The sequence below is a fragment of the Nesterenkonia aethiopica genome (assembly GCF_039534665.1).
Classification (GTDB): Bacteria; Actinomycetota; Actinomycetes; order Actinomycetales; family Micrococcaceae; genus Nesterenkonia; species Nesterenkonia aethiopica.
In genome coordinates this window covers 1-101853 of record NZ_BAAAVT010000015.1, presented here as the reverse complement: position 1 = coordinate 101853, position 101853 = coordinate 1, and the positions used below count along the sequence as shown (strand labels likewise).

Annotated in this window: 81 protein-coding genes, 1 pseudogene and 3 riboswitches; of the genes and pseudogenes, 56 read left to right on the top strand and 26 right to left on the bottom strand. The window is 70.0% G+C overall.

Features of this window, described 5'->3' with window-relative positions; genetic code table 11:
• The 3 genes and pseudogenes from ABD658_RS11940 to ABD658_RS11930 all read left to right on the top strand — a co-directional run.
• Window positions 1-619, top strand: a pseudogene (locus tag ABD658_RS11940) (hypothetical protein); the annotation flags it as partial.
• 180 nt (window positions 620-799) lie between these two features.
• Window positions 800-1615, top strand: a complete 816-nt coding sequence (locus ABD658_RS11935; RefSeq protein WP_344680947.1) for a DUF5819 family protein — start codon at window positions 800-802, stop codon at window positions 1613-1615.
• Entirely contained in the window at window positions 1612-2811 is a 1200-nt protein-coding gene (locus ABD658_RS11930; protein ID WP_344680949.1) for an HTTM domain-containing protein, read from the top strand. Before ABD658_RS11935 ends, ABD658_RS11930 begins: the two co-directional genes overlap by 4 nt.
• A gap of 337 nt (window positions 2812-3148) precedes the next feature.
• On the opposite strand, the gene ABD658_RS11925 is transcribed toward ABD658_RS11930, so the two are convergent.
• From ABD658_RS11925 to ABD658_RS11905, 5 genes are all read right to left on the bottom strand, one after another.
• Window positions 3149-3625 (bottom strand): hypothetical protein, encoded by a 477-nt coding sequence (locus ABD658_RS11925; RefSeq protein ID WP_344680951.1) that lies wholly within the window; start codon window positions 3623-3625, stop codon window positions 3149-3151.
• Complete coding sequence (locus ABD658_RS11920) at window positions 3622-4944, bottom strand: S26 family signal peptidase (RefSeq protein WP_344680953.1); 1323 nt, start codon at window positions 4942-4944, stop codon at window positions 3622-3624. The genes ABD658_RS11925 and ABD658_RS11920 overlap by 4 nt, the downstream gene beginning before the upstream one ends.
• A gap of 29 nt (window positions 4945-4973) precedes the next feature.
• Window positions 4974-5609 carry a SipW-dependent-type signal peptide-containing protein gene (locus tag ABD658_RS11915; protein ID WP_344680955.1) on the bottom strand — a complete coding sequence of 212 codons (636 nt, stop codon included), beginning with the start codon at window positions 5607-5609 and terminating at the stop codon, window positions 4974-4976.
• Window positions 5606-6238: a SipW-dependent-type signal peptide-containing protein gene (locus ABD658_RS11910; RefSeq protein WP_344680957.1), complete on the bottom strand. Its 633-nt coding sequence runs from the start codon at window positions 6236-6238 to the stop codon at window positions 5606-5608. The genes ABD658_RS11915 and ABD658_RS11910 overlap by 4 nt, the downstream gene beginning before the upstream one ends.
• A gap of 168 nt (window positions 6239-6406) precedes the next feature.
• Window positions 6407-7693, bottom strand: a complete 1287-nt coding sequence (locus ABD658_RS11905; RefSeq protein WP_344680959.1) for a HEPN domain-containing protein — start codon at window positions 7691-7693, stop codon at window positions 6407-6409.
• A 549-nt stretch (window positions 7694-8242) separates the two neighbouring features.
• Here ABD658_RS11905 and ABD658_RS11900 point away from each other — a divergent pair.
• The 11 genes from ABD658_RS11900 (at window position 8243) to ABD658_RS11850 (ending at window position 23720) form a co-directional block, all read left to right on the top strand.
• Entirely contained in the window at window positions 8243-8833 is a 591-nt protein-coding gene (locus ABD658_RS11900; RefSeq protein WP_344680961.1) for a hypothetical protein, read from the top strand.
• Between the two features lie 99 nt (window positions 8834-8932).
• Window positions 8933-10828 (top strand): helix-turn-helix transcriptional regulator, encoded by a 1896-nt coding sequence (locus tag ABD658_RS11895; protein WP_344680963.1) that lies wholly within the window; start codon window positions 8933-8935, stop codon window positions 10826-10828.
• On the top strand, window positions 10825-13386 hold the full coding sequence (locus tag ABD658_RS11890; protein ID WP_344680965.1) for a LuxR C-terminal-related transcriptional regulator: 2562 nt from the start codon (window positions 10825-10827) through the stop codon (window positions 13384-13386). Before ABD658_RS11895 ends, ABD658_RS11890 begins: the two co-directional genes overlap by 4 nt.
• A gap of 313 nt (window positions 13387-13699) precedes the next feature.
• Window positions 13700-14482, top strand: coding sequence for a WecB/TagA/CpsF family glycosyltransferase (locus tag ABD658_RS11885; RefSeq protein WP_344744625.1), 783 nt, complete (start codon window positions 13700-13702; stop codon window positions 14480-14482).
• Window positions 14479-15480, top strand: a complete 1002-nt coding sequence (locus tag ABD658_RS11880) for a glycosyltransferase family 2 protein (RefSeq protein ID WP_344680969.1) — start codon at window positions 14479-14481, stop codon at window positions 15478-15480. The genes ABD658_RS11885 and ABD658_RS11880 overlap by 4 nt, the downstream gene beginning before the upstream one ends.
• A complete protein-coding gene (locus tag ABD658_RS11875; protein WP_344680971.1) occupies window positions 15473-16927 on the top strand; it encodes a lipopolysaccharide biosynthesis protein in 1455 nt (484 codons plus the stop codon). The genes ABD658_RS11880 and ABD658_RS11875 overlap by 8 nt, the downstream gene beginning before the upstream one ends.
• Entirely contained in the window at window positions 16924-17784 is an 861-nt protein-coding gene (locus ABD658_RS11870) for an ATP-grasp fold amidoligase family protein (RefSeq protein WP_344680973.1), read from the top strand. Before ABD658_RS11875 ends, ABD658_RS11870 begins: the two co-directional genes overlap by 4 nt.
• Window positions 17781-19523: a sugar transferase gene (locus ABD658_RS11865; RefSeq protein ID WP_344680975.1), complete on the top strand. Its 1743-nt coding sequence runs from the start codon at window positions 17781-17783 to the stop codon at window positions 19521-19523. The genes ABD658_RS11870 and ABD658_RS11865 overlap by 4 nt, the downstream gene beginning before the upstream one ends.
• Before the next feature lie 137 nt (window positions 19524-19660).
• Entirely contained in the window at window positions 19661-20731 is a 1071-nt protein-coding gene (locus ABD658_RS11860) for a hypothetical protein (RefSeq protein ID WP_344680977.1), read from the top strand.
• Window positions 20732-20994: 263 nt separating this feature from the next.
• Window positions 20995-22428: a Wzz/FepE/Etk N-terminal domain-containing protein gene (locus ABD658_RS11855; protein WP_344680979.1), complete on the top strand. Its 1434-nt coding sequence runs from the start codon at window positions 20995-20997 to the stop codon at window positions 22426-22428.
• Window positions 22425-23720 (top strand): hypothetical protein, encoded by a 1296-nt coding sequence (locus tag ABD658_RS11850; RefSeq protein ID WP_344680981.1) that lies wholly within the window; start codon window positions 22425-22427, stop codon window positions 23718-23720. The genes ABD658_RS11855 and ABD658_RS11850 overlap by 4 nt, the downstream gene beginning before the upstream one ends.
• Window positions 23721-23761: 41 nt before the next feature.
• Here the strand turns inward: ABD658_RS11850 and ABD658_RS11845 are convergent, their stop codons facing one another.
• From ABD658_RS11845 to ABD658_RS11815, 7 genes are all read right to left on the bottom strand, one after another.
• Entirely contained in the window at window positions 23762-24304 is a 543-nt protein-coding gene (locus tag ABD658_RS11845; RefSeq protein ID WP_344680983.1) for a CoA-binding protein, read from the bottom strand.
• Window positions 24304-25644: an O-acetylhomoserine aminocarboxypropyltransferase/cysteine synthase family protein gene (locus ABD658_RS11840; protein WP_085437739.1), complete on the bottom strand. Its 1341-nt coding sequence runs from the start codon at window positions 25642-25644 to the stop codon at window positions 24304-24306. Before ABD658_RS11840 ends, ABD658_RS11845 begins: the two co-directional genes overlap by 1 nt.
• A 95-nt stretch (window positions 25645-25739) precedes the next feature.
• Window positions 25740-27815 (bottom strand): acetate--CoA ligase, encoded by a 2076-nt coding sequence (gene acs / locus ABD658_RS11835; protein ID WP_344680985.1) that lies wholly within the window; start codon window positions 27813-27815, stop codon window positions 25740-25742.
• Window positions 27806-28717, bottom strand: coding sequence for an ABC transporter permease (locus ABD658_RS11830; RefSeq protein WP_344680988.1), 912 nt, complete (start codon window positions 28715-28717; stop codon window positions 27806-27808). Before ABD658_RS11830 ends, acs begins: the two co-directional genes overlap by 10 nt.
• The gene (locus ABD658_RS11825; protein ID WP_344680990.1) at window positions 28717-29826 is read right to left on the bottom strand and encodes an aliphatic sulfonate ABC transporter substrate-binding protein; all 1110 of its coding nucleotides are present in this window, start codon (window positions 29824-29826) and stop codon (window positions 28717-28719) included. Before ABD658_RS11825 ends, ABD658_RS11830 begins: the two co-directional genes overlap by 1 nt.
• A gap of 190 nt (window positions 29827-30016) precedes the next feature.
• Complete coding sequence (locus ABD658_RS11820; RefSeq protein ID WP_311025302.1) at window positions 30017-30772, bottom strand: ABC transporter ATP-binding protein; 756 nt, start codon at window positions 30770-30772, stop codon at window positions 30017-30019.
• Window positions 30773-30899: 127 nt separating this feature from the next.
• Window positions 30900-31020: riboswitch (SAM riboswitch) on the bottom strand.
• Window positions 31021-31133: 113 nt separating this feature from the next.
• Complete coding sequence (locus ABD658_RS11815; RefSeq protein ID WP_344680994.1) at window positions 31134-31751, bottom strand: flavin reductase family protein; 618 nt, start codon at window positions 31749-31751, stop codon at window positions 31134-31136.
• Between the two features lie 10 nt (window positions 31752-31761).
• Window positions 31762-31877, bottom strand: a riboswitch (SAM riboswitch).
• 213 nt (window positions 31878-32090) lie between these two features.
• A riboswitch (SAM riboswitch) is annotated at window positions 32091-32202 on the top strand.
• A gap of 7 nt (window positions 32203-32209) precedes the next feature.
• Here ABD658_RS11815 and ABD658_RS11810 point away from each other — a divergent pair.
• From ABD658_RS11810 to ABD658_RS11780, 7 genes are all read left to right on the top strand, one after another.
• On the top strand, window positions 32210-33136 hold the full coding sequence (locus ABD658_RS11810) for a methionine ABC transporter ATP-binding protein (RefSeq protein WP_344680996.1): 927 nt from the start codon (window positions 32210-32212) through the stop codon (window positions 33134-33136).
• Window positions 33136-33798 carry a methionine ABC transporter permease gene (locus tag ABD658_RS11805; RefSeq protein ID WP_070161855.1) on the top strand — a complete coding sequence of 221 codons (663 nt, stop codon included), beginning with the start codon at window positions 33136-33138 and terminating at the stop codon, window positions 33796-33798. The genes ABD658_RS11810 and ABD658_RS11805 overlap by 1 nt, the downstream gene beginning before the upstream one ends.
• A gap of 91 nt (window positions 33799-33889) precedes the next feature.
• Window positions 33890-34846 carry a MetQ/NlpA family ABC transporter substrate-binding protein gene (locus ABD658_RS11800; RefSeq protein ID WP_344681000.1) on the top strand — a complete coding sequence of 319 codons (957 nt, stop codon included), beginning with the start codon at window positions 33890-33892 and terminating at the stop codon, window positions 34844-34846.
• Entirely contained in the window at window positions 34843-35754 is a 912-nt protein-coding gene (locus ABD658_RS11795; RefSeq protein ID WP_344681003.1) for a MetQ/NlpA family ABC transporter substrate-binding protein, read from the top strand. The genes ABD658_RS11800 and ABD658_RS11795 overlap by 4 nt, the downstream gene beginning before the upstream one ends.
• On the top strand, window positions 35751-36677 hold the full coding sequence (locus ABD658_RS11790; RefSeq protein WP_085437843.1) for a MetQ/NlpA family ABC transporter substrate-binding protein: 927 nt from the start codon (window positions 35751-35753) through the stop codon (window positions 36675-36677). Before ABD658_RS11795 ends, ABD658_RS11790 begins: the two co-directional genes overlap by 4 nt.
• On the top strand, window positions 36674-37978 hold the full coding sequence (locus ABD658_RS11785) for an acyl-CoA dehydrogenase family protein (RefSeq protein WP_344681007.1): 1305 nt from the start codon (window positions 36674-36676) through the stop codon (window positions 37976-37978). The genes ABD658_RS11790 and ABD658_RS11785 overlap by 4 nt, the downstream gene beginning before the upstream one ends.
• Entirely contained in the window at window positions 37975-39378 is a 1404-nt protein-coding gene (locus ABD658_RS11780; protein ID WP_344681009.1) for an LLM class flavin-dependent oxidoreductase, read from the top strand. The genes ABD658_RS11785 and ABD658_RS11780 overlap by 4 nt, the downstream gene beginning before the upstream one ends.
• Before the next feature lie 91 nt (window positions 39379-39469).
• On the opposite strand, the gene ABD658_RS11775 is transcribed toward ABD658_RS11780, so the two are convergent.
• The 3 genes from ABD658_RS11775 to ABD658_RS11765 form a co-directional block, all read right to left on the bottom strand.
• The gene (locus tag ABD658_RS11775; RefSeq protein ID WP_344681011.1) at window positions 39470-39838 is read right to left on the bottom strand and encodes a hypothetical protein; all 369 of its coding nucleotides are present in this window, start codon (window positions 39836-39838) and stop codon (window positions 39470-39472) included.
• Window positions 39839-39951: 113 nt separating this feature from the next.
• The gene (locus tag ABD658_RS11770) at window positions 39952-41145 is read right to left on the bottom strand and encodes an ATP-binding protein (RefSeq protein ID WP_311025153.1); all 1194 of its coding nucleotides are present in this window, start codon (window positions 41143-41145) and stop codon (window positions 39952-39954) included.
• 16 nt (window positions 41146-41161) lie between these two features.
• Window positions 41162-42409, bottom strand: coding sequence for a hypothetical protein (locus tag ABD658_RS11765; RefSeq protein WP_344681017.1), 1248 nt, complete (start codon window positions 42407-42409; stop codon window positions 41162-41164).
• 338 nt (window positions 42410-42747) lie between these two features.
• Between ABD658_RS11765 and ABD658_RS11760 the strand changes: the two genes are divergently transcribed.
• Entirely contained in the window at window positions 42748-44178 is a 1431-nt protein-coding gene (locus tag ABD658_RS11760) for an LLM class flavin-dependent oxidoreductase (RefSeq protein WP_344681019.1), read from the top strand.
• 100 nt (window positions 44179-44278) lie between these two features.
• Here the strand turns inward: ABD658_RS11760 and ABD658_RS11755 are convergent, their stop codons facing one another.
• The 4 genes from ABD658_RS11755 to mmsB form a co-directional block, all read right to left on the bottom strand.
• A complete protein-coding gene (locus tag ABD658_RS11755; protein ID WP_311025156.1) occupies window positions 44279-44683 on the bottom strand; it encodes a YtxH domain-containing protein in 405 nt (134 codons plus the stop codon).
• A gap of 202 nt (window positions 44684-44885) precedes the next feature.
• On the bottom strand, window positions 44886-46475 hold the full coding sequence (locus tag ABD658_RS11750; RefSeq protein WP_344681021.1) for a GntP family permease: 1590 nt from the start codon (window positions 46473-46475) through the stop codon (window positions 44886-44888).
• A gap of 84 nt (window positions 46476-46559) precedes the next feature.
• Window positions 46560-48101, bottom strand: a complete 1542-nt coding sequence (locus ABD658_RS11745) for a CoA-acylating methylmalonate-semialdehyde dehydrogenase (protein WP_344681023.1) — start codon at window positions 48099-48101, stop codon at window positions 46560-46562.
• 5 nt (window positions 48102-48106) lie between these two features.
• The gene (gene mmsB / locus ABD658_RS11740) at window positions 48107-49090 is read right to left on the bottom strand and encodes a 3-hydroxyisobutyrate dehydrogenase (protein ID WP_344681025.1); all 984 of its coding nucleotides are present in this window, start codon (window positions 49088-49090) and stop codon (window positions 48107-48109) included.
• A gap of 172 nt (window positions 49091-49262) precedes the next feature.
• Here mmsB and ABD658_RS11735 point away from each other — a divergent pair, with 172 nt between their 5' ends.
• Window positions 49263-50192, top strand: coding sequence for a LysR family transcriptional regulator (locus ABD658_RS11735; protein ID WP_237090179.1), 930 nt, complete (start codon window positions 49263-49265; stop codon window positions 50190-50192).
• On the opposite strand, the gene ABD658_RS11730 is transcribed toward ABD658_RS11735, so the two are convergent.
• The gene (locus ABD658_RS11730; RefSeq protein ID WP_344681027.1) at window positions 50175-51503 is read right to left on the bottom strand and encodes a PucR family transcriptional regulator; all 1329 of its coding nucleotides are present in this window, start codon (window positions 51501-51503) and stop codon (window positions 50175-50177) included. The two genes, ABD658_RS11735 and ABD658_RS11730, sit on opposite strands and share 18 nt — an antisense overlap.
• Window positions 51504-51674: 171 nt before the next feature.
• Here ABD658_RS11730 and ABD658_RS11725 point away from each other — a divergent pair, with 171 nt between their 5' ends.
• The 9 genes from ABD658_RS11725 to ABD658_RS11685 all read left to right on the top strand — a co-directional run bounded on the left by ABD658_RS11725 (window position 51675) and on the right by ABD658_RS11685 (window position 62040).
• Complete coding sequence (locus tag ABD658_RS11725) at window positions 51675-53147, top strand: aspartate aminotransferase family protein (protein ID WP_344681029.1); 1473 nt, start codon at window positions 51675-51677, stop codon at window positions 53145-53147.
• A gap of 3 nt (window positions 53148-53150) precedes the next feature.
• Window positions 53151-53348 (top strand): hypothetical protein, encoded by a 198-nt coding sequence (locus ABD658_RS11720; protein WP_344681031.1) that lies wholly within the window; start codon window positions 53151-53153, stop codon window positions 53346-53348.
• Entirely contained in the window at window positions 53345-54898 is a 1554-nt protein-coding gene (locus ABD658_RS11715) for a sodium/proline symporter (RefSeq protein WP_344681033.1), read from the top strand. Before ABD658_RS11720 ends, ABD658_RS11715 begins: the two co-directional genes overlap by 4 nt.
• A gap of 73 nt (window positions 54899-54971) precedes the next feature.
• Window positions 54972-55481, top strand: coding sequence for a hypothetical protein (locus ABD658_RS11710; RefSeq protein WP_344681035.1), 510 nt, complete (start codon window positions 54972-54974; stop codon window positions 55479-55481).
• Window positions 55482-55587: 106 nt separating this feature from the next.
• On the top strand, window positions 55588-55866 hold the full coding sequence (locus ABD658_RS11705; RefSeq protein WP_311025165.1) for a hypothetical protein: 279 nt from the start codon (window positions 55588-55590) through the stop codon (window positions 55864-55866).
• On the top strand, window positions 55863-57434 hold the full coding sequence (locus tag ABD658_RS11700) for a sodium:solute symporter family protein (protein ID WP_344681038.1): 1572 nt from the start codon (window positions 55863-55865) through the stop codon (window positions 57432-57434). Before ABD658_RS11705 ends, ABD658_RS11700 begins: the two co-directional genes overlap by 4 nt.
• 32 nt (window positions 57435-57466) lie before the next feature.
• Window positions 57467-58804, top strand: coding sequence for a M20 family metallo-hydrolase (locus ABD658_RS11695; protein WP_344681040.1), 1338 nt, complete (start codon window positions 57467-57469; stop codon window positions 58802-58804).
• A complete protein-coding gene (locus tag ABD658_RS11690) occupies window positions 58801-60315 on the top strand; it encodes an amidase (RefSeq protein ID WP_344681042.1) in 1515 nt (504 codons plus the stop codon). Before ABD658_RS11695 ends, ABD658_RS11690 begins: the two co-directional genes overlap by 4 nt.
• Window positions 60316-60393: 78 nt before the next feature.
• The gene (locus tag ABD658_RS11685; protein ID WP_344681044.1) at window positions 60394-62040 is read left to right on the top strand and encodes an amidohydrolase; all 1647 of its coding nucleotides are present in this window, start codon (window positions 60394-60396) and stop codon (window positions 62038-62040) included.
• Window positions 62041-62169: 129 nt separating this feature from the next.
• On the opposite strand, the gene ABD658_RS11680 is transcribed toward ABD658_RS11685, so the two are convergent.
• On the bottom strand, window positions 62170-63585 hold the full coding sequence (locus tag ABD658_RS11680) for an aspartate aminotransferase family protein (RefSeq protein ID WP_344681046.1): 1416 nt from the start codon (window positions 63583-63585) through the stop codon (window positions 62170-62172).
• A gap of 194 nt (window positions 63586-63779) precedes the next feature.
• On the opposite strand from ABD658_RS11680, the gene ABD658_RS11675 reads away from it, so the two are divergent.
• The 8 genes from ABD658_RS11675 (at window position 63780) to ABD658_RS11640 (ending at window position 74160) form a co-directional block, all read left to right on the top strand.
• Entirely contained in the window at window positions 63780-65216 is a 1437-nt protein-coding gene (locus ABD658_RS11675; protein WP_344681048.1) for a gamma-aminobutyraldehyde dehydrogenase, read from the top strand.
• 11 nt (window positions 65217-65227) lie between these two features.
• Complete coding sequence (locus tag ABD658_RS11670; protein ID WP_344681050.1) at window positions 65228-66649, top strand: NAD(P)/FAD-dependent oxidoreductase; 1422 nt, start codon at window positions 65228-65230, stop codon at window positions 66647-66649.
• A 133-nt stretch (window positions 66650-66782) separates the two neighbouring features.
• Entirely contained in the window at window positions 66783-68009 is a 1227-nt protein-coding gene (locus ABD658_RS11665) for a polyamine ABC transporter substrate-binding protein (RefSeq protein WP_344681052.1), read from the top strand.
• Complete coding sequence (locus tag ABD658_RS11660) at window positions 68009-69139, top strand: ABC transporter ATP-binding protein (RefSeq protein WP_344681055.1); 1131 nt, start codon at window positions 68009-68011, stop codon at window positions 69137-69139. Before ABD658_RS11665 ends, ABD658_RS11660 begins: the two co-directional genes overlap by 1 nt.
• A complete protein-coding gene (locus ABD658_RS11655) occupies window positions 69139-70107 on the top strand; it encodes an ABC transporter permease (RefSeq protein WP_344681057.1) in 969 nt (322 codons plus the stop codon). The genes ABD658_RS11660 and ABD658_RS11655 overlap by 1 nt, the downstream gene beginning before the upstream one ends.
• 11 nt (window positions 70108-70118) lie before the next feature.
• Window positions 70119-70961, top strand: coding sequence for an ABC transporter permease (locus ABD658_RS11650; protein ID WP_070160692.1), 843 nt, complete (start codon window positions 70119-70121; stop codon window positions 70959-70961).
• A gap of 13 nt (window positions 70962-70974) precedes the next feature.
• Window positions 70975-71448 (top strand): Lrp/AsnC family transcriptional regulator, encoded by a 474-nt coding sequence (locus ABD658_RS11645; protein WP_070160681.1) that lies wholly within the window; start codon window positions 70975-70977, stop codon window positions 71446-71448.
• 132 nt (window positions 71449-71580) lie between these two features.
• A complete protein-coding gene (locus ABD658_RS11640) occupies window positions 71581-74160 on the top strand; it encodes an HAD-IC family P-type ATPase (RefSeq protein WP_344681063.1) in 2580 nt (859 codons plus the stop codon).
• A 54-nt stretch (window positions 74161-74214) separates the two neighbouring features.
• Here ABD658_RS11640 and ABD658_RS11635 read toward each other — a convergent pair whose 3' ends face one another.
• The 3 genes from ABD658_RS11635 to ABD658_RS11625 form a co-directional block, all read right to left on the bottom strand.
• On the bottom strand, window positions 74215-76008 hold the full coding sequence (locus tag ABD658_RS11635; protein WP_344744607.1) for a hypothetical protein: 1794 nt from the start codon (window positions 76006-76008) through the stop codon (window positions 74215-74217).
• 283 nt (window positions 76009-76291) lie between these two features.
• Window positions 76292-77251: an AEC family transporter gene (locus ABD658_RS11630; protein WP_344681067.1), complete on the bottom strand. Its 960-nt coding sequence runs from the start codon at window positions 77249-77251 to the stop codon at window positions 76292-76294.
• Between the two features lie 180 nt (window positions 77252-77431).
• Window positions 77432-77878 carry an SseB family protein gene (locus ABD658_RS11625; protein ID WP_344681069.1) on the bottom strand — a complete coding sequence of 149 codons (447 nt, stop codon included), beginning with the start codon at window positions 77876-77878 and terminating at the stop codon, window positions 77432-77434.
• Between the two features lie 130 nt (window positions 77879-78008).
• On the opposite strand from ABD658_RS11625, the gene dcd reads away from it, so the two are divergent.
• The gene (gene dcd, locus ABD658_RS11620; protein WP_311025180.1) at window positions 78009-78587 is read left to right on the top strand and encodes a dCTP deaminase; all 579 of its coding nucleotides are present in this window, start codon (window positions 78009-78011) and stop codon (window positions 78585-78587) included.
• Between the two features lie 39 nt (window positions 78588-78626).
• Here the strand turns inward: dcd and ABD658_RS11615 are convergent, their stop codons facing one another.
• On the bottom strand, window positions 78627-80018 hold the full coding sequence (locus tag ABD658_RS11615) for an MFS transporter (protein ID WP_344681072.1): 1392 nt from the start codon (window positions 80016-80018) through the stop codon (window positions 78627-78629).
• Between the two features lie 222 nt (window positions 80019-80240).
• Between ABD658_RS11615 and ABD658_RS11610 the strand changes: the two genes are divergently transcribed.
• Genes ABD658_RS11610 through mnhG form a run of 6 tightly spaced genes read left to right on the top strand, consistent with a single transcriptional unit; the run spans window position 80241 to window position 87244 of the window.
• Entirely contained in the window at window positions 80241-83279 is a 3039-nt protein-coding gene (locus ABD658_RS11610; RefSeq protein ID WP_344681074.1) for a Na+/H+ antiporter subunit A, read from the top strand.
• Window positions 83276-83815 (top strand): Na(+)/H(+) antiporter subunit C, encoded by a 540-nt coding sequence (locus tag ABD658_RS11605; protein ID WP_344681076.1) that lies wholly within the window; start codon window positions 83276-83278, stop codon window positions 83813-83815. The genes ABD658_RS11610 and ABD658_RS11605 overlap by 4 nt, the downstream gene beginning before the upstream one ends.
• Before the next feature lie 3 nt (window positions 83816-83818).
• Entirely contained in the window at window positions 83819-85594 is a 1776-nt protein-coding gene (locus ABD658_RS11600; protein ID WP_344681078.1) for a Na+/H+ antiporter subunit D, read from the top strand.
• Window positions 85591-86244 carry a Na+/H+ antiporter subunit E gene (locus tag ABD658_RS11595; RefSeq protein ID WP_344681080.1) on the top strand — a complete coding sequence of 218 codons (654 nt, stop codon included), beginning with the start codon at window positions 85591-85593 and terminating at the stop codon, window positions 86242-86244. The genes ABD658_RS11600 and ABD658_RS11595 overlap by 4 nt, the downstream gene beginning before the upstream one ends.
• Window positions 86244-86834 carry an MrpF/PhaF family protein gene (locus tag ABD658_RS11590; RefSeq protein WP_311025187.1) on the top strand — a complete coding sequence of 197 codons (591 nt, stop codon included), beginning with the start codon at window positions 86244-86246 and terminating at the stop codon, window positions 86832-86834. The genes ABD658_RS11595 and ABD658_RS11590 overlap by 1 nt, the downstream gene beginning before the upstream one ends.
• A complete protein-coding gene (gene mnhG / locus ABD658_RS11585) occupies window positions 86831-87244 on the top strand; it encodes a monovalent cation/H(+) antiporter subunit G (protein ID WP_237090132.1) in 414 nt (137 codons plus the stop codon). The genes ABD658_RS11590 and mnhG overlap by 4 nt, the downstream gene beginning before the upstream one ends.
• 178 nt (window positions 87245-87422) lie before the next feature.
• On the opposite strand, the gene ABD658_RS11580 is transcribed toward mnhG, so the two are convergent.
• The gene (locus tag ABD658_RS11580; RefSeq protein WP_083277505.1) at window positions 87423-87695 is read right to left on the bottom strand and encodes a DUF4235 domain-containing protein; all 273 of its coding nucleotides are present in this window, start codon (window positions 87693-87695) and stop codon (window positions 87423-87425) included.
• Between the two features lie 481 nt (window positions 87696-88176).
• Between ABD658_RS11580 and ABD658_RS11575 the strand changes: the two genes are divergently transcribed.
• The 9 genes from ABD658_RS11575 to ABD658_RS11535 form a co-directional block, all read left to right on the top strand.
• Entirely contained in the window at window positions 88177-88854 is a 678-nt protein-coding gene (locus ABD658_RS11575; RefSeq protein WP_083277504.1) for an ECF transporter S component, read from the top strand.
• A gap of 4 nt (window positions 88855-88858) precedes the next feature.
• Entirely contained in the window at window positions 88859-91297 is a 2439-nt protein-coding gene (locus ABD658_RS11570; protein WP_344681085.1) for an ATP-binding cassette domain-containing protein, read from the top strand.
• A 754-nt stretch (window positions 91298-92051) separates the two neighbouring features.
• Window positions 92052-93047, top strand: coding sequence for an ABC transporter permease (locus ABD658_RS11565; protein ID WP_344681087.1), 996 nt, complete (start codon window positions 92052-92054; stop codon window positions 93045-93047).
• A 3-nt stretch (window positions 93048-93050) separates the two neighbouring features.
• The gene (locus ABD658_RS11560) at window positions 93051-93995 is read left to right on the top strand and encodes an ABC transporter permease (protein WP_070160229.1); all 945 of its coding nucleotides are present in this window, start codon (window positions 93051-93053) and stop codon (window positions 93993-93995) included.
• Entirely contained in the window at window positions 93992-96184 is a 2193-nt protein-coding gene (locus ABD658_RS11555; protein WP_344681090.1) for a dipeptide ABC transporter ATP-binding protein, read from the top strand. Before ABD658_RS11560 ends, ABD658_RS11555 begins: the two co-directional genes overlap by 4 nt.
• Before the next feature lie 136 nt (window positions 96185-96320).
• Window positions 96321-98207 carry an ABC transporter family substrate-binding protein gene (locus tag ABD658_RS11550; protein ID WP_344681092.1) on the top strand — a complete coding sequence of 629 codons (1887 nt, stop codon included), beginning with the start codon at window positions 96321-96323 and terminating at the stop codon, window positions 98205-98207.
• Window positions 98208-98402: 195 nt separating this feature from the next.
• A complete protein-coding gene (locus ABD658_RS11545; protein WP_344681094.1) occupies window positions 98403-98987 on the top strand; it encodes a DinB family protein in 585 nt (194 codons plus the stop codon).
• 38 nt (window positions 98988-99025) lie between these two features.
• Window positions 99026-99847 (top strand): carbon-nitrogen hydrolase family protein, encoded by an 822-nt coding sequence (locus tag ABD658_RS11540; RefSeq protein WP_344681096.1) that lies wholly within the window; start codon window positions 99026-99028, stop codon window positions 99845-99847.
• Between the two features lie 1090 nt (window positions 99848-100937).
• On the top strand, window positions 100938-101853 hold a 916-nt coding region (locus tag ABD658_RS11535), incomplete at its 3' end, for an IS256 family transposase (RefSeq protein ID WP_344744597.1).

Sequence of the window (101853 nt, the reverse complement as noted above, 5' to 3'; positions counted from 1 at the left end):
ACCGAAGGATGGCGTTGAGGACGGCACCGAGGATGGCGTTGAGGACGGCACCGAGGATGGCGTTGAGGACGGCACCGAGGATGGCGTTGAGGACGGCACCGAGGATGGCGTTGAGGACGGCACCGAGTACGACCCGTCCATCACCGTCGAGCCGGACACCGTCACTCCGGGTGACGACGTCACGGTCGAGGGCGAGGGCTTCGTGCCCGACTCCACGGTCACCGTGGTGATCACCGACGAGGACGGCAACGTCATCGACACCATCGAAGGCGTCCAGGTGGACTCCGACGGCGGCTTCTCCATCGACTGGACTGTCCCTGAGGGCACCCAGCCGGGCGAGCTGACCGTCACCGCCACCGACGATTCCGACCCGTCCGTCTCGGCCTCCGAGACTGTGACGGTTGCTGAGCCGGCTACCGCCGGCGAGGACAGCACCGGAACTGTCGACCCGGGAACCGGTGCTGAGGACGGCGACGGTAAGCCGGGCGACGGCAAGCCGGGCGACGACCTCGCCTCCACGGGTGTCTCCGGCGCGATCAGTCTGGGCCTGATGGCCTTGCTGCTCGTCGTCGTCGGCTCCGGTGTAGTCGCCTTCGCGAAGGTTCGCCGCACCAGCTGACCAGCCATGAGCTGATCAGCGGAGCACACGCAGCTGGCGGCGCAATCACCTGCACCGGTGATGGCGCCGCCAGCTCGTCAGTTCCTGAGGCGCCCCGCACCACGTCCGCCCTTGACAGCTGCGGACCTCGCCCGCTGCTGTTGTTCCAGCACCGCACCACCTGGAAAGTGACAAGGCTCCGTGACCAGACCAGACGTACCCAACAAAGCTGACCCCCAGCTGGCTCAGACTCGGCGCGCACTGCGGCACCTGCCCGGCGGGGCCCGCGCCCTGACCTGGCCCCTGGTGGCACTCGTGCTCATCCACACGCTGATCATCGGGCTGTGGGTTGCTCCCAGCACTCCGGCTCGGGACGCCGTGGGTCAAGAATGGGTCCGTGAGTACATCCAGCCCTGGTTCGGCCAGAACTGGTCGATCTTTGCTCCGAACCCCCGGCGAGTGGCGGTCACCTTCGAGATCCGCGCCATCGTGGAGGACCCTGACACTGGAGAGACAGCGCGTACCGACTGGGCGGATCTCATCGACAACGAGGACGGCATCGTGGCGGGTAACCCGTTCCCCGCCCGCACCGCGAAGATCTCACGCCGCACCGTGGACCGCCTCCACGCTGCCATCAGTGACATGAATGCGGAACAGCGCGACTGGCTCAAGGCCAGCTACACCGACACGTCCGTAGACCAGCTCCGGGAGCGCCTGTCGGACGTAATCGGCGGCGCCGGCGCTGACGACATCAACCGCTACATGACGGCAGATGCTGCGGCCACCCGCATCGCTACAGGGGCGGCAGAGGCCATCTGGGGTGGCGATGGGGAGATCCTCCACGTCCAGTACCGCACCTCCACCCGTCCCGCGCCGTCCTGGGACGACGAGGAACGGATGATCGACGACACCACCCGCACCGAACGGGAGTACGGGTGGCGCGCCGCGACAGACCTCACCGACGAGGAGATCGCACACTTCGCGCCCTACTTGGAGCAGGGAGGGGACTGGCGATGAACCTCCTGCGAGACCACTTGATCCGGCCTCTCAGGGACTGGAACCTCCGCGGCCAGGGCTGGCTGCTGCTCCAGCAGAACGCCCTCTATGGCCTTTCGGCCACCCGCATCCTCGTCGGCGTGGCCATGCTCGGACTGCTGCTGACCAACTTCACCTCGCGGCACATCCTGTGGGGGGTGGGGTCCTTCTGGGCGGAGCCCTATCGGGAGGTCAACGCCTTCGGCGAGCTCGTCGACGTCCTCGAGGTGGAGTCGCCGGCCATGTTCACACTGATGTACCTGGCCCTGATGGGGCTGGCCGTGGCGGTCATCATCGGCTGGCGCACGCGCTTCACGACCCTCCTGCTCGCCGTCGGGATGGCCGCCCTGGTGGAGCGTGCTTCCCCGATGGGAGATCAGGGAGACAACATCGCCCGGATCGGGCTGCTGCTCATGGTGCTGATGAACACCTCCGCGCACTGGTCGCTGGACGCCCGACGACGTCGACGCGGCGAGCAGCGTGCGGCCGCCGGCCAGCTGGGTCCCTTAGCGCATCTGTGGCACTCCCTGCCGGTGTTCCCCGGCTGGTGGACCAGCCTCATCCACAATGTGGCGCTGATCGGTCTCGCCTGCCAGATCTTCATCCTGTACACCGCCTCCGCCCTGTACAAGGTCCAAGGATCCACGTGGCAGGCGGGCACGGCGCTGTACTACCCGCTCAGCCTCCATGAGTACGGTGTCTTCCCTTGGCTGAACAGCCTGGTCACGGGCAACCCGGTGCTGCTCACCGCATTGACCTATTTCTCGGTGTATGTGCAGCTGTTCTTCGCCGTCGGGCTGCTCCACCCGGTCAGCCGCCGTCTGGCACTGATCGGCGTCGTTCTGCTGCACGGCGGCATCGCTGTCATGATGGGCCTGCCATGGTTCTCCCTGGCGATGCTGGCCTTCGACGCGATCTTCGTCTCGAGTCGTACCTGGCAGGGCATCGAGAGGATGACTGCGCGGACCCAGCAGTGGGTACGCCGTCATAGCCCCGAGCCTGTGCAGAAGGTCCTCGCTCGCCGCCCGGCGCCCAGGGCACCTGTGGGTGGCGCGTCCGGCGCGGATGGGGGCGGCACGGCCGCGGAACCCCTCGATTCGGCCGTGGGGGAGGGGCCACGGGAGACAACGGAGGCAGGGACCGCACCGGCCGGGGCAGGGCGCCGCACGCGCCGCTGAGGCGGCGTGTCTCCGGCCGGACAGGCCGCTGGTCCGGTCACCCAGGGAGACCAGGTGCCGGACCAGCGAAGAGGGCGCGAGGCGGACGCGTCAGGGTCCTTCGCCGCTGAACCGTGCGAGGAGAATGCGGTTCGGCCCGCAGATCGTCCTGAGCATCCGTAGGTGTCGCTGCCACTCGTCAATCAGGGATTCCCCCTGCTTGATCCGTCGGCGCCCCTCACCTGCGGGCGCACTGCCATCCTGACAATGCATCATTGCTCATGGCAACAGTTCCCGTTCGGTTTTCTCCAGGAATCTTGCCGAACCCTAGAGCACGGCGCTCTCGGGTGTGGGATTCTCAGACGCGAGGCCCGGACTCGGGGGTGCAGGAGAGCGCGGTGGCCAGCTGCACCACCTGCATGGCCCACGGGGCCGAGGTCCAGCCTCCCGGCCCGACGGTGCGCACCTCCCACCGTGTGGTGTTCAGCAGGGCCAGGTTGCTGTTGACGTACTGCGTGGCGTTCGGGCCCACGGTGAAGGTGTGCGTGGGCGTGTTGGAGGTGGGGGAGGAGAAGCGCTGGATCTGGTAGCCCTGGCGTGGCAGCGTGCCGGCAGGATGTGACCAGGTGATGGTCAGCCGTCCCAGCAGCAGCGAGCCTGAGCAGCTCAGGTTGGCCACGGGCGGCACCGTCGCCGCAGACAGCGTGGCCGCGCCTGCAGGCTGCTGGTGGGTCCATGAGGCCTCCGTCGGTTCGATGCGGGGCGCCACTGAACTTGAGGCGCCGAGGCAGACCAGACCCAGCACGGCGGTCGCGGCCAGGAGGCGTCGCATCATCGCACCTCCCCATCGCCGGTGCCGGCGGGGTCCGCCGCATCCGCCGACCTGGCGGGAGCTCGGCGCCGACGGCGGAGCAGGTGCCCCACCACCAGGGATCCCACGGCGGCGAGCAGCAGGAGCAGCAGCGCTGCTCCCGTGCTGGCCAGGTCTTCGGGCTCACGTGCCGTCGGGTCGTCGGCTCCCGGCACGTGATCCTCCGCCCCCTGGCCCGGCACGTCGTCCGGGCTCGGGGGGCCCTCCGTGCTCGGTGGGGTCACCGTCAGGTCGTCGCCGAAGGCCTCCGCATACACCCGCAGGGACGTCAGCCCGGAGGACGGCTCGGACGACGCCCCGTCGCTCAATGCCACCAGGACACGCAACCACTGCGGGTCGGTGGCGTCGACCGCCCCGAGCGACTCCACCGACCCGTCCCGGGGTACGTCCTCGGCCTCCCGGAGCACCACGGCCCCGTCCGGACACACCGCCTCGGCGGTCAGCCCCGGGTCAGCCCACGGAACCCCGCAGGACTCCACGCGCACCCTCAGCGGGACGTCCCCGGTGCTGCTGAGACCGAGACGGAGCTCGCCCGGCCCCGGCGCATCAGTCTCCACGGCGACCTCCCAGGGCACCACCTCACCGGGTGCCAGTGTGCGGGAGGCCTGCGGCAGGTAGGAGGACGTCAGCTGCAGGTGCTGTCCGGCGATCACCTCCACCTGAGGCTCATCATCGAGGGCCACGGCGTGGGCCGCCGGGGCGTCCGCCATCAGCAGTCCACCGGCGGTGAGCGCCGTGCAACCCCCGACCATCACCGCCAGGGCACGGGCACTGGGTGCGGAGGCGTGGCGGGGACGGTGCCGTCGCGACGGTGTCGATCCGTCGTCCCGTGGCCAGAACGCCCAGCCGACCAGCAGGGCGGCGGCCATCGTGATGGTGCCCATCAGCCAGGGATCACCCATGCGGTGGATGGGCTGGGCCAGACCCGGCACCGACCAGAGCACCTCGCGCACCTCGGTCACGGTGTACGGGTAGGGGTCCTCGGAGTCATTGGCGTCCCCCTGCATGGTGAGCACCCGTTCCTCGAGCGCCTGACCCGCGCTCACCGACGTCACCCGGTGCGTCACCGGCATCTGGTCCGGCCGGTCGACCGTCACGACATCGCCGACCTCCACGACGGCGGCGGGGACCTCCCGGACCACTGCGGCGGAGCCCTGGGGGATCGTAGGTTCCATGGAGCCGGTGCGGAACAGGATCAGCGAGATGCCGAACAGATGAGCGCATATCACCAGCACGATCGCCGTCAGACCCGCCAGGGCGGCGAGCCACAGCAGCACCTCCACGCACGCTTTCCGGATACGGGACACGGCGCTCACCCGCTCGAGGAGGTCCCCACGGCGCGCCACAGCGGCGTCGTCGAGGTGCCCTGGACCTGATTCGGGGCGGTGGAGGACAGGGTCAGCTCCAGGCAATAGTGCACCTCGGAGCCCTGGTCCGCCGCGACAGTCTGACTGTCTGCCGCGTCGCCGGTGAGCGCCGTGCCCCGGGACACCACCACGGTCCCAGCGTCGAAGCTGGCTGCGTTGCAGGTGGTTCCCGAGATGGTCCGCACCCCGTAGGTCATCGCATTCGCCAAGGTGCCGGTGTTGCCGTCGTCGCCCTGCAGCTGCACGGTCCCACCGGCGGACCCGGCTGCGGTGCGCACGCTGAACAGGGCGTAGGTGCGCTGGCCAGGGGTCAGCCCACTGGCCACGGTGAAGCTCAGCTGATGGGGGTCCTCCGCGTCCGTAGTGCGGAAGGTCGACCCGTCGGTGGAGCCCTCCAGGGTGAAGTGCCCGGCCGAGACGGTGCCTCCGGCGAACTCCGAGTCGTTCCACGATGCCAGCGTCACCGAGGCTCCCACGCCGAGCACCAGGCCGCTTGCCGCCAGAGCCCGGATCCTCCGGGAGAGCTGGCCACGGCGTCCGCGGCGGGGCCCCTCGGCAGAGGCCGGCGCCGCCCCGGTCATGGGTTGTCGACCGAGGTCGCCGTGACCTCCCAGGTCACCTCCGTGGTGTCATCCTGGAGGAAGTCGTCCTGACTGGCCTGGACTTCGAAGCACAGCAGCACAGGTGTGCCGGCGTCGCCGTCCCCGGCGGACAGGTCGAAGGAGGTGGTGCTGCCGATTCCCTCGCTGAGGTCCGCACCGGATGCCACCGAGGTGCCGCTGGCGGCGCCTGCCGCATCGCAGGAGTCCGGGTCGGCCAGCACCTCGTAGGACAGGTGCGCCGCGTTCTCCCCGCTGGAGGCGACCACGCCGATGCCGTCTGAGGCCTCCACGGATCCGTCGATGGTGGTGTCGGCGTCCAGGCGCACCCAGAACGGCGCGTAGACGGTCTGCCCCGGGGTCATGTTGTCCGCCGCGAAGGTCAGCTGGGCGGCCTCGTCGACGGCGTCATGGTCGGTGTAGGCCTCGCCGTCGGTGGACCCCTCCAGGTTGAACGACGCCGAGCCGAAGAGTCCTTCCGCGAACTCCGAGTCGTTCCAATTGGCCATCGTCACCGCCGCCCCTAGGCCCAGGACGAGTCCTCCGGCCAGTACGGCCTGGACCTTCCGGCGACGGGCGGTCTTCTGTGCGGGTGTGCGTGCCTCGGTCATGGATGCCCCCTGGACGAGTGAGTCGCGCCCGCGGAATGCTGAACCGTCCCGCCCCGAAGGCAGGCCGGTTCAGCTGCCGAGCGTCCCTGTCGAATGTAATGCGCTTCACCCTCTGGAGCAAGGGTTTCCACGGGGTCGCCAGTGCAGCGGGGGTCTGCGCAGCTGGGGTCAGAAGAGCGTCGCCGCGTCGGCCGGGCGCTGCAGACGAAGGGCCGGGTTCCGGGCCAGCCCGCGGGCCCACGCCTCCGGCGGGACTCCCAGGTCCTGGACGAGGTTGGCCACCACCACCGCGGTGGTCAGGCCGACGAGCTCGCCGAGCTGCTCCTCCGTGTAGTCGGTGGCCCCACCCGTATGGGTGAAGGAATTCCGCAGTCGGGCTGTGCGCTCGGCCCATACTTGGACCGGCAGCTTGACACCGATCCGGTCCGCCAGCTTCACGCGCTCGGCCATCGCCACCAGCTTGAGGCGCAGCGTGGAGTCCTTCCGCTGGCGCTTCGACCGGTTGTCGGTGGTGGCGAAGAGCGCCTCTGCGGCGGCGACGACCACCAGCAGGTTCAGCTCGGTGTAGCGGTGCGGAGCGCGAAGCATGCCCATGAGCAGGTCCACGGTGACGCGGTGCTTCCGGCGCAGCTCGTACCACCTCGGCAGGGCCGTGGTGATCGCCAGGTCTGCCGCAGAGAAGATCAGGGCTCCTCGTGGGGCGATCTGGGAAGGGAAGGACAGCGTCTGGCGCCAGAAGAGCTGGGCCTCGTCGTCTGTCTCACCGGTGGGGATGAGGGCGTGCATCGCGGACGGAGGGGCCAGCGAGGCCAGGGAGAACAGATCCTGGACGGCGTGTGCGTTGCGCCGTATCTCCTCCACCGACAGCCCTTCAGGGTCACGGTCCGTCACGGCCACCTGGACGTGGCCGCGGGAGGGATCGGGGGTGAATCGCAGACTGTGGGTCTCAGCGTGCTGACCGATGCGGCACGGCACCGCGACGGAGACAGGATCCCCCTCGGCGGCCTCTGATCCCGCCTCCTCGTCCGCGACTTTCCCAGAGCTCCAGGGAGTGAGCTCCGGGATCTCGAGAAGGGCTCGGCGGAAACGGTGCTCATCGGGGGACTCGACGGTCTCGCCGACGAGCATCGCGTCGACGGCGACCTCCCCCTCGTCGGGAGTCGGGCTGTCATCGCCCTGGAGGGGCAGCGTGCCGAACAGGGTCACCGGCCGACCGGTCACCTGCTCGGTGGGGACCAGAGCGGCGGCGGCCCGTTCGGTGGCGGGATCGGCGGCCGGACCCTCCAGCAGGCCATGGAACACGCCCGTGCTCCAGGCGGGGACGGGCGGGACGTCGCCCGAGCGGAGACGCAGATGCCCGCCCTGGGACCGACTCACGGTCAACGTGCCGGGGCGTCGGGGAGAGAGCCTGTCGTGCGGCCACCACGTGCCGGACAGGTGCTGCTGCAAGATCACGGTCGTCGTTCCTCGGGTGACGGAGGGCGCGCTGCGGGCCCGGACGCGGGGAATCGTCATGGGTTCCTGACCCGGAGCGGAGCTCGGATCAGCGCCTTCTGAGCGGGAGCACCGGTCACTGCGGAGCCTGAAAGACACGGTTCAGACCAGTCCTCACAACCTCCTCATTGAAACACTTTCACGCCTTCTCTGGTGAACTGGGGAGTCACAATCGCGCTGACCTGGTGCTCCTATGCGACATGCGAGCGCGGCGTGGTCACGAAGCGTCACGTCGAGATGCGCTGCGCCGGGGAGGCGTGCGCGAGATTCGCTCCGGTCCCCTTCGGCACGGGGAATGTGAGATAGTGCATTCAAAGACAGATGAGGACAGGACATCTGTTCGTCTGATCAACAGGATTCATGGGCCGGAGGAATCGCCCCCCCAGGGAATCCTAGTGGTCGGAAGAGTGGGTGACTGTCTTCCCATCGCGCTCCCATCTGGGGCATCCGATACGGCGGCGCGGCTCCCCAGGCGAGGAGTCTCCTGGGCCCACGGAAAAGGATGCCCCCATGCCCGACTCGACGTACCCCCAGGCATCGTCCGGCGCCTGCCCGCGCCGTGGCACCTCTGCGCCTCTGGCTCGGACCGCGCTTGAGCAGCACTGCCTGGAGGTCGTGGCACCGGTGGTGCTGGTCACCGGCCCCTTCGGCACGGAGCGAGCGGCTCTGCTCGCCCAGGGAGCGACGCGTGCCCAGGCGATGCTCGAGGTCATCGCCACGGTGGAGGCCCCGGGCAGGCTGCTGACCCGCCGTCTGCACATCCTGCAGGAGCTCGGCGTGCAGGAGGCGGCTCGCAGGCTCATCGACGGCACTGCCGGAGGCCCCGAGTCGGTGACCGGCACGGGAGAGCACCACCTCCTCATCGACCAGGCCGATCTGCTCGATGAGGATTCCGCGGAGGTGCTCGACGCGGTGATCCGATCCCACCGAGTGGGTGTGCTGATGACCGCCTCCGGGCCGTCGACGATCGCCCGGCGTCTGGCTCGCGTGCTGAACGGACCGCGGGGACTGCACTTGGAGCTGACCACACTCACTCTGGAGGAGACGCGGACGCTGCTGGCACAGCTGCTGGAGGAGCCGCCGACGGCGGCGTTGGCCTGATACCTGCATACCTGCTCCGGCGGTGTGCCCGAGGACCTCGCCCTCCTGGCGCGACACGGGACGGCGCAGGGCTGGATAGGCACCGTCGACTCACGCAGTGTGGTGGTGCGGCCGCCCCAGTGGATGGACCGCCGTGCCGCCGACGCCGAGCTCGTACGCCTGAGCGAGGCGTTCGGCGCCCTCGCCGTCCAGGCGCTGCGCGCCGTGGCGCTCCAGGGAGAGGTGCCGGTGGATGACGCGATGGCCTCCGATCTGCTCCGCGAGGCGATCTTCCCCCTGGAGGAAGCAGGTCTGCTGACGATCACCCGCACTGGTGTGGCCATCAGCCGACCGGTCCATCAGCACAGTCTGGTGATGGCTCGTCAGCCCGAGGAAGAGCCACCCCGGACTCCCGCGGGCACCTTGCACGCCTGGTCACGAGGGCGGCCGGTGCCCCCGGCTGACGCTCGCGCCGCCGCCTGGGATCTGTTGGAGCGTGGCCTCCTCGATCAGGCTCAGTTCCTCCTCCACGCACTGCCGGCCGACGACGTCGATCGCGTCCACCTTCAGGCCTGCTGTGAGATCGCCGTCGGGGCTCCCCGTCGGGCCCTGCGTCTGCTGCGGTCTGTGGCCCCAGGCTCGGACCCCACCACGCTCGGGCTGCTCGCCTTCATCGACATCGTGCTGCTCCGGGACGTCGAGGCGGGCGAGCGCCGTCTCGCCGACCTGGCCGCCGCCGCGCGGACGCATCCTGATCTTGACGATCTCCTGCGGGCGCTGACCCACCTGCAGGTGCACGCCGCGGGAGACGTGACCCCCCTGCCGTCGCCTGAGGCACTGTCCTTCGGAGAAGGTCCGCATCCGGGAGCAGCGGCATCGGCGCTGCCAGTGAGCAGGGAGAGGACACCGGAGGGGAGGCTGGACAGGACAGGGAAGTCCGATCCGGACCTCGCCCGACTCGGACGGGTGCTGCTGAAGACGCTGGAGGTCTGCCGGGCTGCTCACCAGGCTCCTCCGGACTCCACCAGCGGGGTGACGGCGCTGAGCGGTGTGCCCTTCCGCGAGGTGCCGATCATTGCGGCGAACTGGGTCGCCTGCGTCCTCGGAGCTTCCCGGCTGATGCTGGCTCCGGAGGAGGATGTCCTCCCGGAGGACTGGTTCGAGGGGGAGTCGGAGGGCCGGGTCCTGCTCCGGACCACCAGCACGGAGCTGCTGCGCATGCTCCAGGACCTCATCTGCGGGGAGCCGCTGGATGATCTGAGGAACCTCCTGGAGGACATCTGGGCCCAATTTGACGGAGGCCTGCCGCAGGGGCCCGTCCGCCGGGCACTGTTGGAGGCCCTCGACCATGCGGTCGAAGGCGGGCGGGCCGAGGAGCTGTTGGGCCCTCCGGGATACGTCCCGCCGCGCACTCAGGGCTTCTACGATTCGCCCTGGCGGCAGGCGCTGATCTCCGTGGGCTGCCTGCTCGATGCGGTCGGCCTCGGCGATGCCGAGCACCTCCTGCGTGCGCTTCACGCAGTGCCGCAGGACAGGCCGCATCGACGGGTGGTGCTGCGCTGCCTGATCCTCCGGGGCCTGGACGCCCTGCCAGTGGAGACGCTGGACCCGCTGATCCGTCAGGCCCGCGAAGCCGGCGTTGAGGAGGAGGTGGTGGATCTGCTCGTCGCCCGACTGGACGGCGCTCCGCACCGCGTCCAGGCCGCCGTCGCCGCCCTGGAGGGTCGGGGTGGTCGGTTCCGCGTCGCCTCCGTCGCACGGCGCCCCGTCCGTCCTCCGTCCGACATCACGGGACTGACCGCTGCCGGACGGAACCGCATGGCGCTGCTCTCGGCCCGGGAGCGGGAGGTCACGGCACAGGCCGTCCAAGGCCTGAGCCTGGCGGAGATCGCGGATGCCCTGAGGGTCTCCCAGCGCACCGTGCAGAGCCACGTGCGCAACACCTACCGCAAGCTCGGCGTCGGCTCGCGCACCGAGCTTCGCGCCCAGCTCTTCGAGGAAGGAGACCGCCGATGACCCGCAGTCCGTACCCCCGGGCGCAGGATCCGCCTTTGTCCGGACGGCTCGCCCACCGTTTCCTGGACGACGCGGCGGGGGACTCGTGGATACTCCATCTGCCCGGGCACTGGGGCGTCGAGGAGCTGCTCGTTGCGATGCGGAAGTCCTCGGTGCTGGCGATCATCGACGGCTTGGGAGGACACCAGCCCCGGCCAATCGAGACTGCCGCCATGGCCGCAGGGCAGCGGGGACGGGACGGACCGGTGGTGGTGCTGTGGCCCGGTCAGCTGGAGGACGACGTGGTGGAGGACCTCGTCAGCCTCTGCAGCTCAGGACGCCGACGCCTCCTGGTGGTGGTCCGCTCCGCCCAGGACGTTCCCGCCCGCCTGCGCGAGCTCGAGCGGACGGGGCATCTGCGCGAGGTGATCCCCGGGACGATCAGCGCCCGTGAGCTTGGCGTTCAGATCAGGCGGCACCTCGGAGGGCCGGTGTCACTTCGGGTGGTGCGGCGTCTGTACCATCTCTCGGCCGGGCAGCCGGCGCTCGCGGAGCGACTGCTGGCGATGGCTCAGAGCTGCGGAACCCTTCGGGAGTACGAGGGGTTCTGGGAATGGGACACCGACGAGGACGAGCTCCATCGGTCGCTGTCCGGAGGTGGTGACACCCTGCTGCTGGGGCTCGACGTGGAGGAGCGAGAGCTGCTGACTCTGGTCGCCGTGGCAGGCCGCATCCCAGAGCAGCACGCTGTGAGCCATTACGGTGACGAGCCGCTCGCTAGCCTCATGGCCCAAGGCATCCTGGGCTTTGAGACCTCAGCTGTCCGAGGCTGGTCAGACCTGCGCGTCACCGCCGAAGCGGTGCGTGTGATGATCCTCGGCGAGATGCGCTGGCCGGACATCCTGCGTTGGTGGCACAGCCAGGGCCGCAGCATCGACATGTCCCAGGGCGGCGAATCCTCTGCGACGGCGCTGAGCTGGTGGCGCGCCCGTGCACAGCAGACTCCCGACCAGCCCGAGGCCGCCGAGCTGGCCCGTCGAGGACTCGCGGCCTCCTGGTACCGGATGGTGCAGGTCCTCGTCGATCTCTACGCCCGTCCGTCCGCCGAGCTGATGGTGCTGGCCGCGCGCGCTGACAACGCTCTGGGCGCCGTCGACTCTGCACTTCACCGCCTGGCTTCCCTCCCGGAGGACGCCGACCGAGCCGAGATCAGGGCGGCCGTCCTCGTCGCCGAACGCATCCGACTGTTCCACCCCGAGAAGGCTCGGCCCGTGATCAAGGCCCTCCGCGGCCGAGCTGGTGGAGACTCGCTCACCAGTACCTTCGACGAGGTGCTGATGCTGAGTGAGGACGTCGGCCGCACCGACGAGCTGCTGGCCGCCCTGCAGAGGCTGCGGGCCTCGGAGGACTGCGAGGAGGCGCTGCTCAGTCAGTTGTGGGCCGGTGCTCTCCTGGGGCTCCGGCGCCAGTCCGACCTGGGTCGTGAGGTGCTGTCCAGCCTCATCGACGTCCTCCGCCGGGAAGGCGGGTTCCCGGATCTTGAGGAGAGCGCGGTGGCGATGCTGCTGCTCATCTCCGCCACCTCCGGGTGGCGGGTCGACATGCTGCGGGTGGAGACCGACATCTGGAATGAACGTCGTCTGCGCAGCCCCGCCCTCGCCGGAGTCGGCGACCTGCTGGCGGCCTTCCCCGCGATGCAGGACGATCGTGCGCACGTGGCCTGCCGCAGTGCCTGTTCTGCCGCGAGGATCCACGCGGCGGGTGACACGTACGGGCTGTTCCGGTTCAGTCGAGATCTGGCCGCCGCGGCGGCGTCATTGATGACCCAGGCCCCGCGCGAGCTCCTCGAGGATCCGGTCCTCCAGGATTCAGTCCTCCGGGAACCGGCGCTGCGGGAGTCCGAAGTTCCCGACGGGATCCCTTGGCTTCGGCTCGCCGGGGAGGGCCTGCGGCTCAGCGCCGCAGGGCTGCGGGAGGATGACCTGCGTCGTCGCCTCGAGGGCCTGGCAGAGCAGGCGGCCGCCGAGGGTGAGACGGCCCAGGAACAGCTGCTGCTGTTCATGGTGCTGCTGCGCCGTTCCTCCCGGGCCGCCCGTCAGGTGCAGCGAGCCCACTGGCGGGACGACCCAGGAAGGCCCCGGCTCATCCGCCTGTTCGCCGAAGCGCAGGACACAGACGACCCGGTCGCGGCGGTCGACGCAGCAGAGCGTCTCATCGGTTCGCACGCCCGCCTGCTGGGGCTCGCCGTGCTGGCCAAACTGTGGGACCGACGGGAGGAGCTGAGCAGCGGACTGCGCATCCGGCTGATCAACCTTGTCCTGGACTCTCAGCGCCCGGGCGAGGCGTCCACGCTGTTCCGAGACCAGTTCGCGCTGACGCTCTCCGGCCGTGAGGCGCCCGTGCTGGCCGGGCTGCGCGCGGGGCGCACCACCGCACAGATCGCCCGTGATCTGCACGTCTCGGCCCGCACCGTGGAGGCGACCATCTCCGGCATGCTGCAGCGGTTCGGCTGCAGCAATCGGATGGAGCTGCTGTCGCTGCGCCTGAGACTCGACCTCACCGCCGCGCCTGTGAGGTGAGCCGCCCGCCCGCCCGCCGGAGTCCGTCGGGCAGACGTCCTGTGAATCCGTCCGACGTGGCGCTGAATCAGCGCTGACCTGCGACGCTGCGGTGATGACGCAGGTTCGCTGACGCACCTTTCGCGGCCTGCGTGAGCAGCTGAGGCCTTGAGGTTCGGATTATGGGCAGCTCGGGTCAGCTCCATCGGAGGAAGATACGCATACGGTCACGACAGCCGTCGTGCAACGACGGATTCCGGCGTCGTCTGCGCCTTCCTAGGTTGGAGGAGTGCCCCTGGAGCACTCATCGCCGATGACCTGGAGGGATCGCGAGATGACCACATATGCACTTGAGACGGTCCGTACCGTCCCCATCCTGGACCTCAGAGTCACTCCCATGGACCAGGAGACCCTGCTGGCGCGTTTGGCCCGGGAGATCGCGTCCGGGGGACGGGTCACCGTCGCCGGGCACAACCTGCATTCGGCATATCTGATGCGCACTGAGGCGCCCTTCCGCCGCTTCTACGAGCAGGCTGAGGTCCGACTGATCGACGGGATGCCCCTCCTGGCGCTGCTGGGGCTCCACATCACGCGCGACGGACGGGCCCGGCTGGGTCCGCGGCACCGCCTGGGATCCACGGACTGGGTCCCTCAGGCGGTGCACCTGCCGGCCGTCCGTCGCGTCGCTCTGCTCGGCGCCTCCGCGTCCTCCAACGCTGGGGCCGCGGAGAAGCTCTCCGGCAGCACCGGCGGGGGTGCCGACGACGCCGTCGAGGTGCTGTCCCTCCCCGCCGACCCGTGGTCCCCTGAAGACCTCGACGACGTCGTCGCTCGGCTGAGAGCCTTCGCACCCGAGATCCTGCTCATCGGGATGGGGATGCCGTTGCAGGAGCAGATCGCCACCGCACTGCGGGCCCGCACGGAGATCCCGGTGATCGCGACAGTCGGGGGAGCGATCGACCAGCTCTCCGGAGCGCAGTCTCTGGCGCCGCGGTGGCTGGGACGGATCGGACTGGAGTGGGCCTGGCGCCTGGCCTCCGACCCGCGCCGATTCGCCGGCCGCTACCTGGTGGAGCCGCTGCGGCTGGCCCGCCTGATCCTGCGAGGTGCGGCATGAGCTCCGACGACATGACCGCACACGGCCCCGCGGAGGGTCCCACCGAGAGCCCTTTCGACGGCGGGCTCTCCGCCGATCCGCTCGTCACCGCCGTCATCCCTACGGTGGGGCGACCCTGCCTGCGGGAGGCGGTGCGTTCCGCCCTGCGCCAGACGGTGCCCACGATGCCGCTGGTCGTCGTCGACGACCTCGATGCGCTGGCCGTGGTGCAGAGCCGCCTGACCGGCCTGGAGTATCGCCTGGTGTGCACCGCCGGCCGACAGGGCGCCGGTGCGGCCCGCAACCTCGGGGTGCAGTTCGCGGAGACTCCGTGGGTGGCCTTCCTCGACGATGACGACGACTGGGTCGCCGAGAAGTCCGAGGCGCAGATCCGGCTCAGCCCGGCGGCCCCCGAGCAGGACGGGCGTCGGCCTGCCGAGGGCACCGCGATGTCCTGCCGCGCGCTGCTCGTCGGCGCCTCCACCCGGGCGGTCCCGGAGCGTCCCTACAGCACGCAGCGGGGAGCCGACGGGGTGCTGGCGCCCGGCGTGGTCGGCTATGTGCTGGACCGCTCCACGGTGCGGCTTCGCCGGAACTTCCTGCAGACCTCCACCCTGCTGTGCCCCCGCGAGACCGCCCTGGACGTCCCCTGGGATGACAGCCTGAACCGGCACCAGGACTGGGACTGGCTGATCCGACTCGAGAGCGCCGGAGTACGCATCGAGACCATCCCGGACATCCTGGTGCGTGTCCATCAGGGCAGCGTCGGATCTGTCTCTAGGAGCCTCGACTGGCAGGGCAGCCGCGCCTGGCTCGACTCCCTTGCGGTGGAGGTGCCGGCCGCCGCGCGGGCCGACTTTCTGGCCTCCGTGGTGGCCCGCGGCGCGCTGGCCTCACGCGCCTGGTCCCGCGGGATCCGGGAGCTGGCCTCCGGGCTGCGTGCGGGCGCTCACCCCGCGGCTCTGCTGGTGGGACTGAGCGGTATGGCCGCCCCCCGGCTGCCGGTGCATCATGGCTGAACGCAGCTGGGTCTCCGCGTTCGTGCGCACGGCCGGACTGCGTATCGCGGTGCTGCCGGTGGCCGCGGCCCTGACCCTGACCAGTGCCGCCTTCACGATGCACTTCGCCGGAGCGGCCGCCTTCGGGTTCATCGTCCTGGTGGCTCAGCTGCGCATGGCGGTGCCCTTCGCCGACCTGGGGCTCGGCGCGGCCGTCTCGCGGGCCGTGGCTCGAGCGGGCGAGTCTTCAGCCGCCCGACGGGAGGCTGTTGAGCTGCGACGCCGGACCGCACGGCTGCTGACCGTTGTCGGCCTCATGGGATCCGTGCTCGTCGTCGTGGTCGGGAGAGAGGGGCTGTGGTCGTGGGCGTTCGGCGCTCCCGCGGAACTGAGCGGCCAGCTCGACGCCGCGATGACGATCTCCCTGGTGATGTTCCTGCTCACTCTGCCGCTGGGCCTGGCGGAGCGGGTGCTGATCGGCCAGGACCGGGCGGACCTGCTCGTGCTGCTGGGCCTGGTCCCCGCGGCCATCAACCTGGCGTACGTGATCCTCGCCGGCTCGGCGGGTGTCAGCCCCATGTGGCTGGCGCTGGGACTGCCGCTCGGTATGGTCGTGTTCCTGCTGCTCTGCCGGAGCGCGGCGGCACGCTCCGGCGGCACCTCGCCAGAAGGGCGCGACGCCGGCACCGTGGCCGGGAGCGAGTACCCGAAGGGCGCCGCCCGGCCGTCGATGGGCAGCATCCTGTACGGCGGGCTTCCGGTGCTCATCGCCAGCGCCGGGATGGTGCTGCTGGAGCAGCACGGCCGGTTCGTGCTGGCCACCGCCGCCACTGCGGAGCAGCTGAGCGAATACTCGTTGGCCCTGCAGCTCTACATGCCGATCTACTCAGTCACGTACATGGCGGGCATCGTGTTCTGGCCGCGGTTCTCCCGGGGCCTCGACCGAGGACTGTGGATTCGGGCCAATGCGGCTCTGACGGGGCTGGGACTCGCCGCCGCCGTCGGATACCTGCTCCTGGCCCGCCCTGTCTCCCGGCTGGTCTCCGGCGGCGAGCTGCAGCCGTCCTGGATGCTCACCGCCGCCATGGCGATCCTGCTGGTCGCGCAGTCGGCGCATCTGACCCAGATCAATCTGCTCACTGACCGCTCAGGCTTCACGTGGCAGGCCCTGATGTCCTGCACCGCCCTGGCCTGCGCGGTGCCGCTGAGCGTCCTCGGGGTCCACCACGGCCTCGGGGCCGCCGCACCGCCGATGGCGATGATCGCCGTCGTGGTGACGCTGCAGGTGCTCCCCGGCGCGCTCGTCGCCGCGCGCCGCACCGGTGCCGCAGTGCGGTCACTCGGAGAGGCCGCTGCACCCCCTGACGCCCCCGCGGGCCTCACCCCCGCGAACGCCTTCACGAACACCGATGAGGACACAGGTGGCGACGCCGTCGACGTCACCGTCATGACAAGGAGCACCCGATGATGAGGACCACGCTGAGACAGCTCCTCGGGCCCATCCCGGACCCACTGGTGAGGCATGTGATGTACCGCCGCCGCTTCGGCCGGTGGGGCGACTTCCGCCGCCCCACCCGCTTCACCGAGGCCCTGACCCGCCGGATGCTGGCCGAACGCACCCAGCAGATCGCCTGGACGTGTGACAAGACGCGGATGAAGGAGTTCGCCGCCAGGACGTGCCCCCAGCTGCAGGTGCCTGCGACCCTCTGGCGCGGCCGCGAGGTCGACGATCTGGACGTCTCAGACCTGCCGGAGCGCTGGGTCATCAAGCCTAACCACGCCAGTGGGATGGTCGCCTTCGGGGACCGATCCACCACCGTGAAGGAGCTGCGGGGGATCACACGCGGTTGGCTGCGCACCTATGATCGGGCAGCCCTGGGGGAGTGGGCCTACCGGTGGGCGGACCACAGCCTCATCGTGGAGCCGGACCTGAGCCGGGACCGCGGCCGAGACCTGGTGGACTACAAGTTCTATGTCTTCCACGGCCGGGTGAAGATGCTGCACCGCTCCTCGGGGCGTTTCACCGCCGACCACGGTGAGCGGTTCTACAGCCCGGACTGGCGGATCCTGGACCTCTACAACGGCGTCACCCAGGAGCCGGTGGCGCCGCGGCCGACGTCGCTGGCGGAGATGATCGCCCACGCCGAGGCGCTGGGCGGCGGATTCGGCTTCATGCGGGTGGACTTCTACGAGATCGACGGCGTGCCGTGGTTCGGGGAGCTCACGCCCTACCCGTCGGGTGGGATGGATCCCTTCGAGCCGGAGGAAGTGGACCTGGAGATGGGCCGCTGGTGGATGGACGCCCCCGAGGGGAGCCTGCGATGAGTCTCGACATCGTCCCCGAGAGCGACGCCGTCGACCCGAGCCGAGGGCGCGCCGCGCCGATGGACCAGGCGCCTGAGCTGTGGTCTGGGCCGGTGTCCGAGCAGGTCTCGGCTGCAGCGTTGACCGTCCCTCACACCTGGGCGGAGGCCTCGGCCGAGCTGCGCACGCTCACCCACCGCCGGCGAGGGGCATGGCGGCTCGCTGACCCGGGAGGCGCGGGCCGTGGAGTCTCTGGCGCCCCGCGCGTCCTGGTCCCTGACGCCGTGGTCACTGACGACGTGGTCACTGACGCTGCGGTGCCGGTCTCGCTGGTCGGCACCGGCGAGCTGCGTCGCTGGCACCGCCGGGTGTCCGGCGGAATCGCCGCCACGGACCAGCTGCTCATCCTGGTCACCCTGCTGGCTCTCCACGTGCTCGGCGTCGTGCCCTCGGGCGTCGGAGAGGTGTCCCTCTCGGTCGGTGTGCTGCTGGTGTGGGGGCTGCTGCTGACCGTGGCCCGGACCCGCGATCCCGGGCGCCTGGGCACCGGCGTTCGAGAGCTCGGGAGGGTGCTCACCGCCTCCGGCGCGGTGCTGGGGCTGACCGCGGTGCTGGGACTGCTGCTTCCGCAGGCATCTCTGCGGCCCTGGGCGCTGGCGGCGATCCCCGCTGGTGTGGTCGTCCTGCTCCTCGGCCGGCTCGCATGGCGGCGGACGCTGCGGCGCCGCCGAGGATCCGGTGAGGGGGTCAGGCGCGCCCTGATCATCGGGGAGAGCGACAAGGTGGGCCACCTGGCCGATCACCTGCGGCGGCTCGGCCCGGACAGCGGCTTCCTCCCCGTGCGGCTGCTGATCCGGGAGCCCCGGGACGAGGACGTGATCGCACCGGGGGCCGTCGTCTCCGAGTCTCGGGCCACTCGGGAGCAGATCATCGCGCAGGCCCGCGACGCCGTCACCCGGGACGCTGCGGACACGGTCATCCTCACCGGCGCCGATCAGCTCACGCCCCAGGCGCTGCGCGAACTCGGCTGGGCGCTCGCCGCACTGGACGTCACACTGGTGACGGCTCCGTCGTTGAGTGAGGTCTCCGCCAGCCGCCTGCACACCACCAGCGTGCACGGGGTTCCCCTGGTCCAGGTGGACTACCCGCAGCTCAGCGGCGCGGCGGCGGCGCTCAAGCGAGCCTTCGACATCGGCTTCTCCCTGGCGGCGCTGCTGGGACTGCTGCCTCTGCTGGCGGTGGTCGCGGTGCTGGTGCGGCTGGACAGCCCCGGCCCGGCCCTCTTCTCCCAGACGCGGGTGGGGCTGCGTCACGAGCGGTTCCGGATGCTGAAGTTCCGCTCCATGGTCACCGACGCCGAGGCACGCCGGGACGACCTGCTGGCTGTCTCCGAGGGGAACACGGTGATGTTCAAGATGCGCCACGACCCCCGTGTGACGAGGGTCGGCGCCGTGATCCGCCGGCTCAGCATCGACGAGCTGCCGCAGTTCCTCAACGTGCTGCGCGGCGAGATGTCCGTGGTGGGGCCGCGGCCGCCGCTGGTCAGCGAAGTGGAGAACTACGCGGAGTCTGATGAGCGTCGCCTGCTGGTCAAGCCCGGCATCACCGGGCCCTGGCAGGTGGGCGGCCGCTCCGACCTCAGCTGGGAGGAGTCGGTCCGGCTGGACCTCTACTACGTGGAGAACTGGTCGTTGACCAGCGACATCGGCATCGTGCTGCGCACCCTCCGGGCGGTGGTGCGCGGTGCCGGAGCGTACTGACACCCGTGAGCGGCAGTCTCGGCGGAGCCCGCCGGAGACGCCGTCGCGACGGCGAGGGCACCAGTGCCGCAGGCGACGACGAGCATGACAGGCACGACGACGAGAGCAGTGAGACATCAGACAGGACTGGGGAAACCATGAGACCGAATCATGCACAGGAGATCTCGGGCAGCCGCCTGGTGGAGGCGCAGCTGCTCCTCGACGAGCCGCAGCTCACCGACAGCCTGACCGGACCCGGGCCGTGGCGCGGCACCCTCCCGTTGGAGGGCAGCTCCACCCGCGGCGGTGCTACGTCCAGGATCACCCTGGAACCTGCTCAGGGCTCGAGAAGGGCCGTGCGGCTGCGCCTGGTGCCGAGTCGGCCGGCATCGGCCGCCGAGGTGGACGAACAGATCAGGAGCGTGCTCGGTCTGCTGGCGTTCGCCCGCCTGGCCCCACGCCCCGCGGTGACGTACCAGACTCGGATCGCGGCCGACGGCTCCGAGAGCTCCGAGCAGGTCTGGGTGACGCGAGACCTGCCGGGCACCCGCCGGGAACCGGTCGGCGGGGACGCTGCCGACGGGGACCCGACCGAACCTGGTCCGCCGATGTTCTGCACGGCGGACGTCGCCTTCGCAGACCTGCTGACAGGCTGGTACGAGCTGCGCACCCAGCATGAGACAGCACTGTCCCTGCTGCTGGCCGGCACCGAGCTCTCCGAGGAGTTCCCGGAGGCCAGCATGCTGGTCCTGCTGGGCGCGGCCGAGGCGATCTTCGTCACCACGTCCGGTCTGCGCCGTCGGGAGATCAAGGATTCCACGCTGCGCCGGAAGCTCGAACATCTGGCCCAGCAGGTCGGCGTCGACAAGGTCCTGGCGCCCGAGGTTCCGGCCGCCGTCTGGGCGGAGCATGCGGCACGCCTGCGCAGCACCTTCACGCACAGCGGGCGGTTGGATCCGGGAACCGCCGCTGAGCTGAGGCTGTTGGTCCAGCTGACCGCCGGCGTCGTGGTCCTGGTGCTGCTGCGGGAGCTCGGCGTCCCTGCCGGAGAGGACCGCCGGCGCCTGCGGAGCCTGCCGATGCTCCGGGCGGTGGTGCCGGCACCGCAGGCGAGTACGTCCCCCACTGACCGCCCTCCGGCGAGTGCACCTCCAGGCCTTGTCGGAGGGCTTTCGGCGTCGTTCCCGGGCGATGTGCAGGTCTGCGCCTCGGGAAGGAGAGCGTCATGAGCATGTCCACCATGCTGGCCCATGCCGTGGGACGCCGGCGTGACGATGAGCTCTCACGCTCTGGCCCTGCCCCTGAACCCGCCCCTGAGGACACCCCTGAGGACGCCTCTGAATCGGCGCCGGATGCGCGCCCTGACTCGCCTCCCGGCGGCGAGGTGCTCCGACCCTGGGACGCGGCACGTCCGCTCAGCGGGAGCCTCGTCTGGGCAGGGGAAGAGCCCGGGTGGCCCACGAATCGACACGATCGACACGAGGAGTCACAGATGACGGTGCGGGACATGCTGCGCGTGGTGCGCCGATACTGGAGGTCCTCCTGTGCGCTGTTCCTGCTCGGCCTGGTGTTCGGGGCCACCTTCTTCGTCCTGGCGCCTCGGGAGTACACCTCCACGGCGCGGATCTACGTGACCACCGCCACCGGTGAGGACCTGTCCCAGCTGCAGCTGGGGCGGTCCGTCTCGGAGCAGATCGTGTCCAGCTACGCCGACCTCGTGAGCACCCCGGTGGTCCTGGAGCCGGTCATGCGGCGCGAGGGGGTGGAGGAGCCGCTGGCCGACTTCGCCGACTCCGTCGATGCGGAGGTGGTCGACGGCACGACCCTGCTGGAGCTCTCGGTGCGCGCCTCCACCCCGGAGGTCTCGATGGCCCGGGCCGAGGCGCTGACCGGCAGCCTCGTGGAGTTCGTCGGTGACCTTGAAGCGATGCAGGGGGCGCCGCAGGACCTGATCTCCGTGAGCATCATGCAGCCCGCCGTGCTGCCGGAGGCGCCGACCTCCCCGCAGCCGCTCCTGGTGTTCGGCGGGGCCGCCGGTGCCGGGGCCGCCCTGGGCCTGGGGTCGGCCGCTCTGCGGGAGAGCCTGAACCGGAGGGTGCGGGACCGGCATGACGTGCAGGCCAGCACGGCGATGCCGGTGCTGGCGATGGGTGGGGAGCCCGACGCCGGCGTGGCCGGGGCGGCCCGGAGGGTCCTGGCCCCGATGCAGGCCCTGCGCGCCCGGTCCGGAGTCCGCGGTGCTGAGAGGCTCGCACCGGTGATGCTCGTGGCAGGGGTGGACGCAGATGTGCTCTCGGCCGATGTGGCCGAAGTCCTCGCCCGCGCCGCCGCGGCCGATGGTTTCCGCGTCCTGCTCATCGAAGCCTCCGGAGGGCATGGCTGGGCCGCATCCGATCTGCCGCAGAGCGCGCAGAGTGCGATGAACGGCCGATCCTCACCTGCCGTGGGGACCTCCGAGGGCGGACGGCAGGCCGCAGCCGGCGTGGAGATCATGGCCCTGAACGCCCCGACGGGGGTCCTCGAGGCCGACCTCCGGCTCACCCGACAGACTGTGGACCGGGCCCGGGCGGCCTGCGATCTGGTGATCCTCAACGCGGCACCGGTCTCCGCCGACGCCCGGGGACTGGGGCTGGCGGGGGAAGCCGATGCCACGTGGCTCGTGCTCCGGGCCGGGCACACCGTTCAGGAGGATCTGTCCGGCTCCCTGGGCGTGCTCGAAGGTCTCAGCCGGTCGCTCGCCGGCGTCATCGTGGTGGGGAGGACCACGGGGCGCCGCCGCCGACGCGCTCGTCGTGAGGCCTCTCGTGCTGCGAGCTCCCACCGTGAGGCTCCTCCGCGGGAGGGTGCTCGCGGAGGAGGGCGGCACGGAGCAGGAAGGCACCGGGGAGGGCAGCGCCGGGCCGGTGCGCGAGGACGGCGGCCATGACCCGGCGGCCGGCGGGCCCTCTCCCGCCGGGGCTGCAGAGGGTGCTGTCCGTCGGGCTGGTCCTCTGCGCGATCATCAGCGTGCTCTTCGTGGGTCGGTTCTCCCCGTTGCCGATGACGATGCTCCTGGACGCCTGGATCATCGTGTTCATCGGTGCGGTGCTGCTGCGCGGGCGCATCGTCACGCTGCTTCCGCTCAGTCTCGTGGCGATCTACGCCTACACCCGAATCATGGGAGTCTGGGCGACTGACGTCCCGTGGGACGACTTCTTCCAGGCCTACCGCTGGCTGCTGTACCTGGTGGCCATGGGCGTGGCCGTCGGGCAGCGCTGGACGCGCCGCGGGGCGCTGACCACGCTGACCTGGTGGCTCGTCTCACTGGCGACGGTGAAAGCGGCCCTCACCTGGGTGCTGCACGGACCGGGGGAGCGTCCTGGCCTGTTCCTGGAGAACAACTTTGAGCTGGCGCTGTTCAGCGGGCTCACCGCCGTCGTGCACCGGGGATCGCCCCGGTCACGTCTGTGGCTGCTGCTCCTGCTGGGCGTCCTCACGGTGCTCTCCGGGTCGCGCAGCGGCGCGGTGGCCTATGTGCTGTGTTTCCGGTATGCGATGCTGAGCACCCAGACGCGCGACGTGTTTCTGCGGATGGTCGCCCTGGCGGTGCCCATGGTGGTCGCGGTGATCCCGTTGGTGATCTTCCACGAGCGTGCCGCGGAGTCCGAGGTCATCGACCGTGTCCGGTTCTTCGACGTGTTCCTCCGGGAGACGCAGGACTGGGAACCGGTGAACTGGTTGGTGGGCACGCTGCCGATGACACCGATGAGTCCGGCCACCTGCGAGGAGCTGGCCTACTACGAGGCGCTGTTCTCCTCGGCGGGAGACGGCACCTGCTACTCAGTGATCTTGCACGCCTTCGCCCTGCGGGTGGTCTTCGACGCCGGGGTCCTCGGCGTCGTGCTCATCCTGGCCCTGCCCTGGATCTTCCTGCGCCGCGCGGGAGTGTCGGCGCTGCTCGCGGCGACGCTGATGGCGATCGCGGTGACCAACAGTGTGTCGGTCAGCGGGTTCAACAACCCCTACGTGGTCCTGCCGTTCCTGCTGGCGATCCTCACGTCCTCCCGGGCCCCCGAGGGGGTGTCCGCGGGGGAGTCCGAGGGAGAGCCCACCGGGACGAAGCCCTGGGGCTCCGCCCAGCACCCGCACAGCACGACGGCGGGGGCCCGCCTCGCCCCGCCCCGCGCGGCGTGCGCGGACGGAACCGACGAGGACCCCCGCCGTCGTCGTGAGTGGTGACGAGATGACGAGGGGGCGACGGCGCGGAGGCGCCGTGCGCCTCAGGCGTCCAGCTGCTGGCGCTTGGCGCTGATCACCCCGGTGTCGAAGCCGCCCAGGTGCAGGTTGCCGTGGAACCGGCCGTGCTCGATCTTGATGCATCGGTTCTGCACGGCGTTGAGGCCGAGGTCGGTGGCGCGCTGCATGGCATCCTCGGAGTGGATGCCCAGCTGCACCCACAGGGTCTTCGCGCCGACTTCCGCGGCCTCCTCCGCCAGGGCGGGGAGGTCGTCCGGTCGGCGGAACGCCACCACGATGTCCGGCGCCTCCGGCAGGTCCTGCAGGGAGGCGTAGCCGGGCTCGCCCAGGACCTCGCTGATCCGCGGATTGACGTAGTAGAGCCGGTAGCTGGAGTCGGAGGTCAGATAGGTGGCCACGAAGTAGCTGGCGCGGGCCGGCTTGTCGCTCATGCCCACGATCGCCACGGACTTCGCCGAGCGCAGCAGCTGCAGCCGGCGCGCGGCGTCCGGCTCCTGCCAGGTCCCGTGCGGGTGCTCCGCGGTCACGGTCTCCGCCGGGCCGGCGGTCTGGGGTGCGCTGGTCATCAGGCCTCGCCTCCGTTCTGTGCGGCGCCGACGACGGCGGGCGCCTCCTGCTGAGCGGCCAGGGCGCGATCCAACGCCTGGTCCAGATCCCAGATGATGTCCTCGACGTCCTCCAGGCCCACCGAGATGCGGATCAGGTCCTCCGGGATGCCGGCGGCCGTCAGCTGGTCCTGGGTGAGCTGCTGGTGGGTGGTCGAGGCCGGGTGCAGCACCAGGGTGCGGGCGTCGCCCACATTGGCCAGGTGGCTGGCCAGCTGCAGCTCCTCGATGAACCGGGCCCCGGTCTCCCGGCCGCCGCGCACGCCGAAGCTGAACACCGAGCTGGTGCCCAGCGGCAGCAGGTCCTTGGCCCGCTCATGGTGCGGATGGGAGGGGAGACCCGAGTGGTTGACGTACTCCACGCGCTCATCGGCCTCCAGCCATTCGGCGACCTTCTGCGCGTTGGCGGTGTGCTCCTCCATGCGCTGCGGCAGGGTCTCCACCCCCTGGATCAGCTGGAAGGCGGCCTGCGGGGTCAGCGACGGCCCGAAGTCGCGCAGCTGCTCGGCACGGATCTTCGTGAGGAACCCGTACTCCGCGAAGTTGCCCCACCAGGAGAGCCCGCCGTAGGACTCCACCGGCTCGGTCATCTGCGGGAACTTGCCGTTGTTCCACGGGAAGGTGCCGGACTCCACGATCACGCCGCCCAGCGTGGTGCCGTGGCCGCCGAGGAACTTCGTCACCGAGTGGGTGACGATGTCTGCGCCGTGCTCGATGGGGCGCAGCAGGTAGGGGGTGGTCAGCGTGGAGTCCACCACCAGCGGGATGCCGTGCTCGTGGGCCACCCCGGCCAGTCCGGGCAGATCCACGACGTCGCTGCTGGGGTTGGTCACGACCTCGGTGAAGATCAGCTTGGTGTTCTCCTGCAGCGCGGCCTTGAAGTCCTCCGCTTCGTCCGAGTCCACGAAGGTGGTCTCGATCCCGAAGCGGCGCAGGGAGACGTCCAGCTGGGTGATGGTGCCCCCGTAGAGCTTCGAGGAGGCCACGATGTGGTCCCCCTGGCCGCACAGGGCCGCGAAGACGAGGAACTCCGCGCTCATGCCGGAGGCCGTGGCCACGGCTCCGATGCCGCCCTCCAGCGAGGCGAGGCGCTCCTCCAGCGCGGCCACCGTGGGGTTGCCGATGCGCGAGTAGATGTTGCCGAACTTCTGCAGCGCGAAGAGGTTCGCGGCGTCGTCGGTGTCCTTGAACACGAAGGACGTGGACTGGTGGATCGGCACCGCGCGGGTGCCGTAGACGGCATCCGGCACGGCCCCGGCATGCAGGGCTCTGGTGCGGAATCCGAACTGTCGATCACTCATGGATGCTCCTGAGTCGGTGGCGGGGGTCTGGGTGGTGGTCTGTGCGGTCTGGGTGGTGGTCTGCACGGGCCGGGTGGTCTCGGCGCGCGGCGGGCTCAGCCGACGCGTTCTCGGCAGATCTGAGCGATCTGCGGCACGCAGTGTTCGTTCTGCAGGCTCGTGGTGTCGCCGAGGGTGTCGTCCTCGTGCAGCTGGGTGAGCAGCCGGCGCATGATCTTCCCGGAACGGGTCTTGGGCACCTCCGGCACCGGGATGACGGTGCGCGGCTTGGCCACCGGGCCGATCACGGAGCCGACGTGGGACCGCAGCTCGGCCAGCAGCCGCGCCTCCGCCTCGCTGTCGCCGGCCGTGAGCGCCCCGTTCAGCCGCTCGCGGGCCGCGGCGGTCAGCACGGTGAACGCGACGGCGGCGTGCCCGGTGGTGGCGTCCGGCACGGGACACACCCCGGCCTCCACCACGTCCGGGTGGGAGACCAGCGCCGACTCGATCTCGATGGTGGAGAGCCGGTGCCCGGAGATGTTGATGACGTCGTCGATCCGCCCCAGGATCCACAGGTCGCCGTCGGCGTCGCGTTTGGCGCCGTCCCCGGCCAGGAACCAGCCCTGGTCCGCGTACTTCTGCCAATAGGAGGTGTAGTACCGCTCCGGGTCGCCCCAGACGGTGCGGGCCATGGAGGGGCCGGTGTGGGTGAGCACGATGCTGCCCTGCGCCTCGGCCGGGACCGGTGCGCCGGCGTCGTCGACGACGTCCACCGCCACTCCCGGCATGGCGCGGGTGACACAGCCGGGCTTCAGGCCGGTGTCCTCCGGGCGCGGGGTCAGCACGGTGGAACCGGATTCGGACTGCCACCAGGTGTCCACCATGGGGATCGCCGGGGCGCCGTGGTCGTCACGGGTGGCCCGGCCGAGCTGGCTGCGCAGCCAGGTCCAGGCCTCCGGGTTCACCGCCTCGCCCACGGTGCCCAGCAGGCGCAGGGAGGAGAGGTCGTAGTGGTCAGGGACGCCGTCGGGGAACCAGCCCATCAGGGACCGCACCAGGGTGGGGGCCGTGTAGTAGGTGGTCACGCCGTGGCGCTGGATGATCTCGAAGTGTCGCCCGGGATGCGGGGTGTTCGGCGTGCCCTCGTAGATCACCTGCGTGGCACCGGCGGCGAGCGGCCCATAGATCTCATAGGTGTGGGCGGTGACCCAGGCCAGGTCCGCGGTGCACCAGTGGACGTCGTCGCCCCGGCGGGCCGGATCCGGGTGGGCGAAGAGCCGCAGATAGGTGAACAGCGCCCCGGTGAGGTACCCGCCGGTGGTGTGCACCAGCCCCTTGGGCTTGCCGGTGGTGCCGGAGGTGTACATGATGAACAGGTCCTGCTCGGCGTCGAAGGCTTGCGCGGTGTGCTCGGCGGAGGCGGTCTCCACGGTCTCATGCCACCAGACGTCCCGGCCCAGACCGTCCCCGGCGAGGTCCTCGGCGGTCCAGGGGATCTCCGAGCCGGTGCGGCGGATGACCAGCACATGGCGCAGGCTGCCGCCCTCGGCCACGGAGAGGCCCTCCACGGCGGCGTCGGCGTTCTCCTTCACCGGCACAGCCTGCCCTCGGCGGAACTGGCCGTCGGTGGTGACCAGCAGCGCCGCCCCGGTGTCCTCCACGCGGAAGCGCAGCGCCTCGGCGGAGAATCCGCCGAAGACCAGCGAGTGCACCGCCCCGATGCGGGCGCAGGCCAGGGTGATCACCACCGTCTCCACCAGCACCGGCAGGTAGATCACCACCCGGTCCCCACGGCCCACCCCCAGGGCGGTCAGGGCGTTGGCGGCCTGATTGACCTTGTCCTGCAGCTGCGCGTAGGTGACGTCCTGCCGGTCCCCGGGCTCGCCTTCGAAATGCAGGGCGACGACGTCACCGCGCCCGGCGGCCACATGGCGGTCCACGCAGTTGACTGCGGCGTTGAGCGTGCCGCCGTCGAACCAGCGGATGTCCGGGCCGCGGCGGGTACGCGGGTCCGGATCTGTCCACCGGTGGGTGGTGTGCCAGGGGGTCTCCCAGTCCAGCAGGGATGCCGCCTGGTCCCAGAAGGCCAGGCGCTCCTGTTCGGTGACCGGGTCCGCCCAGGAGTGGACGTCCGCGGTCAGCGGGTGCTGCAGAGTCTCCCGATCGATGTCTGACGCCGGCGTCACGCCCATGTCTTCAGTGCCTTCCTCTCCACGACGCCCAGCAGCGCGTCGGTGATCTTGCCCAGGATCGCCAGCAGGATGATGGCTAGCAGCAGACGGTCGGTGCGCCCGTTGTTCTGCGAATCGGTCAGCAGGAAGCCCAGCCCCATGGATGAGGCGATCAGCTCCGCGGCCACCAGGAACAGCCAGGCCTGGGCGAGCGCGAGGCGCAGCCCGGAGAACACGCTGGGCACCACGGCGGGCAGCTGCACGGTGACCAGCAGGCGCAGCCCGTGGTACCCGAACGCGCGGCCGGCCTCCACCAGCTGTGGATCCACGTGCCGCAGCGCGGAGTGCACGGCGGTGAAGACGGGGAAGAACGCACCGATGGCGATGAGCGTGACCTTGGAGTCCTCATAGATGCCCATCCACAGGATGAGCAGCGGCACCCACGCCAGGGACGGCACGGCCCGGAAGGCCCCGATGGTGGGGTGCAGCAGGGAGTCGGCGATCTTCGACAGACCCAGCACCGAGCCCAGCGCCAGGCCCAGGCCCGCGCCTACGGCGAAGCCCAGCAACACCCGCTGCACGGAGATGGCGATGTGCTGGTAGAGCTCCCCGCGCTCGAACAGCTCCACCCCGGCGGCCAGCACCGACTGCGGAGTCGGCAGCTGCACCGGGGAGAAGACGCCGGCCGCGGTGACGCCGTACCACAGGGCCAGCAGGACCAGCGGCACGATCGCTCCGATGAGGACCCGACCGCCGGGGATGCGACGGACCCGAGCAGGCACTCCAGCGTCCGGACTGTCCGGGCCGGTCACCGGCCGGGGCGCGGCTGAGTTACGGTCGCCCAGCACCCGTGCCGGCTCCGCGCTCTGGTGGCGGCCCTCCTCGTCCCGGGTCCGAGCACCGTCAGGCAGCGTCTGGCTCATCACTGATCATCCTCGTCGTCCTCGACGATTGTGGCCTCGTCCTCAGAGCCCTCGGCGTCGGTGGCCTGCCGGTTCTCCGCGAACTCCGGGTGGAACAGCGTCTCGAGCGCCTCGTCGATGCTGTCCTGGCTGGAGACGTCACCGGTGTCGAGGAAGATCGGACCGACCTCCTGCAGCACCTCACGCTGGGCGGCGCCGGGGACCGGGTCGACGTCGAAGTTCGACCGCTCCCGGATCACCGTCTCGGCGACCTCCAGGTCGATATTGCCGTGCTCGGCCAGGATCTCGGCCGTCTCCTCGGGGTTCTCCTGAGCCCATTCGCGGGCCTGCTCATAGACGTCCACTACGGTCTGGGCGACGTCGGGGTGGTCCTCGATGAACGACTCGGTCGCGTTGATCACGCTGTAGGTGTTGAAGTCCACGTTCCGGTAGAACAGCGTCTCGCCGTCGGCCTCGGCTCCCGCCATGATCGGGTCCAGTCCGGCCCAGGCGTCGACGTCGCCGTTGGCCAGCGCGCTGCGGCCGTCCGCGTGCTGCAGGTTCTGCACCTCCACATCGCCCACCTCCAGGCCGGCCTCCTGCAGGGACTGCACCAGGAAGAAGTACGGGTCGGTGCCCAGCGTGGCGGCCACGGAGGCGCCCTCGAGGTCGCCGACGTCGGTGATCCCCGAGTCCGGCGAGGTGACCATGGCGGCCCACTCCGGCTGGTTCTCGATGAGGATGATCTGCTGCGGGGCGCCGTTGGCGCGCGCCAGCAGGGCGGCGGAGCCGGCCGTGGACCCGACGTCGATGGCCTCGGCACGCAGCTTCTCATTGGCGTCGTTGGAGCCGTGGGACTGGATCCATTCCACCTCGGTGCCGGCCTCGGAGAGCTCCTCTTCGAGCCAGCCGTGCTCCATCATCACCAGGCTGAGCGGGTTGTAGGTGGCGAAGTCGAGGGTGAGCGTGTCCAGTTCGCCCTCGGCGGTGCCGCCGGGTCCCTCGCCCTCCACGCATCCGGTCGCCAGCAGAGCGACGGCCGCGCCGGCGATCGTCGCGGAGGCGGCGCGTCGGAACCGCGGCCGCGGGAAGCGGGCAGGGGAGAAGGAGGTGTCGGTCTGACTGGGCATGTCGTGAAGGGACCTTTCGTGCGTGGGTGGGAGCCGCCCCGGTCGAGCTCGGGCTCCGCCCGGCCGCGCCGAGCGGAGGCCGGGAGCGCCCGGGCCGCGCGGCCTGTCAGTCCTGAGCTGTCAGTCCTGAGCTGTCAGTCCTGAACTGTCAGACCTGAGCGGAACGTGCGGTCCGGCCGGGGCGGGTGGGCTAGTGCGCGTCGACGCCGAGGCCGGCCAGGAGCTCGCCGCGCAGGGCGGCCAGCTCGGCGGAGGCACGGTCACGCGGCCGGCTGCCCGGAACGGTGAGCAGGCGGGAGACGGTGGCGCCCTCGCGGGCGGGGTCCACCGGGTCGGAGCCGAGCAGCAGGATTCGGTCGGCCAGCTGCAGGGCCTCGTCGACGTCGTGGGTCACCAGCAGCACCGTGGTGCCGGTCTGCGCATGGACGTCCAGGAGGAGGTCCTGCATCTTCAGCCGGGTCAGGGCGTCCAGAGCGCCGAAGGGCTCGTCCAGCAGGAGCACGCCGGGGCGGCGGGCCAAGGCCCGGGCCAGCGAGGCGCGCTGCGCCATGCCGCCGGAGATCTCCCGGGGGCGAAGCTGGGCGCGCTCGGCCAGGCCGACCAGTTCGAGCAGCTCATCCACTCGCCGACGGCCCTCCGCCGCGGACACGTGCCGCGGCAGCCCGAGGGAGACGTTGCGGTGCACCGAGCGCCAGGGCAGCAGCCGAGGCTCCTGGAAGCCGACGGCGGTCCGTTCGTCATAGGTGCGCACCGGGGTGCCGTCGATGATGACCTCACCGGAGCATCCGGCGTCGAGACCGCCGACGGCGCGCAGCAGCGTGGACTTCCCGCAGCCGGAGGCGCCCAGGATGGCGACCACCTCGCCGGGGGAGATGTGCAGGTCGACGTCGTGCAGGACGGTGCGTCCGTCGAAGGCGCGCCCCACACCGCGCAGCTGCACGTCCATCGAATGCGTGGCGGCCCCTGCGGGGGCGGGACGGTCCAGCAGAGCGACGCCGCCGGAATGCTCGGAGAGGTGCTGGTCAGACTCGTGCGTCACGAGTGCGGGTGCAGACGAACCCATAGGAAATTCACTCCCATCGATCCTGGCGGTAGCACCTTTTCTGATGCGACGGGCACAGAGAGGCCGATCGACGCATCCGAAGGTTGCTGCGGCGTCACAGAGCCAGATCTCTCAGCCGCTCGGGATGGTGTACGTGCTCAACCCTACGCGGATCAGCGTGGGCCGGGCAACGGTGGTGTCACAGTGTGAGACATGTGGGGTGGCGTGGGCCCGACGACGGTGCCCCGGATGGAGGCGGATGCCCTCAGGCTTCGGGAGACAGCGGGCCGAGGCTCTTGAACTCGCTCTGGTGGAACACCAGCGCCTCGGCGGAGTCCTCGACCGCCAGGTCCAGCAGCTCGAGCACGACGATGTCATGGTCGCCGGCCCGGACCTGGTCGTAGATGCGGGTGGTGAAGGTGACGGGCGCACCCTCCAGCGTGATCGACCCACCTGTGCCGATGCTTGTCCTCAGGCCGGTGAATCGGCTCTCCCGGTCCTTGGAGGCGATCTTCCGGCACAGCTCCGACTGGCCGTGCCCGATCAGCGACACTCCCAGCTCGGTGTCCGCCCCGGCCAGCTTCGGCCAGGTGGTGGAGCTGTGCTGCACCGCCACCGTGGCCAGCGGCGGCTTGAGCGAGACGCCGATGGTGAAGGTGGAGGCCACGAGCCCTTCCGGGCGGCCGTCCACCTCGGCGGCGACGACCACCACCCCCTGCGGGAAGTGGCCGAAGGTCCGGCGCAGCTCCAGCGGATCGACGTCGGCCAGCCGGGTGGCGGCGCGGCCCACGGCGGGGCGGGGTCCGGTGTCAGCGGGCGCGTGCGGCACGGTCTCCTCCACGGTGGTCGTGGGGCGCTCGGCGGCGGCCAGTGCGGTGCTCATGGCGGATCAACTCCCATCGGTCCTGGCGGTAGCACCTTTTCTGAAGGATCCGCCGGAGGGGCGGATCGCATCCGAAGGTTGCTGCGGCGTCGACGAGCCAGATCTCTCGGCCGCTCGGGATGGTCTGTGTGTCCAGCGTACGGCCGCAGAGAGATGTGATCAAAGAACCGTTCGCAGGATGAGACGCGGCGACATATTCCGTCCAGGGGGCGCGCAGGATGCGTCCAGAGTGTGGCTCCCTCAGTCCGAGGGGACTGTACATTCTTACGCCTCGTGACATGAACTCAATCCGCTGACTTGACGATTGTTCATCTGCTGCGCGTATGGTTGACCCCAACGAACCCATCCAGAGCGACTGAGAGATCTGGCTCGACGACGTCGCAGCAACCACCCGGAGCAGCCGTGCCCAGTGCGGCCCGGGGAACGGTGCTAACGCCAGAGACGATGGAGAATGCCCGATGATCTCACTGCGCCATGTGTCCACGTCCTTCCCCGCTGCCCGGGGCAAGGAGCCCATCCACGCCGTCGATGACGTCTCCTTGGAGATCCCCCGCGGGAGCATCCAGGGGATCATCGGCTTCTCCGGCGCCGGGAAGTCCACGCTGCTGCGCAACATCAACCTGCTTGAGCGCCCCACCTCGGGTGAGGTGCATGTGGGCGGGGTGGAGCTGACCGCCCTCGACGACGAGGCTCTGCGTCGCGCCCGGCACCAGATCGGCATGATCTTCCAGGGGTTCAACCTGGTGAACAATCTGACCGTCGCCCAGAACGTGGAGCTGTCCCTGAAGTTCGCCGGCGAGAAGGACCGTCGCGTCCGCCGGCGTCGCGCCGCCGAGGCGCTGGAGATCGTGGACATCACCGACAAGGCCAAGGTGTACCCGGCCCAGCTCTCCGGCGGGCAGAAGCAGCGGGTGGCCATCGCTCGCGCCCTGGCCACTCGGCCGGAGGTGCTGCTGTGTGACGAGCCGACCTCCGCCCTGGACCCCTTCACCACGGCGACGGTGCTGCAGTATCTCGCCGACGTGAACCGCGAGCTCGGCATCACCGTGGTCATCGTGACCCACGAGATGGAGGTCATCAAGGCCCTGGCCGATCACGTCGCCGTCATGGAGTCCGGCCGCGTGGTGGAGCAGTTCCCCGCCCGGGAGCTGCAGCGCGAGGGCTTCGCTCCGCACACCTCCATCGGCCGGTACCTGGTCAGCGACGGCATCAGTGTGGACCGTGACGGCGGCGCCCGGACGCAGGCGCCGACGCCGAGCGGGGACCAGGGTCGCGCCGCAGAGTCCGCAGAGCCGCCGGCGCCCCAGGACCCGCCCCGTGGCCCCCGGAGGCTCGCGGCCTCTGAGCTGCTCGCCGCCGTGCCGTTCGAGGGAGGTCGTCGCTGATGGAACGCATCCTCGAACTGCAGCCCGAACTCGTCCAGGCCATGCTGGAGACCTTCGCCATGATCGCGGTGGCCATCCCGCTGGCGGTGCTGTTCGGCACTCCGCTGGGCATCTGGCTGTTCATCCATGCCCCGGGCGGAATCGCTCCGCTGCCCCGCGCCCATGCGCTGGTCAGCGGGATCGTCAATATGGTCCGCTCCTTCCCGTTCCTCATCCTGCTGATCGCGATCATTCCGTTCACCCGGCTGGTCGTCGGCACCACGGTCGGTACGGCGGCTGCGATCGTCCCACTCACGGTCAACGCCATTCCCTACTTCGCCCGGCTGGTGGAGCAGAACATCACCCAGCTGGGGTCCGGGGCGGTGGAGGCCTCCCGTGCCATGGGGGCCACTCGCGGACAGATCATCCGCAATGTGCTGCTGGTGGACGCCAAGCCGGCGATCATCGGGTCCATCACGATCACCACCGTCAGCTTCATCTCCTATTCGGCCATGGTCGGACTGGTCGGCGGCGGCGGAATCGGCGACTTCGCCATCCGGTACGGGTACTACCGCTATGAGACCGCGGTGATGATGGTCGCCATCGTGCTGATGATCGCCCTGGTGACGCTCGTGCAGTTCAGCGGCACCCGCCTCGCGCGGCTCACCGACAAGCGCATCTGACCACCGGCCGGTTCGGCCGCCCCTGCGCTCCGTGCGCACTCCTCCATCCCGGCGTGCAGGTCGCTGCACCCTGACAACGAAAGCTTGTGACATGCCCAGAACACTGACATCCTCCGGCGTCTCCGGCGCGCTCGGGCTGACCGGGGCCACCGGTTCGCTCGCCTCCTCCCCGCTCGGGCGCCGCGGCCTGCTGCTCGGCGGACTCGCCGCAGTGGGGACCTTCACCCTGACCTCCTGCGGGCTGGCCGACGCCGTGGGCGACGACGACCGCACGATCAGCATGATCGTCACCGAGTCGGCGCCCTTCCAGGACCCCACCGAGATCGTCAAGGACATCCTCGCCGAGGACGGCTGGGAGCTGGAGACCACCTACGTCACCGACATCATCCAGCCCAACCAGGTGGTGGCCCAGGGGGAGTACGACGCCAACTTCTTCCAGCACATCGCCTACCTGCGGCAGTTCAACCAGGACAACGGCACCGATGTGGAGCCCGCGTTCTCCGTCTACTACGCGCCCAGCGGCATCTTCTCGCTGCAGCATGACAGCATCGAGGACCTCCCCGACGGCGCCCAGATCGCCCTGGCGGTCGACACCGCGAACAACGGCCGCGGGATCAAGCTGCTCGCCGACGCCGGGGTCCTGGAGATCGATGAGTCCAAGGAGGTCACCGAGCTCTCGCAGCGGGACATCATCGACAACCCGAAGGACTTCGAGTTCATCGAGATCGACCAGCAGTCCGCCGCACAGACCCTGCCGGACGTCGACGCCGGCTTCGCCTTCGCGCGGCTGGTCGCCGAGGCGGGCCACGACGTCGCGGAGACCGCGCTGATCCTGGAGGACGACGAGGACGTCCGCATCCCCTTCACCTGCGTGGTCGCCGGGGCGCCCGGCTTCCAGGACACCGAGAAGGCCGCCGCCCTGCAGGAGGCCTTCCAGTCCGAGGAGGTCCAGCAGTGGTTCGAGGACTACCTCGACGGCGCCATCGACTTCACCGACGAGTTCACGCTCGACACCGTCGAGCCGATCTGGGAGGACTTCACCGCATGAACCGCAGCACCATCGGCCGTCCCTCCCAGACCCCCACACTCTCCCGGCGGCGGCTCCAGCGCGGTGCACTGGGCATCGCCGCGCTGGCCGCCGTCGGGAGCCTCACCTCCTGCGGGCTGGCCGACGCCGTCGGGGACGAGGACCGCACCATCAGCATCATCGTGACCGAGTCCGCCCCCTTCCAGGAGCCCACCGAGATCGCCAAGGATCTGCTGGCCGAGGAGGGCTGGGAGCTGGAGACCACCTATGTCACCGACATCATCCAGCCGAACCAGGTGGTGGCCCAGGGTGAGTATGACGCGAACTTCTTCCAGAACTTCGCCTACCTGGACCAGTTCAACACCGACCACGGTCTGGACATCGAGCCGGTGTTCGCCGTCTACGAGGCCCCCGGAGGGCTCTTCTCGACTGAGCACAGCGAGCTGGGCGATCTGCCCGAGGGCGCCCAGATCGCGCTGCCGGTGGACACCGCCAACAACGGGCGCGGCCTGAAGCTCCTCGCCGACGCCGGGCTGCTGGAGATCGACGAATCGGTCCCGGTCACCGAGCTGTCCCAGCGCGACATCATCGAGAACCCGCGGGACCTCGAGTTCGTGGAGGTCGATCAGCAGTCCGTGGCGCAGAGCATCGACGACGTCGACGCCGCCTTCGCCTTCCTGCGCCTGGCCTCCGAGATCGGCCTGGGCCCCGAGGACACCCTCGCCCTGGAAGGTGAGGACGTGGCCCTGCCCTTCACCTGCGTGGTGGCCGCCGCCCCGGACTTCGCCGGCACCGAGGCCGCCGAGGCGCTGGAGCGCGCCTACCAGTCCGAAGAGGTCCGCGACTGGTTCGCCGACTACCTCGACGGCGTGCTCGACCCGGCCTTCGAGGTCGACGTCGACGCCGCCTGGGCGGAGATCTCCGCATGACCGCCCCCACCCTGCGGCGCTCGCCAGCGGCCGCAGACACCAGACTCTCCCGGCGCCGGCTGCTCAGCGGTTCACTGGGCATGGCCGCTCTGGCCGGCGTCGGGAGCCTCACCTCGGGCTGCGGGATCGCCGGGGCACTCGGAAATGACCGCACCCTGCGGCTGATCGTCACCGAGTCCCCGCCGTTCCAGGAGCCCACGAAGATCGCCGAGGAGATCCTCGCCGCGGACGGCTGGGACGTCACCGCCACCTATGTCACCGACATCATCCAGCCCAACCATGCGGTGTCCAACGGCGAATACGACGTCAACTTCTTCCAGAACATCAGCTACCTGCGGCAGTTCAACGAGGACAACGACCTGGACATCGAGCCGCTGTTCTTCATGTTCGAGCAGCCCTCGGGGATCTACTCGGCCGTCCATGACACGCTCGAGGACATCCCGGAGCGGGCACGCATCGCCCTGCCGGTGGACACGGCGACCAACGGCCGGGGCATCCGGCTGCTGGCCCGCGGCGGGCTGATCGAGATCGACGAGTCCAAGCATGTGGCGGCCCTGTCCGTGCATGACATCACCGCGAATCCGCTGGACCTGGAGTTCGTGGAGGTGGACCAGCAGTCGGTCGGTCAGATCTACCCGGACGTGGACGCCGTCTTCGGCTTTGCCCGACTGCTCGCCGAGGTGGACGTCATGCCGGAGGAGGTCCTGATCATGGAGTCCGCGGACGAGGCGCTGCCCTTCGCCCTGGCGGTCTGCGCCCGCCCCGGCTTCGCCGAGGAGGAGCCGGAGAAGTACGAGGCGCTGAAGAGCGCCTATCACGACGACGAGGTCGCCGCCTGGTACGGCGACTACCTGGACGGGATCCTCACCCCGGCCTTCGACCGCGACATCCACGCCGCCTGGGAGGACGTGAACAGCCGATGAGCACCACGACGACGAGCATCGAGACCAGCACTGACACCAACACCAGCACCAGCGGCGGGCGCGGCGTGGAGGCGCCGCACTCCGGCGTCGAGCTGCCCGAGAGCCTGCTGGAGACCATCGCCTCCGGAGCGGTGCACCGGGAGCTGGCCCGCGAGCTGCCCCATGAGCCTGTCCGGCTCCTGGACGAGGCGCGCTTCGGCGCCCTGCGGGTGCCCCGGGAATTCGGCGGCCCCGGCGGGAGCGTGGAGGACCTGATCCGCCAGGTGATCCGGTTGGCCGCCGTCGACTCCAATGTGGCCCACCTGTACCGCGGACACTTCGGGTTCGTGGACTCGCTGCGCTTCCAGCCCGAGGAGATCCAGCAGGCCTGGTACCCGCGGGTCCTGGCCGGGGCGACCGTGGGCAACGCGTCCACGGAGAAGGGCGGCAACGCCCTGGGCACGCTGAACACGGTGCTCACCCAGGACGAGGACGGCACCTGGCGCCTGGACGGGGAGAAGTTCTACTCCACCGGGACCATCTTCTCGGACTACACCCGGGTCTCCGCCTCCCGGCCGGGGCTGGAGGGGCGTCGGTTCGCCGTCGTCGCCACCGATGCCGAGGGTGTGGAGGTCATCGACGACTGGGACGGCTTCGGCCAGAAGCTCACGGGCACCGGCACCACCCGATTCCACGGCGCCCCGGTGGAGGACGCCGCCGTGCTGGACCGCGTGCCGGGCTCGCATGAGGCGGTGCACGAAGCCGCGTTCTTCCAGCTGTACCTGCTGGCCGTCCAGGTCGGCATCGCGAAGGCCGCGGTGGCCGACGCCGTCGCGCTGGTGGCCAAGCGCACGCGCACCTTCAACACCTCCGGCTCCGGGCAGCTGTTCCGCGAGGACCCGCTGATCCAGCAGATCATCGGCACCATGTCCGCGAAGGCCTTCGCCGCCGAGTCCACGGTGTTGGAGGTCGCGCGGATCCACGACCGCTCCCTGGAGGCTGGGTTCGCCGCCGGCACCCACCGTCTGGGCTTCGACGGTGAGCTTCCGGGCGCCGTCTACGACGCCGAGATCGCGGTGGAGCAGGCGCAGGTCACCGTGCCGGAGATCGTCATCGGGGTCACCCAGGAGCTGTTCCAGACCGTGGGCGCCTCGGCGACGCTGCGCACCAAGGCGCTGGACCGGCACTGGCGCAACGCGCAGACCGTCGCCACGCACAACCCGATCGTGTTCCGGGCCCGGTCCATCGGGGACTGGGAGATCAACGGCACGCTGCCGGAGGGGCTCAACGCCATCGGCGAGGCGAAGGGGGCCCAGCGATGACCGGGTCCGGCGCAGCCCGTCCGATGCTGTTCAACGCCTTCGACATGCTGGTGCCGGTCCACCAGTCGCCGGGGCTGTGGCGGCACCCGGACTCCCGCATCACCGCCTTCGACTCCCTGGACTACTGGACCGAGCTCTCCCGCACTGTCGAGGACGCCGGATTCTCCTGCCTGTTCCTGGCGGATGTCCCCGGCATCTATGACGTCTACGGGGGCAGCGCAGACGCCGCGGCCCGTGGGGGAGTCCAGTACCCCCTGCTGGACCCGCAGGTGATCGTGCCCGCGCTGGCGGCGGCCACCACGCACCTGGGCTTCGGGCTGACCGCCTCGGTGACCTATGAGGCCCCCTACCTGCTGGCCCGGCGCTTCGCCACGCTGGACCATCTGACCGGCGGGCGCATCGCCTGGAACATCGTCACCAGCTACCAGGACTCCGCCGCGCGGAACCTCGGCATGGAGGGGCAGATCCCCCATGACGAGCGCTACGACCGGGCCGACGAGTACCTGGAGGTCATGTACCGGCTCTTCGAACACTCGGTGGAGGACGATGCCGTGGTGGCCGACGCCGAGCGCGGCGTCTTCGTGGACCCGGAGAAGATCCACCCGGTCGGGCATCAGGGCCGCTGGTTCTCCGTGCCCGGAGAGATGCTCACCCATCCGGGCCCGCAACGGACCCCGCTGCTGTTCCAGGCGGGCTCCTCGGCGCGCGGGCAGCAGTTCGCCGTCGACCACGCCGAGGCGATCTTCGTGATCAGCTCCCGGCCGGAGAAGCTCGCCCAGCAGGTGGCCTCCACGCGGCAGGCCGTGGCGGACACCGGGCGCGACCCGGAGTCGGTGCGATTCTTCGCCATGGTGACCATCGTCGTCGCCGAGACCGAGCAGGAGGCGCAGGACCGGCTCACGGAGTACCGCAGCTGTGTGGACACCGAGGCCGCGCTCACGCTCTTCGGCGGCTGGACCGGGGTCGACCTGTCCGGTCTGGACGACGACGACGTCATCGCCGATGTGCAGACCGAGGCCAACCAGTCCGCCCTGGCCATGTTCACCAAGGACCCGACCAAGCAGTGGACGGTCCGCGACGCCGCGGAGTTCATCTCCATCGGCGGTCGCGGCCCGCTCATCGTGGGGGACCCCGTGCAGGTGGTGGACGAGCTGGAACGCTGGCAGACCATCACCGGGGTGGATGGGTTCAACGTCTCCGCCGCGGTGCGGCCCGCCGACTTCGAGCGGTTCCGAGACCTGATCACCCCAGAGCTGCAGCGCCGTGGACTGCTCGCCGAGCGTCCGGAGACCCCGGTGACCCTGCGGGAGCAGCTCGGCGGTGCGGGGCCGCACCTGGCCGAGGACCATCCGGCCCGCCGGCTCGGCAGCCGAGCGGAGGCGGCTCCCGCCGGGTCCTGACTGCCGGGTCCTGACCGGCGCTCCTCACAGACCCTTCCGACGTCGGCACCGTGGTTTCACTGGGCATGGCCGCGGTGCCGGCGTCGGGAGTTCATATCTGGTGCCACAGCAGCAGGGCGTGGTCTCCCGTCTCGGGGTCGATCTCCTGGAATCCCTGCCGCCGGTAGAACCGTCGGGCGTCGGCGTCAGGCGCATCCACCGGACCGTCCCACCACACATTGGGGCGGCGGGTCACCAGCGCGACCCCGTCCGGGGCGCCGCCCGGATCCTGCCAGCCCAGCCAGGCGCTGGTCTGCTCGGACCCCAGCAGCCGCCGCAGTCGCTCAGCCAGCACGGCGGCCCCGGGCGTGGGGGAGCCGAACTCGGTGTTGAAGTCGTCCAGCAGCCGGGCGACCATCCCCGCGTCCTCTGGGCCTGCCCGCCGCACGTGTGTCCTGACGGTGCCGCCGTCGTCGTCCATTCCCACTACTCCTCGCCGTTCCGCACCACCACATCACGTCTGCCTCAGCAGATCTTGCGGTGCAGACGTGATGTCGTGGTGCAGAACCGCCGGGGCGGAAGGACCGTCGCGACTCAGCGTGAGGCGCGGTGCAGGATCTGCTCCATGATCGCGTCGTGCACCATGCGCGGCTCCCCATAGGCCGGGTAGCGGAACTGCATGATGTTCGCGTACGGGTTGATGTCCAGCACGACGGCGCCCTCCCCGGTCTCCAGGTCCGGCACCAGCAGGTCGACGGCGGCAGCGCTGAGCCCCGGCACCGACCACAGCCCGTCCACGGCCAGGTCTCGCAGGGCGTCGGGGAGCTCGTCGGTCACGTCCACGGCGAGGCCTCCGCCGCGGGAGGTGTCGGCGATCTCGGTGAGGCGACGCACCTGCCCGGCCGCCGGCACATCCGTGGTGCTCAGCCCCACCGGGGCCAGGAAGTCGTCGGTGACCTTCGGCTGGCGCGGCCGCAGGTAGGCGTTGTCCTGCCGTCGGGCGATCTCGGTCTCCGCCAGCTCGCCCACCGTGGAGACGCCGTCGCCGACCACGTAGAACGGCACGCGCACGATCGCGCCGGCCACCTGCTCACCCACCACGTAGACCCGCAGGTCCACACCCGGGTGATGTTCCTCCACGATCATCTGGTACTTCGAGTCGGAGGTGGCCGAGCGGGAGGCCATGGCCCGCTGCCAGGCCTGGCGCAGCTCGCCCTCGGTGCGCACGGCGGTGCTGATGCCCTTGCCGGCCCGCCCGGAGGAGGGCTTCACCGCCACGGGGCCGCCCAGAGCCTTCATATACTTCACCGCGCGGGAGAACTCGGTGGGGCTGATCGCCCGGCCCTTTGGCGTGGGTACCTCGGAGGCCTGCAGGTACTTCTTGGTCATCTGCTTGGACCGGGAGACGCGCCGGGCCTGGTGGCTGACCAGAGAGGTGATGATCGCGTCCATCCCACCGATCACCACGCCGGAGAGGAACAGCAGCTGGTTGGCGTCGCTGATCTTCTTCACCGTGATCTTCTTGCGCTTCGCGGCGGCGGCGAGCAGCTGGTCATGCGGCGAGGTGCCGTTCCAGGTCTGCAGCTGGTCCAGCCGGGGCTCCAGCTGGTCCACGATGAACCGCTCGACGGCGTCGGCGGAGTCGGACAGGACCGCCGGCACCTGCCGCGTCGCCGAGGAGGAGCCGGCGTCATCGATGCCGACGTCGCCCTCGTGCGTCGCGACGGCGGGGGCGGCGTCGAGGCCGTCGGTGGGGCTGTCCGGGGAGGCGGTGGTCTTGGAGGCCATGGCTCTCAGGATATCCTCACCGGGAGGCGGCCATGAGAAGCTCGTCGGCGATCGCCCCGGCCACGTTCCGCGGGCTGCCGTAGGCGGGGCAGTGATGGGGCACCAGGCTCGCGCTGATGTCCGCTTCGAGCACCACGGCTCCCTCCGCGCTGTCCAGGTCCGGGGCCAGCAGGTCGATCCCGGCGGCGCCGAGCCCGGGGATGGACCAGAGCGCGTCGACGGCGAGCTCGGCGAGCTCCTCACCGATGCGGTCCGTGACGTCCACGGGGATGCCGCCGGCCCGCAGGTTCGCGGCCTCATTGAGGACCACGACCCGCCCCGGCTCCAGCACCGTGGACAGAGACAGGCCCATCGGTGCGAGGTCCTCCTCCTGGACCGCCGGGGTGTGGGCGGCCAGGTGGCCGTGGCTCTGCCGGCGTGCGGCATCGCGCTGCAGCAGGGTGTGCATCTCGGAGGATCCGTCACCCACCACGTGCAGCGGAACCCGCACGATCGCGGAGACGAGCTCCTCACCCACCACGAAGGCGCGCAGGTCCAGGCCGTCATGGAACTGCTCCACCATCAGCTTCCTGCTGGGCGCCTCGCCGGTCAGCCGGGCGTCGAGCGCCTCCGGCCAGGCCTGCTGCAGCTCCTCGGCGCTGGTCAGATGTGTGGCGATTCCGTGCCCGGGCTTCGCGGACGCAGGCTTGAGCACCGCCGGCCCGGACAACGACCCCAGGTATTTGGCGGCTTCGGTGATCTCATCCTCGCTGAAGGTGCGCCCGGCCGGCACCGGGATCTCCTGCAGCTCGAAGTGTCGCTTGGTCAGCGCTTTGTTCCGGGTCACTCGACGCGCATTGGAGCTGACCAGGGAGGTCATGGTGCGATCGAAGCCGCCGATGACGACGCCGCCGAAGAGCAGGACGTGGTTGTGGGGTGACACCTCGCGGACGGTGATGCGTCGCTGGGCCAGCTCCCGGCGCAGCAGCGCCTGGTGGCCGGGGGCCTGAGGGATGGCGTTGAGCTCCTCGACGCGGGGCCCGAGGTGCTCAGTGATGAACCGCTCCAGGGCCGTGGTGCCGGCGTCGGTGGTCATGGCCGGGCGTTCGTCGGAGTCGCCTTCGACGGCGTCGTCGTCACCGGCGACCGCGTCGTCGTCGTGCTCTGCAGCATCCTCATGCGCTGGGTCCTCATGCGCTGTCACCTGATGCGCTGGGTGCTGATGCGCTGTGTCCTCTGCGGCGCCGTCTGCGGTCGACTGCGAAGCATTCCCGGGGCTGGCCATGCCCACCAGGATAGCCGCCGGGAGGCGCCCAACTCTGCGAAGGAATGTGACACCGGCCTCGTGCGTGTCCAGGGGAGGCCGGTAGAGTGCGGGCCGTACCATCCAGAGCGGCTGAGAGACCTGGCTCGACGACGCCGCAGCAACCCGACCGTCACGGTGACACAGGCGGTCCGGACACCCAGCCCCAGCCCGCGGCGCCGCCGTCGGGCCCCGGGGCGGGGATGCCGGAGCGCCGGGGTGCTAAGGCCAGGACCGATGGAGGGCTCCTCTGGCGCGTGCACCCTGGCTCCCGGGCTGCGCGTCGAGCGCCTGCATCGGCGACCCGCAAGGAGGAACCGATGACCGACCGCCACACCCAGCCGCCGACCACCCCCGCAGGAAAGCGCGAGATCCTGTTCAACGCCTTCGACATGAACTGCGTGGTCCACCAGTCCCCGGGGCTGTGGCGCCACCCGGAGGACCGGGCCCGCGAGTACAACACGCTGGCGTACTGGACCGACGTGGCCCGAACCCTGGAGAAGGGCCTGTTCGACGGGCTGTTCATCGCCGACGTGCTGGGCCCCTATGACGTCTTCGCCGCCACCCCTGACGCCGCCCTGTCCTCCGGCGCCCAGGTGCCGGTGAACGACCCCTTCCTGCTGGTCTCCGCGATGGCCGCCGTCACGGAGCACCTCGGCTTCGGGCTGACCGCCGGCACCGCCTACGAGCACCCCTACCCGTTCGCCCGCCGCCTGGGCACCCTGGACCACCTCACCGGGGGGCGGGTCGGATGGAACGTGGTCACCGGATACCTGCCCTCGGCCGCGCAGAACATGGGCCAGGACGACCAGATGGAGCACGACGCCCGCTACGACCACGCCGATGAGTACATGGACGTGGTCTACAAGCTGCTGGAGGGCTCCTGGGAGGACGACGCCGTCGTCGCGGACAAGGAGGCCGGCGTCTTCACCGACACCTCCAAGGTCCACCGCATCGAGCATGAGGGCCGCTACTTCAAGACCCCCGGCATCTCCGTGGTGGAGCCCTCCCCGCAGCGCATGCCGGTGGTCTACCAGGCCGGTGCCTCCACCCGGAGGCGGGCCTTCGCTGGCAAGCACGCCGAGGCCGTGTTCATCAACCCGCCCACCAAGGAGCTGGCCAAGGCGTCGGTGCAGCGCATCCGGCAGGCCGCCGTCGACGCCGGCCGGGACCCCTACAGCGTGCGGATCTTCGCCATGCAGACGGTGGTCACCGGGGCCGACGACGACGCCGCGCAGGCCAAGTACGACGAGCTGGTCCAGTACGTGGATCCGATCGGCGGGCTGGTGCTGATGTCCGGGTGGATGGGGCTGGATCTGAGCCAGTTCGACCTCGACCAGCCCATCGGTGATGTGGAGTCCAACGCCATCCAGTCCACCGTGGAGACCTTCCAGAAGGCCTCCGGCCGGGAGGGGGAGCCGTGGACGGTCCGGCAGCTGGCCGAATGGGTCGGCGTCGGCGGATTCGGACCGGTGATCGTCGGCGGCGGAGAGTCGGCGGCTCGTCAGCTGGCCGACTGGCAGGACGAGACCGACGTGGACGGGTTCAACCTGGCGTACCACATCACTCCCGGAACCTTCGAGGACATCGTGGAGCACGTGGTGCCGGCGCTGCAGAGGCTGGGACGGTACAAGACCGAGTACACGCCGGGCACGCTGCGGCACAAGCTCTTCGGCGCCGGCGACCACCTGCCGGCGGAGCACCACGGCGCGCAGTTCCAGCTGCGCCGTCGTCAGGCCGCCGAGGTCTGAGGGTCCCAACTATGCGGTGAGCCCGGAGGGATTGTCGCTGCACGCCGCGTCAGCGCCGTGATTCTGACAATCCCTCCGGGCCCAACCTGCTGCAGGCGGGTCAGCCGCCTCCGCGGTCTCCCGGGGCACCGCCTTCCTGCGCCCAGTCGCTGCCCTCCTTCTCGGTGCTCAGGCCGGGGTCGCTGTCCACGTCCCCGTGGGAGGAGGGCACCGTCTCCGGCGCGTGGAACTCCTCCTCGAAGGTCTCCGCGGCCTCCGCACCACCCTGCCGGACCGCCTCGGCGGCGGCGGTGGCGGCGCGTCGGGTCTTCTCCGCCACGTCCTGGGCCACCTTCCCGGCGGTGTCGCTCACCGAGGAGACCGTGTCTTGGATCTTCTCCTGCAGGTCCGGGTCGTTCCAGGCCTCGGAGGCGGACCTGCGCGCCTGCTCGAAGCCCTCCTTGCCGTGCTTCGTGCCGAGCACATAGCCGACGGCCATGCCGACACCCAGTGAGAGCAGTCCCATCGTCAACTCCTTCGTTCCGTCATGACCGTTGTCGAGGCGGGCGGGCCACGCTGGTGCCAGCGTCGGTCTCCGGCCCCGCCGGTCCTTCGAAACTACTGGCGGCGGAGGGCTCATGTCACCAGGTCACGACCCGGATCCGACCCCCATTCGACCCTGAGACCACCCTGAGAGCCCGAGGGCGACGGCGCACGGGTCGGTGGCCTCAGAAGCTGCCGACGGCGAGCACCAGGGGGATCAGCGCGGCCGTCACCAGGACCGGGATCACCAGGGAGACGACCCCGACGTCCTTGTAGGACTCGCGATGCGTCATCCCGCAGACGATGATCAGCGTGATCACCGCCCCGTTGTGCGGCATGGAGTCCAGCCCGCCGGAGGCCATCGCCGTGATGCGGTGCATCGCCTCCAGGCTGATGCCCTGGTCCACCGCGAGGTCCCGCAGCTCCTCGCCGAGCGCGTTGAGCGCGATGGTCATGCCGCCCGACGCCGAGCCGGTCACCGCGGAGATCGTCGACGTCGACACCGCCGAGGCCACCAGGGCGTTCTCGCTCACGCCGAAGATCCCCTCCCGGATGAGCGCGAAGGCTGCCAGAGAGGCGACGACGGCGCCGTAGCCGACCTCGGAGGCCGTGTTGAAGATCGGCAGCAGCGCGTTGCGGGCGCCGTCGGTGATGCCCTGCAGGATCCAGCGCAGGTGCCGGGCGTTCATCGCCAGGATCGCCAGGATGGCCCCGGCCAGGGCGGTGAGCACCGCCCAGGCGCCAGCCCGGTCACCCAGGCCGATGCCGCCGTAGCGCTCGTCCTGCAGGTAGCCCCAGTCCATCAGCGGGAACAGCACCATGGTGCAGCCGAAGTTGATGAGGAACACCAGCAGCACCGGGATGAAGGGGAAGACATGGTTGGGCGGCGTCAGCATGCCGGGAGTGGCAGGCCGGGCGGGGGAGGCGCTGTCGCTGGTGTTGCCGCTGTCGGTGCCGTTGCCGGTGCCGTTGTCGTGGGCGGTCGTGGCGCCCGGCCCCGGTGAGGTCCTCGTCTGCCCGGCGGAGGATCCGGCGGAGCCTCTGGAGGATGACCCGTCGCCGACGGACATCGCAGCGGCCCCGGCACCGATGTCGGCCCCGGCGCCGCTGCGCAGCTCCAGGGCTGTGGGGTCCGCGAAGTGCTCTCCACGGGCGGTGAGCTGACGCTTGCGGTGCTCCAGCCACAGCATGCCCAGGATGAAGATGAACGTGCCGCCGAGGATTCCGAGGCCCGGCGCGGCGAAGGTGGTGGTCTGGAAGGCCTGGCCCGGGATGATGTTCTGCACCTGGGGCGAACCGGGCAGCGCGGTCATGGTGAAGGTCAGCATGCCGTGGGCGATCGCCCCGGGGATGAGCCGGCGAGGGATGTCGGCGGCGCGGAAGAGCTCCCGGGCCAGGGGGAACATCACGAACACGACCACGAAGACGCTGATGCCCCCGTAGGTCAGCAGGGCGGTGGTGAGCACCGTGGCCAGCAGCGCCCGTTTCGGCCCCAGCCAGCGGGTGACCACTCGAGCGATGTCGGTGGCGTACCCGGCCATCGTCATCAGCTTCCCGAAGATCGCCCCGGTGAGGAACATGGGGAAGTACTGACCGATGAAGTTCGCCAGCGCAGGCATGAAGATCTCGGTGTAGTTGGCCAGGATCGGGGCACCGGAGAACAGCATGGCCACCAGTGCCGAGAGCGGCGCGGCCACCACGATGGTCACCCCGCGATAGGCCAGGGTGATGAGCAGCGCGAGTGAGACGAGGATTCCGAGGAGTCCCAAGGCCATACGTCCTCCTGAGGGTCAGGGCGGGCAGACACGACGACGCCCCGCCCGCCGCGAGGACGGGCGGGGCGCCGGTGGGTGCCTGCCTCAGTGGGTGGGGAAGCCCAGGCTGATCTGCGACTCGCTGGGCTCGGGCCAGCGGCTGCTGACCACCTTGCGGCGGGTGTAGAAGTTGAAGGCCTCCGGGCCGTACATGTGGGTGTCTCCGAACAGGGAGTCCTTCCAGCCGCCGAAGCTGAACGCGCCCACGGGCACCGGGATGGGGACGTTGACCCCGACCATGCCCACTTCGATGTCGAACTCGAACTCGCGGGCGGTCTTGCCGTCCCGAGTGAACACGGCGGTCCCGTTGGCGTAGCGGTTCGCGTTGATGAGCTCCACGGCCTCGTCGTAGCTCTCCACGCGGACCACCGAGAGGACGGGTCCGAAGATCTCCTCGTCGTAGACCTTCATGCCGGGCTTCACGTGGTCCAGCAGGGAGGCACCGATGAAGTAGCCCTCCCCGTCGAAGGTCTTCTCGCGCCCGTCGAGCACCACCGTGGCGCCCTCCTCGGCGGCGCCGGCCACATAGCCGGTGACGCGGTCCAGCGCTTCGCGGGTGATCAGTGGCCCCATCTCCGAGGCCGGGTCGGTGCCGTCGCCGATGCTCAGCCCCTCGGCGCGGGTGCGGATCTTCTCCACGAGTTCGTCGGCGATGTCGCCGACGGCGACCGTCACGGAGATCGCCATGCAGCGCTCGCCGGCGGAGCCGTAGGCCGCGGAGACGGCGGCGTCGGCGGCGGAGTCCAGGTCGGCGTCGGGCATGACCACCATGTGGTTCTTCGCCCCGCCGAGGGCCTGGACCCGCTTCCCGTGGGCCGCGCTGGTGGAGTAGATGTACCGGGCGATCGGCGTGGAGCCCACGAAGCTGACCGCCGCGATGCCCGGGTTGACCAGCAGCTCGTCCACGGCCTCCTTGTCGCCGTGGACCACGTTGAGGATGCCGTCCGGCAGTCCGGCGTCGCGGAAGGCCTGGGCGATCAGCAGGGACGCGGAGGGGTCACGCTCGGAGGGTTTGAGGATCACGGCGTTGCCCGCTGCGATGGCGGTGGTGATCATCCACAGCGGCACCATGGCGGGGAAGTTGAACGGGGTGATGCAGGCGACCACGCCCAACGGCTGGCGCACCTGATGGACGTCCACTCCGGTGGCCACCTGCTCGGCGTACTCGCCCTTGAGATGATGCATCAGGCCGGTGCAGAAGTCCACGTTCTCCAGGCCTCGGGTGATCTCGCCGTTCGCATCGGAGAGCACTTTGCCGTGCTCGGCGGTGATCGTGGCCGCCAGCTCACCGCGCCGCTCGTCGAGGATCTGGCGGGCCTTGAACATGATCTGGGTGCGCTTGGCCAGGCCGGTGCGGCGCCACGACTTCTGCGCCTCCGCGGCGACGGCGACGGCGTCGCGGACCCGCCCGGCGTCGGCCAGGGCGAGGCGTCCGGTCTCATGCCCCGTGGCGGGGTTGCGCACGGGGGAGTGGCGCTCGGCGTCGGTGATCATCTCTGCGCCGATGATGTGTCCGATCACGGGCAGCTCGCCGTCGACGCCGACGGCGGCACCGGTGGGGGAGGTCGTGGGGGTGGTGGAGGTCATGGATATCAGGCCTTTCTGGTCTCTGCGGGTGCGGCGTCGCCGGTGGTCTCGGAGGAACTCTCGGTGCCGGCAGTGCCGGTCCCGTCCCACCCGGGGGCGCCGCCGTCGGGGGAGGTGTACTTCACGATGAGGGTGCAGTCCTTGTCCGCGTAGCCTTCACCGATGAGCTGTTCGAAGCGGCGATGCGCCAGCTGCGCGGCCTCCAGACGCACTCCGGTCTTCTCGCCGGCATCGAGGGCGAGGCTGATGTCCTTGTGCGCCAGGTCGGTGCGGAAGGTCGCGTCATAGTTGCGGTTCGCGGCGGCGGAGTCCACGACGCCGGGCACCGGGTACCAGGTCTGCTGGGCCCAGGAATGCCCGGAGGAGACGGAGACGATCTCCCAGAAGACCTTCGGGTCGAGCCCGAGCTGCTCGGCCAGCTGGGACCCCTCGGAGGCGGCCATGAGGTCGATGAACAGCATCATGTTGTTGCAGATCTTCGCCGCGATGCCGGCCGTCGGCCCGCCGGCGGCGATGACCTTGCCCGCCATGGGCTCGATGAGCGCCGAGGCGTCGGCCACCGCGGACTCCTCGCCGCCGACCATGAAGGCCAGGGTGCCGGCGGCCGCCCCGGAGATCCCTCCGGAGACGGGGGCGTCCACGAAGCGGAACCCCCGGGCGGCGGACTCGTCATGGCAGTGCTGCGACGTCTCGATGTCCACGGTGGAGGAGTCCGCCAGCAGGGTGGTCTTCTCGGCGGTGGCCCAGATCCCGTCCTCACCGCCGAACACGGCCCGGACGTGCTCGCCCTTGGGGAGCATGGTGAACACGACGTCGGCACCGGCGACGGCCTCGGCGATGGTGCCCACCGTCTGCACGCCGTGGGCGGCGGCCGCCGAGGCGGCTCCGGCATCCAGGTCGAAGCCGCGCACCGTGTGCCCGGCCTGCACCAGGTTCGCCGTCATGGGGCCGCCCATGTTCCCCAGCCCGATCCATCCATAGGTGGCCATGCGCTCCTCCTCGAGTCGTGGGTCCGGCCTCCTGTGCCGGTTCGGTCACGCCGTGCGGGAACCCTCGCACGGGTGTGTCATGCCTCACACTAAGAGGTGCCGCCTGCGGCTTCAATGCACGATGGGCCGGGAAAATTGCACGCACAATGTGCATCTGCGCACACTGGTCCGCATGACGGATCACCCCTCCGGGGAGCCCCAGGCACAGCATCTCGACGCGTTGATGACCTTCCTCTCCGTGGCGCGGCTGGGCCGCTACACCGCCGCGGCCGACGCCTTGGGCATCAACCACTCCACCGTCTCCCGGCGCATCGCCGGACTTGAGCGGTCCCTGGGTGGACGGGTGCTGGCCCGCACCCCGTCCGGCTGGGAGGTCACCGCGCTCGGGCAGCGGGCGCTCGCGGCCGCCGAACGCGTGGAGGACGCACTGGCCTCTCTGGCCGGAGACGGCGAGCAGGACGGCCGCATCTCCGGTGTGGTGCGATTGGGCTCCCCAGATGCCTTCGCCGTCCATCTGGCCACCTCGGCCTTGGCCGAGCTGCAGCAGGCCAACCCGAACCTGGCGGTGGAGCTCATCAGCGCCACCCAGCGGGCCCGGCAGAACCGTTCCGGCCTCGACCTGGAGATCGTGGTCGGCCGTCCGCAGATCCACCGGGCGCAGGCCGAGCACGTCATGGACTATGCGCTGCGGCTCTACGCCACCGAGGAGTACCTGGCCCGTCACGGGCGCCCGGCGGACCTCTCCGAGTTGGCCGGTCATCGGCTCAACTACTACGTGGAGGCGGTGCTGACCATCGACGACCTCGACCGCGCCACGCAGAGGCTGCCGACCATGCGCCGCGGCATCGCCTCCACCAATGTGCTCTCCCATGTCACCGCCACCACCGCCGGAGCCGGCATCGGGCTGCTGCCTGACTACGTGGCCGTCCACCACTCGGAGCTGATCCACCTGCTGCCCGAACACTATGTCCACCGCCTGTCCTACTGGGCGGTGGGCCGGCAGGAGGCGCTGCGCAATCCTGCGGTGCAGGCGGTCTACGCCGCGCTCCGCGAGCACGGCCGTCGCACGGAGCAGCGGCTGCGCTCAGTCGGGCAGGTCTGAACCGGAGAGCTCCTCGAGCATCAGGGCCACATGCAGGGTGGTCAGCGTCTCGCCGTCGTCCAGCGGGCGTCCGAGGCGACGTTCCAGACTCTCCAGCCGGGCGTACAGCGTAGGACGGCTGACTCCCAGCCGGGCGGCGAGCTGCGTCTTGCTGCCGCGCGTGCGCACCAGGGCTTCGATCAGCGCCCTCAGGTCACGGGTCTCCGCGTCGGTGCCGCGCAGCAGGCGCAGCTCATGGGCGAGCAGCCGTTCGACGACGTCGCGCCGTTCCAGCTCGGCGAGCACTCCCCAGAGCCGGATGTCCCCTGCGGTCCAGAACTCCGGGACCGCCGGCCGGAGGTGCCGGCCCCGGCCGCGCAGCGACGCGGCCAGCGCGGCGACCTCCCAGGCGGCGTCCAGCTCTCGGCGCGCGCCGTGCAGTGACTGTGCGGGCTCGCCCAGCGCGGCGGTGCACCGCAGAGCCGCCTCGGGAAGCCGTCGGCGCAGGGATCGCTCCACCGCCCGGCACAGCCGTGCCGTGGGACGCTGGACGTCCATGCCGGCGGGAGCCGCGGCGAGCACCGCCAGGGAGCGGTGATGGCAGCTGCCCACCAGCAGCGGCATGTGCAGCTGGGCGCCGGCCTGGCGCACGACGCCGGCCAGCGCCTCCAGCGACCAGCCGCGCTGCGGGAGCGCCCCCGCGGAGGCGTCCACCGCGAACACCAGGGGGATCAGTCGAGCGGAGGAGGGCAGGCCCAGACTGCGGGCGCGTTCGACGGCGACCGCCTCGGCCAGCGGAGGGACGGCGGCGAGGTCCTCGAGCAGCGCGCTGGTGGCCTCCAGCAGTGGATCCTGATCACGGATGTGCCCACCGGTCCGCAGCTGGCGGGCGACCAGCTCGCGGTGCAGGTGCTCCGTGATCTCCACGAATCGCACCACCTGGGAGAACCGCAGCACCGGGGTCAGGGTGTGGGCGTCCGGGCGTTCGGCGCGCTCCGCGCAGACCCGTTCCAGCGCGGCCGCCAGCCGGGGGCGCTCGGGCAGCACCTCCACAGCGAGCCCGGCGGCGTCGACGTCGTCGAGATCCTCCAGATAGCCGCGCAGCAGCTCCTCCAGGTCCTGACGCCCCTCATGCAGCAGGGGCAGGGTGGACAGGATGAGCTCCCCGCCCTGCAGCAGGGGACCTGGGCGGGGCTCGCCGATGACATGGGCCCAGCGGACCGGGTGCTCCAAGGAGACGCCGGGGCTGAGCAGCTGGGGGCGGCCGGCGGCCATCGGGGGCAGGGTGAGCGCCTCGTGGAGGGTGACGGCGGCATGATCGAAAGCAGGCATGGTCTTGACAGTATGTAAGAAAACAAGGTGATGTGTCTCACATCCTGGTCCTTCCGGTGGGCTTCTCCGCAAGGAACCATGGACCGCACGGGACGTCGCGGCTCCGGTGATGCCGGGGCCGACGTCGCACGGCGGGAGAAGACCCCCCCTCACGGAAGGTGACAGGCGACGATGAACCACACGCAGACCTCCGACTCCCAGGCGTCCGGCTCACCGGCAACAGGTGTTCCGGCAACAGGTGCTCCGGCGTCAGGTGCTCCGGCAGGTGACCCGATCAGCGCCGAGCGACTGGCCGCCGGCCGGCGAGCCTATGACCTGGACCGACAGCATGTCTTCCACTCCTGGAGCGCCCAGGAGAAGATCACCCCCATGACGATCCTGGACGCCGAGGGGTCCTGGATCTGGGACGGGGACGGCAACCGGCTGCTGGACTTCACCTCCCAGCTGATCTTCACCAACGCGGGCCACCGGCATCCCGCCATCGTGCGGGCCATCCAGGAGCAGGCCGCCGAGCTGTGCACCGTGGCGCCGCAGCACGCCAACATCGCCCGCTCCGAGGCCGCGCGGCTCATCACCGAGCTGCTGCCCGAGGACATCCAGCACGTGTTCTTCACCAACGGGGGTGCCGACGCCAACGAGCACGCGGTCCGCATGGCGCGGCTGCACACGGGGCGACACAAGGTGCTCTCCGCCTACCGCTCCTATCACGGGGGCACCCAGCTGGCGATCAACCTCACCGGGGACCCCCGCCGGCTCCCCTCCGACCACGCCGCCGACGGCGTCGTGCACTTCATGCCCGCCTACACCTACCGGTCCCATTTCGGCGCGCAGGACGACCACCAGGAGGCCGAACGTGCGCTGCAGCATCTGCAGGACGTCGTCGCCTACGAGGGCGGCGACCAGATCGCGGCGATCATCCTCGAACCCGTCCCCGGCACCGCAGGGATCTACGTGCCTCCGCCGGGATACCTCAAGGGCGTGCGGCGGCTCTGCGATGAGCACGGCATCGTGCTGATCATCGACGAGGTGATGGTCGGGTTCGGGCGCACCGGCGCCTGGTTCGCCCACCAGCACGCCGGCATCGAACCGGACATCGTCACCTTCGCCAAGGGCGTGACCTCCGGCTACGTGCCGATGGGCGGCGTGGCCATGGACGATGCGATCTATTCCAGCTTCGCGCAGACCCCCTACCCGGGTGGACTGACCTATTCGGGCCACCCGTTGGCCGCGGCCGCCGCCGTCGCCACCATCACGGCGATGCGCGAGGAACGTATGGTGGAGCACGCGCGCTGGCTGGGGGAGGAGGTCATCGGCCCACGGGCGGCCCGCTTCCTGGAGGACCACCCGAGCGTGGGCGACGTGCGCGGGCTCGGCGCCTTCTGGGCGGTGGAGCTGGTGGCCGACCGGCAGACCCGGGCCCCGCTGGCTCCCTACGGGCAGACCCCGGAGGTCATGGGGAGGATCGTGGCGGAGGCGAAGCACCGCGGGGTGCTGCCGTTCACGAATATGAACCGCATCCACATCGCCCCGCCGATCAACATCTCTGCGGAGGACGCGCTGACCGGTCTGGACGCCCTCGACGCCGCGCTCGCGGTGGCCGACGACCACGTGGCCCGTACGGCCGACGACGGTGCGGCGGGCTGAGCCATGGTCGGGCTGCCGACGAGCACCACCGTGATCATGGCCGTGGTCATGGGCTTCTGGGTGGTCTACACGCTCGTGTTCTATGTCAGCACGCGCGGCTGGGCCGTGGAGGACGCCGACTACGAGGGGCGACCGCCCGTCCGCGGTGAGGCCCCCTCCACATTGCGGCACCGGGACGCGGACGGGGGCGAGGACGCATGAGCGTGGAGATCGTCTTCCTGGTGGTCTACTTCCTGATGCTGTTGGCCATCGGGGCCTGGGTCTCGAGGATCAGCACCCGGGACCGGGAGGGCTACCTGCTGGGCGGCCGCAGCCTCGGGCCCGCGGTGACCGCGCTGCGCCTGCAGAGCACCTCCATGTCCGGCTACATGTTCCTGGGCGCCGGCGGGCTGGGCTATTCCCAGGGGTACTTCTCGATGTGGTACGCCCTCGGCGACCTCGGCGGCGGCGTGCTGAACCTCTCGGTACTGGGACGGCGCATGCGCAAGCTCTCCCACCTGCTGGGCTCGATCACCTCCATCGGGTACCTCGAGCATCGCTATCCTTCGGCGTGGACCCGGGCCGTCGCCGCACCGATCGCGCTGTTCTGCATGTTCTTCTATGTGCTCGCCCAGCTGCTCGCCGGCGGCCAGGGGCTCTCCATGGTCACCGGCCTGGACCTCAACGTCTCGCTGATCATCGCGGTGGGCGTCATCGTGGGCTACACCCTGATGGGCGGCTACCTGGCGGTGGCCTACACGGACTTCGCCCAGGCGATCATCCTCGTCATCGGCATGCTGTGGATCCTGATCGCCACGCTGCAGCATGTCGGCGGGCTCACTGCCGGCCACGAGGGCATCGGGGCGATCAACCAGAACCTGCTCACCATGTGGGGCGCCGAGGGCCAGTACTTCGGGCAGTGGGGCATCATCCTCGGAGCGCTGCTGGTGTTCAGCATCGGCTATATGGGCTGGCCGCACGTCAACGTCAGCCACATGTCCATGCGGCGCCCATCGGTGGCCCGCCGTGCCGGGCTCTATGCCACCGGCTTCAACCTGCTGTTCATCCCCGGCGCGTACCTGGTGGGCATGATGGCGCTGCTGATCGTGCCGAACCTGGACGACCCGGAGATGGCGATCTTCAGCGTGGCCGAGACCGTCCTGCCGTCCTTCGCCGTCGGGTTGGTCATGGCCGCGATCATGGCGGCCATCATGTCGACGGCGGATGCGCTGCTGCTGCAGGCGGGCACCATCGCCTCCCAGGACCTGTGGGGCCGGTTCGTGCAGAAGAACATGTCCGAGCGTTCGGCGGTCGCGGTCTCCCGGCTGACCATCCTCATCCTCGCGGTGATCGGGCTCGTGCTTGCCATGACCCGGCCGCCGGGGGTCTTCGACGTCGTCGTCTTCGCCACCTCCGTGCTGGGTGCGGCCTTCGTGCCGGCCTATGTGTGTGCCGTGTGGTGGAAGCGGGCCAACTCCGCCGGGGCGATCTCCTCCATGGTCGCCGGCACCGTCGGGGCGGTGGCCGCCGAGATGCTCGGCTCGGCCGACGGTCTCGGGGTCGACGCCATGGTGGTGGGGATCCTGTCCTCGACCGTGACGATCGTGGTGGTCTCCCTGGCGACGGCGTCGGTGGACCCGGTGCCGGAGAGAGTGCTGCGTGCGGTGGAGGAGACGGCCAAGGTGGGCGCCGTCCCGGCCCGGTTCGTCCTCGGGGAGGACGCCTCGCTGGCCACGCAGCGGCCGCAGCAGGAGGGTCGGGAGCGTGGTTGAGACCGTCCGGTCCATATCGGGCGTGCCTCAGGCGGCGCCCCCGACGGCGCCCCCGACCGCGGAGCCACCGCTGGTGCCGGACTGTGCCTGGCCGGTGCAGATCGGCAGGGAGCAGGCGGTGCAGACCGTGGCCGGTCGCCTTCCACCGCCCGGGGCCGCGGACCTGCAGGCCGAGCTGCATCTGCATCCGCTGCTCGCAGTGGAGTTCGTGGGCTCCACCCGGCCCGGGGCGCGCAGACCCCCGCTGACCGGCCACGCGCTGGTCGATCTGATCGGCGGGCGGGCCTATGTCGCCGAGCCCTGGACCGAGGTCGAGTTCCTGGCTCTCGATCAGCTCTCCGCCGCGAGCCCCGCGCCTGCGGCACAGATCGGACGGGAGGAGGCAGTGCGCGCCGCACGCCGGGTCCTGGGCAACGTGCTCCTGCGTCGCCGTCGCTGGGGGATCGGCGGTGGGCTGACCCTCGGGCGTGACCCGATCTGCGTGGCGAAGCCGAACTGGTGGATCACCGGCGCTGCTGGAGGCAGGGCCGTCGAGGTGCTGGTGGACGCCGTCTCCGGGCGGCACTACGCGTTCCGCGCGTGAGCGTGCCGGGACACGGCGTCGCAATGTCCCGGTGACGTGACTGACATGTCTGAAGCAGAGAATGAACCTGACGAAACAGCGAGGTCGAGGACGAGGAGAGGTGTGCATGACCTGGCAGAGAAGACCTACACGAACTGCGGTGATCCTCTGGACCTGCGTCATCCTCGGATTCGCCGTCATGGAGTTCCCCGGTGTGCTCTTCTTCCATGACGTCGCCGAGCCGAGGATCTTCGGGATGCCGTTCATCTATGGATTCACGATCATCGTCTGGGCCCTGATGTGTGTGGTCCTGTTCATCGGCTACCGCACCCATTGGGGCCGGAGGAGGGCAGACGTCGACGATGCCGCCCCTGAGTCCGGCGCGGACGGAGGAGAGCACGCATGACCACCACCGAGATCGTCGGACTTCTGGTGATCGGCAGCTTCCTGCTGATCCCCCTGATCATGGGCGGGCTGGCCTCACGGAAGGCTGCGGCCACCGCGGAGGACTTCTTCATCCAAGGCCGCGGCATGGGCTCCATCGCGGTCTTCTTCACCGTGGCGGCCACATGGTGGAGCGCCTTCGCCTTCCTCGGCTCCAACGCGAGCTTCTACCTGGACGGGCCCCTCTACTGGACCGCCATCGCCTGGAACATCTTCTTCGGGGTCATGTACTACCTCGTGGGCAAGCGCATCTGGTTCCACGGCAAGCGGGGCCGCTACGTCACCCCGCGGGACTTCTTCGTGGACCTCTACGGCTCCCGGAAGCTGGGCACCTTCATCGCGGTCATCCTGCTGGTCTTCACGCTGCCGCATCTCCAGATCCAGCTCACCGGCGGGGCGTATCTGATGGAGGTCGCCTCGAACGGGGTTCTGCCGTTCTGGCTGGCCGGGCTGCTGTTCTACCTGGTCATCATCATCTACGTCTGGTCCGGCGGCCTGCGCGCGGTCGCCTGGACCGACATCTTCTACGGCGTCCTGCTCTTCACCGGCATGATCACCGCCGGGATCTTCCTGGTCGGCGAGGTGGGCGGCATGGGCACCATGTTCGACGAGATCGAGCAGATCCAGCCGGAGAACCTGATCCTTGCCGACGGCGCATGGATGGCGTGGATCGCGATGTTCGTCATCACACCCATCGGCGCCTTCATGGGGCCGCAGATGTGGACTCGCATGTATGCGACACGGTCGCCCCGGCTGTTCGACCTGATGCCGTTCCTGCTCGCTGTCGCGGCGATCAGCTATGTCGGCTCCATGCTGATCGGCAATGCCGCGGTGGTCCTGGACCCGGACGTGGAGGCGGCCGATCAGGTGCTGCCACGCATGCTGCTGGACTATGCGCCGATCGTGCTGGCGCTGGTGCTGATCGCCTGCGGTGCCGCTGCGGCGATGTCGACGGCGAACTCCCAGGTCCACGCCATGGCCGCCAGCTACACCGTGGACTTCCATGAGAAGTACGTGCAGAAGAACCTCACGGAGAACAAGCGGGTGTGGGTCGGTCGCTGGGCGATCCTGGTGTTCTCTGCCGTCGCCTACGTGATGACGCTGTACATCCCGGGTCTGCTGGTCACGATCGGCCTGGTCGCCTTCGCCGGCCTGGCCCAGGTCATCGTCCCCACCCTGGGAGCCCTGTTCTGGTCGCGGGCCAGCGTGGCCGGCGCGACGGCGGGGCTGGTGGTCGGCGTCGGCGGCGTCGTCCTGTTCACGGCGGTGCCGGAGGTGCTGCCCGGACCCTTCGCCGCCGGCGGCGGGGGACTGCTGGCGCTGCTGCTGAACATCGTCGTGTTCATCGCGGTGAGTCTGGTGACCCGCCCGCGGGAGCCGGGGATCATGGCGACGTTCCGGGCGCGGACCCGGGACTTCCGGAAGGAGCTCTGGGACTCGGAGGACCAGGAGCAGACGGGCCGGGAGCAGACGGGCCGGGAGCAGACGGGCCAGGAGCAGACGGGTCAGGCGCAGGCGGACCGGCGCTGAGGGCACGAGCATCACAGACGAGGAGAATCAGTATGACCGAGCAGAGCACGAGCTCCGGGTCCGCGCCGCACCGCGCGGACGGAGACGCATGGGGCCCGGACCGCGAGATGTTCCTGCGGGACTTCCACCACACGACGAGGTTCGGCGCCACCGAGGCCGGAGGCATCGACCGCCAGGCCGGCACAGCGGAGCACGGACAGGTGCGGGACTGGTTCGAGGACCGCGCCGAGGAGCTCGGCTTCACAGTGACCACCGATGAGATCGGCAACATCTTCGCCGTGAGCCGGTGGGTGGAGGGCGCCCCTAGCGTGGTGGTCGGCTCCCATCTGGACAGCCAGCCCCTCGGCGGTCGTTTCGACGGCACCTACGGGGTTGTGGCCGCGCTCCATGCGGCGGCCGCACTGGACGCCGCGGTCGCCGCCGGAACCCTGATGCCGCAGGTCAACGTGGCGGTGGTGGACTGGTTCAACGAGGAGGGTGCCCGCTTCCCGCCGTCGATCATGGGCAGCTCCGTGTATGCGGGCCTGCTGGACGCCGACCAGACGCGCCAGACCCGGGATCCGCAGGGCGTCACGGTGGAGGAGGCGTTGCAGTCCATCGGTCGCCGAGGGGACGGGCCGGGGCCGCAGGCCGCCGCCTACGCAGAGATCCACATCGAACAGGGACGCCGGCTGGAACGGGCCGAGGTGCCCATCGGGATCGTCGAGCGGAGCTGGCACACGCAGAAGCTCCTCGTCAGCGTGGTCGGGGAGCAGTCCCACACCGGCGCCACGCTGATGGCCGACCGCCGTGACGCCCTGGTGGCGGCGTCGCGGGCGGTGATCGCCGTGGAGGACGTGGTCCGGCACTTCGAGCCGGAGTCCATCGTCACCTCAGTGGGGAAGTTCGACGTCGAGCCGAACTCACCGATCGTGGTGCCCCGCCAGGTGGACCTCGTCGTAGACCTGCGCGCGGACCGCCGCCAGGACGTGGAGCGGGCGCGCGAACTGCTGCTGAAGGAGTTCGCGGACATCGCCGCGCGCAGTCGCGTGGAGATCAGCGCGGAGGACTTCGACGTCCGGCCCGTCCAGACGTTCCCCGAGGCGGGGCTCGATCTGGCCGCCAAGGCCTGCCGCGACGTCGGGGTGGAGTCCCTGAGGCTCACGACCTTGGCAGGCCACGACTCCATACCGATGAACCGCATCGTGCCTGCCGTGATGCTCTTCGTCCCGTCGGCGGACGGCGTCTCACACTGCGAGCGCGAGTTCACCTCCGACGCGGATCTGGTCACCGGCCTGGAGGTGCTCACCGCGCTGGTGACGCGTCTGGTGACGGGGGAACTGGACGGCGTCGCGCCAGGAGGCCGGCTCCAGGAGGCGGAGGAGGCATGACGGCGGAAGCCATGGCCTCGCAGGCCGACGGTCGCAGCGACGATCTGGCCCACCTGTCCGCGCGGGAGGTGCTCCGCCGTTTCGCCCGACGGGACCTCGCCCCCTCCGAGTATCTGGAGCAGCTGCTGGAACGCATCGATGCCGACGCGGAGGCCGAGCCGCCGGTGAACGCGTTCACCGAGGTCCTGCGGGATCAGGCGCGCCGTGAGGCCAGGGCGGCGGATGACCACTATGCCGCGGGGAGCGGGACAGCCGAAGGGGACGGGAGACGGCTCGTGGGCCTGCCCGTGGCGACCAAGGAGAAGCATGCGCTCGCCGGACGGACCCTGAGCCAGGGCATGGCCGCCTACGCCGACGAGATCGCGGGCGAGGACCATCCCGTGGTGCAGCGGCTGCGCCGTCACGGCGGGGTCATCCACGCGAGGACCACCTCCCCGGAGTTCTCCTGTGCGACCTTCACCCACACGCGGCTGTGGGGTGTGACCCGCAACCCCTGGGACAGGTCGCTGAGCCCCGGAGGATCCTCCGGCGGGGCCGCGGCCGCCCTCGCTGCGGGCCTGACCCCGCTGGCCACCGCCTCGGACATCGCCGGGTCCACCCGGCTGCCGGCGTCGTTCACCGGAGTGGTCGGCTATAAGGGGCCCTATGGCTCTGTGCCGGGCGTCGGACCCTTCGCCGCCGACTGGTACCGCGGTGACGGGGCCATGGGACGGACCGTGGGGGACGTCGCCCTGCTCACCGAAGTCATCCGCGGGGTCCATCCCGCCGACCACGCCACCGTGCCCACGCAGGCCGTGCCGTCAGCCGACGCTGACCGGGCGCCGGACGATCTGCGGGGACGCCGCATCGCCTACAGCGCGGCGTTGGGCGACTACCCCGTGCAGCGCTCGGTCCGTGAGCAGGTCGACGCGGCTGTCCTCGCCATGGAGCAGGCCGGGGCGGAGATCGTCGAGGTGTCGCCGCCGTGGATGACGTCGGAGATCCGTGAGACCACGATGGCGCACTTCGGTCACATCCTCGCCGAGGGTATGAGTCGACTGCTCGCCGGCCGCGAGGAGACGGCGGAGGACTACACGCTGCGGTTCATCGCCGATGCTCGGGCCCACGCCCGCCGGCTCTCGCTGTTCGAGACGCTCGAACGGGAAGCCGCCATGCAGGCCCAGCTGGCCACGGTCATGGAAGGAGCCGATGTGCTCGTCACCCCGACCTCCGCCGTGCTGGCGCTCCCCGCGGAGGCCCGGTGTCTGGACGGGTTGACCGTTCCCGATGTGGCCTCCGGGGGAGACCGGCATGTGGAGCATTACTGGGAGGCCCATATGACCGTCCCGTTCAACGTGGCGAACAGGTGCCCGGTGCTGTCGGTCCCGGCGGGCGTGGCCCGGGGAGTGCCGGTCGGTCTGCAGATCGTCGGGCATCCCTACGACGAGAGCACGGTGTTCGACGTCGCCGCGCGGTTCGAGCAGATCCGGCCCTGGCGGCACTGGCGGCCGCCCGCACCCGACGACGTCTGACTCATACCGCCTGACCCACCCCTGCTGACCCGACCTGCTGACCCGCACCGGAGCACCCACCTGACAGGAGACCTCTTCATGGTGGACACCATCATCACCGGAGCCCGTATCCGGCCCATGACGTCCCAGCATGGTGCGGCCGAAGCGGCCGAGACCGCGCTCGCCGTCGCCGACGGCCGGATCACGCATCTCGGCACCGATGAGGAGATCCGTGCACTGGCCGGCCCGGGCACGGAGATCATCGACGCCGCCGGGGCCGTGCTCACTCCCGGGCTGATCGACTCCCATATGCACCCGGTCTGGGGTGCAGAGCTGGCGGTCGGACTGGATCTCGACGGGCTGACCGAGCTGGCGCAGGTCCGCCGGGCCGTCGCCGCCGCGGCAGCCGAGCTGCCGCCCGGAGGCTGGATCCGCGGCTGGAACCTGGACTACAAGGCCTTCGACGGGCATGGGATCCGCGGCGACCTCCTCGATGAGGCCGCCGCCGGGCACCCATTGGCCCTGATCTTCTACGACCTCCACACGGGCCTTGCCAACCAGCCGGCTCTGGACGCGGCGGGGCTCGACGTCGACCACGTCTTCTCCGACGCCAGCGAGATCGTCCGCGGTCCGGACGGGCGCCCCACCGGAGAGCTGCGGGAGATCCCCGCCTTCATGGCGGTGCTGGACGCCGCACCCCCGGGCGGCGGCGAGGAGGTCGCGGTCCGGGTGTGGCGGATCCTGGCTCAGAGTGCGGCCTCCGGGGTGACCAGTGCGGTGGTCATGGACGGCCGCGATTCCACGCTGAGCACGCTGGAGGAGGTGGAGGCGCTGCCCGGGGGTCTGCCCGTTCGTCTCCACATCGCGCTGTGGCACCAGCCGGGAGACGACGATGCCGCCGTCGCGGACCGGATCCTGCGCCTCGGCGACGCTGGGGCCGAGCATCCCGGGGGACCCCGGTTCCAGGTCTCCCTGATCAAGATGTTCCTCGACGGCGTCATCGACGCCGGCACCGCCTGGCTCCACGAACCCGACGCCGCAGGCGACTCGACCCGCCCGTTCTGGCATTCGGTGCCGCGCTACGACCAGGTGTGCCGGGCCTACCATGACGCGGGATTCCAGCTGGCCACTCATTCCTGCGGCGACGCCGGCGTCGCGCACGCGCTGCAGGTGTACCGCACCCTGGAGGGGGCGTCCGGCCCAGCGCACTCCCTTCACGGGGCACCGCACCGCATCGAGCATCTGGAGACCCTGACCGATGACGATGTCGCGGCGCTGGCCGCCTCGGGTGCGGTCGCCTCCATGCAGCCGCTGCATATGCAGTGGCGCGAGGCGGACCATTCCGACTCCTTCGCGGCCCGGCTGGGCCCGGAGCGTGCCGGGCACGCCTACCGGACCCGGGACGTCCTCGACGCCGGAGGCCGCCTTGCGCTCGGGTCCGACTGGCCGGTGGCTCAGCTGGACGCCCGGCTCGGCATGGCCTGGGCGCAGCTGCGACGGACCCCCGGTGACCCGACGGCGCCGGTGTTCGAGCCGGAGCAGCGGCTCAGCGCGGCCGAGGCGCTGCTGGGGTACACCCGCTGGGCGGCCGAGGCGCTCGGCCGGGAGGACCTCGGCGTCGTCGCACCGGGTGCGGTCGCCGACCTGGCTCTCTGGGAGGAGGACCCGATCACCGCGGACCCGGACGACCTTCCGGAGCTCCCGGTGCGGTGCACGCTGCTCGGCGGGCAGGTCACCGTCGGCTGAGCGTCAGGTTCTGCACCACCAGATCACGTCTGCCTCACCAGATATGGGTGTGCAGACGTGATCTGATGGTGCAGATGCGCGGGGGACGGGGGCAGCACGCGACGGCGGCGGCGCGGCACGGCCCGCTGGTCAGAGCAGCGTCCAGGCCTCGCTGAGCACGTGACGCAGGATCTGTTCGATCTCCTCGAAGTCCTCCGGGCCGGCGATCAGCGGCGGGCTGAGCTGGATGACGGGGTCGCCGCGGTCGTCAGCCCGGCAGTAGAGGCCTTCCTCGAAGAGCTTCTTGGAGATGAAGCCGAAGAGGATGCGCTCGGACTCCTCGGCGCTGAAGCTGGCCCGGGTGGTCTTGTCCTTGACCAGCTCGATCCCGTAGAAGTAGCCCTCGCCGCGGACATCGCCGACGATCGGCAGGTCGAGCAGCCGCTCCAGGGTGCTGCGGAAGGTGCCGGCGTGCTGCTGCACATGCTCGAGGACGCCCTCGGACTCGAAGATCTCCAGGTTCTTCACCCCGACGGCGGTGGAGGCCGGGTGGCCGCCGAAGGTGTAGCCGTGGCCGAACATGGCCCCGGACTGCAGGAAGGGCTCCATGAGTCGCTCCGAGGCGAGCACGGCTCCCAGGGGCGCGTAGCCGGAGGTGATGCCCTTGGCGGTGGTGATCATGTCCGGCTGGTAGTCGAAGTGTTCGGCGCCGAACATGTGGCCCAGCCGGCCGAAGGCGCAGATGACCTCGTCGGAGACCAGCAGCACGTCGTGCTCGTCGCAGATCTCGCGGACCCGCTGGAAGTATCCGGGTGGGGGTGGGAAGCAGCCGCCGGCGTTCTGCACGGGCTCCAGGAACACGGCGGCCACCGAGTCCGCACCCTCCGCCTCGATGGCCAGGCCGATCTGGTCGGCCGCCCATCGGCCGAAGCGCTCCAGGCTCTGCTCATCGGTGACCTCCAGGGCTCCGGCGGTCAGCTCGGAGGCCCGGTAGGCGTTGGTGTTGCTGACGTGCACCGTGCTGGGCACCAGGGGCTCGAACGGCTGCTTCAGTCCGGCGAGCCCTGTGATGGACAGTGCTCCGTGGGTGGTGCCGTGATAGGCGGTGGTCCGGCTGATGACCTTGTGCTTGCCGGGGCGTCCCGTCAGCCGGAAGTAGTTCTTGGCCAGCTTCCAGGCGGTCTCCACGGCCTCGCTGCCGCTGTTGGTGAAGAACACGCGGTCCAGGTCCCCGGGTGTGAGACCGGCGAGCCGTTCGGCCAGCTCGATGGCGGGCGGATGCGCATAGGACCACAGCGGCATGAACTCCAAGGTCCCCATCTGCTGCGCGGCCGCCTCGGCGAGATCCCGCCGGCCGTGGCCCAGCTGGGAGGTGAAGAGGCCGGCGAGCCCGTCGATGTAGCGCTTCCCGTCGGCATCCCACAGGTGGACGCCCTCTCCGCGCGTCATGATCGGCACGCCGGTCTCGGGAAGGTCGCCGTGCCGGGTGAAGTGCATCCACAGGTGCTGGGTGGCCGCGGACTGGAGGCGGGAGGCCTCCTCCGGGGGGAGGGCTCGTTCAGTCATGGACCCATGGTGCCCCGGGTCACCCTCGGATTCAAGAGAATCAGCGAACATTATCTGTATCAGCGACGAAATCAGTTGTTCACAAGCCGATGCTTGGCTTGATCCGTACATTCCCTGTAGCGTAGGTCGAAGTGACCTGGATCACATCAGACGCGCGGCTCGCACGGAGCCGAGCAGGAGATAGGAGACCACGGATGGCACTGACGGAGTTCTTCAACGTGATCGACGGCCAGACCGTGCCTGCGGTCACCGGGGCGACCTATGACGTCATCGCCCCCCACACGGGCGAGGTCTACGCCCGGGCGCCGCTCTCCGGAGCCGACGACGTCGACGCGGCCTTCGCCGCGGCGGCCCGGGCCTTCGAGAGCTGGAAGCGGACAACTCCGAAGGAACGTGGCGAGGCGCTGCTGAAGATCGCCGACGCGTTGGAGGCGCGCTTCGACGAGTTCGTCGATGCCGAATGCCAGGACACCGGCAAGCCCCGTCACCTCACCGCCTCCGAGGAGATGCCGGTCAACATCGACCATTTCCGCTTCTTCGCCGGCGCCGGCCGCCTGCTGGAGGGCAAGGCGGCGGCCGAGTACATGGAGGACCACACCTCCTTCGTGCGCCGGGAGCCGATCGGCGTCGTCGGCCAGGTCACCCCGTGGAACTACCCGCTGCCCATGCTGATCTGGAAGGTCGCCCCCGCCCTGGCCGCCGGCAACACGATCGTGCTCAAGCCCAGCGACACCACGCCGGCCACCTCCACGCTGTTCGCCGAGCTCTGCGCACAGATCCTCCCGCCGGGAGTGTTCAACGTGATCTGCGGGGACCGCGACACCGGCCGTGCCCTGGTCGCGCACCCGGTGCCCGAGATGGTCGCCATCACCGGGTCGGTGCGCGCGGGCATGCAGGTGGCGCAGGCGGCCTCCCAGGACCTGAAGAAGGTGCATCTGGAGCTCGGCGGCAAGGCCCCGGTGATCGTCCATGACGACGCCGACCTCGCCTCCGCCGCCGAGGGCATCGCGGCGGCCGGGTACTTCAACGCCGGCCAGGACTGCACGGCGGCGACCCGTGTGCTCGTCCACGAGTCCGTCCACGACGAGTTCCTCACCGCGCTGAAGGCACAGGCCGAGAGCACCACGCTGGGCGGCCCCGACGATGAGGCCGACGTCTGCCCGCTGAACAACGCGGACCAGCTGGCCACGGTCACCGCGAAGGTCGACGCGCGTCCGGAGCACGTGCAGCTGATCACCGGCGGGCACCGGGTGGGGGAGAGCGGCTACTTCTACGCCCCCACGATCCTGGACGGGCTCGCCCAGGACGACGAGCTCATCCAGGAGGAGATCTTCGGCCCCGTCATCACCGTGCAGACCTTCTCCTCCGAGGCCGAGGCCCTCACGATGGCGAACGACGTGAAGTACGGGCTGGCCTCCAGCGTGTGGACCACCGACCACGGTCGGGCGATGCGGGCCGCCAAGGAGCTGGACTTCGGCTGCGTGTGGATCAACACCCACATCCCCTACCTCTCGGAGATGCCGCACGGCGGCTTCAAGCACTCCGGCTACGGCAAGGACCTCTCCCTGTACGGCCTCGAGGACTACACCCGCATCAAGCACGTCATGAGCTTCATCGGAGACGGCGAGTAGGACGGAGCGCCATGGAAACCACGACGACCACTGGCTGGGGGCGGCGCGCGCTCCAGGGCGCGCGCCCGGTCCCGCTGTGGCTGGACACCCCGGACCGCCCCGCCGCACGGCCTCCCGTCAAGGACGAGGAGCAAGCGGACCTGCTGGTGGTCGGCGGCGGGTTCACCGGACTGTGGACTGCCCTGCGCGCCGTCGAGCGTTCACCGGGCACCCGGGTGCTGCTGGTGGAGGCGGACAGACTCGCCGAGCAGGCCACCGGACGCAACGGCGGTTTCTGCGAGGCCAGCCTGACCCATGGGGAGGAGAACGGCCGCAGCCGCTGGCCGCAGGAGTACGAAGCCCTCGAACGCCTGGGGCTGCGCAACCTCGACGAGATCGAGGAGACGATCGCCCGGTACGGCATCGACTGCGGCTTCGCACGCGGCGGGTCGCTCACCGTGGCCACCCGCCCCCATGAGGTCGCCTCCCTCGCTCCGGAGGACCCCGGGTTCCTCGACGCCGAGGCGGTGCGCGCCCACCTGGACTCGCCCACCTACCTGGCGGGACGGCACGACGCGCGCGGCACCGCCGTCGTCGATCCCGCCCGCCTGGCCTGGGGCCTGGCCGAGACCGCCGAACGTCTCGGGGTGCGGATCGCCGAGCGCAGCCGCGTCACGCAGCTGCGGCAGCTCCCCGGCGGCGACGGCGTCCAGGTCCGGCTCCAGACTCCTCACGGCACCGCGGTGGTCACCGCCGAGCAGGTGGTGCTGGCCACCAACGCCTTCCCGAACCCGCTGGGCCGCTCCTGGCGGCATCTGCGCGCCCGCTGGGAGACCGTGCCCGTCTACGACTATGTGCTCGCCACGGAGCCGCTCACCGAGGAACAGCTGGCCGCCCTCGGCTGGGACCCCGCCGTCGGCGTGGCCGACGCCGGCAACCAGTTCCACTACTACCGGATCACCCCGGACCGGAGGATCCTGTGGGGAGGATACGACGTCGTCTACCATTTCGGCCGCTCCATCCGGGAGGAGCACCTGGACAGGCCGCAGACCTTCCAGCGGCTCGCCGACCACTTCGCGGCGACCTTCCCCCAGCTGGAGGGCATCCGATTCACCCACCGCTGGGCCGGGGTCATCGACACCTCCACTCAGTTCTGCGCCCTGTTCGGCCAGGCCCACGGGGGTCGCACCGTCTACGCGACCGGGTTCACGGGCCTCGGGGTGGGAGCCTCCCGCTTCGCCGCCGACGTCATGCTGGACCGGCTGCAGGGCCTGGACACCGCACGCACCCGGCTGGAGATGGTCCGGAAGCGCCCTCCGCCCTTCCCACCGGAACCCTTCGCCTGGCTGGGGATCATGATCACCACCTGGGCCCGTGCCCGGGAGGACGCGACCGGGCGGCGCAACCTCTGGCTCCGCACCCTGGACCGGCTCGGACTCGGATTCGACTCCTGAGGGGGAGCAGACCCGCAGCCACCACCCGCAGCCCACCGACCACTCGCAGCACGCACTTACTCGTCCAGCACCCGCACCACCGCCAACACCGCACCACCGCCAACACCGCTTCACCGGCACCGAGGAGGACCCCATGACCCGCACCCCCGACTCCCTTCCCCAGGACCCCATGATCCGCTCGCTGGTCCGCTCCCAGCTGGCGGGTCGCCGCGTCTCCCGCCGCCGACTGATGATGGGCGCCGGCGCGGCAGGACTGCTCGGGGCACTCAGCGCCTGCGGCACCGGCGGAACCCCCGGCGCGGAGGAGGGTCCGGCCGAGGACCTCTCCGACGAGTCGATGGCGCTGTTCTGGGCCAACTGGAGCCTCTACCTGGACTATGACAGCGGCGCCGGCACCTACCCGACCCTGGAACGGTTCCAGGAGGAGACCGGGATCAGCGTCACCTACGCGGAGGACATCGACGGCAACGAGAGCTACTACGGCACCGTGCAGAACCAGCTCCGCCAGGGGCAGGGCTTCGGCCAGGACATCGTCACCTTCACCGACTGGATGGCCGCTCGCCTCATCGCCGCCGGCCAGGTCCGCGAGCTGAACCATGAGAACATCCCCCACCTGGACAACCTGCTGCCCGGCCTGCGCGATGTCGGCTTCGACCCGGACCGTCGCCATTCGGTGACCTGGCAGTCCGGCATGACCGGGCTGGCCTGGAACAAGGAGTCCGTGCCCGACGGCGTCCACTCGGTCACCCAGCTGTTCACCGACCCGGACCTGCGCGGCCGGGTGGTGGTCCTGGACGAATGGCGGGACACCCTGGCCCTGATCATGCTCGACCAGGGTGCGGACGTCACCTCCTTCAACAGCGACGACTTCGAGTCCGCTCTGGAGCTGCTGGAGGAGAGCATCTCCAATGGGCAGATCCGGCAGGTCCGGGGCAACGCCTACATGGAGGACCTCGTCTCCGGGGACGCCCTGGCCGTGATGGCCTGGTCCGGCGACATCACCCAGCTGAACCTCGAAGAGGGGGACCGTTGGGAGTTCGCCCTCCCCGAGGCCGGCGGGGCCCTGTGGTCCGACAATCTGCTGATCCCCCACGGCGCGGAGCACCAGACGAACGCCGAACGGCTCATGGACTTCTACCTGCAGCCCGACGTCGCGGCCGAGGTCGCCGCCTACGTCAACTACGTGTGCCCCGTCCAGGGAGCCCAGGAGGCCATGGAGGAGATCGACCCGGAGCTCGCCGAGGACCCGATGATCTTCCCCACCGAGGAGATGCAGGCGGACCTGCACACCATTCGCAGCATGGACGCCGAGGAGGAGGCCGAGTTCACCGACCGGTTCCAGGCGGTGATCGGGAACTGATGTCTGCCACCGGCAAGGACCTCGCCCTGCGAGGCATCACCAAGCTGTTCAGCGGATTCACCGCCGTCGACGACCTCGACCTCCACGTCCCGGCGGGCAGCTTCTTCGCGCTGCTGGGACCCAGCGGCTGCGGCAAGTCCACCACGCTGCGGATGGTCGCCGGCCTGGAGCACCCCACCCGGGGACGGATCCTCATCGGCGACGACGACGTCACCGGTACCAAGGCCCACCAGCGGGAGGTCAACACCGTCTTCCAGAGTTACGCCCTGTTCCCCCATCTCAGCGTCCTGGAGAACGTGGCCTTCGGTCTCCGGCGCCGCAAGGTGCCCGACGCCCTCGGCCGCGCGGCGAAGGTGCTGGACCTCGTGGAGCTGGGGCATCTGGCCCAGCGTCGCCCCGCCCAGCTCTCCGGCGGCCAGCAGCAGCGGGTCGCCCTGGCCCGCGCCGTGGTCAATGAGCCCCACGTGCTGCTGCTGGACGAGCCGCTCGGCGCGCTGGACATGAAGCTGCGCCGCCAGATGCAGGCCGAGCTGAAGCAGATCCAGCAGGAGGTCGGCATCACCTTCATCCACGTCACCCACGACCAGGAGGAGGCCCTGACCATGGCCGACACCGTGGCCGTGATGAACGCCGGCCGCATCGAACAGATCGGTCCACCCGGAGAGCTCTACGACCTGCCGCGCACCGCCTTCGTGGCGAACTTCCTGGGCAAGTCCAATCTCTTCGAGGCCGAGGTGGTCGACGCCGCGGGGTCCCAGGGGCTCACCGTGCAGTTCGGCGAGACCACCTGTCGGCTCGCCGCTGAGAGGACCGTGCAGCAGCAGGGCCGGATCGTCGTCGGCATCCGCCCGGAGAAGATCGTCCTCACCCGCGCCGGGCGCCGGCCCGCCGACGCCCAGGCCGACTGGACCCGCGTCACCGGAGGACGCGTGCGCGACGTCGCCTACACCGGGGTCTCCACCGAATACGAGGTGGAGGTCCCCGGGGCGGGGAGCCTGACCGTGTTCTCCCAGAATCTGCGCACCGAGGTCATCGGCCCCGGCACCGAGGTCGACCTGTGGTGGGAGGACGCCAACCTGTTCGGACTGGCCGGCGGCTCCGACACCGAGGCCGGCGTCGAGGAGCTGTGATGGCCGTGAACACGACCCCCGGCGCCGCCGAGGAGCTCACCACCCCGCAGGAGCACGTGGCGCCGCCCCCGCTGCCTGAGCAGTCCGCCGAGGAGCGCCGCACCTGGCGCGCCCGCGGGCGGCTCGGCATGCTCCTGGTCATCCCCGGGTTCGCCTTCATCACGCTGTTCTTCGTGGTGCCGGTGTTCTCCATGCTGGCGATGTCCCTCTACGTGCGTCCCGAGGGCGCCGTGCCGGGAGAGTTCGTGCCCGGGTTCAACATCGCCACCTATGCGCACGTGATGACCACCTACGGGGACACCTTCGTGCGGTCGTTCCTGTTCGCCACCGTCGCCACCGTGGCAGCCCTGTGCATCGGCTACCCCATGGCCTACCTGGTGGCGGTGCGGCTGCGCGGCCGGCACCTGCTGCAGGGGCTGCTGCTGGTGGTCATCATCGCCCCGTTCTTCTCCAGCTTCATCCTGCGCGTGCAGTCCTGGCGGTTCATCCTCTCCGACGAGAGCTGGGTGGTCGGGTTCCTCAAGGCGATCTCCGTGCTGCCCCAGGACGGGCGGCTCACCGCGACCGCGCTCGCCGTCGTCGCCGGCATGACCTACCTGTACCTGCCGCTGATGACGCTGCCCATCTACGCCAACCTGGAGCGGCTGGACACCCGGCTCATCGAGGTCGGCGGGGACCTCTACGCGGGAGGGCTCCAGACGTTCCTGCGGGTCACGCTGCCGCTGTCCACACCCGGGGTGATGGCGGGGACCATCCTGACGTTCATCCCGGCCTCCGGCGACTACGTCAACGCGGTCATGCTGGGCAACAACGTGGACACCACCACTGTGGGTCAGATCATCGACTCCCGGTTCTTCCACGCGACCGACTATCCTTCGGCCGCCGCCCTGTCCGCGGTGCTGATGGCCATCATCCTGATCCTCGTCACGCTCTACGTGCGCCGCTTCGGGACGAAGGAGATCGTATGAGGGGAGAGATCATGAGCACGGATCCGGCCACCCGTCACGCCGCGCCCACGCCCCGACGCCGGTTCGACGCCGGCCGGTGGTTCGTACCGGTCGTCGGTGGGCTGGCGTTCCTCTACCTGCTGGTCCCGATCGCCTACATCTTCGTGTTCTCGTTCAACGACGCCGGCCGGACCAACCTGACCTGGCGCGGCTTCACCCTGGCCAACTGGCAGGACCCGTGCCGCCCCTCCCAGCTGTGCGAGGCGTTCGGGAACTCGCTGATGGTGGCGGTCATCGCCACCACGGTGGCCACCGTGCTGGGCACCATGATCGCCTTCGGACTCGAGCGCTACCGGTTCCGCTTCGCCGGCTCGGCCAACATGCTGATCTTCCTGCCGCTGGCCACCCCGGAGGTCGTGCTGGGCGCCTCGCTGCTGTCCCAGTTCCTCAACCTGGGGGTCCAGCTGGGGATGGGCACCACGGTGCTCTCACACATCATGTTCTGCATCTCCTTCGTGGTGGTGGCCATCCGGGCACGCATCGCCACCCTGGACCCGGCCCTGGAAGAGGCGGCCGCGGACCTCTATGCCTCGGGGCGCACCGCGTTCTGGAAGGTGACCTTCCCGCTGCTGATCCCCGGCATCGCGGCCGCGGCCCTGCTGAGCTTCGCGATCAGCTTCGACGACTTCATCGTGGCGAACTTCAACTCCGGGGCCTACACCACCTTCCCGCAGTACGCGTATGTGGCCGCGCGGCGAGGCATCCCGGCCGAGGTCAACGTGCTGGGATCGGCCATGTTCCTGGGCGCGATCGCGCTGGTCGTCGGCGTCCAGGTGTGGCGGTACTGGCGGGGCAGGAAGCTGGCGGCGCTGTGAAAGGCTGGGGGACATGGTGAAGAACAGGAACCACCGGGCGGCCGAGATCGACGACGTCAACAAGGCGATCATCGAGCTGCTGCAGCAGGACGGCCGCCGCTCCTTCGCCTCCATCGGCAAAGAGGTGGGCCTCTCCGAGGCCGCCGTCCGGCACCGCGTGCACCGGCTTCAGGAGCTGGGGGTCATCCAGATCGTGGCGGTCACCAACCCGCTGGAGCTGGGGTTCCCGCGGCAGGCGATGATCGGCATCAAGGTCGAGGGTGCGCTGGAACCGGTCGCCGCCGAGCTCGAGGCCTATGACGAGGTCGACTACGTGGTGATCACCGCCGGGGCCTTCGACCTGCTGGTGGAGGTGGTCTGCGAGGACGACGACCACCTGTTGGAGATCATCTCGCAGCGCATCCGGACCCTCCCCGGGGTGGTCGGCACGGAGACGTTCATGTATCTGAGCCTGCGCAAGCAGACCTACACGTGGGGTGTGCGCTGAGCCGGGCGCGGAGCCAGCTGTGGGCAGAGTCTCCTCCTCAGGGCTGAGGGCGGAACGGGGCGGCGCCTCTAGAATGGGGCCGGGCGTGCCTGCGCCCGGTGTCCCCGCTCGCCCCCGACAAGGACGGAGCACGTGGCTGCTCAGAAGACGGACGTCCGCACGCCTGCGGAGCTCCGGTCCGCCGTCGACCCTGCCGTGCTGGAGGCCCAGGGGCTGAACTCCATCCAGGTGGCCGAGCGCCAGCGGCTGCAGCTGGCCAACGTCCAGCCGCACACCACCTCCCGTTCCATCGCGGAGATCCTGCGCACCCACCTGATGACGCTGTTCAACCTGATCATTGGGGTCTGCGCGCTGGTCATCGTGATCCTGGGCCGCTGGCTGGACCTGCTGTTCGCCGTGGCCGCCGTCGCCAACGTGGTCATCGGGCTCATCCAGGAATACTCGGCCAAGCGGAAGCTGGACGCGATCGCGCTGCTGCACCAGGACAGCATCACGGTGCTGCGTGACGGGATGCTGGTGGAGATCCACCGGGAACAGATCGTCCTCGACGACGTCGTGGAGCTGCGCCGTGGCGACCAGGTGCCCGCCGACGGCGTCGTGATCTCCTCCTCCGGACTGGACGTGGACGAGTCCATGCTCACCGGCGAGTCGGATCCGGTGCCGAAGCGCCGTGACGACATCGTCCTCTCCGGCACCGCGGTCCTGGCCGGCACCGGGCGTTTCGTGGTCTCCGCGGTGGGCGACGACGCCCATGCCGTGAAGCTCGCCACCGAGGCCAAGCGCTACCAGAAGATCAACTCGGAGCTGCGCCGCGCCCTCGAGAAGGTCGCATTCTGGCTGTCCCTGGTGCTGCTGCCCATCACCGCGATCGTCTTCAACGGGCAGATGCAGGCCTTCGGCGGGTGGAGCCACGCGTGGGCCTCCGGCCAGTGGCGGGAGGCGATGGTCACCGCCGTGTCCTCGGTGACGGCGATGATCCCGCAGGGGCTGGCGCTGATGACCACCATCGCCTTCGCGGTGGCCGCGCTGCGCCTGGCCCAGGACAAGGTCCTCATTCAGGAGCAGCCGGCGGTGGAGATCCTGGCCCGGGTGGACGTCGTCTGCCTGGACAAGACCGGCACGCTGACCGACGGCACCATCGCCTTCCACGGGGCGGCGCCCTTGGACTCTCGCGGGCTTCCGGCAGTGCAGCACCGGGACCCGTCCTCCACCGCGCTGGAGGGGACCGAGCCGTGGCAGCAGGTGCTCGCCTGGTTCGGTGCGGACCTGCACGCCAACCCGACGGCGGCGGCCCTGCAGGTGCCTTTCACCGCCCAGCCGCGGCATCACGCCGCCTACCAGGTGCAGTTCTCCTCCGCCCGACGGTGGTCCGCAGTGACCTTCGCCGACGACGCCGGGGAGCTGGCCGGGCACTGGATCCTCGGCGCCCCCGACATTCTGCAGTCGCCGCATGTGGCGCCTCAGGCCGAGGTGGACCGGCTGCTGGGGCACACGGAGGCCACCGCCGCCCAGGGGCTGCGGACCATGGTCCTCGCCCACGCGCCGCTGGAGGGCCCCATCCTCGACGGCGCCAGCGGACCGTTGGGACGAGGCGAGCGACTGCCGGACGGGCTCATGCCGGTCACCCTGCTGACGTTCAAGGAGAACGTCCGCTCCGACGCCCGGTCGACTCTGGAGTACTTCAGCGCGCAGAACGTGGCTCTGAAGGTCATCTCCGGGGACTCGCCGCGCACCGTCTCGGCGGTGGCCCGAGAAGTGGGGATGCGGGTCGACGGCGACGGCGTGGACGCCTCCCGGCTGCCGGAGGATCCCGAGGCGATGCGGTCGGCGCTGGCCACCCATGCCGTGTTCGGCCGGGTCTCCCCGGAGCAGAAGCGCACCATGGTGGAGGCGCTGAAGGCCAACGGTCACGTGGTGGCGATGACCGGCGACGGCATCAACGATGCGCTGGCCCTGAAGCGCGCGGATCTGGGCATCGCGATGGGAAACGGGGCTCCTGCCACGAAGGCGGTGTCCCGGATGGTGCTGCTGGACGGGCGGTTCGACCGGCTGCCGAAGGTGCTGGCCGAAGGTCGGAAGGTCATCGCCAACACCGAGCGGGTGGCGCACCTGTTCCTCACCAAGACGGCCTACGCGATCGTCCTGGGACTGTTCTTCGGGCTCATGTTCTGGCAGTTCCCGTTCCTGCCGCGCCAGTTCTCCACCGTGGACTTCCTGATGATCGGCTGCCCGGCGTTCTTCCTGGCGCTGATGCCCAACACCCGGCGGTACCGACCGGGGTTCCTGCGCCGATCCGTGCTGTTCTCCATCCCGGCGTCGGTGGCGATCTGTCTGGCCGTCATCGCCGTCAGCGCCGCAGGGCGGCACTTCCAGGAGCCCGCAGCCGGGGTGCAGACGGCCTCCACCCTGTGCCTGACCCTGGTGGGCCTGTGGGTGCTCAACGTGGCGCTGCGGCCGCTGACCACCCCGCGGATGATCCTGCTGGCCTCCATGTACCTGCTGCTGGCGGCGGCCCTGCTGGTGCCGATCTCCCAGCAGTACCACCTCTTCGCCATGCCCAGCGCGGAGCTGCTGGCGGTGGCCTTCGTCGCCGCCATGGTCGGCTCCGGACTGATCGAGCTGGGGCACCGCTGGCATGACAGGAAGGTGGACCTGGACCCGCTGGACCCGCTGGAGCCCGCCCCGGCCGCCGCGCGGCCGGATCGTCGGTGAGCCGGGGGCAGTCAAGCCGGGGGCAGGTGCCGCGCGGGCCCGGCCCGGGTCTGGTCAGTCGCCGATCACGGAGATGACGAGGTCCTCGCCGCTGGCTCCTACCTGGATGTCGAGGCCGAAGCTGACGTCGTGGCTCTCGTCCAGTTCGCCGCCGTCGAAGTAGTCCAGGGACTCGAAGGTGACCGTGGCGCGGAGGTTGTCCGCCCCGGAGATGGACCAGCCGTCGTCGCCGAAGGTCAGCGAGATGTCGGAGGGGTCGGGCATCTCCCAGGAGATCGTGTCGGCGTCCACCTGGTTCGGAGTGGTGATCCCCATCGGGCAGCCGCTGGGCATCAGGACCTCCTGCTCGGCGCAGCCGGTCAGGTACTCTTCCACCTCGTCATGCAGCAGCTCGGCGGCGGTCTCCGAGGCTTCCAGCTCGATGTCGATCCGGTGGTCGCCCTCGGCGGTGACGACGTCGTGTCCGGAGCCGGTCAGCCATTGGCTGTCGATGCCGACGTCGACCACCGTGGGGACGAAGGCCGCCAGGGTGGCACCGTCCTCGTGGAGGTTCACCGGCTGCCCGTTGACCTCGACCTGGCCGATCCCGCCCAGTGACGCGGCCGGGACGGAGAGCTCCACCTCGGTCATCGCCTCCGGGGCCAGCTTCCAGTCGTCGAAGAAGAACCAGACGCTGCCCTCGCGGGTCATGGGCAGGTGGGCCTCGTGCTGCTCGCCGTCCACCGTGAAGGCCAGGTCGGCGCCGTCGCTGCGTTCCGTGATGGACAGGGCCTCGATCTGCTCGGCCGAGTGGCTCAGCGCCTCGCCGTCCAGCAGAACGGAGTCCACGGAACCGAGCTCCAGGCGGTCCTCGGCGGGAGGAGCCGGTGCGTCCTCGGGCTCGGCGGCGTCTTCGGAGTCCTCTGCCGAGTCCTCGGTCGCGCCGTCCTCGGCATCATCGGGGTCGGCGGCGTCGTCCTGCTCAGCGTCGTCCCGCTCAGCGTCGTCCTGCTCAGGCTCGTCGTCGGTGTCCTCATCGGGGGTCTCGTCCTCCGTCTCGGCGGAGAGCACCAGGTTCTGGGCGGGCCCGAGGGCACCCAGCTCGGGCACAGAGGAGAACATGCCCACGGCGGCCGACCCGTTCCCCGAGCTCAGGGCCTCCCAGTAGTTCTCGGCCGTGGCGTCGGTGGCGTAGACGTGCTCGTCCACCTGCCAGATGCCGATGCCGCTGGCCACCAGCGCCAGTACCAGGCCGCCGCCCCAACCGGCCCAGACGGCTGCGCTGCGCCTGCTGCGCGTGGGCTGACCGGCGGACGCGGCAGGAGCGGCGAGAGTGGGGTGTGGAGGGTGCGCCGCCTGCCCAGGCTGAGGCGGCTGACCCGAGTGGACGCCGTACGGCCCGGGGCGATGCCCGGGAGGCTGAGACTGCGGTGCCCCCGACGGCGGGGTGCCGGGCCTCGGCGGCGGGCCCGGCTGACCTGGGCCCGGCTGACCTGGGCCGGGCTGACCCGGGAACGGCCGACCGGGTGCGTGCTGGGGAGCCTGCTGGCCCGGTGCGTGCTGGCCGGGGCCCTGCTGAGACAGGCCCTGCTGCGGCGGACCCTGCCGGGGAGGGCCAGGCTGGCCGGACTGCCCGTCTCCAGGACGGGTGCTCATGCCGGGGAGGGGCCCGGCGGGAGCCGCGGGGCCCCAGGGGCCGGGGCCGCGCTGGACGGCGCCGAAGGACTCCTCCGGCGATCCAGGACCACCAGCGGGAGTCGGCGACGACGCGGAAGCCCCGCCGCCCTGCTGGCCGGGGCGGCCGTGCTGGCCGGGGCCGTCGGGGCGCTCGCCGGGGTGGGCGCCGTCGTGGTGTCCCTGGTGATTCATCAGCTGCTGTTCCTCATCGTTCGGCTCGTCGACCCGTCCGCGGCCACACTCCTGGGTCGGATCGCCCGCCTGGGTGGTGCGGTCCGGCCGCGACTGCGGAATCAGCCTAGCAACCGGGCACAGCGCAGACCGTCCTCCCGACGCCGTCCGTGGCCCCGTGGCGGTCACGATCCCGCAACGATGCCGTCACCCGCGCCACCGGCGCCCGCATCGAGCACCGCGGTCCCCACGCCGTTCTGCACCCGGAGCGTGAGATCGCACCTCGAACGGTCACGGTGCGATCTCACATCAGGATCAGCGAGACGGCGATCATCGCCGGGATCGCCAGGATGGTGGTGACCAGCACGGTGTCGCGGGCGATCACCTCGCCGGACTCGTACCGGATGGCGCTGACCAGCACGTTCTGAGCGGTCGGCAGGGAGGCCATCACGACGGCGGCCAGCAGCTGGTGCCCCTCCAGCCCGAACGCGAAGGCGGCGAAGACCCAGGCCAGCGTCGGGTGCAGCAGCAGCTTCAGGCTGGAGGCCAGCAGGACGTCGCGGCGTCGCCCGGCCTTCTTGTCCAGCGGGCGGCTGCCCACCAGGGAGAGCCCGAAGGAGAGCAGCATCAGCGGGATGGAGGCCCCGGCGATCAGCTCCACGGATTCATGCATCGGGCCGGGCAGGTGCCAGTCCTGCCAGGAGAAGATCAGCCCCAGCACGGCGCCGATGATCATGGGGTTCACCGCCGACTGGCCGAGGCTGCGCAGCGTGGAGGTGCGTCGGGTGGGCCGGACCTTGGTGGTGGTGCCCTGGTCCCGGGTCAGCCAGTCCATGGCGGTCACGTAGACCGGCGTGTAGAGGGCGAGCTGGAACATGATGATGGGGGCGGCGAAGGCCACGTCGCCCAGCACGTAGGCGGCGATGGGAAAGCCGAGGTTCGCCGAGTTCACCAGGGAGCCGCTCATCCCGCCGATCATCCGCTCCGAGCCGGGCCGTCGCTTCAGCAGGAGCTTGGCCAGCAGCAGGTAGATCAGCAGGGTGGTGAAGGCGCCGAGGGCGGCGATGGCGAACTGCGGGCCCAGCACGTCGCGCAGGGAGGCGTCGGCGACGGTGAGGAAGAGCAGGCAGGGCGAGGCGACGAAGAACGCCACCCGGCTGAGGACCACGCGCGCCTCCGGCGGAAGCAGCCCCAGCTTCCCGATGACGAAGCCCACACCGATGATGAGCCAGATGACGGAGAAGCCGGAGAAGACTGCCTCCATATCGCCCCCTGATCATCCTCGTGCCGACCGTCCGGTTCCGAGGATGACTCTACTCCTGCGGGCTCAGGCCATGCCGCACAGGGACGTCGGGTGACGCGAGCATGACATGAGCGCGCCGTCGTCGTCCTGCCGGGGCGGACGACGACGGCGGGCTCATCAGGTCTTGAGGGCCGGTGGGGCTCACTCTCCCTCGGTGGGGCTCAGGAAGTCCTCCCGGATCCGGTCCACACCTTCGGAGGAGATCTGGAAGCCGTGCTCCTGGCCGGCGTCGATGATGATGCCGGCGCCGGAGAGGGACTGCACGACCGCCACGCCCGGGGCGTCGACGGCGTGCGGGGCGTGCTCGGCGTACTCGGCCGGCACCACGTCGGTCCCCGAGAACAGGGCGATCAGCGGGTTGCCCTCGTTGTCCTGCAGGGTCAGCGGGTTCACCGAGGCGGTCTCCGGGGTGACCTCCTCGCTGCTGAGGAAGTAGACGGTGGAGGTCAGGAAGGCGCGGATGATCTCGCTGGGCTGGGCCTCACCGTCCTTGCCGGCGATCAGCGTGTCGCGCAGGTCTGGCAGCTGCTCGCCGTCGGGGGTCTCGTCGGGGTTCTGGGCGTCGGGGGTCTGAGGAGTCTCGCTCATCCGTCCACGCGATCATGTCCAGGCGCGGAATGCAAGGCCGCGCCTGTGACGTGGGGGACTGACATGTCGGAGCCGACATGTGCGCCGTGGGCGGCGGGCGCGCATGCCCGGGTGCGGTACCTTGGGCATCGTGCTGCTTTCAGACCGTGACATCCATGCAGAGCTCGACGCCGGCCGGATCCAGCTGGACCCGCTGGACGAGTCCATGATCCAGCCCTCCAGCGTCGACGTGCGCCTGGAGCGCATGTTCCGGCTGTTCGACAACCACAAATATGCGCACATCGACCCCTCGGTGGAGCAGACGGATCTGACCCGCCTGGTGGAGGTCGACCCCGAGGAGCCCTTTGTGCTGCACCCCGGGGAGTTCGTCCTCGGCGCCACCTATGAGGCCGTCACCCTGCCGGAGGACGTCGCCGCCCGGCTGGAGGGGAAGTCCTCACTGGGACGGCTGGGGCTGCTGACGCACTCCACCGCCGGATTCATCGACCCCGGGTTCTCCGGGCAGGTCACCCTGGAGCTGTCCAATATGGCCACGCTGCCCATCAAGCTGTGGCCGGGCTCGAAGATCGGGCAGCTGTGTTTCTTCCGCCTGACGTCTCCGGCCAGCCACGGCTACGGCAGCCAGAAGCACCAGTCGCGGTACCAGGGCCAGCGCGGCCCGACGGCGTCGCGGTCCCACGAGAACTTCCACCGCACCATCATCGGCTGAGGGCCCGACGCCGGACCTTCTCCAGGCCTCTGGCTCAGCTCATCCCCGCACGCGGTGTTCGCGCATCTTCGCCGGCCCGGTGGGGTTGCGCACCAGCAGCATTGCGGCCATCCCCAGGACCAGGATCACCACGATGCCGAGGATGATCGCCTTGTCCCCGGCCTGCACATCGGTCTCCTCGGCCGCCGAGATCAGCAGGATCAGGGAGATCAGCGCCGGGGTGAGGAAGCTGACGCTGCGCCCGGCGGTGGCGTAGAGGCCGAAGAGCTCCGCGGCGCGGGCCGGCGGCGCGAGCCGGGCCAGGAACGCACGGGATGAGGCCTGCGCAGGGCCCACGAAGAAGGTCAGGCCCAGTCCGAAGATCCAGAACGCGGTGGTCGGCTCCAGGACGAACACCCCGAAGTCCCGCTCGACGTCGAGGAAGTACATCGTTCCGCCCAGAGCCACGAGCGCGGCCACGCAGGTCATGATGACCGCCCGCGGCCCGAGCCGGTCGTCGAACCAGCCGCCGAGGAACGCGCCCAGCGCGGCGACCACGTTGCCGGCGATGCCGAAGATCAGGATGTCTCCGGTGGTGAACCCGAAGACTGTGACCCCCAGGATCGCCCCATAGGTGAACACCGCGGAGAGCCCGTCCCGGTAGATGGCGGAGGCCAGCAGGAACCACAAGGTGTTGCGGTCCTCCTTCCAGAGCCCGACGATCACGCGGATCAGCCGCCGGTAGGACTCGGCGATCGAGACCTTCTCCTCGATGGTCTCGGCGTCGGCTGTCTTGATCTTGGTGAACAGCAGCGGCAGCGCCCACAGCAGGAACCAGGCGGCGGCCACGACGGCGACCATCCGGATGTTGATGGCCTCCTCGTCGCCGAGCCCGAACCAGTAGGGCGGATCCCCGGCGACCAGGCCGAAGTAGACGAGCGAGAGGATCGCGATGCCGCCCAGGTAGCCGGCGCCCCAGCCGATCCCCGAGACGCGGCCCATGCGGTCATGGTCGGAGATGTCGGTGATCATCGCGTTGTAGTTCAGGTTCGCGAACTCGTCGAACAGCGTCATGGTGGCCATCAGGGTCACACCCAGCACCAGGTATCCCTGGTCGGGCTTCACGAAGAAGCAGGAGGCCACCAGTGCCACCACGATCAGCGTGTTGATGATCAGCCACAGTCGACGGCGGCCGGCCTTGTCCGCGCGCTGGCCGATGACCGGCGCTGTCACGGTGATGATGCCGCCGGCGATCGCGTTGGCCGTGGTCAGGTACTGGGTGCCCTGCCCGCCGGGCCCGACGGCGTCGGCGATGTAGGTGCCGAAGACGAAGGTCACCATCACCGCACTGACGGTGGCGTTGCCCCAGCTCCAGAGGCTCCAGACAGCGATGATGCGCTTGTGCAGCGGCTGGCTCGCGGAGCTCGGGGCCGCGTCCACGGATGAGGTCATGGGCGCATCGTATCGTCGAGCAACCGTCACGTGGCATGGCTGGCAGGGTGCCGCTGGAAAACCCCGGCCGGCGCGGCCGCCGACGGCCGCATCCAGGCCGTGCGACGAGCGTCACCCTGGCCCGTCACCTACGCCTGTTAACATGGGACGACTCCTCCTCAGTGCGGCTGACGTGGAGCGTCCCGCGCCGCACGGTGTGGTCCTCGACGCGGAAGGACGCCCATGCTGCTGATGCTCGCTGTGCTGTTCGCAGTGAGCCTCGTGGCGCCCTGGCTGTTCCGCCGGATCGGACGCTCCGCCTTCGTCGTCCTCGCCGGCATCAGCGCTGCGGCGCTGGTCTGGGTGTTGGTCCACCTGCCGCAGGTGCTGCGCGCGGACCAGGGTGCGCCCTCGGGGTCCCCGAACGCGCCGCCGTCGGAGATCACCGAGTGGATTCCGGAGCTGGGCGTGGAGATTGCCTTCCGCGTGGATGCCCTGACGCTGGTGATGTCGCTGCTGATCCTCGGCATCGGTGCGCTGGTGCTGCTGTACTGCGCCCGGTACTTCCGCGCCTCGGAGACGGCGGCGGGGCCGTTCGCCGGGCAGCTCTTCGCGTTCGCCGCCGCCATGCTGGGCCTGGTGATCAGCGATGACTTGGTGATGCTGTTCATCTTCTGGGAGCTCACCACCATCCTCTCGTTCCTGCTGATCGGCTATTCGGCGCATCGCATCCTCGCCCGCCGGTCGGCCATCCAGGCGCTGATCGTCACCACGTTCGGCGGCCTGGCCATGCTGGTGGGTCTGCTGTGGCTCGGTGAGCTGGCCGGCACCTACCGGCTCTCGGAGATCCTCGCCCAGGCGGACCGGCTGCACGGCACGGCGGTGGACCTCGCGGTGCTGCTGATCCTCATCGGGGCGCTCTCCAAATCCGCCCTGGTGCCGTTCCACTTCTGGCTGCCGGCCGCCATGGCCGCCCCCACGCCGGTCTCCGCCTACCTGCACGCCGCCGCGATGGTGAAGGCCGGGGTGTACCTGGTGGCCCGTCTGGCTCCCGGTTTCCATGAGACTGCCTGCTGGCTGCCCACGGTGCTCGGGGTCGGCCTGGCCACCATGCTGGTGGGGGCGTGGCGGGCGCTGCGGCAGACCGACATCAAACTGGTGCTCGCCTACGGGACCGTCTCCCAGCTGGGCTTCCTGGTGATGATCAACGGCCTGGGCGGCGAGGACGCCGCCCTGGCGGGACTGGCGATGCTGCTGGCCCACGGGCTGTTCAAGGCCGCCCTGTTCATGGTGGTCGGCATCATCGACCATGAGACCGGCACTCGTGACCTCACCCGGCTCTCCGGGCTGGCCCGGACCCAACGTCCCCTGTTCTGGATCTCCGTGGTCTCCACCGCATCCATGGCAGGGCTGCCGCCGCTGTTCGGCTTCGTGGCCAAGGAGGTCGTCTTCGAGTCCTTCTACGGCTATGCCGAGGTCTCCGCCGGCTGGGGGTGGGTCGTGATGGCCGGCGTCGTCGTCGCCTCCGCGCTGACGGTGGCGTACTCGGCACGTTTCCTGTGGGGCGCCTTCGCCACCAAGCGCTCGCCGGAGGGCACCACGGCGCCGGTCACGCGCTTCCACGCGCCGGCCGGGCCCGTCTTCCTCGCCGCACCGGCGGTGCTCTCCGCCGCCACGGTGGTGTTGGCGCTGTGGCCGGCGCCCGTGCAGCGGCTCATCGACCCCTTCGTCACCCTGTTCGAGCCGGTCTCCGCGGAGGCCCACGGCACGTATCTGGCGCTGTGGCACGGGCTGACCCCGGTGTTGGGGCTGTCCGTGCTGGCGTGGGCGCTCGGGCTGGGGCTCTTCGCCGCACGCCGGCCCGTGGCCCGCCTGCAGGAGGGGGTGCCGGCGGTCTTCGACGCCGAACGCGGCTACCGCGCCTCGGTGAAGCTGGTGGACGTCGTCGCCGTGTGGCTGACCTCGGTCACCCAGCGCGGCTCCCTGGCCTGGTACCTGTTCATCATTCTGGCGGTGGCCACCGGGGTGGTCTGGTCGGTGCTGCTGTTCACCAGCCATGAGGTGCCGGAGAGCTGGATCGTCGCCGAGGGGCCCCTGCAGGTGGTCCTGGGCGCGGTCGTGATCGGCGGCGCGATCGGTGCGGTCTGGGCGCCCAAGCGATTCATGGCGGTGCTCATGGTCTCCCTGTGCGGCTATGGGATCGCCGGTCTCTTCGCCCTGCAGGGCGCCCCGGACCTGGCGCTGACCGTGCTGCTGGTCGAGTCGATCGTGCTGGTGGTGTTCGTGCTGGCGCTGCGCTCGCTGCCGGCCGGCATCTGGACGCAGAACCCGGCCCGGTTCAAGGCCGGCCGGGTGGTGCTGGGCATCGGCTTCGGGGCGGCGATGATGGGCGCGGTCGCCGTCGGGCTGGACTCCCGGGTGGCGGAGCCGATCTCCGCGGAGTTCCCGTGGATGGCCTACGAGGTCGGCCACGGAGCCAACATCGTCAACGTCACCCTGGTGGACATCCGAGTGTGGGACACCTTCGGTGAGATCACCGTGCTGGCGGCCGCCGCCACCGGGGTGGCCTCGCTGATCTTCGTCAAACGCCGGGACGTGCGACGCCGTAGCCTCCACGAGGTGCCCACCGGCTCGGTGGGTCGGGTGCTCAACGAGGACAACCTCACTCCGCGCCAGGCCCGGGAGATCCGGGTGGCGCGCAGCTTCTCCACCGTGGCCCGCGAGGCCTGGCTGGTGGCCGGGCGCACGGTGGCTCCGGAGCACCGCTCCATCATCTTCGAAGTGGTGACCCGGCTGATGTTCCACGCGATCATCCTGCTCTCGGTGTACCTGCTGGTGGCCGGCCACAACCTGCCCGGCGGCGGGTTCGCCGGGGGACTCCTGGCCGGGCTGGCCCTGACGCTGCGCTACCTGGCCGGAGGCCGCTACGAGCTGGAGGCCGCCGTGCCGTTCAGCGCCTCCGCCCTGATGGGCTGGGGCCTGGCGCTGGCCTGCTTCACGGGTCTGGTCTCGCTGCTGGCCGGCGGACACATCTTCCAATCGGCGGTGCTGGACCTGGACCTGCCCCTCCTGGGGGAGCACCACATCGCCTCAGCGATCATGTTCGACATCGGCGTCTACCTGGTGGTGGTGGGCCTCATCCTGGACATCCTGCGCAGCCTCGGCTCGGAGATCGACGTCCGCTCCGAGATGGAGAACCGCGCGGCCGAGAGCGGCGAGACCGGGCAGGGCCCTCAGGGCCACGGGGCCCACGCCGAGACCACCCTGGGGGTGGCCCGGTGACCGTGAACCTGACTCTGCTGGTGCTCATGGGGGCACTGTTCGCGATCGGCATCTACCTGCTGCTGGAGCGTTCGCTGACCCGGGTGCTGCTGGGTATCATCCTGATCTCCAACGCGGTGAACCTTCTGCTGCTGCAGTCCGGCGGCCGGGCGGGGGACTCGCCGCTGGTGGTCGACGGCGACGTCGGCGCCGACTTCTTCGACCCGCTGCCGCAGGCGCTGCTGCTGACCGCGATCGTCATCGCCTTCGCCCTGGTCAGCCTCATGCTGGCGCTGATCTACCGCTCCTGGGTGCTGGCCCGCCAGGACGAGGTCTCCGATGACGAGGAGGACCGGCGCGTGGCCTCCCAACCCGTCTACGACCCTGAGGAGGACTCCGAGGTGCCCACCGAGACCACGGAGTTCGTCACCGAGGACCAGCAGGCGGAGCGGCTGCTCAACCCCCGGTCCGGCCGGGACGAGGACCTGCCGGACCCGCCCGCCGCCGTGGCAGGCGAGGATGCCGCGGAGAGTTCAGACCCCGAGAGGGGGCGCTGAGCCGTGCAGACGAACTTTGTCGAACTGCTGCCGCTGGCGGTGCTCATCCCGTTCTTCGGGGCGGGCCTGGCCTTCGCATTCTTCCGGCAGAAGACGACCCAGCGCGCCATCACCCTCGGGACCCTGGTGCTCACCGTGGTCCTGGAGATCACGCTGCTCGCCGAGACCTGGGACGGCGGGGCGCATGCGGTGCACCTGGCCGGCTGGCCGGCGCCGTTCGGCATCTCCATGGTGATCGACCGGTTCTCCGCCCTGATGCTGGTGGTCTCCTCGATCATCACCCTGGCGGTGCTGCTCTACGCGGTCGGCCAGGGCGCCGCCGAGGAGGGTGATGACGCCGGGCCGGTCTCGATCTTCTACCCCACCTACCTGATCCTGGTGGCCGGAGTGTCCAATGCATTCCTCGCCGGGGACCTGTTCAACCTGTACGTGGGCTTTGAGATATTCCTGACGGCGTCGTATGTGCTGCTGACCTTGGGCGGCGGGGAGTCCCGGATCCGTGCGGGGGTCACCTATGTGGTGGTGTCGATCATCTCCTCGATGCTGTTCCTGATCACCATCGGCGTGGTCTATGCGGCCACCGGGACGGTGAATCTGGCGGATCTGGCGCTGAAGCTGGGAGAGCTGGACGGTGACATGCAGCTGCTGCTGCATGTGATGCTGCTGGTGGCCTTCGGGATCAAGGCGGCGGTGTTCCCGCTGGCGTTCTGGCTGCCGGACTCGTATCCGACCGCCCCGGCCCCGGTGACGGCGGTCTTCGCGGGTCTTCTCACCAAGGTCGGCATCTACGCGATGATCCGCACGGAGACTCTGCTGTTCCCGGGGGAACGGATCAACACCGTGCTGATGATCGTGGCGCTGCTGACCATGGTCGTGGGCATCCTGGGCGCGCTTGCCCAGGGGGACATCAAACGTATGCTCTCCTTCACCCTGATCAGCCACATCGGGTATCTGGTGTTCGGGCTCTCGCTGGTCTCGATCGTGGGAATGTCCGCCACCATCTACTACGTGGCGCATCACATCACCATCCAGACCACGCTGTTCCTGGTCACCGGGCTGATTGAGCGTCGGGGAGGCACTTCCACCGTGGACCGGCTGGGTGGGCTGGCGAAGATCTCCCCGGTGCTGGCGGTGCTGTTCTTCATTCCGGCGATGAACCTGGCGGGGATCCCTCCGTTCTCCGGGTTCATCGGCAAACTGGGGATGATCCAGGGCGGGATTGCGGAGAACACCTGGATCACCTGGCTGCTGGTGGTCGGCTCCGTGGTGACCTCCCTGCTGACGCTGATGGCGGTGGCGCGCATCTGGGCGCGCGCCTTCTGGCGCCGCGCGGAGGACGCCGAGGACCCGGACCGGCTGCTGATGTCGAAGACTCTGGCCCATGCCCGGGCGGCGAACAAGCGGCTGCTGCCGATGTCGGTGGTCGCGCCGACGGCGATGCTGGTGGGTCTGTCTCTGGCGTTCACGGTGTTCGCCGGTCCGCTGATGTCCTTCTCCCGGGCCGCCGCCCAGGACATGTACGAGCGCACTCCGTATGTGGAGGCCGTGCTGGGGGAGGAACGCGTGGACGGCGTCCGGGAGGAGCTGGCGGAGTTCGCCTCTCGGATCCCGGACCTCGACACCGGCGACGGCGGGGCCGATGAGTTCGCGCCGGTGCGCACCTCCCTGGAGCCCGACGACGAAGGCGTTCAGGAGGCCGACGACGGCCGGGCCGTCGGCGACACCACCGGCGACACCACCGGCGACACTACGCCGGATGAGGAGCGTGAGGACCGATGAGACGACCCCGGACTCCGCTGGTGCTCGAGCTGCCGCTGATCGGGTTCCTCAGCTTCCTGTGGATGGGCCTGTGGCAGGACTTCAGCCTGGGCTCGCTGATCATCGGCGCCGTCCTGGGCACCATCATCGTGCGCGTCTTCTACCTGCCCCCGCTGCGGGGGTCGGGCCGGATCAATCTGTGGTGGGTGCTGGTCTTCTGCCTGCGGTTCCTGGTGAAGATGACGGCGGCGTCCTTCCAGGTGGCCTGGATCGCCGTCGTCCGGGGGCCGAAGGTGCGCAACTCGATCATCTCGGTGCAGCTGCGCAGCCATGAGGACTTCATCGTGACCGTCACCGGGCACGCCCTGGCACTGGTGCCCGGCTCCCTGGTGATCGATGTGGACCGCACCACCGCGACGCTGTACCTGCACTGCCTCAACGTCACCGACGATCATGATGCCGAGCGGATCCGGCAGGACGCGCTGCGCACGGAGGCGCTGGTGATCCGCAGCTGCGGCAACCGATCGGACCTGGCCGTGGTGAAGGCGGAGCGGCGGCTCGGGCGGGTCAGCGGATTCTCCAAGACGGAGCGTGACCGGCCGATCCCGGCGCACAGCGCCGCCCCGCCGACGACCGGCATGCCGCCCACACCGGGTGAGGAGGCCCGCTGATGCTCGAGCACGCCTACTGGATCACCCAGACTCTGCTGGCGGCGGCGGTGTTCTGCGCCGTCTACCGGGTGTTCCGCGGGCCGTCGGTGCTGGACCGGGTGATCAGTGTGGACGTCATCCTGATCATCGTCTCGTCGATGCTGATCACGGACATGGTGGCCCGGAACCATCAGGACTTCATCCTGTTCGTGATCGCCACCGCGGTCATCGGTTTCCTCGGGGCGGTGGCGATCGCCCGCTACGTGGCGGTGCGACGGCCGGAGGGTGCCGCCGGCGTCACCGAGCTGACTGGTCTGCTGCCCCGCGTCCCCGAGGACCCCGGCAGCGAGTCCGGCGGGTCGGCGGGTGTCGCGACGACCGCGCGACCGGCCCCGTCGGCGGCGAGCCCGTCACGGATCAGCGGCTCGGAGGGTCCGGACCCGCACGGCGGATCCTTCGCCCCCGGCGGCCCCGGGGAGGATGAGGACCCGTCGACCTCGTGGTTCCGGGAGCTGAAGCGGTCGGGCTTCACCCCGCGCGCCCGCTCCCGCAGGGACGAGGAAGGGCCGTCCGATCAGCGGAGCCGACCCGAGGACGGGGGAGAACGATGATGGGAATTCTGGATCCCGAGCTGCTGGACCAGGTCCTCGACGGCGTCGCCTCGGTGTTCCTGGTGGTCGGCGGGCTGATGTCCTTGGCGGCAGGGATCGGCATGGTCCGGTTCCCGGATCTCCATTCGCGCATGCACGCGGCCACGAAGCCCCAGGTGCTGGGCCTGCTGAGCCTGCTGATGGCCGCGGCGATCACCTGGCGCAGCTGGACCGGGGTGGTCCTGGTGCTGCTGGCGTGGGGGCTGCAGCTCCTCACCGCACCGGCCAGCGCCCATGTGGTGGGTCGGGCCGGGTATCGGACCAAACACTTCAAGGCGGGGCAGCTTGCTCAGGACGAGCTGGCCCGGGCGGTGGACCGGATCTCCCGGGGCCATGGGGCCCGGCGCGAGGTCCGCGACGAGTCGGACTGACCCGCCCAGCGGGTGCGGCGTGGTCGCCACGTGCCTCACCGCTGCAGGACACGTCGACCTGACACATCGAGGAGTCATCTTCCGGCAGATCCGAGGGGCGATGGAGCGCGTCAGCAGCGCAGGACATGCCGGAATGTGACTCCTCGATGGGGGAGCCCGAGGAGGGCGTGCGGTCGGCTCAGACCTCGGCCTTGTCCGCGTAGGCCGCCTTGATCTTCTTCATGGATGCCTTGGCGCCGCGCTGGGAGAGCACCTGCACCCCGGCGGAGATGGCTGCCGAGGAGACCGCGAAGACCAGGGCCTTCTGCAGCGAGATATCCTCGTCATCGGAACCACGGGGGGAGTCCTCGCCGGTGGCCTGCCTCCAGGCGAACTCGAAGGCCTTCGTGGCGACGAAACCTCCGGCCAGGGAGATCCCGGTGGTCAGCAGCTTGTCCATGATCTTGTCCATCAGCACTCCTGGTGGTGGGATGCGGGCTCGGCAGCACGTCGGCGCAGGTCCGGTGGACCCTGCTGCGGCAAGGGCGCCCGAGGACGCCCTGCACCGTCACCAGCCTAACCGGCAGGCGGCCCGGATGCGCTACTGTGGTGGACGTCATTCGAGACACGACAGGGGAGCGCTTCCCGGGCCTGCGGACGCGGGCACGGCACGGCGCTGAGAGTGGGCACACGGCCCAGACCCTCGAACCTGATCAGGACAACACCGGCACGACGCCGGGACAACGCCTGCGCAGGAAGTCGAGCTGTCCTCGGATGCCGGATCTGCTCCTCGCGTGCCGCATCGCGACGACGGCGCCCCGCTGCCCGGCGGGCCGTCCGTCGCACCCGCCGACGGCGGAGACCGCGGCATCGGGCCGCATGGGCCCGCGGTGGGCAGGACCGGCTCCCTCCCTGCGTGCTCGTGGTCCACGCTCGTCACACGAGGGAGCATCATGAGCAGCACTGAACAGACCGCCTCGCGCGGAACGCACGGCCCGGCGGCCGGCCAGTCCGCATCCGGGGCCCCCAGGACCTTCCGCTGGACGGTCTCGGAGATCGTCGTCGCCTCCACCCTGGCAGTGGCCTCCGGCGTCATCTTCTGGGGATGGAACCTGAGCTATCACGTCGTCGGGGGACTCTTCGCCGCCTACCCGCCGGCCGCCACCCTGGTGCACGGCATGTGGCTCTTCCCCGCGGTGCTGGGGATGCTGATCATCCGCAAGCCCGGCGCCGCCATCTACTGCGAGATGGTCGCCGCGGTCGTCTCGGCCCTGCTGGGCTCCCAGTGGGGTCTGACCGTGCTGTCCTCCGGCTTCGTGCAGGGCCTGGGTGCGGAGCTGATCTTCCTGGCGTTCCTCTACCGGCGCTACACCCTGGAGGTTGCGATGCTCGCCGGGGCCCTGTCCGGGTTCTTCGGCGGAGCGACCTATCACTGGATCATCCCCATGTACGCCTACGCGCCGCTGGAGACCTTCATCCACATCGGATGCTTCACGCTCTCCGGGGCGATCATCGCCGGCCTGCTGTCCTGGCTGGCCACCCGCGGGCTCGCGGCCACCTCGGTGCTGGGGCCGCTGGCCTCGCGCCGGGCGCATCAGGAGCCGGTGCTGCGCCGTCGTCGTGAGGGCTGAGGCGATGAGGCCGGACCCCGCTCCCGCCCCCGACGCCCCTGTCCAGAGCCCTGCCGCGGGCGCCGGCGTCGACGTCCGAGGATGGAGCTACCAGCATGCGGATCGCCCCGCCCCGGCGGTGGACGGGCTGGATCTGCGCCTGGAGCCCGGGGAGAAGGCCCTGCTGGTGGGCGCCTCGGGGGCCGGGAAGTCGACCTTGCTGCACGGCCTGGCCGGAGTGCTGCACGACGACGAGGCCGTCACCTCCGGCGAGCTGCTGGTCGACGGGCTCACCCCGCACCAGGCCCGCGGCGCGGTGGGGCTGATGCAGCAGGATCCGGAGGCCCAGGTGGTGCTCTCCCGCATGGGGGACGACGTCGCCTTCGCCCCGGAGAACCTGGCGGTGGCGCGGGCCGAGATCTGGGACCGTGTGCACCAGGTGCTGCAGGAGACGGGCCTGGCCGGAACCTCCGAGGAGACCCGCGACCTGCTCGACCACCCCACCGCTCGGCTCTCCGGCGGGCAGAAGCAGCGTCTCGCACTGGCCGGCATCCTGGCGATGCGACCGGGCTTGCTGCTGCTCGACGAGCCCACCGCCAACCTCGACTCGGAAGGCACCGACCGGGTGCGCGACGCCGTCGTCGAGGCCTGCCGCCGGCACGGCTCCACCCTGCTGGTGGTCGAGCATCGGCTGGCCACCTGGGTGGATCACGTGGACACGCTGATCGTCCTCGACGCCGCCGGCGGGGTGCGGCACCGGCTTCCGGCCGCCCGGGTCCACGACGACGCCGACCTGCGTGCCGACCTCGTGCAGCTGGGCCTGTGGGTGCCCGGCCACGACCCGGTGTCGGAGGCCACCTGGGGGACCGCGCTCCATCCCGCCGGGGCCGCGTCGCCTGCGCCGCTGCTCACCGGCGAGGAGCTCGCCGTCTCCCGGGAGAGGCCGCCCCGGCGGAGGTCGAACCGTCCGGCTCCGGTCCCGGTGCTCCACGGGGTGGACGTCGCGCTCCCGGCCGGACGTGCGTTGGGCATCACCGGCCGCAACGGCGCGGGCAAGTCCACGCTGCTGCTGAGCCTGGCGGGGCTGATCCCGGTCCATGGTGGCCGGCTCGTCGCCGCGGACCGGCTCAAAGGGGCCGACGGCGGCGAGCTCCCGGATGATCCGCATCGGTGGCGCTCTGCTGACCTCGTGGCCCGCATCGGCCTGGTCTTCCAGGAGCCTGAGCATCAGTTCGTCCGGCCCACGGTGCGTGAGGAGCTCGCCCTCGGTGCCCGCCAAGCCCGGCGGCCCGGCGGCGACCAGCCGCTGTTCAGCGAGCATGAGGTCGAGCAGCGGGTTGATCGGCTGCTCGAGCGGCTGCGACTGACCGCGCTGGCTGAGGCGAACCCTTTCACGCTCTCGGGCGGGGAGAAGCGCAGGCTCTCGGTGGGCACGGTGCTCGCTGCAGGTCCGGAGGTGCTCATGCTGGACGAGCCGACCTTCGGCCAGGACGCCCACACGTTCGCCGCCCTGATCGGGCTGCTGCGTGAGCATCTGCGCGACGGCGGCACCGTGGTGGCGGTGACCCATGACGAGGCGTTCCTGCGGGCGCTGGAGGCCGAGGAGCTGCGCCTCGGGGAGCCGGGTGCGGGCGCCGTCTCCTCCTCCGCGGGGACCCGCAGCGCGGGAGCGGCCGCCCCGATGCTGACCGGGGTGCGATCGACGTCCTGGCTCGGCGGCTCGAATGCGCTGGCCAAACTGTTCGCCGTGCTGCTCGTGACCGCCGCTCTGGTCTCCACGATGGACTGGGTCAGCTCGGCGGTGGTGATCGTCGCCAGCTTCCTGGTGCTGCCGTTGGCCGGGCTGCGACTGGGGCAGTTCCTGAGACGCATCTGGCCGTTCGCGGTGGGAGCGGTGGTGGCCGTCTGGGGGACCGCCATCGCGGCCGAGGAGTCCGGGGCGGTGCTGCTGGACTTCGGCGTCACCACCGTCAGCGAAGGCTCCGTGGAGCTGGGGATTGCCATGGGGGCCCGAGCGCTCGCGGTGGTGCTGCCTTCGGTGATCGTCTTCTCCACCACGGACCCGACGGACCTGGCCGATGCGCTGGCCCAGCAGCTGCGGCTCCCGGCGCGCTTCGTGCTGGGTGCGCTGGCAGCGATGCGGCTGCTCGGCCTGTTGGCCCAGCACTGGGTGACCATCGGGCTCGCACGTCGGGCCCGGGGGATCGGCACGCAGGGCGGATTCGCCGGGAAGGTGCGCGCTACGTGCTCGCAGGCGTTCGGGCTGCTGGTGCAGGCCATCCGGGTCGCCGTCCGGCTGGCGGTGACCATGGAGTCCCGCGGGTTCGGTGCGGGACCTCGTACGTGGGCACGGCCGGCGCGCTTCGGCGTCGTGGACGTCCCAGTGGTCCTCGGCGGTGCCCTGCTGGCGGGGGTCGCGCTGACGGCGGCGATCCTGAGCGGGGAATGGAACCCTGTGTGGTGACGGCGGGATCCGCTCCGACGTCGCCGTGCACGCTGTCACATTGTGAAACATTTCTCAGCGGCTGAGGGTGTGGGCGGCGAGTGGGGGCCGTGTGGGGGCGTTCTGGCGGCTCAGGGCCACCAACTCCTCGACGGCGATGTGGCCGGGCTCACCTCATCGTCGGGGAGCGGTTCGGCGCGGGGTCTTCGGAGGGAGGCATCCCCGGATTCGCGCGGAATTGCGAAAGATGTGTTGCAGATCCTCCTCTCGCTGTCAGGAGGCAGGGAAGATGGGCCCCTGCGTCATGGGTTGGCGAGGTGACTCGCCGGCGGAGTCCCGTGTGACCTGAAGATGACCAGATGCTCATGCGCATCAGTTTCATCCACCCTCTTCAGCGGGCTCGACTCTCGACGTAGAGTGTTGCCACCTGCAACAGACACCAGCTGCGCCGCTCGAGCTGCTCGCACCATGATTGAGGAAGGCGCCACCGGGCTGATCGGCCAGTCACCTGACGGGCCGACCGCGGCTTCAGCCCCGGAAGGGGCCGCTCCGCCGAGGCCAGAGACGCCTTCGGCCGAGGTCGCGCCGTGCCGGACGGCCTCCAGATGGAGCGGACTGCGCGGACGGCGTCACGCCCCGCCGGGGCCGTGCCGAGCCACGTGAGGAAACCGTCCGTGAGAATCCCGATCAGCGTCGTCCAGCGGACCACGGCGCGTCCGACTCCCGAGGTGCGGTCGCGTCAGCGGAGCCGTCCGCGAGGAGTCGAGGAGGCGGGATGCTGAAGTTCCTGGCTCTGCGGGGCGTCCGCTACGCCGTGATGACCTTCGCGGTGACCTCGCTGGCCTATCTCATGGCCGTCAGCTTCTTCAATCCCGAGGCCCAGCTCGCGGACATCATGGGCGGCGGGGTGGATCCTGAGGTCAGCCGGGCGAACGTCCAGGACTCGCTGCGGCGGCTGGATCTTGATCCGGACCAGAACGCGCTCCAGCGGTACTGGGTGTGGCTGACCGGAATCCTCACCCAGTGGGACTGGGGCCGGACTCCCAACGGCGGCTACGTCAACGACGAGTTCGCCATCCGGGTGTGGATCTCCACCCAGCTGACGCTGGTCGCCACGGTGCTGACCATGGTCATCGGAATCCTGCTCGGCGTCTACGCGGCGGCCCGGCAGTACCGGTTCGGGGACCGGGCCAGCACCTGGTACTCCTACTTCACGATGATCGTGCCGGTGCCGGTGGCCTACCTGCTGGTCCAGCGGGGGGCGATCTGGGTCAACGAGGCCGCCGGCCAGCAGATCTTCTACGTCACCGGGTTCCGCAGCATCGGCGTCGAGGGGGCCTGGAACCAGTTCGTGGACATGGCGGCCCACTACACGGTGCCCACCGTGGCGATGACGCTCTTCGGCTGGGCCTCCATGCAGATCTCCCAGCGCCAGTACCTGCTGGACTTCGTCAACGCAGACTTCGTCCGCACGGCTCGCGCCACGGGGCTGACCCGCAGTCAGGCGATCCGGAAGCATGCGCTGCGCGTGTCCTTCGTCCCGACGGCGCAGTCCATCGCCTTCACCATTCCCGCGCTGTTCACCGGAACCGTGATGGCCGAGATGGTCTTCAACTGGGACGGGCTGGGCTCCTGGGGACTGCGGGCCCTGCACGCCCATGACGTCAACGCCTCGGTGGCGATCGTCTTCTACGGGTGCATCATCTTCGCCATCGGCGCGATGCTGGCCGACTTCTTCACCTCCCTGGTCGACCCGAGAGTGAGGCTGTGACCCATGTCCATCACCCCGATCAGCGCCGTGGAGAACTCGCGCGCCGCCGCGGACGAGCTGCCGGAGCAGCCGGTGGAGTTCAAGCCGATGGGCAAGAAGCGGCTCATCGCCCGGCGGTTCGTGCGCAACCGGCTGGCCCTCGTCGGCGTGGCGCTGCTGGCTCTGCTGGGTGCGTTTGCGCTCTTCGGGCATCTGCTCACCCCGTGGCACTACACGGAGCAGGACTTCCTGAACCTGGGGACGGGGCCGAGCGCCGAGCACTGGCTGGGGACGAACTCGGCCGGCATCGACATGGTGGCGCTGCTGGCGCAGGGCACCCGCACCTCCCTGATGATCGGGCTGGTCGTCGGCATCCTGACGCCGCTGATGTCCCTGCTGGCCGGCTGTGCGATGGCGTACTTCGGCAAGTGGGTGGACCGCACCCTGATGTGGTTCATCGAGGCGCTGATCATGTTTCCGCAGATCATCCTGATCGGCATCATCATGACCGGGCGCGACGGCGGGCCCGTGACGTTGGCGTTCATCATGGTCTTCTTCGGCTGGATGGCCTCAGCGCGTCTCATCCGGGGGATGTCCCTGTCCTTCGTGGACCGTGAGTTCGTGAAGGCGGCACGTTTCATGGGGGTGCACCCGCTGCGCATCGTGTGGCGGCACCTGACCCCGAACCTGGCCTCCCTGGCGATCATCAACGCGACCACCAGCATCTGGGGTGCGATCCTCGCGGAGATCTCCCTGTCCTTCCTGGGCATCGGGGTCAGCGTGCCGGAGACCTCGCTGGGGCTGCTCATCTACCAGGCCCGCAGCTATGTCTTCGGCCAGCAGCCATGGATGTTCTGGGCGCCGGTCATCGCCTTCGGGCTGATCGTCGTGGCGCTGATGCTGATCAACGACGGACTGCGGGACGCCCTCGATCCGGAGTCGCGAGCAGGAGGTCGAGCCCGAGTATGAGCACCACGCCAGCAGTGACAGACCGGCGGCAGACCGCCGGGGGCCCGGAGGTGGTCCTCTCCGTGCGGGACCTCAACGTGCGCTTCCCTTCGGAGTCCGGCACCGTGCATGCGGTCCGGGGCGTGGACTTCGACCTGCGTGCCGGGGAGGTTCTGGGCATCGTGGGGGAGTCCGGTTCGGGGAAGTCCGTGACCTCGATGGCCATCATGGGTCTGCTGCCCGAGTCCGCCCGTGTGGACGGAGAGGTCGTGCTCGCCGGAGAGTCCGTGCTCGGGCTCAGCGACAAGCAGATGAGCCGGCACCGGGGGAACACCATCTCCATGGTGTTCCAGGACCCGCTGAGCTCGCTGACCCCCGTGCTGTCCATCGGCCAGCAGATCACCGACGCCATCGGCAACCACCATCCGGAGATGACTCGGCAGCAGAAGGAGGCCCGCGCCGCCGAGCTGCTGACCAAGGTGGGCATCCCCTCGCCTGAGGAACGGCTGAAGAACTTCCCCCACGAGTTCTCCGGCGGCATGCGTCAGCGCGTCATGATCGCCATGGCGATGGCCAACGACCCGAAGGTCATCATCTGCGACGAGCCGACCACCGCCCTGGACGTCACCGTGCAGGCGCAGGTCCTGGAGCTGCTGAAGGTGGCCCAGCGGGAGACCGGGGCGGCGATCGTGATGATCACCCACGATCTCGGGGTGGTCGCCGGCCTCGCCGACCACCTGGTGGTCATGTACGCCGGTCGGCCGGTGGAGCGCGGCACCACCCGGGAGGTCTTCGCCCAACCATCCATGCCATACACGATGGGCCTCATCGCGGCGGTGCCTCGGCTGGACGTCTCCCCGGAGCACGCGCTGGCCACGATCCCAGGCCAGCCCCCGAATCTGACGCAGCCGCCGCTCGGCTGCCCGTTCGCTCCGCGCTGTCCGATGGCGGCCGAACAGTGCCGCCAGGAGGAGCCGGTGCTGCGCCCCGTACCAGGAGCCTCGGCCCGTGACGACTGCTCGTCAGGTGACGGGGCGGCGCTGCCTCAGGTGGCGCTGCACAGCGCGGCCTGCCTGCGGCTGGAGGAGGCGCTGCGTTCGGACCCGCGGGAGGTCTACGGCGTCGAGCGTGTTCAGCCCTCCGCGATCGAGCTGACCACGCGCGAGAGTCGGGAGACCGTGCTGGAGGTCGAGCACCTGAGCCGCCGGTTCGAGCTGCGCTCCCGGCTGCTGAAGCGCCGCCTGGGCGTGGTGCAGGCCGTCGATGACGTCAGCTTCGACGTCCGTGAGGCGGAGTGCTTCTCCATCGTGGGCGAGTCCGGGTCCGGCAAGAGCACCACGTTGCTGGAGATCATGGAGCTGGACCCGCCGGAGGGTTCGACGCTGCACGTCAACGGCACCACGGTGGCCGGCTCGAAGAAGCGGCACCGGGCGCCGAAGGAGCTGCGGGCGGGCATCCAGATGGTGTTCCAGGACCCCACCGGGGCGCTCTCGCCGCGGCAGACGGTCTTCGAGCTGCTGGCGGAGCCCATGCAGGCGCAGGGCTGGGAGGCCGATCGCATCTCCCGGCGGGTCATGGAGCTCATCGGCATCGTCGGGCTGCAGCCGGACCACCTGGACCGGTTCCCCAACGCGTTCTCCGGAGGGCAGCGGCAGCGCATCGGCATCGCGCGCGCCCTGGCGCTGGACCCGAAGGTGATCGTGCTCGACGAGCCCGTCTCCGCCCTGGACGTCTCCATCCAGGCGGGGGTGGTGAACCTGCTGCAGCGGCTGAAGTCGGAGCTGGGGCTCTCCTATGTGATGGTCGCCCATGATCTCTCGGTGGTCCGGCACATCTCGGACCGGGTGGCGGTCATGTACCTGGGTCGGTTCGTGGAGGTCGGTGACGTGGAGCAGATCTATGAGCGCCCGCGGCACCCGTACACCCAGGCGCTGCTCTCGGCCATCCCGGTGCCGGACCCGGAGGTGGAGTCCACCCGGACGCACCTGGTGCTGGAGGGGGACCTCCCCTCGCCGACGAATGTGCCCGACGGGTGCAGCTTCCGGCCCCGCTGTCCGCTGTATCGGCTCCTGCCGGAGGAGAAGCGGAGGTCCTGCCAGGAGGTGGAGCCGGTGCTGGAGCCGCTGGCCGGGGAGGACGACGTCGATCAGCGCGTCGCCTGCCATCATCCTGCGGACCTGCTGAGCACTCGGGAGGCGGCCGTGAACTGAGCGCGTCCGCATCAGAGCATCCGGCCCAGGAGAAGCCCGCCTGGCCGGTCATGGTGCCCGACCCGGCGCAGCGGCGTCGGCGGGCACCCACCAGCGGAGGTGGGCATCCGCATCATCGCACAGGAGGAGAGTACCTATGCAGCACCGGAAGACGAGGATTCCGCGGCGCCGAGCCGCGCTGCCGATGGCCGTCCTGGCGGCCGGAGCGCTGGCCCTGTCGGCCTGCGGCAACGGCGACGGCGGCGGGAGCGGGGGTGGGGGACCCGAGCAGGCGGGTCTGAGCGGCGACCTCGCGGAGGTCTATGACATCAACGCCCAGGACCCGGCGGACCTGCAGGACGGCGGTCAGCTGACTCTGCCCATCGGCCACCTCGGGCCCAACTTCAACGGCCTGACCAATGCGGGCAACGCCTCCGACACCCGCCAGATCCTCAGCGCGGTGCACACCGCCAGCGCCTGGAGGCTGGACCCTGAGGGCGACTACGTCCTCAACGAGGACTACTTCCTCTCCGCAGAGCAGGAGACCACCGACGACGGCACCCAGATCCTGCACTACGAGCTGAACCCGGAGGCCGTCTGGAACGACGGCACGCCCATCGACTTCGAGACCTACGAGCACACCGTGGCGATCCGCTCGGGAGCCGAAGAGGGCTATGACTTGGTGTCCACGACGGCCTACGACCAGATCGAGAGCATCGAGCAGGGCGAGGACGAGTGGCACTTCACCGTCACCATGGCGGAGATGTACCAGCCCTGGCAGAGCATCTTCAACGCGGGGAGCACCGGTGACAGCCCCATCATCCACCCTGACGTGGACACCCCGGAGGAGTTCAACGACGGCTTCGTCAACGATGTGCGGCCCGAGTACCGGGCCGGTCCCTTCACCGTGGATGTCATGGACGTGGCCGCGAATGTGATCTCCCTGGTCCCCAACGAGAACTGGTGGGGCGAGGAGCCGGTGCTGGAGCGGCTGAACTTCGCCGCCTATGAGACCAGCGCGACCATCCCCGCGTTCCAGAACGGGGAGATCGACGCCGTCGGAATCGCCACCCGTCCTCGCTATGAGGAGCTGACGGAGTGGTCGGACGAGGGGTATGACATCCGGCGCGGTCAGCGCATGGCGACCTGTGGCTTCGTGCTGAACGGGGATGCCACCACTCTCGACGATGTCGCCGTGCGTGAGGCGATCTTCCGGGTCCTGGACCGGGAGCAGCTGGCGGCGATCCAGTTCGAGGGCATCAACTGGGAGGAGGACACCCCCGGATCGTGGTTGATGATGCCGTTCGATGACCGGTACGAGGACGGCTACCCCGTGGAGGACGACGACCCGGAGGGTGCGGCCGACGTCCTGGAGGAGGCCGGCTGGGTCTTCGAGGATGAGGGGGACGAGTACCGCAGCCGGGACGGCGAGGAGCTGCGGGTGGTGTTCAACACCTTCGGCGATGACCCGATCAACCAGGCGATGACCCAGGCCGCCCAGTCCATGGCGGCCGGGGTCGGCATCAACCTGGACATCAACAACCAGGGCTCCGGGCAGTTCGGGGACGTGGTGGGCAACCGCGACTTCGGATTGGTCAACATGTGCTACGGCAAGGCCGGGGCTGACCCGACCAGCGCCCCGAACCAGTTCTACTCCACTGGGGACGGCAACCTGACCGGCCTGGGAGACGAGGAGCTGGACGAGCGGATCAGCGAGCTCTTCGGCATCGAGGACGACGACGAGCGGTTCGCCGAGGCCCATGCCATCGAGCAGGAGGCACTGAGCACCTACTTCCACTACCTGGCGTACTCGAACGGGCCCGTGATCACGGCCTTCCGCGAGGGTCTGGCGAACTACGGGCCGAGCCTGTTCGAGACCCGTGACTGGACGCTGGTCGGCTGGGAGTCCGACGCCGGCCACGACGGCACCGACACCGGTGTGGACGCCGAGGAGCTCGAGGACACCGACGAAGAGGACACCGACGAGGAGGACACCGACGAGGAGGACGTCGAGGAGGAGGACGAGGACACCGACGAGGAGTGATCCCGCACGGCCCGGGTGACGGGCCGTCGTCGGCATGAAGACCGGTCGCGGGCGGTCGGGATGGACAGGTGCGAGTGATCCATCCCGGCCGTCCGCGATCTTGTGTCGGCGGGTCGGTGATGGGCGGGCCGGAGATGTCCGGGTCGGCGGCCGGGGAGCCTGTTCCCCGGGCCCGTCATCTCCTACAGTGCCGCCATGAGTGATGTGGACGCTGAGGCGGAGATGCTCCTGCGGTACCTGCACGGGCTGCGCGAGGCGATGATCTGGAAGCTCGACGGCGTGACGGAGCACGATGCCCGCCGCCCCCTGACCCCCACCGGGACGAACCTGCTGGGCCTGGTCAAACATGTGGCCAGCATGGAGATGGGGTACTTCACGGCCCCACTGGGGCGCCCCAGCCCGGTGCCGATGCCGTGGCTGGAGGACGGCGCCGCGTTCAACGCGGACCTCTTCGCCACGGAGGAGGAGAGCAGGGACTGGGTGCTGGACTTCTACCGGACGGCGTGGCGTACCACCGACGACGCCGTCGCCGACCTGGGCCTGGACGCGCCTGCCCAGGTGCCCTGGTGGGGTGAGAACGGCCGCACGACCCTCGGGCGGCTGGTGGTCCATCTCATCGTGGAGACCGCCCGGCATGCCGGCCATGCGGACATCCTGCGTGAGCTCCTCGACGGGGCGGTGGGCATGCGGCCTGGGAACGACAACATGCCGGAGGCGGAGATCTCCGACTGGCACACGCATGTGGAGGAGCTGCAGCGCCTCGCCGATGAGTTCCTCTGAGGCGGGGTTGGCTCCGGATCGACGCGTAGGCTGGTGTCATGCGTATCGCAGCGGCACAGATCGTCACCGGTGAGGACCCGCGGCAGAACTTGGAGCTCGTGGACGAGTGGGCCGGCCGGGCGGCCGAGGCCGGCGCCGAGCTGGTGGTCTTCCCCGAAGCCGTCCAGCGGGCCTTCGGCCACACGCTGACCTCCGTCGCCGAGCCCGTGGACGGCCCCTGGGGCGCTCGGCTGCGTGAGATCGCGCGGCGTCATGGGATCGCGATCGTCGCCGGCATGTTCACTCCGGCCGAGCCGGGGGAGCAGGGCCGGGCGCGGGTGACCAACACGCTGCTGGCGGTGGACGGCGAGGGCGTGCTGGCCACCTACGACAAGATCCATCTCTATGACGCCTTCGGCTTCCAGGAGTCCAAGACCGTGGCCCCCGGTGAGGAGCCGGCGCGGTTCACTCTCGACGGTGATCTCCTCGGCCTGGCGACCTGTTACGACATCCGTTTCCCGAACCTGTTCACCGCCCACGCCCGGGCCGGAGCGCTGGCCACCATCCTGCCGGCGTCCTGGGGTGCCGGACCCGGGAAGGTGGACCAGTGGCGGCTGCTGGCCCGCGCCCGGGCGCTGGACTCCACCCAGTACGTGATCGCGTGCGGTCAGGGCCTGCCCGCAGCGGTCGGGGTCGAGGCCGTGGAGGGGGCGCCCACCGGGGTGGGGCACTCCATGATCGTCTCGCCCACCGGGGAGGTGCTCGCCGAGGCCGGCGAGGCCCCGGAGCTGCTGGTCGCCGACCTCGACGCCGACGTCGTGGCCGCCGCCCGGGAGAAGCTGCCGGTGCTGGCCAACGCCCGGGAGATCCCGCAGGGCTGAGGCTCAGGCGGCTGTGGTGCGCCGGTTCCGGATCAGCCGGCACAGGGTCACTCCCAGCGTCGTGACGGGGAAGGTCAGGCCGGCGGCCACCCACGGGAAAAGCCAGGAGCCCTCGAGCCTTGGCATGTCCAGGGAAGGGGCCCAGTAGGACTCCGACGACGGCGGCCAGGGCGGCCATCCCGATCGTGACCTGCAGGGAGACGTGGACGGCCCGGGCCAGCGCGGTTTCGGCCCACGGCGCCTGAGGCGTCCGAGCCGACCACGCCAAGGCGACTCCGGCGAAGGTGGCGGCCAGCGGCACGGCATGGGCGGGAAGGGGCCATCCCGAGCCCAGGGTCCACCGGGCGAGCAGACCGGCTCCCGCCGCGGAGGCGACGCCGGCCGGCGCTGCGGCGCGGCCAGGTGCGGCCCCCGCAGCGCCGAGAACTGCAGCAGCGAGACGACGGCACCCGTGGCCGTGGCGATGAGTGCCGAAGGCGTGGTCAGGACCGTCACTCAGATGATGGCCGCTGCGAGAAGCCTCCCCAGGGGACCCCGAGCTCCATGGGGACGCCAAGGACGGTCCACAGGGCGCCCGCCGAACTGATGGGCACGGTGGGATAGGCGGCGCTTCGCCGCGAAAGCCGCATGATCATAGGCTCCCAGTCGCGTTGCCGACACCGTGCTTGGTGCGGTCATTGCCCGGTTGGGGCGGAACACGTGGAACCGACGCGCGTGACCCGTGTTGCCTGCCCTAGTGTCCATCGGCGACCGCGTGGATTGTGAGACGCGTCGACGCCGTTGGGGCTAAGTAGGAAGTTGGCACCGTTTGCCCTCAGCGGCGTTGCCGACCCTGTCAGCCTCGGGGACGTGTGTCAGGAATGGTATTGGGGGCAGGGTCTGGCTATGCCACATCCCGGTCGAGCTTCAGGTACTGGATCCATCGGGGAAGCGGGGGGGGGGATGAGGCGTTAGCGGTCCTGGAGTAGTGCCCCATAGAGTGGTGTAACCCTCCCGAGGCCGTGACCATCTTCGTCTTGAACGTGGACGCGGCCATCGGGTGACCCCTTCGAGGAATCTCCTACAACCCACTCGAAAGGACATCACCACGATGACCGCTACCCATATTCTCGACCCTGCCACCGTGTTGAAGGAAGCCCTGGGTCAGGCCTCACCAGATCTGCTCCGTGATCTGCTGCAGACCATGATCAACGCCCTGCTCTCAGCCGATGCTGACGCTGTCATCGGTGCGGAGTACGGCAAGCCCAGCGCGCAGCGGACTACCCACCGCAACGGGTACCGCCACCGCGACCTCGATACCCGGGTTGGCACCATCGACGTCGCCGTGCCCAAACTCCGCCAAGGCACCTACTTCCCCGAATGGCTGCTCGAACGGCGCAAACGGGCCGAATCGGCGATGATCACCGTGGTCGCTGATGCCTACCTGGCCGGGGTCTCCACCCGCCGGATGGACAAGCTGGTCAAGGCTCTTGGCATCCATTCGTTGTCGAAGTCCCAGGTCTCCAGGATGGCCACCGACCTCGATGAACACATCACCGAATTCCGCACCCGCCCGCTGGGCGAGGCTGGCCCGTTCACCTTCGTCGCCGCTGACGCGCTGACCATGAAGGTCCGTGAAGGCGGCCGAGTCATCAACGCGGTGGTGCTGGTGGCCACCGGAGTCAACGCCGATGGTCACCGCGAGGTCTTGGGAGTCCAGGTCGCCACCGCAGAGACCGCCACCGCCTGGAACACCTTCTTCGCCGACCTGGTCGCCCGCGGTCTGACCGGGGTCAAGATGGTCACCTCCGATGCTCACGCCGGGCTGGTCGAAGCGATTGCTGCGAATCTGCCCGGAGCCTGTTGGCAGCGGTGCCGGACCCACTATGCGGCCAACCTGATGAGCGTGTGTCCGAAGAGCATGTGGCCTGCGGTCAAAGCGATGCTGCACAGCGTCTATGACCAGCCCGACCCGGCCAGCGTGACTGCTCAATTCGACCGGCTGCTGGACTATGTCGCAGAGAAGC

What these genes read in the sequence shown, in the direction of transcription:
- ABD658_RS11930 (WP_344680949.1), top strand. Translation starts at nt 1,612, where the DNA reads ATGAACCTCCTGCGAGACCACTTGATCCGGCCTCTCAGGGACTGGAAC.
- ABD658_RS11925 (WP_344680951.1), bottom strand. Translation starts at nt 3,625, where the DNA reads ATGATGCGACGCCTCCTGGCCGCGACCGCCGTGCTGGGTCTGGTCTGC.
- ABD658_RS11915 (WP_344680955.1), bottom strand. Translation starts at nt 5,609, where the DNA reads ATGACCGGGGCGGCGCCGGCCTCTGCCGAGGGGCCCCGCCGCGGACGC.
- ABD658_RS11910 (WP_344680957.1), bottom strand. Translation starts at nt 6,238, where the DNA reads ATGACCGAGGCACGCACACCCGCACAGAAGACCGCCCGTCGCCGGAAG.
- ABD658_RS11900 (WP_344680961.1), top strand. Translation starts at nt 8,243, where the DNA reads ATGCCCGACTCGACGTACCCCCAGGCATCGTCCGGCGCCTGCCCGCGC.
- ABD658_RS11890 (WP_344680965.1), top strand. Translation starts at nt 10,825, where the DNA reads ATGACCCGCAGTCCGTACCCCCGGGCGCAGGATCCGCCTTTGTCCGGA.
- ABD658_RS11885 (WP_344744625.1), top strand. Translation starts at nt 13,700, where the DNA reads ATGACCACATATGCACTTGAGACGGTCCGTACCGTCCCCATCCTGGAC.
- ABD658_RS11880 (WP_344680969.1), top strand. Translation starts at nt 14,479, where the DNA reads ATGAGCTCCGACGACATGACCGCACACGGCCCCGCGGAGGGTCCCACC.
- ABD658_RS11875 (WP_344680971.1), top strand. Translation starts at nt 15,473, where the DNA reads ATGGCTGAACGCAGCTGGGTCTCCGCGTTCGTGCGCACGGCCGGACTG.
- ABD658_RS11870 (WP_344680973.1), top strand. Translation starts at nt 16,924, where the DNA reads ATGATGAGGACCACGCTGAGACAGCTCCTCGGGCCCATCCCGGACCCA.
- ABD658_RS11865 (WP_344680975.1), top strand. Translation starts at nt 17,781, where the DNA reads ATGAGTCTCGACATCGTCCCCGAGAGCGACGCCGTCGACCCGAGCCGA.
- ABD658_RS11860 (WP_344680977.1), top strand. Translation starts at nt 19,661, where the DNA reads ATGAGACCGAATCATGCACAGGAGATCTCGGGCAGCCGCCTGGTGGAG.
- ABD658_RS11855 (WP_344680979.1), top strand. Translation starts at nt 20,995, where the DNA reads ATGACGGTGCGGGACATGCTGCGCGTGGTGCGCCGATACTGGAGGTCC.
- ABD658_RS11850 (WP_344680981.1), top strand. Translation starts at nt 22,425, where the DNA reads ATGACCCGGCGGCCGGCGGGCCCTCTCCCGCCGGGGCTGCAGAGGGTG.
- ABD658_RS11845 (WP_344680983.1), bottom strand. Translation starts at nt 24,304, where the DNA reads ATGACCAGCGCACCCCAGACCGCCGGCCCGGCGGAGACCGTGACCGCG.
- ABD658_RS11840 (WP_085437739.1), bottom strand. Translation starts at nt 25,644, where the DNA reads ATGAGTGATCGACAGTTCGGATTCCGCACCAGAGCCCTGCATGCCGGG.
- acs (WP_344680985.1), bottom strand. Translation starts at nt 27,815, where the DNA reads ATGGGCGTGACGCCGGCGTCAGACATCGATCGGGAGACTCTGCAGCAC.
- ABD658_RS11830 (WP_344680988.1), bottom strand. Translation starts at nt 28,717, where the DNA reads ATGAGCCAGACGCTGCCTGACGGTGCTCGGACCCGGGACGAGGAGGGC.
- ABD658_RS11825 (WP_344680990.1), bottom strand. Translation starts at nt 29,826, where the DNA reads ATGCCCAGTCAGACCGACACCTCCTTCTCCCCTGCCCGCTTCCCGCGG.
- ABD658_RS11820 (WP_311025302.1), bottom strand. Translation starts at nt 30,772, where the DNA reads ATGGACGTGCAGCTGCGCGGTGTGGGGCGCGCCTTCGACGGACGCACC.
- ABD658_RS11815 (WP_344680994.1), bottom strand. Translation starts at nt 31,751, where the DNA reads ATGAGCACCGCACTGGCCGCCGCCGAGCGCCCCACGACCACCGTGGAG.
- ABD658_RS11810 (WP_344680996.1), top strand. Translation starts at nt 32,210, where the DNA reads ATGATCTCACTGCGCCATGTGTCCACGTCCTTCCCCGCTGCCCGGGGC.
- ABD658_RS11805 (WP_070161855.1), top strand. Translation starts at nt 33,136, where the DNA reads ATGGAACGCATCCTCGAACTGCAGCCCGAACTCGTCCAGGCCATGCTG.
- ABD658_RS11800 (WP_344681000.1), top strand. Translation starts at nt 33,890, where the DNA reads ATGCCCAGAACACTGACATCCTCCGGCGTCTCCGGCGCGCTCGGGCTG.
- ABD658_RS11795 (WP_344681003.1), top strand. Translation starts at nt 34,843, where the DNA reads ATGAACCGCAGCACCATCGGCCGTCCCTCCCAGACCCCCACACTCTCC.
- ABD658_RS11790 (WP_085437843.1), top strand. Translation starts at nt 35,751, where the DNA reads ATGACCGCCCCCACCCTGCGGCGCTCGCCAGCGGCCGCAGACACCAGA.
- ABD658_RS11785 (WP_344681007.1), top strand. Translation starts at nt 36,674, where the DNA reads ATGAGCACCACGACGACGAGCATCGAGACCAGCACTGACACCAACACC.
- ABD658_RS11780 (WP_344681009.1), top strand. Translation starts at nt 37,975, where the DNA reads ATGACCGGGTCCGGCGCAGCCCGTCCGATGCTGTTCAACGCCTTCGAC.
- ABD658_RS11775 (WP_344681011.1), bottom strand. Translation starts at nt 39,838, where the DNA reads ATGGACGACGACGGCGGCACCGTCAGGACACACGTGCGGCGGGCAGGC.
- ABD658_RS11770 (WP_311025153.1), bottom strand. Translation starts at nt 41,145, where the DNA reads ATGGCCTCCAAGACCACCGCCTCCCCGGACAGCCCCACCGACGGCCTC.
- ABD658_RS11765 (WP_344681017.1), bottom strand. Translation starts at nt 42,409, where the DNA reads ATGGCCAGCCCCGGGAATGCTTCGCAGTCGACCGCAGACGGCGCCGCA.
- ABD658_RS11760 (WP_344681019.1), top strand. Translation starts at nt 42,748, where the DNA reads ATGACCGACCGCCACACCCAGCCGCCGACCACCCCCGCAGGAAAGCGC.
- ABD658_RS11755 (WP_311025156.1), bottom strand. Translation starts at nt 44,683, where the DNA reads ATGGGACTGCTCTCACTGGGTGTCGGCATGGCCGTCGGCTATGTGCTC.
- ABD658_RS11750 (WP_344681021.1), bottom strand. Translation starts at nt 46,475, where the DNA reads ATGGCCTTGGGACTCCTCGGAATCCTCGTCTCACTCGCGCTGCTCATC.
- ABD658_RS11745 (WP_344681023.1), bottom strand. Translation starts at nt 48,101, where the DNA reads ATGACCTCCACCACCCCCACGACCTCCCCCACCGGTGCCGCCGTCGGC.
- mmsB (WP_344681025.1), bottom strand. Translation starts at nt 49,090, where the DNA reads ATGGCCACCTATGGATGGATCGGGCTGGGGAACATGGGCGGCCCCATG.
- ABD658_RS11735 (WP_237090179.1), top strand. Translation starts at nt 49,263, where the DNA reads ATGACGGATCACCCCTCCGGGGAGCCCCAGGCACAGCATCTCGACGCG.
- ABD658_RS11730 (WP_344681027.1), bottom strand. Translation starts at nt 51,503, where the DNA reads ATGCCTGCTTTCGATCATGCCGCCGTCACCCTCCACGAGGCGCTCACC.
- ABD658_RS11725 (WP_344681029.1), top strand. Translation starts at nt 51,675, where the DNA reads ATGAACCACACGCAGACCTCCGACTCCCAGGCGTCCGGCTCACCGGCA.
- ABD658_RS11720 (WP_344681031.1), top strand. Translation starts at nt 53,151, where the DNA reads ATGGTCGGGCTGCCGACGAGCACCACCGTGATCATGGCCGTGGTCATG.
- ABD658_RS11715 (WP_344681033.1), top strand. Translation starts at nt 53,345, where the DNA reads ATGAGCGTGGAGATCGTCTTCCTGGTGGTCTACTTCCTGATGCTGTTG.
- ABD658_RS11705 (WP_311025165.1), top strand. Translation starts at nt 55,588, where the DNA reads ATGACCTGGCAGAGAAGACCTACACGAACTGCGGTGATCCTCTGGACC.
- ABD658_RS11700 (WP_344681038.1), top strand. Translation starts at nt 55,863, where the DNA reads ATGACCACCACCGAGATCGTCGGACTTCTGGTGATCGGCAGCTTCCTG.
- ABD658_RS11695 (WP_344681040.1), top strand. Translation starts at nt 57,467, where the DNA reads ATGACCGAGCAGAGCACGAGCTCCGGGTCCGCGCCGCACCGCGCGGAC.
- ABD658_RS11690 (WP_344681042.1), top strand. Translation starts at nt 58,801, where the DNA reads ATGACGGCGGAAGCCATGGCCTCGCAGGCCGACGGTCGCAGCGACGAT.
- ABD658_RS11685 (WP_344681044.1), top strand. Translation starts at nt 60,394, where the DNA reads ATGGTGGACACCATCATCACCGGAGCCCGTATCCGGCCCATGACGTCC.
- ABD658_RS11680 (WP_344681046.1), bottom strand. Translation starts at nt 63,585, where the DNA reads ATGACTGAACGAGCCCTCCCCCCGGAGGAGGCCTCCCGCCTCCAGTCC.
- ABD658_RS11675 (WP_344681048.1), top strand. Translation starts at nt 63,780, where the DNA reads ATGGCACTGACGGAGTTCTTCAACGTGATCGACGGCCAGACCGTGCCT.
- ABD658_RS11670 (WP_344681050.1), top strand. Translation starts at nt 65,228, where the DNA reads ATGGAAACCACGACGACCACTGGCTGGGGGCGGCGCGCGCTCCAGGGC.
- ABD658_RS11665 (WP_344681052.1), top strand. Translation starts at nt 66,783, where the DNA reads ATGACCCGCACCCCCGACTCCCTTCCCCAGGACCCCATGATCCGCTCG.
- ABD658_RS11660 (WP_344681055.1), top strand. Translation starts at nt 68,009, where the DNA reads ATGTCTGCCACCGGCAAGGACCTCGCCCTGCGAGGCATCACCAAGCTG.
- ABD658_RS11655 (WP_344681057.1), top strand. Translation starts at nt 69,139, where the DNA reads ATGGCCGTGAACACGACCCCCGGCGCCGCCGAGGAGCTCACCACCCCG.
- ABD658_RS11650 (WP_070160692.1), top strand. Translation starts at nt 70,119, where the DNA reads ATGAGCACGGATCCGGCCACCCGTCACGCCGCGCCCACGCCCCGACGC.
- ABD658_RS11645 (WP_070160681.1), top strand. Translation starts at nt 70,975, where the DNA reads ATGGTGAAGAACAGGAACCACCGGGCGGCCGAGATCGACGACGTCAAC.
- ABD658_RS11635 (WP_344744607.1), bottom strand. Translation starts at nt 76,008, where the DNA reads ATGAATCACCAGGGACACCACGACGGCGCCCACCCCGGCGAGCGCCCC.
- ABD658_RS11630 (WP_344681067.1), bottom strand. Translation starts at nt 77,251, where the DNA reads ATGGAGGCAGTCTTCTCCGGCTTCTCCGTCATCTGGCTCATCATCGGT.
- ABD658_RS11625 (WP_344681069.1), bottom strand. Translation starts at nt 77,878, where the DNA reads ATGAGCGAGACTCCTCAGACCCCCGACGCCCAGAACCCCGACGAGACC.
- ABD658_RS11615 (WP_344681072.1), bottom strand. Translation starts at nt 80,018, where the DNA reads ATGACCTCATCCGTGGACGCGGCCCCGAGCTCCGCGAGCCAGCCGCTG.
- ABD658_RS11610 (WP_344681074.1), top strand. Translation starts at nt 80,241, where the DNA reads ATGCTGCTGATGCTCGCTGTGCTGTTCGCAGTGAGCCTCGTGGCGCCC.
- ABD658_RS11595 (WP_344681080.1), top strand. Translation starts at nt 85,591, where the DNA reads ATGAGACGACCCCGGACTCCGCTGGTGCTCGAGCTGCCGCTGATCGGG.
- ABD658_RS11590 (WP_311025187.1), top strand. Translation starts at nt 86,244, where the DNA reads ATGCTCGAGCACGCCTACTGGATCACCCAGACTCTGCTGGCGGCGGCG.
- mnhG (WP_237090132.1), top strand. Translation starts at nt 86,831, where the DNA reads ATGATGGGAATTCTGGATCCCGAGCTGCTGGACCAGGTCCTCGACGGC.
- ABD658_RS11580 (WP_083277505.1), bottom strand. Translation starts at nt 87,695, where the DNA reads ATGGACAAGATCATGGACAAGCTGCTGACCACCGGGATCTCCCTGGCC.
- ABD658_RS11575 (WP_083277504.1), top strand. Translation starts at nt 88,177, where the DNA reads ATGAGCAGCACTGAACAGACCGCCTCGCGCGGAACGCACGGCCCGGCG.
- ABD658_RS11570 (WP_344681085.1), top strand. Translation starts at nt 88,859, where the DNA reads ATGAGGCCGGACCCCGCTCCCGCCCCCGACGCCCCTGTCCAGAGCCCT.
- ABD658_RS11565 (WP_344681087.1), top strand. Translation starts at nt 92,052, where the DNA reads ATGCTGAAGTTCCTGGCTCTGCGGGGCGTCCGCTACGCCGTGATGACC.
- ABD658_RS11560 (WP_070160229.1), top strand. Translation starts at nt 93,051, where the DNA reads ATGTCCATCACCCCGATCAGCGCCGTGGAGAACTCGCGCGCCGCCGCG.
- ABD658_RS11555 (WP_344681090.1), top strand. Translation starts at nt 93,992, where the DNA reads ATGAGCACCACGCCAGCAGTGACAGACCGGCGGCAGACCGCCGGGGGC.
- ABD658_RS11550 (WP_344681092.1), top strand. Translation starts at nt 96,321, where the DNA reads ATGCAGCACCGGAAGACGAGGATTCCGCGGCGCCGAGCCGCGCTGCCG.
- ABD658_RS11545 (WP_344681094.1), top strand. Translation starts at nt 98,403, where the DNA reads ATGAGTGATGTGGACGCTGAGGCGGAGATGCTCCTGCGGTACCTGCAC.
- ABD658_RS11540 (WP_344681096.1), top strand. Translation starts at nt 99,026, where the DNA reads ATGCGTATCGCAGCGGCACAGATCGTCACCGGTGAGGACCCGCGGCAG.